The 113,851-nt window shown below is 66.2% G+C and carries 107 protein-coding genes (2 of these 107 cut by a window edge); 55 read left to right on the forward strand and 52 right to left on the reverse strand.

Annotation, left to right across the window (positions count from 1 at the left end; translation table 11 throughout):
* A protein-coding gene (locus HUT07_RS13790) for an oligopeptide transporter, OPT family (protein ID WP_176021400.1) crosses the window boundary here: on the reverse strand, positions 1–747 show its start. 1,218 nt of this gene lie to the left of the window's left edge; the window shows 747 of its 1,965 coding nt (coding positions 1–747); the start codon lies at positions 745–747; its stop codon lies off the left edge, out of view.
* A 201-nt stretch (positions 748–948) separates the two neighbouring features.
* Here HUT07_RS13790 and HUT07_RS13795 point away from each other — a divergent pair, with 201 nt between their 5' ends.
* Positions 949–2,097 (forward strand): heparan-alpha-glucosaminide N-acetyltransferase domain-containing protein, encoded by a 1,149-nt coding sequence (locus tag HUT07_RS13795; RefSeq protein WP_176021401.1) that lies wholly within the window; start codon positions 949–951, stop codon positions 2,095–2,097.
* 72 nt (positions 2,098–2,169) lie between these two features.
* Positions 2,170–3,924 (forward strand): oligopeptide:H+ symporter, encoded by a 1,755-nt coding sequence (locus tag HUT07_RS13800; RefSeq protein ID WP_176021402.1) that lies wholly within the window; start codon positions 2,170–2,172, stop codon positions 3,922–3,924.
* 48 nt (positions 3,925–3,972) lie between these two features.
* On the opposite strand, the gene HUT07_RS13805 is transcribed toward HUT07_RS13800, so the two are convergent.
* The 4 genes from HUT07_RS13805 to HUT07_RS13820 all read right to left on the reverse strand — a co-directional run bounded on the left by HUT07_RS13805 (position 3,973) and on the right by HUT07_RS13820 (position 10,896).
* Entirely contained in the window at positions 3,973–5,958 is a 1,986-nt protein-coding gene (locus HUT07_RS13805) for a prolyl oligopeptidase family serine peptidase (RefSeq protein WP_176021403.1), read from the reverse strand.
* Positions 5,959–6,024: 66 nt separating this feature from the next.
* A complete protein-coding gene (locus HUT07_RS13810; protein ID WP_176021404.1) occupies positions 6,025–8,010 on the reverse strand; it encodes a S9 family peptidase in 1,986 nt (661 codons plus the stop codon).
* Between the two features lie 95 nt (positions 8,011–8,105).
* Positions 8,106–10,097 carry a S9 family peptidase gene (locus HUT07_RS13815; protein WP_176021405.1) on the reverse strand — a complete coding sequence of 664 codons (1,992 nt, stop codon included), beginning with the start codon at positions 10,095–10,097 and terminating at the stop codon, positions 8,106–8,108.
* A gap of 163 nt (positions 10,098–10,260) precedes the next feature.
* Positions 10,261–10,896, reverse strand: coding sequence for a LysE family transporter (locus HUT07_RS13820; protein WP_025873889.1), 636 nt, complete (start codon positions 10,894–10,896; stop codon positions 10,261–10,263).
* Between the two features lie 139 nt (positions 10,897–11,035).
* Between HUT07_RS13820 and HUT07_RS13825 the strand changes: the two genes are divergently transcribed.
* The 14 genes from HUT07_RS13825 to HUT07_RS13890 all read left to right on the forward strand — a co-directional run bounded on the left by HUT07_RS13825 (position 11,036) and on the right by HUT07_RS13890 (position 26,082).
* Complete coding sequence (locus HUT07_RS13825) at positions 11,036–11,941, forward strand: LysR family transcriptional regulator ArgP (RefSeq protein ID WP_100551831.1); 906 nt, start codon at positions 11,036–11,038, stop codon at positions 11,939–11,941.
* 102 nt (positions 11,942–12,043) lie between these two features.
* Complete coding sequence (locus HUT07_RS13830) at positions 12,044–12,628, forward strand: hypothetical protein (protein ID WP_176021406.1); 585 nt, start codon at positions 12,044–12,046, stop codon at positions 12,626–12,628.
* Positions 12,629–12,709: 81 nt separating this feature from the next.
* Positions 12,710–13,156 (forward strand): GNAT family N-acetyltransferase, encoded by a 447-nt coding sequence (locus HUT07_RS13835; RefSeq protein WP_176021407.1) that lies wholly within the window; start codon positions 12,710–12,712, stop codon positions 13,154–13,156.
* Positions 13,157–13,362: 206 nt separating this feature from the next.
* Positions 13,363–15,066 carry a malate dehydrogenase (quinone) gene (gene mqo, locus HUT07_RS13840; protein WP_176021408.1) on the forward strand — a complete coding sequence of 568 codons (1,704 nt, stop codon included), beginning with the start codon at positions 13,363–13,365 and terminating at the stop codon, positions 15,064–15,066.
* A 331-nt stretch (positions 15,067–15,397) separates the two neighbouring features.
* A complete protein-coding gene (locus HUT07_RS13845; RefSeq protein ID WP_176021409.1) occupies positions 15,398–17,596 on the forward strand; it encodes a TonB-dependent siderophore receptor in 2,199 nt (732 codons plus the stop codon).
* Positions 17,597–17,836: 240 nt separating this feature from the next.
* Positions 17,837–19,480: a malonate decarboxylase subunit alpha gene (gene mdcA / locus HUT07_RS13850; protein ID WP_176021410.1), complete on the forward strand. Its 1,644-nt coding sequence runs from the start codon at positions 17,837–17,839 to the stop codon at positions 19,478–19,480.
* Between the two features lie 10 nt (positions 19,481–19,490).
* Positions 19,491–19,811, forward strand: coding sequence for a malonate decarboxylase acyl carrier protein (mdcC, locus tag HUT07_RS13855; RefSeq protein ID WP_176021411.1), 321 nt, complete (start codon positions 19,491–19,493; stop codon positions 19,809–19,811).
* Positions 19,808–20,716: a biotin-independent malonate decarboxylase subunit beta gene (locus HUT07_RS13860; protein WP_176021412.1), complete on the forward strand. Its 909-nt coding sequence runs from the start codon at positions 19,808–19,810 to the stop codon at positions 20,714–20,716. Before mdcC ends, HUT07_RS13860 begins: the two co-directional genes overlap by 4 nt.
* A 2-nt stretch (positions 20,717–20,718) precedes the next feature.
* The gene (gene mdcE / locus HUT07_RS13865) at positions 20,719–21,423 is read left to right on the forward strand and encodes a biotin-independent malonate decarboxylase subunit gamma (protein WP_176022556.1); all 705 of its coding nucleotides are present in this window, start codon (positions 20,719–20,721) and stop codon (positions 21,421–21,423) included.
* Positions 21,416–22,066 carry a malonate decarboxylase holo-[acyl-carrier-protein] synthase gene (gene mdcG / locus HUT07_RS13870; protein ID WP_176021413.1) on the forward strand — a complete coding sequence of 217 codons (651 nt, stop codon included), beginning with the start codon at positions 21,416–21,418 and terminating at the stop codon, positions 22,064–22,066. Before mdcE ends, mdcG begins: the two co-directional genes overlap by 8 nt.
* Positions 22,063–22,920: a triphosphoribosyl-dephospho-CoA synthase MdcB gene (gene mdcB, locus HUT07_RS13875; protein ID WP_176021414.1), complete on the forward strand. Its 858-nt coding sequence runs from the start codon at positions 22,063–22,065 to the stop codon at positions 22,918–22,920. The genes mdcG and mdcB overlap by 4 nt, the downstream gene beginning before the upstream one ends.
* The gene (mdcH, locus tag HUT07_RS13880; RefSeq protein ID WP_176021415.1) at positions 22,917–23,837 is read left to right on the forward strand and encodes a malonate decarboxylase subunit epsilon; all 921 of its coding nucleotides are present in this window, start codon (positions 22,917–22,919) and stop codon (positions 23,835–23,837) included. The genes mdcB and mdcH overlap by 4 nt, the downstream gene beginning before the upstream one ends.
* Positions 23,838–23,938: 101 nt before the next feature.
* Positions 23,939–25,306 (forward strand): SLC13 family permease, encoded by a 1,368-nt coding sequence (locus tag HUT07_RS13885; RefSeq protein ID WP_176021416.1) that lies wholly within the window; start codon positions 23,939–23,941, stop codon positions 25,304–25,306.
* Between the two features lie 56 nt (positions 25,307–25,362).
* Positions 25,363–26,082: a GntR family transcriptional regulator gene (locus tag HUT07_RS13890; RefSeq protein ID WP_176021417.1), complete on the forward strand. Its 720-nt coding sequence runs from the start codon at positions 25,363–25,365 to the stop codon at positions 26,080–26,082.
* Between the two features lie 92 nt (positions 26,083–26,174).
* Here the strand turns inward: HUT07_RS13890 and HUT07_RS13895 are convergent, their stop codons facing one another.
* Positions 26,175–26,513: a hypothetical protein gene (locus HUT07_RS13895; RefSeq protein ID WP_176021418.1), complete on the reverse strand. Its 339-nt coding sequence runs from the start codon at positions 26,511–26,513 to the stop codon at positions 26,175–26,177.
* A 154-nt stretch (positions 26,514–26,667) separates the two neighbouring features.
* Here HUT07_RS13895 and HUT07_RS13900 point away from each other — a divergent pair, with 154 nt between their 5' ends.
* Positions 26,668–27,615, forward strand: a complete 948-nt coding sequence (locus tag HUT07_RS13900; RefSeq protein WP_176021419.1) for a nucleoside hydrolase — start codon at positions 26,668–26,670, stop codon at positions 27,613–27,615.
* Between the two features lie 4 nt (positions 27,616–27,619).
* Here the strand turns inward: HUT07_RS13900 and HUT07_RS13905 are convergent, their stop codons facing one another.
* The 6 genes from HUT07_RS13905 to HUT07_RS13930 all read right to left on the reverse strand — a co-directional run bounded on the left by HUT07_RS13905 (position 27,620) and on the right by HUT07_RS13930 (position 33,575).
* The gene (locus tag HUT07_RS13905; protein ID WP_176021420.1) at positions 27,620–28,894 is read right to left on the reverse strand and encodes an MFS transporter; all 1,275 of its coding nucleotides are present in this window, start codon (positions 28,892–28,894) and stop codon (positions 27,620–27,622) included.
* Positions 28,895–28,979: 85 nt separating this feature from the next.
* A complete protein-coding gene (locus HUT07_RS13910) occupies positions 28,980–29,993 on the reverse strand; it encodes a hypothetical protein (RefSeq protein WP_176021421.1) in 1,014 nt (337 codons plus the stop codon).
* Positions 29,994–30,123: 130 nt separating this feature from the next.
* Positions 30,124–31,437 carry a HAMP domain-containing sensor histidine kinase gene (locus HUT07_RS13915; RefSeq protein ID WP_176021422.1) on the reverse strand — a complete coding sequence of 438 codons (1,314 nt, stop codon included), beginning with the start codon at positions 31,435–31,437 and terminating at the stop codon, positions 30,124–30,126.
* A complete protein-coding gene (locus HUT07_RS13920) occupies positions 31,434–32,174 on the reverse strand; it encodes a response regulator transcription factor (protein WP_176021423.1) in 741 nt (246 codons plus the stop codon). The genes HUT07_RS13915 and HUT07_RS13920 overlap by 4 nt, the downstream gene beginning before the upstream one ends.
* Before the next feature lie 57 nt (positions 32,175–32,231).
* Positions 32,232–32,777, reverse strand: coding sequence for a redoxin family protein (locus HUT07_RS13925; RefSeq protein ID WP_176021424.1), 546 nt, complete (start codon positions 32,775–32,777; stop codon positions 32,232–32,234).
* Positions 32,778–32,780: 3 nt separating this feature from the next.
* Positions 32,781–33,575 carry an alpha/beta hydrolase gene (locus tag HUT07_RS13930; RefSeq protein WP_176021425.1) on the reverse strand — a complete coding sequence of 265 codons (795 nt, stop codon included), beginning with the start codon at positions 33,573–33,575 and terminating at the stop codon, positions 32,781–32,783.
* Between the two features lie 322 nt (positions 33,576–33,897).
* On the opposite strand from HUT07_RS13930, the gene HUT07_RS13935 reads away from it, so the two are divergent.
* The 5 genes from HUT07_RS13935 (at position 33,898) to HUT07_RS13955 (ending at position 37,438) form a co-directional block, all read left to right on the forward strand.
* Complete coding sequence (locus HUT07_RS13935) at positions 33,898–34,542, forward strand: DoxX family protein (protein ID WP_176021426.1); 645 nt, start codon at positions 33,898–33,900, stop codon at positions 34,540–34,542.
* Positions 34,543–34,643: 101 nt separating this feature from the next.
* Positions 34,644–35,120: an EF-hand domain-containing protein gene (locus tag HUT07_RS13940; protein WP_176021427.1), complete on the forward strand. Its 477-nt coding sequence runs from the start codon at positions 34,644–34,646 to the stop codon at positions 35,118–35,120.
* Positions 35,121–35,175: 55 nt separating this feature from the next.
* Positions 35,176–36,021: a DUF692 domain-containing protein gene (locus tag HUT07_RS13945; protein ID WP_176021428.1), complete on the forward strand. Its 846-nt coding sequence runs from the start codon at positions 35,176–35,178 to the stop codon at positions 36,019–36,021.
* A complete protein-coding gene (locus tag HUT07_RS13950; protein ID WP_176021429.1) occupies positions 36,014–36,748 on the forward strand; it encodes a putative DNA-binding domain-containing protein in 735 nt (244 codons plus the stop codon). The genes HUT07_RS13945 and HUT07_RS13950 overlap by 8 nt, the downstream gene beginning before the upstream one ends.
* Before the next feature lie 51 nt (positions 36,749–36,799).
* Entirely contained in the window at positions 36,800–37,438 is a 639-nt protein-coding gene (locus HUT07_RS13955; protein ID WP_176021430.1) for a ferric reductase-like transmembrane domain-containing protein, read from the forward strand.
* Positions 37,439–37,508: 70 nt separating this feature from the next.
* Here HUT07_RS13955 and HUT07_RS13960 read toward each other — a convergent pair whose 3' ends face one another.
* The 6 genes from HUT07_RS13960 to HUT07_RS13985 all read right to left on the reverse strand — a co-directional run bounded on the left by HUT07_RS13960 (position 37,509) and on the right by HUT07_RS13985 (position 42,283).
* Entirely contained in the window at positions 37,509–37,913 is a 405-nt protein-coding gene (locus HUT07_RS13960; RefSeq protein ID WP_176021431.1) for a hypothetical protein, read from the reverse strand.
* 75 nt (positions 37,914–37,988) lie between these two features.
* Entirely contained in the window at positions 37,989–39,125 is a 1,137-nt protein-coding gene (locus HUT07_RS13965) for a metallophosphoesterase (RefSeq protein ID WP_176022557.1), read from the reverse strand.
* Between the two features lie 82 nt (positions 39,126–39,207).
* Entirely contained in the window at positions 39,208–40,746 is a 1,539-nt protein-coding gene (locus tag HUT07_RS13970; RefSeq protein ID WP_176021432.1) for a TerC family protein, read from the reverse strand.
* Positions 40,747–40,792: 46 nt separating this feature from the next.
* Positions 40,793–41,017 (reverse strand): helix-turn-helix transcriptional regulator, encoded by a 225-nt coding sequence (locus HUT07_RS13975; RefSeq protein WP_176021433.1) that lies wholly within the window; start codon positions 41,015–41,017, stop codon positions 40,793–40,795.
* Between the two features lie 13 nt (positions 41,018–41,030).
* Positions 41,031–41,498 carry a DUF2975 domain-containing protein gene (locus tag HUT07_RS13980; RefSeq protein ID WP_176022558.1) on the reverse strand — a complete coding sequence of 156 codons (468 nt, stop codon included), beginning with the start codon at positions 41,496–41,498 and terminating at the stop codon, positions 41,031–41,033.
* A gap of 185 nt (positions 41,499–41,683) precedes the next feature.
* Positions 41,684–42,283 carry a hypothetical protein gene (locus HUT07_RS13985; RefSeq protein ID WP_176021434.1) on the reverse strand — a complete coding sequence of 200 codons (600 nt, stop codon included), beginning with the start codon at positions 42,281–42,283 and terminating at the stop codon, positions 41,684–41,686.
* A 131-nt stretch (positions 42,284–42,414) separates the two neighbouring features.
* Here HUT07_RS13985 and HUT07_RS13990 point away from each other — a divergent pair, with 131 nt between their 5' ends.
* Both HUT07_RS13990 and HUT07_RS13995 read left to right on the forward strand, forming a co-directional pair.
* Entirely contained in the window at positions 42,415–42,726 is a 312-nt protein-coding gene (locus HUT07_RS13990) for a metalloregulator ArsR/SmtB family transcription factor (RefSeq protein WP_176021435.1), read from the forward strand.
* Between the two features lie 11 nt (positions 42,727–42,737).
* Positions 42,738–44,123, forward strand: a complete 1,386-nt coding sequence (locus HUT07_RS13995) for a DUF2867 domain-containing protein (RefSeq protein WP_176021436.1) — start codon at positions 42,738–42,740, stop codon at positions 44,121–44,123.
* A gap of 41 nt (positions 44,124–44,164) precedes the next feature.
* On the opposite strand, the gene HUT07_RS14000 is transcribed toward HUT07_RS13995, so the two are convergent.
* From HUT07_RS14000 to arsH, 8 genes are all read right to left on the reverse strand, one after another.
* A complete protein-coding gene (locus HUT07_RS14000; protein ID WP_176021437.1) occupies positions 44,165–44,596 on the reverse strand; it encodes a pyridoxamine 5'-phosphate oxidase family protein in 432 nt (143 codons plus the stop codon).
* 143 nt (positions 44,597–44,739) lie between these two features.
* Positions 44,740–45,240, reverse strand: coding sequence for a GNAT family N-acetyltransferase (locus HUT07_RS14005; RefSeq protein ID WP_176021438.1), 501 nt, complete (start codon positions 45,238–45,240; stop codon positions 44,740–44,742).
* Positions 45,241–45,251: 11 nt separating this feature from the next.
* On the reverse strand, positions 45,252–45,695 hold the full coding sequence (locus HUT07_RS14010; protein ID WP_176021439.1) for a hypothetical protein: 444 nt from the start codon (positions 45,693–45,695) through the stop codon (positions 45,252–45,254).
* Between the two features lie 72 nt (positions 45,696–45,767).
* Complete coding sequence (locus HUT07_RS14015; RefSeq protein ID WP_176021440.1) at positions 45,768–47,510, reverse strand: GGDEF domain-containing protein; 1,743 nt, start codon at positions 47,508–47,510, stop codon at positions 45,768–45,770.
* A gap of 55 nt (positions 47,511–47,565) precedes the next feature.
* The gene (locus HUT07_RS14020) at positions 47,566–48,591 is read right to left on the reverse strand and encodes an AI-2E family transporter (RefSeq protein WP_176021441.1); all 1,026 of its coding nucleotides are present in this window, start codon (positions 48,589–48,591) and stop codon (positions 47,566–47,568) included.
* Positions 48,592–48,700: 109 nt separating this feature from the next.
* A complete protein-coding gene (locus HUT07_RS14025; protein ID WP_176021442.1) occupies positions 48,701–49,072 on the reverse strand; it encodes a hypothetical protein in 372 nt (123 codons plus the stop codon).
* 60 nt (positions 49,073–49,132) lie between these two features.
* Positions 49,133–50,185: a sensor domain-containing diguanylate cyclase gene (locus HUT07_RS14030; protein ID WP_176021443.1), complete on the reverse strand. Its 1,053-nt coding sequence runs from the start codon at positions 50,183–50,185 to the stop codon at positions 49,133–49,135.
* 116 nt (positions 50,186–50,301) lie between these two features.
* Complete coding sequence (arsH, locus tag HUT07_RS14035) at positions 50,302–51,033, reverse strand: arsenical resistance protein ArsH (protein WP_176021444.1); 732 nt, start codon at positions 51,031–51,033, stop codon at positions 50,302–50,304.
* Between the two features lie 17 nt (positions 51,034–51,050).
* Between arsH and HUT07_RS14040 the strand changes: the two genes are divergently transcribed.
* The 4 genes from HUT07_RS14040 (at position 51,051) to HUT07_RS14055 (ending at position 53,464) form a co-directional block, all read left to right on the forward strand.
* Positions 51,051–51,380: a metalloregulator ArsR/SmtB family transcription factor gene (locus tag HUT07_RS14040; RefSeq protein ID WP_176021445.1), complete on the forward strand. Its 330-nt coding sequence runs from the start codon at positions 51,051–51,053 to the stop codon at positions 51,378–51,380.
* 15 nt (positions 51,381–51,395) lie between these two features.
* Positions 51,396–51,902: an arsenate reductase ArsC gene (locus tag HUT07_RS14045; RefSeq protein ID WP_176021446.1), complete on the forward strand. Its 507-nt coding sequence runs from the start codon at positions 51,396–51,398 to the stop codon at positions 51,900–51,902.
* Positions 51,903–51,916: 14 nt separating this feature from the next.
* The gene (gene arsB, locus HUT07_RS14050) at positions 51,917–52,939 is read left to right on the forward strand and encodes an ACR3 family arsenite efflux transporter (RefSeq protein ID WP_176022559.1); all 1,023 of its coding nucleotides are present in this window, start codon (positions 51,917–51,919) and stop codon (positions 52,937–52,939) included.
* A 132-nt stretch (positions 52,940–53,071) separates the two neighbouring features.
* Positions 53,072–53,464 carry a DoxX family protein gene (locus HUT07_RS14055; protein ID WP_176021447.1) on the forward strand — a complete coding sequence of 131 codons (393 nt, stop codon included), beginning with the start codon at positions 53,072–53,074 and terminating at the stop codon, positions 53,462–53,464.
* Positions 53,465–53,503: 39 nt separating this feature from the next.
* On the opposite strand, the gene HUT07_RS14060 is transcribed toward HUT07_RS14055, so the two are convergent.
* Entirely contained in the window at positions 53,504–54,511 is a 1,008-nt protein-coding gene (locus tag HUT07_RS14060; protein WP_176021448.1) for a LacI family DNA-binding transcriptional regulator, read from the reverse strand.
* 95 nt (positions 54,512–54,606) lie between these two features.
* Between HUT07_RS14060 and HUT07_RS14065 the strand changes: the two genes are divergently transcribed.
* Genes HUT07_RS14065 through HUT07_RS14085 form a run of 5 tightly spaced genes read left to right on the forward strand, consistent with a single transcriptional unit; the run spans position 54,607 to position 59,242 of the window.
* Positions 54,607–55,659, forward strand: a complete 1,053-nt coding sequence (locus tag HUT07_RS14065; RefSeq protein ID WP_176021449.1) for a sugar phosphate isomerase/epimerase family protein — start codon at positions 54,607–54,609, stop codon at positions 55,657–55,659.
* Positions 55,660–55,686: 27 nt separating this feature from the next.
* The gene (locus HUT07_RS14070; protein ID WP_176021450.1) at positions 55,687–56,904 is read left to right on the forward strand and encodes a nucleoside permease; all 1,218 of its coding nucleotides are present in this window, start codon (positions 55,687–55,689) and stop codon (positions 56,902–56,904) included.
* Between the two features lie 12 nt (positions 56,905–56,916).
* Entirely contained in the window at positions 56,917–58,041 is a 1,125-nt protein-coding gene (locus HUT07_RS14075) for a Gfo/Idh/MocA family oxidoreductase (RefSeq protein WP_176021451.1), read from the forward strand.
* A gap of 19 nt (positions 58,042–58,060) precedes the next feature.
* Positions 58,061–58,927, forward strand: a complete 867-nt coding sequence (locus HUT07_RS14080; RefSeq protein WP_176021452.1) for a sugar phosphate isomerase/epimerase — start codon at positions 58,061–58,063, stop codon at positions 58,925–58,927.
* Positions 58,928–58,945: 18 nt separating this feature from the next.
* Positions 58,946–59,242, forward strand: coding sequence for a cytochrome c (locus HUT07_RS14085; protein ID WP_176021453.1), 297 nt, complete (start codon positions 58,946–58,948; stop codon positions 59,240–59,242).
* A gap of 10 nt (positions 59,243–59,252) precedes the next feature.
* Here the strand turns inward: HUT07_RS14085 and HUT07_RS14090 are convergent, their stop codons facing one another.
* From HUT07_RS14090 to HUT07_RS14120, 7 genes are all read right to left on the reverse strand, one after another.
* Positions 59,253–59,996, reverse strand: coding sequence for a DUF1080 domain-containing protein (locus HUT07_RS14090; protein ID WP_254898873.1), 744 nt, complete (start codon positions 59,994–59,996; stop codon positions 59,253–59,255).
* A gap of 14 nt (positions 59,997–60,010) precedes the next feature.
* Positions 60,011–60,586 carry a gluconate 2-dehydrogenase subunit 3 family protein gene (locus HUT07_RS14095; protein ID WP_176021455.1) on the reverse strand — a complete coding sequence of 192 codons (576 nt, stop codon included), beginning with the start codon at positions 60,584–60,586 and terminating at the stop codon, positions 60,011–60,013.
* Complete coding sequence (locus tag HUT07_RS14100; RefSeq protein ID WP_176021456.1) at positions 60,586–62,271, reverse strand: GMC family oxidoreductase; 1,686 nt, start codon at positions 62,269–62,271, stop codon at positions 60,586–60,588. Before HUT07_RS14100 ends, HUT07_RS14095 begins: the two co-directional genes overlap by 1 nt.
* A 27-nt stretch (positions 62,272–62,298) precedes the next feature.
* Complete coding sequence (locus HUT07_RS14105; RefSeq protein ID WP_176021457.1) at positions 62,299–63,189, reverse strand: TIM barrel protein; 891 nt, start codon at positions 63,187–63,189, stop codon at positions 62,299–62,301.
* Positions 63,190–63,403: 214 nt separating this feature from the next.
* Entirely contained in the window at positions 63,404–64,012 is a 609-nt protein-coding gene (locus tag HUT07_RS14110; protein ID WP_176021458.1) for a hypothetical protein, read from the reverse strand.
* Between the two features lie 30 nt (positions 64,013–64,042).
* On the reverse strand, positions 64,043–64,276 hold the full coding sequence (locus tag HUT07_RS14115) for a hypothetical protein (RefSeq protein WP_176021459.1): 234 nt from the start codon (positions 64,274–64,276) through the stop codon (positions 64,043–64,045).
* A gap of 78 nt (positions 64,277–64,354) precedes the next feature.
* Entirely contained in the window at positions 64,355–64,930 is a 576-nt protein-coding gene (locus tag HUT07_RS14120) for a single-stranded DNA-binding protein (RefSeq protein ID WP_176021460.1), read from the reverse strand.
* 281 nt (positions 64,931–65,211) lie between these two features.
* Between HUT07_RS14120 and HUT07_RS14125 the strand changes: the two genes are divergently transcribed.
* Positions 65,212–66,243: a LacI family DNA-binding transcriptional regulator gene (locus HUT07_RS14125; RefSeq protein ID WP_176021461.1), complete on the forward strand. Its 1,032-nt coding sequence runs from the start codon at positions 65,212–65,214 to the stop codon at positions 66,241–66,243.
* 93 nt (positions 66,244–66,336) lie between these two features.
* Here the strand turns inward: HUT07_RS14125 and HUT07_RS14130 are convergent, their stop codons facing one another.
* Both HUT07_RS14130 and HUT07_RS14135 read right to left on the reverse strand, forming a co-directional pair.
* The gene (locus HUT07_RS14130) at positions 66,337–68,391 is read right to left on the reverse strand and encodes a PAS domain-containing sensor histidine kinase (protein ID WP_176021462.1); all 2,055 of its coding nucleotides are present in this window, start codon (positions 68,389–68,391) and stop codon (positions 66,337–66,339) included.
* Positions 68,381–69,877: an ATPase domain-containing protein gene (locus HUT07_RS14135; protein ID WP_176021463.1), complete on the reverse strand. Its 1,497-nt coding sequence runs from the start codon at positions 69,875–69,877 to the stop codon at positions 68,381–68,383. Before HUT07_RS14135 ends, HUT07_RS14130 begins: the two co-directional genes overlap by 11 nt.
* 314 nt (positions 69,878–70,191) lie before the next feature.
* Here HUT07_RS14135 and HUT07_RS14140 point away from each other — a divergent pair, with 314 nt between their 5' ends.
* The 3 genes from HUT07_RS14140 to HUT07_RS14150 all read left to right on the forward strand — a co-directional run bounded on the left by HUT07_RS14140 (position 70,192) and on the right by HUT07_RS14150 (position 75,228).
* Complete coding sequence (locus HUT07_RS14140; RefSeq protein WP_176021464.1) at positions 70,192–70,656, forward strand: GNAT family N-acetyltransferase; 465 nt, start codon at positions 70,192–70,194, stop codon at positions 70,654–70,656.
* 72 nt (positions 70,657–70,728) lie between these two features.
* Complete coding sequence (locus tag HUT07_RS14145; protein WP_176021465.1) at positions 70,729–71,631, forward strand: ABC transporter ATP-binding protein; 903 nt, start codon at positions 70,729–70,731, stop codon at positions 71,629–71,631.
* 12 nt (positions 71,632–71,643) lie between these two features.
* Positions 71,644–75,228: a M1 family aminopeptidase gene (locus HUT07_RS14150; protein WP_176021466.1), complete on the forward strand. Its 3,585-nt coding sequence runs from the start codon at positions 71,644–71,646 to the stop codon at positions 75,226–75,228.
* 201 nt (positions 75,229–75,429) lie between these two features.
* On the opposite strand, the gene HUT07_RS14155 is transcribed toward HUT07_RS14150, so the two are convergent.
* From HUT07_RS14155 to HUT07_RS14180, 6 genes are all read right to left on the reverse strand, one after another.
* On the reverse strand, positions 75,430–75,735 hold the full coding sequence (locus HUT07_RS14155; protein ID WP_176021467.1) for a hypothetical protein: 306 nt from the start codon (positions 75,733–75,735) through the stop codon (positions 75,430–75,432).
* Positions 75,732–76,196 carry a GNAT family N-acetyltransferase gene (locus tag HUT07_RS14160; protein ID WP_176022560.1) on the reverse strand — a complete coding sequence of 155 codons (465 nt, stop codon included), beginning with the start codon at positions 76,194–76,196 and terminating at the stop codon, positions 75,732–75,734. Before HUT07_RS14160 ends, HUT07_RS14155 begins: the two co-directional genes overlap by 4 nt.
* A gap of 90 nt (positions 76,197–76,286) precedes the next feature.
* Positions 76,287–76,673: an SseB family protein gene (locus tag HUT07_RS14165; protein WP_176021468.1), complete on the reverse strand. Its 387-nt coding sequence runs from the start codon at positions 76,671–76,673 to the stop codon at positions 76,287–76,289.
* Between the two features lie 130 nt (positions 76,674–76,803).
* Positions 76,804–78,519 carry an alpha-amylase family glycosyl hydrolase gene (locus HUT07_RS14170; RefSeq protein ID WP_176021469.1) on the reverse strand — a complete coding sequence of 572 codons (1,716 nt, stop codon included), beginning with the start codon at positions 78,517–78,519 and terminating at the stop codon, positions 76,804–76,806.
* Positions 78,519–80,006 (reverse strand): MFS transporter, encoded by a 1,488-nt coding sequence (locus HUT07_RS14175; protein ID WP_176021470.1) that lies wholly within the window; start codon positions 80,004–80,006, stop codon positions 78,519–78,521. Before HUT07_RS14175 ends, HUT07_RS14170 begins: the two co-directional genes overlap by 1 nt.
* Positions 80,003–82,195, reverse strand: coding sequence for a Six-hairpin glycosidase-like protein (locus tag HUT07_RS14180; protein WP_176021471.1), 2,193 nt, complete (start codon positions 82,193–82,195; stop codon positions 80,003–80,005). The genes HUT07_RS14175 and HUT07_RS14180 overlap by 4 nt, the downstream gene beginning before the upstream one ends.
* A gap of 236 nt (positions 82,196–82,431) precedes the next feature.
* Between HUT07_RS14180 and HUT07_RS14185 the strand changes: the two genes are divergently transcribed.
* On the forward strand, positions 82,432–84,489 hold the full coding sequence (locus HUT07_RS14185) for a glycoside hydrolase family 97 protein (protein ID WP_176021472.1): 2,058 nt from the start codon (positions 82,432–82,434) through the stop codon (positions 84,487–84,489).
* A 283-nt stretch (positions 84,490–84,772) separates the two neighbouring features.
* The gene (locus tag HUT07_RS14190) at positions 84,773–87,532 is read left to right on the forward strand and encodes a TonB-dependent receptor (RefSeq protein WP_176021473.1); all 2,760 of its coding nucleotides are present in this window, start codon (positions 84,773–84,775) and stop codon (positions 87,530–87,532) included.
* Between the two features lie 391 nt (positions 87,533–87,923).
* On the opposite strand, the gene HUT07_RS14195 is transcribed toward HUT07_RS14190, so the two are convergent.
* The gene (locus HUT07_RS14195) at positions 87,924–89,537 is read right to left on the reverse strand and encodes an alpha-glucosidase family protein (protein WP_176021474.1); all 1,614 of its coding nucleotides are present in this window, start codon (positions 89,535–89,537) and stop codon (positions 87,924–87,926) included.
* Positions 89,538–89,752: 215 nt separating this feature from the next.
* On the opposite strand from HUT07_RS14195, the gene HUT07_RS14200 reads away from it, so the two are divergent.
* Positions 89,753–90,751 (forward strand): polyprenyl synthetase family protein, encoded by a 999-nt coding sequence (locus HUT07_RS14200; RefSeq protein WP_176021475.1) that lies wholly within the window; start codon positions 89,753–89,755, stop codon positions 90,749–90,751.
* Positions 90,752–90,853: 102 nt separating this feature from the next.
* Here the strand turns inward: HUT07_RS14200 and HUT07_RS14205 are convergent, their stop codons facing one another.
* Positions 90,854–91,639, reverse strand: coding sequence for a dienelactone hydrolase family protein (locus HUT07_RS14205; RefSeq protein WP_176021476.1), 786 nt, complete (start codon positions 91,637–91,639; stop codon positions 90,854–90,856).
* 149 nt (positions 91,640–91,788) lie between these two features.
* Between HUT07_RS14205 and HUT07_RS14210 the strand changes: the two genes are divergently transcribed.
* Positions 91,789–93,024: a hypothetical protein gene (locus tag HUT07_RS14210; protein ID WP_254898874.1), complete on the forward strand. Its 1,236-nt coding sequence runs from the start codon at positions 91,789–91,791 to the stop codon at positions 93,022–93,024.
* A 70-nt stretch (positions 93,025–93,094) separates the two neighbouring features.
* Positions 93,095–93,682 carry an SMI1/KNR4 family protein gene (locus HUT07_RS14215; protein ID WP_176021478.1) on the forward strand — a complete coding sequence of 196 codons (588 nt, stop codon included), beginning with the start codon at positions 93,095–93,097 and terminating at the stop codon, positions 93,680–93,682.
* Between the two features lie 93 nt (positions 93,683–93,775).
* On the opposite strand, the gene murD is transcribed toward HUT07_RS14215, so the two are convergent.
* The 3 genes from murD to HUT07_RS14230 form a co-directional block, all read right to left on the reverse strand.
* Positions 93,776–95,185: a UDP-N-acetylmuramoyl-L-alanine--D-glutamate ligase gene (gene murD, locus HUT07_RS14220; RefSeq protein WP_176021479.1), complete on the reverse strand. Its 1,410-nt coding sequence runs from the start codon at positions 95,183–95,185 to the stop codon at positions 93,776–93,778.
* The gene (gene murL, locus HUT07_RS14225) at positions 95,166–96,518 is read right to left on the reverse strand and encodes a UDP-N-acetyl-alpha-D-muramoyl-L-alanyl-L-glutamate epimerase (RefSeq protein ID WP_176021480.1); all 1,353 of its coding nucleotides are present in this window, start codon (positions 96,516–96,518) and stop codon (positions 95,166–95,168) included. The genes murD and murL overlap by 20 nt, the downstream gene beginning before the upstream one ends.
* 90 nt (positions 96,519–96,608) lie before the next feature.
* Positions 96,609–99,203: a bifunctional aspartate kinase/diaminopimelate decarboxylase gene (locus tag HUT07_RS14230; protein ID WP_176021481.1), complete on the reverse strand. Its 2,595-nt coding sequence runs from the start codon at positions 99,201–99,203 to the stop codon at positions 96,609–96,611.
* 75 nt (positions 99,204–99,278) lie between these two features.
* Here HUT07_RS14230 and HUT07_RS14235 point away from each other — a divergent pair, with 75 nt between their 5' ends.
* Positions 99,279–100,151, forward strand: coding sequence for a PhzF family phenazine biosynthesis protein (locus HUT07_RS14235; protein ID WP_176021482.1), 873 nt, complete (start codon positions 99,279–99,281; stop codon positions 100,149–100,151).
* A gap of 94 nt (positions 100,152–100,245) precedes the next feature.
* On the forward strand, positions 100,246–101,124 hold the full coding sequence (locus HUT07_RS14240) for a PhzF family phenazine biosynthesis protein (RefSeq protein WP_176021483.1): 879 nt from the start codon (positions 100,246–100,248) through the stop codon (positions 101,122–101,124).
* A gap of 49 nt (positions 101,125–101,173) precedes the next feature.
* On the opposite strand, the gene HUT07_RS14245 is transcribed toward HUT07_RS14240, so the two are convergent.
* Positions 101,174–101,605 carry an OsmC family protein gene (locus tag HUT07_RS14245; protein WP_176021484.1) on the reverse strand — a complete coding sequence of 144 codons (432 nt, stop codon included), beginning with the start codon at positions 101,603–101,605 and terminating at the stop codon, positions 101,174–101,176.
* A 370-nt stretch (positions 101,606–101,975) separates the two neighbouring features.
* On the opposite strand from HUT07_RS14245, the gene HUT07_RS14250 reads away from it, so the two are divergent.
* From HUT07_RS14250 to HUT07_RS14265, 4 genes are all read left to right on the forward strand, one after another.
* Positions 101,976–102,377 carry an HU family DNA-binding protein gene (locus tag HUT07_RS14250; protein WP_089239384.1) on the forward strand — a complete coding sequence of 134 codons (402 nt, stop codon included), beginning with the start codon at positions 101,976–101,978 and terminating at the stop codon, positions 102,375–102,377.
* A gap of 290 nt (positions 102,378–102,667) precedes the next feature.
* Positions 102,668–102,976 carry a DUF3861 family protein gene (locus HUT07_RS14255; protein WP_099819298.1) on the forward strand — a complete coding sequence of 103 codons (309 nt, stop codon included), beginning with the start codon at positions 102,668–102,670 and terminating at the stop codon, positions 102,974–102,976.
* A gap of 170 nt (positions 102,977–103,146) precedes the next feature.
* A complete protein-coding gene (locus HUT07_RS14260) occupies positions 103,147–103,560 on the forward strand; it encodes a hypothetical protein (protein ID WP_343203033.1) in 414 nt (137 codons plus the stop codon).
* 81 nt (positions 103,561–103,641) lie between these two features.
* Entirely contained in the window at positions 103,642–104,238 is a 597-nt protein-coding gene (locus tag HUT07_RS14265; protein WP_176021486.1) for a DUF1439 domain-containing protein, read from the forward strand.
* An 80-nt stretch (positions 104,239–104,318) separates the two neighbouring features.
* On the opposite strand, the gene HUT07_RS14270 is transcribed toward HUT07_RS14265, so the two are convergent.
* A complete protein-coding gene (locus tag HUT07_RS14270) occupies positions 104,319–104,786 on the reverse strand; it encodes an SET domain-containing protein-lysine N-methyltransferase (RefSeq protein ID WP_010483549.1) in 468 nt (155 codons plus the stop codon).
* Between the two features lie 209 nt (positions 104,787–104,995).
* On the opposite strand from HUT07_RS14270, the gene HUT07_RS14275 reads away from it, so the two are divergent.
* From HUT07_RS14275 to HUT07_RS14305, 7 genes are all read left to right on the forward strand, one after another.
* Positions 104,996–105,451, forward strand: coding sequence for an SUF system Fe-S cluster assembly regulator (locus HUT07_RS14275; RefSeq protein WP_079220957.1), 456 nt, complete (start codon positions 104,996–104,998; stop codon positions 105,449–105,451).
* 17 nt (positions 105,452–105,468) lie between these two features.
* Entirely contained in the window at positions 105,469–106,944 is a 1,476-nt protein-coding gene (gene sufB / locus HUT07_RS14280; RefSeq protein WP_176021487.1) for a Fe-S cluster assembly protein SufB, read from the forward strand.
* Positions 106,941–107,357: a lysozyme inhibitor LprI family protein gene (locus HUT07_RS14285; protein WP_134968779.1), complete on the forward strand. Its 417-nt coding sequence runs from the start codon at positions 106,941–106,943 to the stop codon at positions 107,355–107,357. The genes sufB and HUT07_RS14285 overlap by 4 nt, the downstream gene beginning before the upstream one ends.
* Before the next feature lie 44 nt (positions 107,358–107,401).
* Positions 107,402–108,166, forward strand: a complete 765-nt coding sequence (gene sufC / locus HUT07_RS14290; protein WP_176021488.1) for a Fe-S cluster assembly ATPase SufC — start codon at positions 107,402–107,404, stop codon at positions 108,164–108,166.
* A complete protein-coding gene (gene sufD, locus HUT07_RS14295) occupies positions 108,166–109,428 on the forward strand; it encodes a Fe-S cluster assembly protein SufD (RefSeq protein WP_176021489.1) in 1,263 nt (420 codons plus the stop codon). The genes sufC and sufD overlap by 1 nt, the downstream gene beginning before the upstream one ends.
* Positions 109,425–110,681 (forward strand): cysteine desulfurase, encoded by a 1,257-nt coding sequence (locus HUT07_RS14300; RefSeq protein ID WP_176021490.1) that lies wholly within the window; start codon positions 109,425–109,427, stop codon positions 110,679–110,681. Before sufD ends, HUT07_RS14300 begins: the two co-directional genes overlap by 4 nt.
* A gap of 190 nt (positions 110,682–110,871) precedes the next feature.
* Complete coding sequence (locus HUT07_RS14305; protein ID WP_176021491.1) at positions 110,872–111,120, forward strand: hypothetical protein; 249 nt, start codon at positions 110,872–110,874, stop codon at positions 111,118–111,120.
* 251 nt (positions 111,121–111,371) lie between these two features.
* Here the strand turns inward: HUT07_RS14305 and HUT07_RS14310 are convergent, their stop codons facing one another.
* The 3 genes in view from HUT07_RS14310 to HUT07_RS14320 are tightly spaced (at most 22 nt apart) and all read right to left on the reverse strand, a layout consistent with a single transcriptional unit that may run on beyond the window.
* A complete protein-coding gene (locus HUT07_RS14310; protein WP_176021492.1) occupies positions 111,372–111,713 on the reverse strand; it encodes a hypothetical protein in 342 nt (113 codons plus the stop codon).
* Positions 111,714–111,735: 22 nt separating this feature from the next.
* Positions 111,736–112,692: an RHS repeat-associated core domain-containing protein gene (locus HUT07_RS14315; protein ID WP_176021493.1), complete on the reverse strand. Its 957-nt coding sequence runs from the start codon at positions 112,690–112,692 to the stop codon at positions 111,736–111,738.
* Between the two features lie 3 nt (positions 112,693–112,695).
* Positions 112,696–113,851, reverse strand: partial view of an RHS repeat domain-containing protein gene (locus tag HUT07_RS14320; protein ID WP_176021494.1) — the final stretch only. The gene runs 4,163 nt beyond the window's last position; 1,156 of the gene's 5,319 nt are visible here — the last part of the coding sequence; its start codon lies off the right edge, out of view; its stop codon occupies positions 112,696–112,698.

Here is a 113,851-nt window from a genome sequence, read left to right on the forward strand (position 1 = left end):
GATCGAGGCGGCCAGCGCCGGATCGGTGTTCATGAAGAACGCCTGGTAGATCGGAATGGCGATGTGCCAGGTCAGGATCGAGCCGGACACCACCACGATGCCGACATTCAGGCCAACGATGTAGCCCACGCCCAGCAGGGCCGGCGACAGGTTGGTGCCGATGAAGGCGGTGACCTTGGAGCTGCCGACATAGGCCGAGGTCGCCCAGGCATCGGGGATCAGGCGCATGCCGCTTTCCGCGGCCAGCTTCACGAACGCGCCGATCACCGCCGACAGGCCAAGGATCTTCAGGCCCGGGCCGGGGTTCTCACCAGCCTTGAGCACTTCAGCCGCCGCCTTGCCTTCCGGGAACGGAAGCGGGTCTTCGACGATCATCGAACGGCGCAGCGGCACCGAGAACAGCACGCCCAGCAGGCCACCGAGACCGGCGATGCCCAGCACCCACCAGTACTTGAAGTCCGGCCAGTAGCCCATGATCACCAGCGCGGGGATGGTGAAGATCACACCGGCAGCGATCGACGAACCGGCCGAAGCGCCGGTCTGCACGATGTTGTTCTCAAGGATGGAGCCGCCACCCAGCAGGCGCAGCACGCCCATGGAAATGACCGCGGCGGGAATCGCGGTGGCGATGGTCAGGCCTGCGAACAGACCGAGGTAGGCGTTTGCGGCCGACAGCACCACCGCCAGCACGATGGCAAGGACCACCGCGCGGAAAGTGAGCTGCTTGGGCGCAGCGTCATGGTTCATGAAAGCCCCTGCTGGCAAAAAATCCCTGCCACGCTAGCGTTCAGGGGGCAGCAAGTCCAGCGTGCCAAAGGATGGGGGCCGAGCATGGAACAAGCACAGGCCCGCACGGGCACCGCCAGCCAACCGATGCGGCAAAGCCTGAGTGGGCGCCCTGCAAACGATATGATATAACTTTCGATTGATCCGTACCTGTCCGATTGCATGCCCCCTTCCGCCTCGTCCCGGCTGGCCTCCATCGACCAGCTGCGCGGCACCGTGATGCTGCTGATGCTGCTCGACCATGTGCGCGAGACGTTCTTCCTGCAGTACCAGGTGAGCGACCCGATGGACGCGGCGACCGTGTCCCCTGCCCTGTTCGCCTGCCGCCTGCTGGCGCACCTGTGCGCACCGGTGTTCGTGCTGCTGACCGGCCTGTCGGCGTGGCTGTATGGTCAACGCCAGGCCGACCCGCGCCACGCCATCGCCGCCTTCCTGCTCAAGCGCGGCCTGTTCCTGATGGTGCTGGAACTGACCCTGGTCAACTTCGCCTGGACCTTCCAGTTCCCGCCGGACACGCTGTACCTGCAGGTGATCTGGGCCATCGGCCTGAGCATGATCGCGCTGGCCGGCCTGCTGTGGCTGCCGCGGCCGGTGCTGGCGGTGCTGGCGGTGGCGCTGGTGGTCGGCCACAACCTGTTGGATGGCGTACGCGTGCAAGACGACAGCGCCCTCGCGGTGCTGTGGAAAGTGCTGCACCAGCGCGACTGGATCGAGGCGGGAGCACTGCGCTTGCGTACCTCCTACCCGGTACTGCCGTGGATCGGGGTGATCGCGCTGGGCTACCTGATGGCGCCGTGGTTCGCTGCCGGCAGCGATCCGGAACAGCGCCGGCAGCGGCTGCTGTGGGTCGGGCTGGGCGCGCTGGCCGCCTTCGCCCTGCTGCGCTTCGCCAACCAGTATGGCGACGCGCCCTGGCAGTACCAGCAGACCACGCTGCACACGTGGATGAGCGTGTTCAACATCACCAAGTACCCGCCCTCGCTGCAGTTCCTGCTGCTGACACTGGGCGTGGGCCTGCTGCTGTTGCGGCTGTACGAGTGGCCGCCACTGGCGCGTGCGCTGCGGCCGCTGGCCGATATCGGCGCAGCGCCGATGTTCTTCTACCTGCTGCACCTGTACGTGCTGAAGCTGCTGTACCTGGCCGCGCTGGCAACCTGGGGCCCCACCCACGGCAGCCTGTACGCGCTGGATTCGGTGGCCGGCCTGCTGCTGGTCGCCTGCGCACTGGCGGTGGTGCTGTACCCGCCGACGCGGGCGTTCGCGCGGTTCAAGGCACGGCGACGCGATCTTGCCTGGTTGCGGTACCTGTAGGCCATGCACCGGGGCGGCCATCCACGCATGGCGTGGATCTACTGAAAGCGGGTACACGCCTATAATTCCGCGATGAATTCCACTGCTATCGCTTCCGATGACTTCCTGGGCCATCCCAAGGGCGTCTACGTCTGCTTCTTCACCGAAATGTGGGAGCGCTTCTCCTTCTACGGCATGAAGGCGCTGCTGCTGCTGTACCTGACCAAGTACCACCTGTTCGGTGACAAGGCCGGGCTGGACCTGCTCGGTGCCTACGGCGGCCTGGTCTACTGCATCCCGGTGTTCGGCGGCATGCTGGCCGACCGCTGGCTGGGCATGCGCCGGGCGGTGTTGTTCGGTGGCATCCTGCTGGTGCTGGGCCATCTGGGCATGGCCTTTGAAGGCCACGCGGCGTACCGGGTCAACGGCGAAGTGGTGCGCGACACCTCGGCACTGGCAGTGACCTACCTGTCGCTGGCGCTGATCATCATGGGCGTCGGCTTCCTCAAGCCGAACATCTCCACCATCGTCGGCAAGCTCTACCCGCAGGACGATCCGCGTCGCGATTCGGGCTTCTCGCTGTTCTATGCCGGCATCAACCTGGGCGCCCTGTTCTCCTCGCTGGTGTGCGGTTTCCTCGGTGAGGTCTACGGCTGGAAATACGGTTTCGGTGCGGCCGGCATCGGCATGATCGCTGGCCTGGCGATGTTCCTGTGGGGCCAGAAATACCTGCAGGGCCACGCCGAGCCGCCGCAGCCGGCCACGTTGAAGCAGAAGGTACTGGGCCTGCCGCGCGAATGGCTGATCTACCTGTGCGCGGTGATCGGCGTGCTGCCGGTGGCGTGGCTGATGTGGGCGGCTGGCAACGGCGCCTTCGCGCTGGGTGGTGAAATCAGCCTGGCACTGATGCTGATGCTGGTGGTGCTGGGCGGCGTGCTGGTCTGGTTCGCCTGGTTCACCGGCACCAAGTGCACGCCGGTACAGCGCCAGCAGATGATCGCGCTGATGGTGCTGATCTTCATGGCGCTGGTGTTCTTCACGATGTACGAGCAGTCCTACGGCTCGTGGGTGACCTTCACCGACCGCCTGCTGACCAAGGACATCGTGCCGGCGCTGGTGATCACCGACGGCACCCCGCTGCCGTGGTCGATCATCTCGCTGCTGCTGGCGCCGCTCGGCTTCGTGGTCAGCGCGCGGCTGTCCGAACGCCGCCCTGGTTCTGCTGCGCCGCGTACGTTCTTCATCGCCATCGTCGCGCTGATGCTGGTGCTGCTGGTGCGCGACTGCCTGGTGATTCCGCAGACTGCCGGCTCGCTCACCTATCTTGGCGGCCTGTTCCTGGTGCTGCTGGCACCGGCCTTCGCCGCGCTGTGGACGTGGATGGACCGCCGTGGCTGGGAGCCGGGCAAGCCGGTGAAGTCGGCCTGGGGCCTGGTGATCGGTGCGTTGTCGTTCGTGCCGCTGGCGCTGGCCGCGCAGCAGGTCGGCGCCACCGGCGAGATGGCCAGCGTATGGTGGCTGGTACTGGCCTACTTCCTGCTGGCAAGCGGCGAGATGTGCCTGTCGCCGGTGGGCCTGTCGGCGGTGACCCAGTTGGCCGTGCCGCGGGTGATGAGCCTGATGATGGGTACCTGGTTCCTCGCCACCGCGTTCTCCGAAACGCTGGCCGCGCTGTTCGGCAAACTGGCGGCGATTGACGTGCCCGAAGGCGAGGCGCTGGACATGGTCGCGGCCGCCGGCGCCTATGCGCACCTGTTCTGGCTGCTGATGTGGATCGGCCTGGGCTGCGCGGTGCTGGCCTTCATCGCCGCGCCGTTGCTGAAGCGGATGATGCATGGGGTGAAGTGACACCCGCTCACTGCGGCGGTAACCATGATGGTTGCCGCCGCGCGTGTTTCAGGGTGCCTTGACCTTGCTCGAAGCCGTCGCGGCGGCGGCCGTACCGCCCCCCAGGCTGCGCGACAGGAAGGCAAGCAAGCGGGTGTAGTAATCGCGCTGGTTCGCTTCGCTGTACAGGCCATGCCCCTCGCGTGGGTAGTACACCGCTTCCACCGGTACGCCGGCCTGCTTCAACGCGGCCTCCATGCGCTCGGTGTGCTGCACGGGCGCGCGCAGGTCTTCCCGACCAGCGGCCAGCAGCACCGGCACCTTGATGCCCGCCGCCAGATTGACCGGCGACACCGCCGCCAACGTGGCCGGGTCGCCCAGCCACTGCTGCAGGTACGTCACGCCCGACGCACGATCCTGGATATCGCCGCGCTTGAACATCAACGGCAGGTCGTACACGCCGACATAGCCTGCCGCGCACCGGTACAGCCCGGGCTCGCGCACGACGCCCATCATGGCTGAGTACGCACCGTAGCTGGCGCCGTAGATGCAGATGCGTCCGCTGTCGGCGATACCTTGGCTGATCGCCCAACGGGTGGCGTCGGTCACATCGTCCTGCATCGCACGGCCCCATTGCTGGGCTGCCGCCTGGGTATGTGCACGGCCGTAGTTGCCCGAGCCACGGAAGTTGACCTGCAGCACCGCATAACCGCCGTCGGCCAGCATTTGGTTCTCGCGCTCGAAACCACCGTCATCGAATACACCGATCGGGCCACCATGCGGGACCACCACCATCGGCAGGTTGCGGCCATCACTGCCCTTGGGCAAGGTCAGGAAGCCATGCAGCGGCAGGCCATCGCGCGCAGCCAGGGTGACCGGACGCACGCTGGCACCTCCCTCGCGATCAAACCAGCGATGACGACTGGTGAGAAAAGCGGCGTTGCGGGTGGCGGTGGTGTACAGGAAATAGTCGCCTGGATTGGTCGCCGAGCTCACCTTGATCAGCAGCCGCGTGTTGTCACGGGTGCCGGAGACCAGGCTCACCACCTGCCCTGGAAACGCCTTTTCAAGCTTGCGCTGGATGCTGGCGGTCGGCGACTGCTCATCGAAGAACGCCGTGCGCGTAGCAGCGCCGACGAACTGGATGCCCACCGGTACGCGCGTGCCAGGTTGGTAGACCACGCGGGTAGGGTCAACGGTATCGTCCTGCAGCAGCGTACGCCGCTCCCCGCTGACCGGGTCCCAGCTGACCACCGCGTCCGGGCCGCGGGCCTGTTCCACCACCAGGTAAGCCAAGCGGTTGTCGGCAGAGAAGCCGATCGGGCGCTCGATGCGGTGGCTGTTGCCTTCGTCGTTGATCAACGTCCAGCGATCGCGCTCCTGGCGATAGTAGAGCTTGTTGACGTTGTCGGCGGCGGCACCGTGGGCGAAGCGCAGTTCACCTTGATTGTCGGTAGTGAACGTCGCGCGCTGCACCGGTGAACGCGAGACCGGGATGCGGCGCCCGGTGATGACGTCCATCCGCTCCAGCCGCGTATTGGTATCGTTGGCAAATGGCCACAACGAGATCAACACGTTGCGTTCGTCGGCAGGCAACGGATCGGTCAGGAAGGCGGCGACCGGCTCGACCACGCGCCCGGTCACGAAGCCGGGCTCATCCGGGCGGGCGCGATAGCCGACCAGCAGATCACCGCGTTTGCCATTGGCATCGATGGCATACAACTCGCCCGTCGGCCGCGGTTGGTCCAGCGGCCCCCATTTTTCGGCCAGCCCGATCAGCAGGCGGGTGTCACTCACCCAGTCGACCTCGGCTGCATGATTGTTGCGTGGCGGTCGGAAATTGCCGACGAGCTCCATCGTGTCGGTACGCAGGACCGCCACAGCGGTCGCTCCCTCCAGCGGCAAGGTCATGGCCAGGTACTCGCCGGTGGGCGAGAGCTGGATGTCATTGAACTCTGCCCGACGCACATAGCCGTCCAGCGAAACCTCCGCAGCACACACCCCACCCGCGCCGCAGATGGCCACCAACGCGGCCAGTACCCTTGCATGCTTCATGACGTCCTCCTTGAAGCCGGGCTCCCCCTGCCCGGCACCGGGTCCGCTGATCGCGGCGGGTCTGCTTCACGGCGCCTTGTCAGCACCTGCGGCTGGACTGGCGTTGGCGGTGCTGCCGCCCAGGCTGCGCGACAGGAAGGCCAGCAGCCTGCTGTAGTACTCGCGCTGGTGCTCTGGCCGGTAGAATCCATGGCCCTCGGTGCGGTAATACAGGCTCTCCACCGGCGAGCCGGCCGCCTTCAGCGCGGCTTCCATGCGCTCGGTGTGCTTGATCGGCGCGCGTGTGTCTTCGCCACCTGCAGCAAGGAACACCGGCACTTTCACCTGTTTGGCCAGGTTCACCGGTGAACTGGCACCCAATGTCTTCGGATCACCCACCCATTCGCGCTGCCAGGTCATGGCCGAATCGCTGGACTGGGCGTCATTGCTGAACATCAGCGGCAGGTCGTACACGCCGACATAGCCGGCCGCACACTGGTACAACCCCGGCTCGCGTACCGGGCCCATCATTGCCGCATATGCACCGTAGCTGGCACCGTAGATGCAGATGCGGCTGTTGTCGGCGATGCCTTCGGCGATGGCCCAGCGCGTAGCATCGGTCACATCGTCCTGCATGGCCGCGCCCCACTGCCTGGCGCCGGCCTGGGTGAAGGCACGGCCGTAGTTGGACGAACCACGGAAGTTGACCTTCAGCACGGCATAGCCGGCCGCTGCCAGCATCTGCGATTCCGGGTCGTAACCGCCGCTGTCGAAAACGCCGATGGGGCCACCGTGTGGCACCACGACCAACGGAAGATTGCGGCCACTGCTGCCGTTGGGCAACGTCAGGAAGCCATGCAGTGCCGTACCGTCGCGCGCCTTCAACGAGAACGGACGCACGCTGGCGGCCAGCTTGGGATCGATCCACTCGCTGCGGCTGACCAGATGTTCGGCGGCCTTGGCGCGGGTATCGAACAGGTAGAAATCGCCGGGGTTGCTGCCCGACCACGTCTGCACCACCACCTTGCCGCCATCGCGGGTACTGGAGGTGATGAATACCGGGCCACCGAACGCTGCTTCCAAGCTGCGGTACTGACGGGCATCGGCACCCTTTTCATCGAAGAACCGGGTGCGCGGTGTATCCCCCAGGTACAGCGCACCTACGGGCACGCGGGTACCCGGGCGACGGATGATCGCTGAAGGATCGACCACTGCATCCCGCAGCACCTCACGCCGTTCGCCGGTCTGCGGATTCCAGCTGACGATGGTGTCGGGGCCGCTGGGCTGCTCGACCTGCAGGTAAGCCAGCGTGCCATCCTCGGAAAAGCCCAGCGCGCCCTCGACCCTGTGGCTGAGTGACTCGTCATTGACCAGCGACCACTGCGCGTTGGTGCCGGCACGGTAGTACAGCTTCTGGACGTTGTCCGACGCCGCACCGAGGGCGAAACGCACTTCGCCCTTGTCATCGGTGGTGAATCCGGCGCGCTGCACCGGTGAGCCGGAAACGCGCACGCGGCGCCCGCTGACCACATCCAGCCGCTCCACGCGGGTATAGGGATCATCGGCAAACGGCCACACCGCGATCAGTACATTGCGGTCATCGCCGGGCAGCTCGTCGGTGAGGAACGCCGCGACCGCCTCGACCTTCTTCGGTTGGATGCGCGTGCCCAGCCCACGGCCCTGCACGCGGTAGCCGACCAGCAGTTCGCCGCCCTTGCCATCGACATTGACGCCGTAGAGTTCGCCGGTCGGTTGCGGGGTATCCAGCGCGCCCAGCTTCTCGGCCAGGCCGACCAGCAGGCGATCATTGCTTACCCATTCGAAACTGTTGGCATGGTTCTTCGCCTGCGGACGGAACACTCCCGCAGGCTTGCGGTCGGACGTGCGCAGGATGACCAGCGCGGTGGAATCGTCCAGCGGTACGGTGCCGGCCACATAGTCGCCCCCCGGCGACAGCTTGACGTCCGAAAACGACTCTGGTTTCAGGTACTTCTCCAGGTCCACCCCGCCGGTGCCCGCCGACGTCCCGCCCACCGCCGCGCACAACAACGCGGCAAGTACAGTCCTGCGCATCCTTCCCCCTCCCTGCCCGGACACCCTGTCCAGCCTGGCCGATTCTATGCAGGCCGACGACGGCTGCGCCAGTGACGAGCGCGTCGTCGCCAGGCTCAGGGTGCCTTCTGCGCGGAACCGCTGTCCCGCGTCTGTGCCGTGGCTCCCCCCAGGCTGCGCGACAGGAACGCCAGCAGGTGACCGTAGTAGTCGCGTTGATTGGCCAGGTTGTACAGACCATGCCCCTCGTTCTTGTAGTAGAGAGCCTGCACCGGTGTGCCGGCCTGCTTCAGCGCCGCCTCCATGCGTTCGGTATGCACCACCGGTGCGCGCTGGTCTTCGCGACCGGCGGCCAGCAGCACCGGCACGCGGATCCGTGCGGCGAGGTTGACCGGTGACTGCTCGACCAGTTCCTTCGGCCGGCCGACCCATTCCCGCAGGTAGGTCAAACCGGACGCATCATCCTGGATATCACCGCGGGCGTACATCAATGGCAGGTCATAGACGCCGACATAGCCTGCAGCGCAGCGATACAGATCGGGCTCACGCACTGGGCCCATCATCGCCGCATAGGCACCGTAGCTGCCGCCGTAGATGCAGATGCGGCTCTTGTCGGCGATGCCTTCAGCGATGGCCCAGCGCGTGGCATCGGTGACATCGTCCTGCATCGCCCGTCCCCACTGCAGCTTCGCAGCCTGGGTGTGCGCTCGCCCATAGTTGGCCGAACCACGGTAGTTCACCTGCAGCACGGCATAGCCAGCAGCAGCCAGCATCTGCGCATCCACGTCGTACGTTCCGTCGTCGAAGATCCCGATCGGCCCGCCATGTGGCATCACCACCATGGGCAGGCCGGCGGCTGGTTGGCCTGCCGGCAAGGTGAGGAAGCCGTGCAGTGCCAGCCCGTCGCGCGCCTTCAGGCTGACCGGTTGGACGATGGCGCTCTGCGCCGGATCGATCCAGTCACTTCGACTGATGAGGTGGCGCGCCTTCTTGTCGATGGTGTCGTACAGATAGAAGTCACCCGGGTTGCGCGCGGAGTGCGACTCCACCAGCACCGTGCGGCCATCGCGGGTGCTGGACGTGATGTATACGGGCCCGCCAAGCCCGGCCTCGAGGCTGCGGTACAGGCGCGCATCGGCCGACGCTTCGTCGAAGAAGCGCGCTCGTGGGCTGTCACCGAGGAACTCCGCCCCCACCGGAACCCGGGTTCCCGGACGGAAGATGATCCGATGTGGATCGACCACTTCGTCGCGCAGCACCACGCGGCGCTCGTTGCTCTGCGGGTCCCAACTGACGATGGCATCGGGCCCCTCGGCCTGCTCCACCTGCAGGTAGGCCAGGCGACCATCCGCCGAGAAGCCGATAGCAGCTTCGACGCGCCGGCTGAGCGCCGCATCGTTCAGCAGCACCCATTCGCTGCTGGCGCCTGCGCGGTAATAGAGCTTCTTGTTCGTCTCGTCGGCGCCGGAACCGTAGGCAAAGCGCACTTCACCCTGGGCATCGGTAGTGAATTCCGCCCGGGCGATCGGCGCCCGCACCACGGCATTGCGACGACCGGTGTTCACGTCCATCCGCTCCAGCTGGGTGAAGGCGTTGGCCGTGAACGGGGTCACTGCAACCAGAACGTTGCGGTCGTCATCCTTCAATTCATCGGTGAGGAACGCGGCCACCATGCCGGCCGGCTTGACCTTGATGTTGGTGCCCAGGCCGGTTTCAGCCGTGCGGTAGCCCACCAGCAGTTCACCGCCCTTGCCATCGGCATTGATGCCGAACAGTTCGCCGGTGAGCGCGGGGCGATCAAGCACGCCGAACTTCTGCGCCATTCCCACCAGCAGACGGTCATTGCTGACCCAGTCAAAGGTGTGGGCATGGTTGTTGCGGGGGGGCCGGAACGTGCCGACCATTTTCATGTCGGCGATCCGGTAGATCGCCAGCGCGGTGCCCGCCTCGATCGGGACCGTAGCAGCCACATACTCGCCCCCGGGCGAAATCCTGATGTCGGTAAATGCTTCCTGCCGCAGATAGCGATCCAGATCGACCCCGCCGGCCCCCGCCGTCGCCCCACCCACCACCGTGCACAGCAGCACGGCAAGCACAGTCCTGCGCATCCTTCCCCCTTGGAAACGGACGCCTTGTCCGCAGGCCGATTCTAGGCAACCAAGCGACGCATCTGCCAGTGAGCAGAAAAAACGACGGCACCGTTGCCGGTGCCGTCGTTACCACTACCTTGGAGAGAGAGTCAGGACGTGGGTTCGGGGGGCGTGCGCCGGGTCAATGGACCCCGCGCACTGCCAAAGTGAGAGCCAGGATGCTGAGGATCACCGCGATCGTGCCGTCCAGCACACGCCAGGTGCTGGGCTTGGTGAACAACGGCGCCAGCAGGCGCGCGCCCAGGCCCTGCGCGGTCAGCCACAGGCAGCTGGCCGTGACCACGCCGGCGGCGAAGGCCATGCGCGCATTGCCGAAGTTCTCGGCGATGGAGCCGATCACCATCATGTCCAGCCAGAAGTGCGGGTTGATCAGCGAGAAGCCGACCGCCGCCATCAGCACCGCACGGCGGCTGCCATCGTCGCTGTCGGCCTCGCCCATGCCGCCGCCACCAGCAATCGCACGGCGTGCGGACTTCATCGCATACCAGGCCAGGAAGGCCACGCCGGTCCAGAGGACGGCGGTGGTCAGCCACGGCAGCGCCGTGGTCAGCGTGCGCAGACCGGCCACGCTGGCGAAGATGAAGATCGCATCGATGGCCGCACAGGTGGCGACCACCGGCACGATGTGCTTGCGCAGGATGCCCTGGCGCAGGATGAAGGCGCTCTGGGCACCGACCACGGCGAACAGGCCGATGCCGGTGGCTGCACCAGAGAACCAGGCACCAAGGCCGGTGCTGGCGGAGATGACCGAGAACATGGGATTCACTACCTTGTCTTGCTGGGGGGAGCGGTGCCTCGCGAAGGCGGACAGCACCGGAACGGGCGCCATTGTCGCGCCGCAACATAGAAAAGACGAGCTAAACTTACTAAACCAACATTAGCGGAGCTTAATCTCCATGCGCATCGACCATGCCCAGCTGAGGGCCCTGGCGGCGGTGATCCGCGAAGGCAGCTTCGACCGTGCCGCGCAGTCGCTCAATGTCACCCCCTCGGCCATTTCGCAGCGGGTCAAGGCACTGGAAGACCGCATCGGTCGCCTGCTGGTCAAACGAGGCACCCCGGCAACCGCGACTGCCGAAGGCCAGCTGCTGGTGCAACTGGCCGAGCAGACCGCCCTGCTGGAGCACGACGCCCTGCACCGCATGGGCCTGGCCGACGAGGACCTGCCGCAGGCCAGCATCCCGGTGGCGGTGAACCACGACAGCCTGGAGACCTGGTTCCCGCAGGCCGCGCAGCAGTTCGCGCAGGGCACCGGCACCACCCTGGACCTGCGCGTGGAGGACCAGGACCACACCGTCGAACTACTGCGCCAGGGCACCGTGCTGGGGGCGGTGACGACCCTGGACGAGCCCGTGCAGGGCTGCCAGATCCACGCGCTGGGCAGCATCCGCTATGCCGCGACCTGCACACCCGAGTTCCGCGAGCGCCATTTCGCCAAGGGCGTGACCGCGCAGGCGCTGGCACAGGCACCGGTGCTGGTGTTCAACCGCAAGGACGACATGCAGTCACGCTTTGCCCGGCGCATGGCCGGCGCCGACCTGCCCAGCACCGCGCCGACCTGGTGGATTCCCTCCACCCGTGCCTTCGTGCAGGCCAACCTGGGCGGCCTCGGCTGGACCATGAACCCGCTGCCACTGGTCAAGCGCCACCTGGATGCCGGGCGCCTGGTGTACGTGCGGCAGCGTGCTTGGGAAGACGTGCCGCTGTACTGGCAGCACTGGAAGGGCGACGTGCAGACGATGGCCCTGCTGACCCGGGCAGTGCTGGACGCCGCCTCGGCGCTGGTGCAGCGCAGGCGCTGAGAAAGGGGACCGCGGGGATCACGTCGCGTATGCCACAAACGACGTGATCCCCTCCGTCCCCTTTTTGTGCAAGGATCGGCGCAACCGACGAGGGGCTGGGCGATGGAAACCGAACCGGTATTCCTGCATATCCGCGTGGTGATGGGGATCATCCTCGGCCTGTCCATCACCACCCTGCTGAAGGGGCTGGCGCAGATCATCGAACACCCGCAGCGGCGTGGTTGTTCGGCGCTGCACCTGTGCTGGGTGATGTGGACGCTGGTGTCGCTGGTCACGTTCTGGTGGTGGGAGTTCCGCCTCGTTGAAGTGCATCGCTGGACGTTTGAAACCTATCTGTTCGTGATCACCTACAGCGCGACCTGGTTCCTGCTGTGCGCGCTGCTGTTTCCCGACGACCTGCGCGACTACGGCAGTTACGGCCACTACCTGATGCAGCGGCGACGCTGGATCTTCGGGGTGATCGCGATATTGACGCTTCTGGACCTTGTGGACACCGCGATCAAGGGAGGAAGCCGCTGGCGGCTGCTGGGCGATGCCTACCCAGTGCACACGGCCCTGATGCTCATCGTTGCCGCGCTGGGATGGCATCTGCGCAGCGCGCGCATGCAGCTGGTGCTGGCCGCAGCGACACTGGCCTACCAACTGGGCTACTTCGCGGCGGAGTACTTCACCATCGGCAGTGAATGAAGACCGCCGCCCGTCTCTCCATCCAATCTCCATGCAGGTCGTCCACACTCACCCGGTTCTGTTTGACCACAGGTTTCCCAGATGACGATCCACTACCGCGATGCCCTCCCCGATGACGCCGCCGCCTGCATCGACCTGCGCGGGCGCACCCGCGAGAACGCCTTCAGTGCCGCGCAGCTGGCCGAACTGGGCATCACCGAAGAGAGCTGGGCGGCAGGCATCGCCGATGGCGACTCGATTGGCCGCGTCGTGTGCGATGGCGAGCGCATGGCCGGCTACTGCTTCGCCGACCGCGAAAGCGGCGAGGTACTGGTACTGGCCCTGCTGCCGGAATTCGAGGACCGCGGCATCGGCAGGCAGCTGCTGCAGGAGGTGGTCAGCCTGACCCGCGATGCCGGCCATAGCCGCCTGTTCCTGGCCTGCTCGGCTGACCCGCGTTCGCGCTCTTATGGTTTCTATCGGCATCTGGGCTGGAAGGCGACCGGCGATATCGACGAAGCCGGTGACGAGATTCTTGAGCTGTCTTGATGCGCGGCGCCGGGAAAAGCCTCCGGGCATGGCCCGGCGCTACCGGGGATGGGGTCGAACGCGCGCGCCGGATGCTGCGTTGCATCAAAATCGGACCAGATGCGGTTAAAATTGCCCATGGAATGCTGCAAGGCGTTGTTTCTTCACGCTCTTTCCCTGCTTCTTGCGCATCCTGACCCCTTCCCCCCGCCAACGATTCCGCCCCCATGAAGAAATTTGGCAAGGCCCTCCTCGCCCTGCTCGTGCTGCTGTTGCTGGTCGCCGCACTGTTCCTGTACTGGCCGCTGACCCAGCGCTCGGTGCCCGCCGCGAGCAACGACAAGCCCGTCGATGTCGTGCTGGTCGGCGCCGGCATCATGAGCATCACCCTGGCCACCTACCTGCAGGAACTGCAGCCGGACTGGAACATCCAGGTCTACGAGCGCCTCGACGGCGTCGCCGGTGAAAGCTCGGACGGCTGGAACAACGCCGGCACCGGCCACTCGGCATTCGCCGAACTGAACTACACCCCGGAACTGCCCGATGGCAGCATCGAGACCAAGCGCGCGGTCGGCATCGCCGAATCGTTCGAGGTCTCGCGCCAGTTCTGGTCGCACCAGGTGAAGGAAGGCCGGCTGAGCCAGCCCAGCGACTTCATCAACCCGACCCCGCACATGAGCTTCGTCTGGGGCGATGACAACATCGCCTACCTGCACAAGCGCCAGCAGGCGCTGGTGAAGAACCCGCTGTTCTACGGCATGCAGTACTCCGAGGACCCGGCGCAGATCAAGCAGTGGGCACCGCTGCTGATGGAAGGCCGCGACCCGAAGCAGAAGGTCGCCGCGACCTGGATGCCGCTGGGCACCGACGTCAACTTCGGCGTCATCACCCGCCAGCTGACCGCCGGCCTGCAGCACAGCCCGAACTTCGGCCTGCACCTCAACCATGAGGTCAGCGCCCTGCGGCAGAACGCGGACAAGAGCTGGAACGTGACGGTGAAGGATCTCAAGGCCGGCACCGAATCCACCACCCACGCCCGCTTCGTGTTCATCGGTGCCGGTGGCGCCGCGCTGAAGCTGCTGCAGATGTCGGGCATTCCGGAATCGAAGGATTACGCCGGCTTCCCGGTGGGCGGCCAGTTCCTCGCTTTCCAGGGCCAGGACGTGACTTCGCGCCATGGGGTGAAGGCCTACGGCATGGCCGAAACCGGCTCGCCGCCGATGTCGGTGCCACACCTGGATGCGCGCAAGCTGGATGGCAAGCCGGTGGTCCTGTTCGGGCCGTTCGCGCTGTACAGCACCAAGTTCCTCAAGCACGGCTCGTGGTGGGACCTGTATTCGTCGGTCAACCACAACAATGTCGGCCCGATGCTGGAAGTGGGCAAGGACAACCTGGACCTGGTGCAGTACCTGATGGGCCAGGCGCGCCTCAACGACGCCGATCGCCAGGCCGAACTGGTCAAGTACTTCCCCAACGCCAAGCCGGGCGACTGGAAGCTGGTCACGGCTGGCCAGCGCGTGCAGATCATCAAGCGTGATCCGCTGAAGGGCGCGGTGCTGCAGTTCGGCACCGAGATCGTGACCGACAAGGACCACACCCTCGCCGCGCTGCTGGGTGCCTCGCCCGGCGCCTCGACCTCGCCGCCGATCATGCTGGACCTGATGGCCAAGGCCTTCCCGGAACAGATGAAGGCCGGCTGGGAAGCGCGCCTGCGCGAGATCGTGCCGTCGTACGGCCGCAAGCTCAACGACAGTGCCGCGCTGACCAACGAGATCCGCACGCTGACCAGCCAGACCCTGCACCTGCCCTACCTGGAGGTTCCGGTGGAAGCGGGTACGACGCCGGCCCTGGCACCGACGGCCGCGCCGGCACCGGCACCGGCACCGGCCAAGGAAAAGCGCAACGCCAACGAGGAACTGCAGGCGCTGTAACCCTGCGCTTCCCATCGGTTGGAAACGGACGGCCACCTTCGGGTGGCCGTTCGCGTTTGCGTGGCACCCACCTGTAGAGCCGAGCCTGCGCTCGGCTGCTCTTCGCGGTTGCCAACAGCCGAGCGTGGGCTCGGCTTTACAGAAATCCCTGCCACACGTCGCAAAGCCGCTGCTCAGTGACGAGAATTGTAATGTTGTTAAGAATTATTTACATTTGCATCCTGCGCAGTGACCGCGCCGCTCCCAGATGGACCTGATGTGCCCGAAGCCGCCGCCCGGGTGCTGGACGACTGTTGCCGCCCCTTCCCCGCCTTCACGCTTCGAGCCCGCCATGTCCCCGACGTTCCGTACCCGCCTGCCCCGCCGCGCGCTGCTGCCGGTTGCCCTGCTGTCCTCCCTCACCGTGGCTGCACCGTCGGCGTTTGCCGAAGTCGCTGCCGATGCGTCCGACGCCAAGACCCTGGACCGGGTGAGCGTGCGCGCCGAGCAGTCCGCGCCGCCGTCCAGCACCACCCGCCTGCCGATCACCCTGCAGGAAACGCCGCAGTCGTCCACGGTGATCGGCCTGCAGCGCCTGCAGGACGAATCGTTGTTCAGCCTCAACGACGTGATGCGCAATGTCACCGGCGTCAGCGTGTCCTTCTATGACACCCAGCGCCCGCTGTACTACGCGCGCGGCTTTGCCATCACCGATTTCCAGGTGGACGGCATCCCCACCTACAGCGGTTCGACCAACCAGGAATACGACACCGCCTTCTACGACCGGGTGGAAGTGATCCGCGGCGCCAACGGCCTGCTCAGCGGCGCGGGCGTGCCGTCGGCCACGGTGAACCTGCTGCGCAAACGACCGGGCAAGGAGTTCGACGCCTCGTTCTCGGTCAGCGCCGGCAGTTGGGACTACCGCCGCATGGAGGCGGATGTGACCGCACCACTGACCGCCGACGGCCGCTTCCGCAGCCGCGTGGTCGCCGCCTACACCGATCGCGATTTCTATTACGACCGCTACAAAGAGAACAAGATGGCGGGCATGGCCGTGCTGGAAGGCGATGTGACCGACAGCACCACCGTCACCGTCGGCTACCAGACCCAGGACAACAACCCGGTGGGTTCAACCTGGGGCACCGTGCCGTTCTTCGACAGCAAGGGCGACTTCGCCCATCTGCCGCGTTCGACCAACCTGGCGCCGAAGTGGAGCTACTGGCAGCGCGAGACCAGCACGGTATTTGCCAACCTGGAACAGCGCTTCAGTGACAACTGGCTGCTGAAGATCAACACCGCCTACACCCGCGGCAACGTGCAGAACATGCGCCTGTACGGCACCGGCAACCCCGATCCGGTGACCGGTGCAGGCATCTACCTGCGCACCGCAGCCGGCGATTCGGAAGACACCCGCCGCAACGTCGACGCCTACCTGACCGGCACCTTCAACCTGTGGGGCCAGGAGCACGACGTGACCGTGGGCGCGCAGTGGGCCGACCTGGAAGGCACCACCAACACGCTTGCGCTGAACTACCCGCGCGATTGGGCGACCTGTGGCCGTGAGCGCTGCTACTACATCCCCAACGTGCACACCTGGGATGGCGATATCTCCGAGGTGACCTACACCCTCACCGGCGCACGCCGCGTGGCCAAGACCACGCAGAGCGGCTTCTACCTGGCCACGCGCCTGCGCCTGGCCGATCCGCTGGCGCTGATCGCCGGCGCACGCCTGAGCCGCTGGCAGACCCAGACCCGCGCCTACAACGCGACCGGCGCCTACACCGGCACCAGCGGCGCGTACAAGGTGAGCGATGAAGTCACCCCGTACGTGGGCCTGGTGTATGACATCACCCCGAACGTGGCGGCCTATGCCAGCTACACCGAGATCTTCAACCCGCAGAACTACAAGGACCGCAACGAGAACCTGCTGGCGCCGGTGCAGGGCTCGAACCTGGAAGCGGGCCTGAAAACCCAGTGGTTCGATGGCCGTTTGACTGCCAACGCGGCAATCTTCGAAGCCAAGCAGGACAACTACGCGGTACGTGACATGAGCGTGCCGGAAGGTTCCCTCAGCGATGGCAGCTCGGCCTACATCGGCGTCAACGGCACCAAGGCGCGCGGCTGGGAAGTGGACGTCAACGGCGAGATCCTGCCGGGCTGGACGGTCAACGCCGGCTATACCCACGTCAAGGTGACCCGTGCGGCCACCGATCTGCTGTACGCCAACCCGGCCGAAGACCTGCTGCAGCTCAATACCCAGCTGCAGCTGCGCGGCGCGCTGGAACGCCTGAGCGTGGGTGCCGGCGTGCAGTGGCAGAGCAAGGTGCAGGGCTACAACATCCCCTACCCGGTGGGCACGGGCACCACGGTGACGGTGAACCAGCCGGCCTATGCGCTGGTGCAGTTCAACGCCAACTACCGCATCAGCGACAACTGGACGGCAACGTTGAGCGTGCGCAACGCGCTGGACAAGACCTACTGGGCGAACCTGGACTACAACAACTACGGCGAACCGCGCTTCGTGGCGGCGAGCCTGCGCTGGAAGTTCTGAGGAGGCGGAAACCCGGTGGGTGCCGACCGTTGGTCGGCATGCTCTCGCCCGGCCACGACCAACGGTCGTGGCCTACCTGGATGGGCCCGCCTCTGTGCGAGCCCTTCTTTTTCGTGGGTGCCATTTAGTGGGTGCCGACCGTTGGTCGGCACGCCAGGCGGCCGGATTTGCTGCGCTGCGGGTTGCGCACCGCTTCGTAATTATGGCGTAATTATCTCAACGCCATTCGGAAGTCCGTCGATGAACCCGAGCTGGGACACGCTGGAGCGGGGCCGCCAGGCGCGGCTGGAACGCGCCGCGCCATGGGCAAGGGGCCACGAGGTGGCAGCGGGCGATGTCGCCGAACTGCTGCATGCGCTGCTGGAGCCGGGCGACAAGGTCTGCCTGGAGGGCAACAACCAGAAGCAGGCCGACTTCCTCGCCCAGACGCTTGCCGACCTCGACCCGGCACGTGTGCATGACCTGCACATGGTGCAGTCGGTGCTGTCGCTGCCCTCGCACCTGGATGTGTTCGAGCGCGGCATCGCCTCCCGGCTGGACTTCTCCTTCTCCGGGCCGCAGTCGGTACGGCTGGCCAACCTGGTGGCCGAAGGGCGCATCCAGATCGGTGCCATCCACACCTACCTGGAACTGTTCGGTCGCTACTTCATCGACCTCACCCCACGCGTGGCACTGGTCGCGGCGCAGGCCGCCGACCGCCACGGCAATCTCTACACCGGCCCCAACACTGAAGACACGCCGGTGATCGTGGAGGCCACCGCATTCGGTGGCGGCATCGTCATCGCCCAGGTCAACGAAATCGTCGACACCCTGCCCCGCGTCGATATCCCCGCTGACTGGGTCAACTTCGTAGTGCAGGCGCCACGCCCGAACCACATCGAACCGCTGTTCACCCGCGACCCGGCGCAGATCTCCGAGATCCAGGTGCTGATGGCGATGATGGCGATCAAGGGCATCTACGCCGAGTACGGCGTCAACCGCCTCAACCATGGCATCGGCTTCGACACTGCGGCCATCGAACTGCTGCTGCCGACCTACGCCGAATCGCTGGGGTTGAAGGGCAGGATCTGCCAGCACTGGGCGCTCAACCCGCACCCGGCGCTGATTCCGGCCATCGAATCGGGCTTCGTCAAATCGGTGCACTCGTTCGGCTCGGAACTGGGCATGGAGAAGTACATCGCTGCGCGCGGTGATGTGTTCTTCACCGGCGCCGATGGTTCGATGCGCTCCAACCGTGCGTTCTCGCAGACCGCTGGGTTGTACGCGTGTGACATGTTCATCGGCTCCACCCTGCAGATCGACCTGCAGGGCAACAGCTCCACCGCAACGCGCGACCGCATCGCCGGCTTTGGGGGTGCACCCAACATGGGTTCTGATGCACGCGGCCGCCGCCATGCCAGCGACGCCTGGATCAAGGCGGGCCAGCAGGCCGCGCGACCGGGCGAGATGCCGCGCGGGCGCAAGCTGGTGGTGCAGATGGTGGAGACCTTCCGCGAGCACATGGCGCCGGCCTTTGTCGACCGCCTCGATGCCTGGGAACTGGCCGAGCGCGCGGCCATGCCGCTGCCGCCGGTGATGATCTACGGCGACGACGTCAGCCATGTGCTGACCGAGGAAGGCATCGCCAACCTGCTGCTGTGCCGCAGCCCGGAAGAACGCGAGCAGGCGATCCGCGGCGTGGCCGGCTACACCGCAGTGGGCAGGGGCCGGGACCGCGCGATGGTGGAGAACCTGCGCGACCGCGGAGTGATCCGGCGCCCGGACGATCTCGGCATCAACGTGCGCGATGCCAGCCGCGATCTTCTTGCCGCGCGTTCGGTGAAAGACCTGGTGCGCTGGTCCGGCGGTCTGTACGACCCACCCAAGCGCTTCCGCAACTGGTAAGGGGCACGCCATGGAAACCCTCGACTATCGATTCGACGGCACGGTGCCTGTGCGCTTCCCCACCGATGCAGTGCTGGTGGGCGTACTGGCCTCGGGCAACCTGGAAATCCTGCTGGAACCGGCCGCGCTGGGCGGTGCGATGACGGTGCGCATCATCACCGCCGCGCGCGGCTTCGGCACGGTATGGCAGGCGGTGATTGCCGACTTCGCCCAGCGCCATCCCCTGCGCGATGTACGCGTATCGATCAACGATGCCGGCGCCACGCCAGCCGTGGTCAGCCTGCGTCTGGACCAGGCGGTAGAGACCCTGCGTGCCGGAGACCAGTCATGACGCTCGCACAGCGCAACAGCTATTACGAAGCCGATGCCCGCGCGCGCATCGCCGGACTGCTCGATGCAGGGTCGTTCCACGAATTTCTCGGCCCAGCCCAACGCGCCATCAGTCCACACTTGGCGCAGCTGGACCAGCCGGCCGCCTTCGACGATGGCATCGTCGTCGGCGAAGGACGCCTGCGCGGCAAGCGCGTGCTGGTGGCCGCGCAGCAGGGTGAATTCATGGGCGGCGGTGTGGGTGAGGTGCATGGCGCCAAGCTGACCGGCCTGCTGCGCCGTGCGGCCGACACCCATGCCGATGGCGTGCTGCTGCTGCTTGATACCGGTGGGGTGCGCCTGCACGAAGCCAACGCCGGCCTGATCGCCATTTCCGAAATCATGCGCGCCACCCTGGGTGCGCGTGCGGCGGGGGTACCGGTCGTGGCGCTGATCGGCAGTGGCAACGGCGCCTTCGGCGGCATGGGCATCGTCGCCCGCTGCTGCAGCACGGTGATCATGTCTGAAGAGGGACGGCTGTCGTTGTCCGGCCCGGAGGTGATCGAGACCGTGCGCGGCGTGGAGGAATTCGATTCGCGCGACCGTGCATTGGTGTGGCGGGTGACCGGAGGCAAGCATCGCTACCTGATCGACCAGGCGCAGGTGCTGGTACCCGATGCGATCAGCGTGTTTGCGCAGGCGGCCTTTGATGCGCTGCAGCCAGACACCGCCAGCGCCGACACCGACGCGGCACTGGCCGCGCTGCAGGCACGCCACGCCGCATTGAAAGCGCGCGTGGCGGCGTGGGGCGACTGCAACGATGGCCTGCAGATCTGGGCACGCCAGGGCATTGCGGATCCAGAACGCCTGGCGCTGCTGGAAACCGAAGCCTTCCTTGCCGCCACCGCGCACCGGAGCCTGCCATGAGCATGCCATTGACTACGCTGCTGGACGCGCTGTTCCCGCATGGCCATGCAATCGCGGTGAACGATTCGGTACTGACCGGTACAGCGACCACCGACGACGGCGAGGTGACCGTGATCGGCACCACCGACAGGATCGAAGTGGGCGTGGACCACGCCCTGCTGCTGGCCGATACCGTGCTGGCCAGCACCGCTGCGCATCCACAGCGCCCCATCGTGATGCTGGTCGATACCGCAGGCCAGCGGCTGGCGCGCCGCGATGAGCTGCTGGGCATCAACGGCTACTTCGCCCACCTCGCACAGACCCTGGACCTGGCCCGCCGTCGTGGTGCGCGCCTGGTCACGCTGGTCTATGGCGAATCGGTCAGCGGCGGCTTCCTGTCGTTCGGGCTGATGGCCGACCACATCCATGCCCTGCCCGATGCGCAGGTGCGGGTGATGGACCTGCGCGCGATGGCACGGGTGACCAAGCAGCCGTTGGAAAAACTGCAGGCGCTGAGCCTGACCTCGCCGGTGTTCGCGCCGGGCGTGGAGAACTATGTGTCGATGGGCGCGGTGCAATCGCTGTGGGATGGCGACCTGGCGCGTCACCTGCTGGACGCACTGCGTGCCCCCGCCGACGGAGACCATCGCGCCGCGCTGGGTGCCGAACGCGGTGGCCGCACGTTGGCTGCGCAGGTGGCCGCGGCTGTGAGCCAGGGCAATGCCTGAGCGGCCTGCCCGGCACACGCTGGTCTGGCTGTCGGCTGACGCCGATTGGCGGGCAGACATGCCCACGCACGAGCCGCGCCTTGCCGCATGGTTGGCGCAGGGCTTGCCTGCGGTAGTGGCGCGTCGTGCAGCGGATGATCCCGATCCGCGACTGCGATTGGGCATCCCGTTGCCACCGGCCGAGGGCAAGCAGCGCTTGTCGTTGCGCGTGCCGCTGCACGACGTAGCCCTCATGCGCCCACCGCCGGCATTGAGTGCGCTGCTGGCAGCTGGCGATGCCGTTGTTCCGCAGGCGTGGCTGGAATCACTGCACGACCTGCAGGCGCTGGCCCCGGCCCGGGTATTTGGCGCCTTCGCCTGGCAATGGCTGACTGCCCTGCCCTACGTTCATGAGCGTTCGGACATCGACCTGCTGTGGCAGGTGACCGATGCCGCGCAGGCCGAAGCGCTGATCGCGCAGTTGCTGGCATGGGAGGCCCGTTATCCACATCGCCTCGATGGCGAACTGTGCCTGCCCGATGGCGGCGCGGTGAACTGGCGCGAACTTGCCGGCCGCAGTCGCCAGGTGCTGGTGAAACGCCTGGATGGAGCCGCACTGGAAGCGCGCGATGCGCTGTTCGACACGTGCGAGGTGACCGCATGATCGCCGCCCGGCAGCTGTTGCCTGCATGCGACGCAGTGGTCGACAGCGCACGCTTGGGGCGGCTGGCCATTGCCAGCCTGCACGCCGAGCTGGCCTGCGCGCCGAAACCCGGCCTGGTGACGCCGTTCAACAGCGGCAGCCATGACGACATGGATGCCAGCACCTTCCTGCGCAGTCTGTTCGCGCTGCGTCACTACTTCACTGCGGTAGCCAGGGCCGGTGCCGCGGGGACCTCGTTCACGGTGCTGCGCGATCACGGCATTGCCGCCGAAGCGGCCATGCTGGCCGCCACCGCCGGCATCAACACCCATCGCGGTGCCATCTTCAGCCTTGGCCTGCTGGTGGCCGCCGCTGCGGCGTGCCGGCGCGCGCATGGCCAGGCCGTGTCCGGCGCCCAGGTGTGCCTGGCGGTCCAGCAGTGGAACGACGCGCTCATCGCAGCTCCGCTGGACCCGCACAGCCCGGGACAGCGCGCGCGTGCACGCCATGGGGTCAGCGGTGTGCGCGAGCAGGCTGCCGCCGGCTACCCGGTGCTGCGCGAGCTGGCCCTGCCTACCCTGCGCCATGCGCTGGACAGTGGCCTGTCCCGCGACGCCGCGCTGTGCCAGACGCTGATGCAGCTGATGGCACAGGTAGACGATCTGAACCTGCTGCACCGGGGTGGCGCCGAAGGGCTTCGCTGGGCGCAGCAACAAGCCAGCGCATTCCTTTCCTCGGGCGGCGCCTTCGCGCCGGACTGGCGCATGCGCCTGCAGTCCATCGGCGATGCATTCGTGGAGCGGCGACTCAGCCCCGGAGGCAGTGCCGATCTGCTGGCTTGTGCCTGGTTCCTGCTGCAGCAGGAGGGCGCATGAGCCTGGCCCTGCTCTGCCCGGGACAAGGTGCACAGCATCCGGCGATGTTCGACCACGTGCGTGGCATCGCCGCTGCACGCGCGGTACTGGACGCGGCGGGTGACGTGCTGGGACGCGACGTGTTCGCTGCCGCAGCCGCCGACAATCGCTTCGACAACGCACAGGCGCAACCGCTGCTGTGCGCCGCCAGCATCGCGCAGTGGCTTGTCCTGCGCGATGCCATGCCGAACCCGATCGCGGTGGCCGGGTACAGCATCGGCGAACTGGCGGCGCACGCCATTGCTGGCAGTTTCGATGCCACCACCTGCCTTTCTCTGTCGGCCCAGCGCGCGCACCTGATGGATACCGTCAGTCCCACCGGTGCAGGTATGCAGGCGATCCTCGGCCTGGATCGACAGACGCTGCAGCCCCTATGTGATGCGCACGGCGCGTATGTGGCCATCGCCAATGGCGCAGATCATTTCATCATCGGCGGCACGCAGCAGCCCCTGCAATCAGTGGCCGCTGCCGCGCACGCGCAGGGCGCAGAGGTACGCCCACTGCCGGTGCATGTGCCAGCGCACACGCCACTACTGTTGGCGGCAGTCGAACCGTTTGCTGCGGCGCTGCAGGCGACCACCCTGCATGCCCCTCGCCTGCCGCTGCTGGCCGGCATCGATGCACGGCCGGTGCGCGACACCACGACGACGGTGCATACGCTGTCCGCGCAGCTGGCGCAGACCATCGAATGGGCACAGGTGATGCGCCAGGCCTTCGAGCGCGGCGCGCGGGTGTTCCTGCAGCTGGGCCCGGGCAACGCACTGGCACGCATGATCGCACCGGCCTATCCGTGCTGCGAAGTGCGCGCGGTCGAGGAATTCCAGAGCCTGGACGGCGCGGCGGTGTGGGTCCGCAGCGCGCTGCAGCGGCTGCAGTAATGGGTTTGAGCAGTACGTAACGCGCAATACGTAACAGGCCATACCCCGGGATGGCGGGCTTCCATCCGTGCAGTACGCGAATCAGGTGTCTGGGAGGGCGCATGACTCCACAAATTGCAACGATCATCGGTCTGGTGATCATGTTCATCGTCGCCACCGCGATGCCGATCAACATGGGTGCCGTCGCCTTCGCGCTGGCCTTCATTGTCGGCGGGCTGTGGGTCGACATGGGAGGCAAGGAAGTCCTCGCCGGCTTCCCGGGCGACCTGTTCCTGACCCTGGTCGGCATCACCTACCTGTTCGCCATCGCGCAGAAGAACGGCACCATCGATCTGCTGGTGCACTGGGCGGTCAAAGCGGTACGCGGCCATATCGTGGCCATCCCGTGGGTGATGTTCGTGATCACCGCCGTGCTGACTGCCTTCGGTGCGCTGGGCCCGGCCGCGGTGGCGATCATCGGCCCGGTCGCGCTGCGCTTTGCCAAGCAGTACAACATCAATCCGCTGATGATGGGCCTGCTGGTGATTCATGGTGCTCAGGCGGGCGGCTTCTCGCCGATCAGCGTGTACGGCAGCATCACCAACGGCGTGGTGCAGAAGGCCGGGCTGGAAGTCACCGAAATGGCGGTGTTCCTGACCAGCCTCGGCTTCAACTTCATGATGGCGACGATCTGCTTCTTCGCCTTCGGCGGCATCGCGCTGCTGCGTCGCGGTTCGATCACTGCTGCGGGCACGGTTGGGACGGCGGAACTGGCGATGGCCGGTGGTCCGCAGGCCTCGTCGCGGCAGTTCGCCATCGAGGGCCACGGTGCATTGGTCGCTGCCGGCGGCGGCACCCTCTCCAACGATCCGGTGGCACTGGATGCGGTGGGCATGACCCGCGAGCGGTTGTTCACCCTGGTCGGCCTGCTCGGCCTGGGCGTGGCCGCGCTGATCTACAACCTCAATGTCGGCCTGGTCTCGATCACCGTTGCGGTGGTGCTGGCACTGCTGTCGCCGCAGAGCCAGAAGGGTGCGGTGGATGGCATCAGCTGGTCCACGGTGCTGCTGATCTGCGGCGTGGTCACCTACATCGGCGTGCTGGAACATGCCGGTGCCGTGGACTTCATCGGCCACGGCGTCTCCAGCATCGGTATCCCGCTGCTGGGCGCGTTGCTGGTCTGCTACGTGGGTGGCATCGTCTCCGCATTCGCTTCGTCGGCAGCGGTGCTGGGTGCCACCATCCCACTGGCGGTGCCGTTCCTGATGCAGGGTCATCTGAGTGCCGCCGGCGTGATCTGTGCGTTGGCCGTGTCCTCCACCATCGTCGATGTCAGTCCGTTCTCGACCAACGGCGCACTGGTAGTGGCCTCTGCCGCGAAGGAAGAACGCGAAACGCTGTTCCGCCGCTTCCTGGTCTACAGCGGCCTGGTGGTGGCATTCGGCCCGCTGCTGGCCTGGCTGGTGTTCGTGGTGCCGGGCTGGATGTAGACGCCATGCGGTGGTGCCTGCCAGCGGCCGGCACCACCTGGCGTTACACTTTGCGCATGGCCATCGCTCCCGCTCCGCGTACACCGAAGAAGCGTGCCCCTCTGTACGAAGAGGTGGCCGAACATGTGCGCGAGCGGATCTACGACTACCGCCTGCCCCCGGGCGAGTGGATCGACGAACCGGCGCTGTGCGAGGAACTGGGCATCAGCCGCACACCACTGCGAGAGGCGTTGAAGCTGCTCGCCGCTGAAGGCCTGGTGCAGATCGATGCGGGCCGCGGTGCGCGGGTCACCCGGCTCACGCTGGAAGATCTCAACCAGCTGTTCCCGGTGATGGCGATGCTCGAAGGCCGCTGCGCGCATGAAGCGGTCAAGCATATCGACGACGCCGGCGTGCAGCAGCTGGAAGAGCTGCACGCAGCGATGGAAACGGCGGCCGCAGACGGCAACATCGCCGAGTACTACCGCAACAACTACCTCATCCACGAGACGGTGCAGCACTACGCCGGCAACCCGTGGTTGATCCGCATCACCCACGACCTGCACCGCATCCTGAAGATGCATCGCGGCCGCCAGCTGTTGGCCCCGGGGCGCACCGCGCAGTCGCTGGCCGAACACCGCGAATTGATGGACTGCTTCCGCCAGCGCGATGCCGCAGCCGCCGAACGCACGATGGAGCGCCACCTGCTCAGCCAGGGCCAGGCCTTGGCCGCGTATGTGGCCAGCGGTGGATTGTTGAACGTGCCGGCGCCGTTGCCGACCGAGGGCGGAAGCTGAGTTCAAGGGGTTGCCGACCAGCGGCCGGTATTACCAGGGCGAGGCCAAGTCACGGTAGTGCCGGCCGCTGGCCGGCAACCTGGAAACCCGCCTCAATCGCCACCGCCGCAGCTGCCGCCGTCACCGCCCCCACCGCTGTCGCCGCTGCTGCAGTCCGAACTGCTGTAGCTGTGGTGGCTGTTGCTGTCTCCGGAATAGCCGCCGGAGAAATCGGCAGGCCCACCGCCGCTGCCATCGTGCCGTGCGGGTGAGCCATCGGCAGTAGCCATCGCCATGCACAGGATCGCTCCGACCAGAGGCAGCAGCCATACCACCAGCAGCTGCCCGGCACGGCTGCTGACGGGAAGGTCGTCGCGCCCCAGCACCACGAAGCTGGCCACCAGGTTCAGCCCCAGCACCAGGGCGATCAGGACGAGGGTCACAGCCAACATGGCGCAGCTCCTTGCGACGGGTGAGGGCCCGCAGACAATACCACCGCCGCCAGTTCGCCCTGCCTGTCATGAAGATGGGACAATGTAGGGCGCGCCGGCCTGCCCTCGGGGCCGCCGGCCCCCCTGCACCACACGGAAGAAGAAGAACAACAACATGCTGAAAGTCATTTTCGATACCGACCCGGGCGTCGACGACGCGCTGGCGCTGCTGTACCTGCACAAGCACCCGCAGATCGACCTGATCGGCGTCACCACCACCTTCGGCAATGCCTCGGTGGAGTCGACCACCCACAATGCGCTGTACCTGAAGCAGGCCTGGGGCCTGTCCGCGCCGATCGCGCGTGGCGCTGAAGGCCCGCTGCAGCCCGAAGCCACCCCGGAAGCCTGGCCGGTGCACATCCATGGCCACAACGGCTTGGGCAACCACCCGGTGCCGGAGGCCCTGGATGTGGCCGCCGACAGCCGCCCGGCCCACCAGCTGATCATCGACCTGGTCCGCGCCCATCCGGGCGAAGTGACTCTGGTGGCGGTCGGCCGCATGACCAACCTGGCGCTGGCCCTGCAGCAGGCCCCGGACATCGCTGGCCTGGTGCGTGGCGTGGTGCTGATGGGCGGTGCGTTCCATGTCAACGGCAACATCACCCCGGCGGCCGAAGCCAACATCTGGGGCGATGCTGAAGCCGCCGACATCGTGTTCACCGCCCATTGGCCGGTGACCGCCATCGGCCTGGACGTGACCACCCGCGTGGAAATGGACCGTGACGGCCTGGACAAGCTGGCCGCGATCGGTGGCGCCGATGCCGAACTGGTCCGCGCCCTGTCGCAGGACTACGTCGACTTCTACCTGCAGGCCGGCCACAAGGGCATGGTCGTGCACGACTGCTGCGCCTGCATCGCGTTGACCCGCCCGGAGCTGTTCCAGTTCGAGCGTGCCAGCGTGCGCGTGGCCACCGACGGCGTTGCCCGTGGCATGACCATTCCGAAGCCGGAAGGCATGGGCTTCGGCCCCAGCGTGTGGGACGGCCACGTGCTGCAGTCGATTGCCATTGGCGTGGATGCGGCTGCGGTGCTGGCCGACATCGAGCAGACCCTGAAGGTCTAAGCGCTCACTGCCCGCCCCGGGACACGGGGCGGGTCTTCGGCGCGGTCTCTGGCAGCGTCCACAGCACCGGCAGCACCAGCACTGCCACCAGCGCGATCATCGCCCCCGGCGCCGCCGCCCAGCCGCTGCGTTCCACCCACCATTGCGCCAGCCACGGCGTTGCCCCGCCGAACACGGCGGTGGCCATGGTCACCCCCAGCGCCAATCCGCTGACCCGGCCCTCGCCCGGGAACTGTTCTGCCGTGGCTGGTGCCGCCACGGCACTGATACCGCCGGCCACGCAGGCCAGCACCACCGCCGCAAGTGCGATACCCAATGGCGCAGCAGTCGCCATCCAACCGAACATCGACAAGGGCAACAGCGCCGAAAGCACCGTCAGCGCCAGCAGCAGCGGGCGCCGCCCGAAGCGATCGGACAACGCGCCACACAGCGGGGTGATCGCGATCACCGCCACGGCGGCAATGGTTGACAGCCACAGCGCATCGCCTTCGTCATGTCCCTGCGCATGCAGGAACGCCGGCACGTAGGTGATGCCCACGTAGTAGGTGATCGAACCCAGCGCGGAAATCGCGAAGGTACGCGCCACGGCGCCAGGATGGTTGCGCAGGACATGCCGCAGCGGCGTGGCTGGAATGCTGCCTTCGCGTCGCTGCCGTTCGAACTCCGGCGATTCGTGCATGCCCGAACGCGCGATCAGGATCACCAGTGCCAGCGCTGCGCCGAAGAAGAACGGGATACGCCAACCCCAGCTGTCCAGCTGCGGCGCAGGCAACAGCGCCACGGTGGCTGCTGAGATTGCCACGGCCAGCAATGCGCCCACTTCGCTGGCCGCTGACGCCAACGAAGTGACCAGGCCACGCCGTCGCGCCGGTGCACTTTCCAGCAGGTAAGCGACCACACCGGTGTATTCACCGCCCACCGAGAACGCCATCAGGCAGCGCAGGATCAACAGCAGCACGCCGGCAGTCGCACCGGCGGTCGCGGCTGTCGGCAGCAGCGCGGTGGCCAGCATGGCAGCCGCCATCAGCGCCATCGAAGCCAGCAGCATCCAGCGCCGGCCCAGCCGGTCACCCAGGTGACCGAAGCACAGCGCACCGAGCGGACGCATCAGGTAGGACACCGCGAAACCGGCCAGGGTGACCAGCATGGCCTGCTCGCCGCCGCCGAAGAACACCCGCGACAGCACCGTGGCGAAGTACAGGTACAGGGTGAAGTCGTACCACTCCACCACCGTGGACAGGCCAGCCACCCACATCGAGCGCTGCCGCGCCGCGGTCATTGCGTATTCGCCTTCAACAGCCTCGCTCCCGTGGATGCAGGTTCGACGCAGCGTGTCATGGCTGGAGTGAAGTACCGGTCATCGGTCATCGGTCATCCATCGCCTGCATGTATTGCGTCTGATGGCCAGTGAAGCGCTCACCGTCAAAGCCGAAGCAGAACCGCCCTTCCTCGAACACGCGGTAGACCAGCAGCGCGCCATCCAGACAGAACTGCTGCTGGTCCACGCCCGTCTCAAGCGTCCCGTAGCGGACGGCGTCGCCCCCCTTCCCCGCAGGTCCGGTGAAGGCGTCGATCGGCAGTGGCGTGGCTTGGCCGGTACGGGTGTCGACCAGCACCACCGAGCGCTGGAAGAATTCGGGGCGATCATCGACCTGTACCAGCAGATAGTGCTGATTGAAATTGGGCGATTCGATGCGAAGTGCCTCCTCGATGCGCGCCCGGTGCTGCGCGTCGCAGAAGTCGACCGGGCTGTAGCGGTAACTGCAACCGTCATGGTCGTAGGGCAGGCTCATGCCGGAATAGCTGACGCTTCCCAAGCTACCCGCATCGTCACCCGGCTCCGGCGTGCTGCACAGCAGCCACGACTGTTGCGCATCCTCGGGATCGGCCATCAGCTTCGGCTCTTGGCCTTCCTCGTAGGCCGTGCCGCCCGGGAATTCCTGTCCGAAGTGCTGGCGGACGATGGGACGCGCCCTCTCCAGTGGCAGGCCGATCTTCGCCCCGCGGAACGAAACGAACGTCATCGTCGGCAGGATCACCTCTTGCACCGGAAGGCCTTTCCATTGCCCCCGCACGCAGAACGTGGCGATCTCGTTCTCTTCGTCCACCTTGCAGGGTTTCGGCGTGTTCGCGGCCAGCCAGGCATGGGCCGGATGCTCGGTTTGTTGATCGATGTACCAGCCGTCGAGTGCACAGGTCGGCAGCGCATCCAGCAGCGGAGAGAGGTCGGTGCGGGTGGTCGGCACCACGGCCGGTGTACCCGCAGACGTCTGTTCGCCCGGTACGTCTGGCGTGCGCTGGCAGGCCGCCAGCAACAGTGAACCGATCAGCAGCGCGACACGGCGCGCGCGTCCGGTTGAATGATGGCGTCCCTGCATTGCGTGGTGCTCCCTGATTTCAACACTCGCTGCAGATGATCGCCGATCCCGCAGTCATGCGGGAATGCAATCAGCGCGGTAGATTCACGCCATGCGTGGATGCTCTCAAACAGGGTTCTGACCCCGCCGGTTACCCCGGCAGCTGCAGCACCGCCTGCAGGCCACCGCCCTCGCGATTGCGCAGCTTCAGCGAGCCGCCCAGCGACTGCGCCAATTGCACGGCGATGGCCAGGCCCAGGCCGGTGCCGCCGGTATCGCGGTTGCGCGAGCTTTCCAGTCGATGGAACGGCGCCAGCACCGCCTGCAGCTGGTACTCGGGAATTCCCGGCCCACGATCAGACACGCTGATCCACGCCCTGCCTGCGGCATCGCGACCGGCATCGATCTCGGCGCTGCCGGCATAGCGCAGAGCGTTGTCCACCAGGTTGCCAATCACCCGCCGCAGCGGCTGCGGCCAGGTCTGCACGGTCAGGCCCGCAGGCGCGCCACCGCTGACCGGCTTGCCCATGTCTTCATAGTCGCCCACCACGCTGGCCAGGAACGCGCCAAGATCCATCGCCACCGGCGCGCCACTGGCCACGTGGCTGCTGCGCGCATAGGCCACGCCCTCGCGCACCAGTTGCCCCAGGTGGTCCAGGTCATCCAGCAGGCGCTGCTGGGTGGCATCATCGGGCAGCGTTTCCACACGCAGCTTCATGCGTGTGATCGGCGTCTGCAGATCATGCGAGATGGCAGCCAGGATCTGCAGCCGCTCGCTTACGTGACCCCGGATGCGCGCCTGCAATGCATTGAGCGCAGCCGCCGCCGTGGCCACTTCGGCGGGGCCATCCTCGGCCAGCATCGGTGCATCCTTGCCGGGCTGCAGATGCTCCACGGCGTGCGACAGCTGTTGCAGCGGGCGCAGCGCCAGCCGCACCGCCAGCCACGCACACAACAGCAGCAGGGCCAGCTGCGCCAGCAGCACGGCCGGCAGCCAGCGCGCCAGCGGCAGGCCCGATGGCGTGACCTCGATGGTCAGCGGTGAACCGTCGTGCAGGCGCAGTTCCACTTCGAACCGTTCCGGCAGACGTGCCACCTGGCGTGCCTGCAGCGGATAGCGATGTTCCAGGCTGTCATCGATGATGGCGGTGACCTGGCGCGCCCGATCGGTTTCCAGTGCGGGCCCGGCCTCTGCCGGGCGCAGCAGGTAGCGGTAGGTGCGCCGCTCCAGCCTCGGCACCCAGGCTTGGCGCTGATCGGCTGGCAGGTGTTCCAGCAGGGCCACGCTCACTGCCACATCCTCGTCCAGGTTGCGCAGCATCATGCTGCGCGTGGCCTGGTAGCGTTCGTAGAACAACAGCCCAAAGGACAGCGCGTGGGCCAGTGTCAGCCCGCCCAGCAGCAACAGCAGCAGGCGCGCCGACAGCGTGCGCGGCCACAGCAGGCGGCCCGCGCGGGCGTTCATTCCTCTGGCCCCAGCAGCTGCACCGGCGCGCTGAACACATAGCCTTCGCTGCGCACGGTCTTGATATAGGTGGGCTCACGCGCATCATCGCCCAGGCGCTGGCGCACGCGGCTGACCAGCAGGTCGATGGAGCGGTCGAACAGTTCGGCATCGCGGCCCTGGGTAAGGCTGAGCAGCTGGTCGCGGGTGAGCACGCGGTTGGCGTGGTCGAGGAACACGCGCAGCAGGCGGAACTCCGCGCCGCTGAGCGGATAGGCGGTATCCTGCGCATCCAGCAGATGACGCGCGGTGGTATCCAGGCGCCAGTCACCAAAGGCCAGCTGGCGGCCGGCTTCGCTCACCTGCAGATTGGGCGGCAGCATCTGCGTGCGGCGTATCACCGCGTTGATGCGTGCCAGCAGTTCACGCGAGGAGAACGGCTTGGTCACGTAGTCGTCGGCGCCCATTTCCAGGCCGATGATGCGATCGGTTTCGTCGTCGCGGGCAGTCAGCAGTACCACCGGCACCGCACGATGCTTGCCGGCACGCAGGTTGCGGCACAGGCTCAAGCCATCTTCGCCGGGCATCATCACGTCCAGCACCACCAGGTCCACCGCATGGGTGTCCATCAGCGCGCGCATCGCGCGGCCGCCATCGGCCTGGCTGACGCGCAGGCCATTGCGCTGCAGGTAGTCGGCCAGCATCTGACGGATGTCGCTGTCATCGTCGACGACAAGGATGTGCGGTACGTGATTCATTGCGTTCTCGATGGAGGCGGAGGACAAGGCCGCGCGGCGCGGCCATGGTAGCGCGGCTCAGGGACTGGCCAGCAGGCGCTGGATCTCGCTTTCGGTACGTGCGTAGTCGCCTTCGCCGTAGTGGCGGTAGACCACCCGACCCTGCCGGTCGACCAGGTACAGCGCCGGCCAGAACCGGTTGCCCCAGGCGTTCCAGATCCGGTACTGGTTGTCCTGCACCACCGGCCAGGTGATGTCGAGGCGGCGGATCGCATGGCGTACGTTGCCCTGCAGGCCCTCATAGGCGAACTCGGGCGTATGCACGCCGATCACGTGCAGGCCCTTCGGTGCGTAACGGGCATGCCATTGGTGCACGTACGGTGCGATGTTGAGGCAGTTGCTGCAGCCATAGGTCCAGAACTCGACCAGCACCACCTGCCCACGCAGCTGCCCAAGGGTGAGTGGCGGGCTGTTGTGCCACGGCCCACCGCCGTTGAAGCCTGCGGCCGGAGCAGGCCCGGCCGGCTGCGCGCCGGCCTCCGGGCTGGGCCAGGCCAGCAGCAGCGCGGCGCCTCCCAGCAGGGCCAGCAGGAGCGGCACGGTGTAGGCACGGAATGTGGCCATTGCTCAGCCTCCCTGCTCGGCCAGCGGCAGCTCGGCGGGTTTCACGCCAGCGGCTTCCAGAATGCTGTCGGCCACCTGCGCCGGGTGCGAAAGCAGCGACACGTGGCTGCTGCCGATCGACTGCAACTGTGCGCCGATGCGCTGCGCGGTGGCGACCTGCAGCTGCGGCGCCAGCATGCGGTCATTGCGGCTGACCACATACCAGCTCGGCTTGCTGCGCCATGCTGCAGTGGTCACCGCTTCGCCCAGTGCGCTGGCCTTCAACGGCACCTGCGTGCTGTACAGCAGGGCGGTAGTCTTCTTCATCACGTCCGGTGCGAAGTCCTTGGCGATGGCGTCCGCCGGCAGGGTCAGGTAGCCGTCCTTCTCCTGCAGGCGGGTCAACCCCGGGCCGACCGGGAAGCCTTCGCCCTGCTGCGCCGACGACTGGCCGACATCCGGCGCGAAGGCGGCCACGTAGACCAGCGCCTGCACCTTGGGGTCGTTGCCGGCTTCGGTGATGACCGTACCGCCCCAGCTGTGGCCGACCAGCACCACCTTGCCGGGTGCTGCGGCAATCGCGCGGCGGGTAGCCGCCACATCCTCGGCCAGCGAAGTGAGCGGATTCTGCACGGCCACCGCAGGCAGCTTCCAGTCTTGCAGGGTGCTGATGACCTTGTTCCAGCTGGAGCCATCGGCGAAGGCGCCGTGAACCAGGATGACCGTGGGCGGCACGCTTGCGTCGGTCTGGGCAGCGAAGGCAGGGGCGGCGGCGCCGGCAAGAGCCAGGGCCGCGGTGAGCAGGGTGGTGCGGATCATGGGGTGCGCTCCGGTGTTGGGAGTGGCCATTTCCGCCTGCGGGTGTATCGGTGCTGTTTCGCTGCGGCGCCGAGTTGTACCGGACTGTAGGACAGCGGCGGCTTCCTACAGTTGGATACATTCGGCTGCCGGGTGGACAAGGTTCCCCGCACGCGGGCGCGCAACCCGCCGATGCACCCCGACGCGGCGTTTTTGTATCCAACTGTACGAAACCCCTGCCGCAGCCACAGTCGCTGACAAAACCCCGGGCATCGGCACACGTTGCCGATACCTGCGTGGCCCGAAATGGCCTCCATCGACCACCGGCCCGCAGGACACACCCATGATCAGCACCGCCTCCTCCCTCTACACCCCACGCCTGGATGCCGTCGGCCGCTGGCTTTCGCCGCTGGCCCTGCGTGCGCTGCTGGCCTGGGAGTTTTTTGAATCGGGCCGCGAGAAGCTGGGCGGGCAGAACTGGTTCGCCGACCTGGAAGGGCGCTTCCCGTTCCCGTTCTCCACCCTGCCCGCTTCGCTCAACTGGCAGCTCGCCACCTGGCTGGAACTGGTGGGCGCGGTGATGCTGCTGCTGGGCCTGGCCACGCGCTCGGTGGCCTACATCTTCTGGGTGCTGACCATCGTCGCGATTGCCGCCGTGCACTGGCCCGACCAGTGGAACGGCCTGGACGAACTCTGGCAGGGCTATGCGATCACCGACCAGGGCTACGGCAACTTCAAGCTGCCGCTGCTGTTCCTGGCCATGCTGCTGCCGCTGATCCTCAACGGTGGCGGCGCGCTCAGCGTCGACCGCCTGCTGGCCGGCCCGCAACGCGCCACGGCCCACAATGACGGCCTCGGCTGGGGCGTCAGCCTGATCGCCCTGCTGCTGCCGGTCGCCGCGCTGCTGCCGGGCATCGGCTTCGGTGGCGCCCTGCTCGGCGGTGCCCTGCTGCTGGCCCATGTGCTGCGCCGTCGCCGCGGCGCCTGATCCGCCTCCGCCCTTTCCCACCCTTCCTCGCATCGCATTCCGTCGCCTTCCCGCGGCGTCCATCCCGCACGCCCTGCGTGCACATCCAAGGAGTCACCACCATGTCCGTCTCGACCAAGAACACCGCTGCTTCCCGTCTGCCGCGCATCGGCGCCATCGGCATCGCCCTGGCTGGCGGCCTGCTGCTGGCCGGCCAGGCCGCCGCGATCCAGCCGCTGGCGATCAGTGCCGTGGCCATGAGCGCCGCCGCCGAAGGCAAGTGCGGTGAAGGCAAGTGCGGCGCCAACAAGGCCGCCACCAGCAAGCCCGCCGGCAAGGCCAAGGTGGCCGAAGGCCAGTGTGGCGAAGGCAAGTGCGGCGACGCTTCATTTGCCCGTACCGACCGTGACCACGACGGCCGGGTCTCGCGTGCCGAGTTCAACGCCGTGGCCGCCAAGCGTGCCGCCGAATTCGACCGCATCGACACCGACCACGACGGCTACATCAGCGAACAGGAAGCGCACGACTACCTGCGCAGCGTCTACACCGCCCACGGCAAGCCGATGCCGAAGGGCCTGTTCTCCCGCGTCAACGACTGATTGCCCCTCAACTGCGCCGCCCTCGTGGCGGCGCCTCTGCCCTGGAGTACCGCGCATGTCCCTGCCCCTGCCTTCCGCCAGCGCCGGCCTTGGCCTGCGCCGTGGCCTGATCGATGAGCTGCTGACGATGCCGGCCGATGCCGTCGACTTCCTCGAAGTGTCGCCGGACAACTGGATCGGCGTCGGCGGTGCCCACGGTGCCGCACTGCGCCAGCTGAGCGAGCGCCATCGCCTGACCTGCCACGGCCTGTCGCTGTCGCTGGGCGGCCCGGACCCGCTGGATCGCACGCTGCTCGCGCAGACCCGTGCCTTCCTCGATCTGCACCAGGTGCAGCTGTACAGCGAACACCTGAGCTACTGCGCCGCCGGCGGCCATGTCTACGATCTGCTGCCGCTGCCGTTCACCGCCGAGGCCGTGCACCACGTCGCCGGTCGCATCGCGCAGGTGCAGGACACGCTGGGCCGACGCATCGCGGTGGAGAACATCTCCTACTACGCGGTGCCTGGTGCGGACATGAGCGAGATCGATTTCATCAATGCCGTACTGGCCGAAGCCGACTGCGATCTGCTGCTGGACGTCAACAATGTCTTCGTCAACGCCTGCAACAATGGCTACGACGCCTTCGATTTCCTGGCCCGCGTGCCTGGCCATCGCGTTGCCTCGCTGCATGTGGCCGGCCACTTCGACGAGGACGATGGTTTCAAGATCGACACCCATGGCGCGCCGGTGAAGGGCGTGGTCTGGGCGCTGCTGCGCGAGGCCTATGCGCGTGTCGGCGTGCGCCCCACCCTGCTGGAACGCGATTTCAACTTCCCGCCGCTGGTCGAACTGCTGGCCGAGGTCACGCAGATCCGCCAGGCCCAGGCCGAGGTGCTGCTGCCGGAGATGGTCCATGGCTGAGTCGCTGGCCACCCTGCAGCAGCGCTGGGCCGACCACGTGCGCGACCCGTCGATGCCCGCGCCCAATGGCATCGAAGCACGGCGGATGGCGGTCTATCGCCGCCTCTGCATCGACAGCCTGGACAGCCTGTTGGCCGGCAGCCTGCCGCGCCTGCAGGCGCAGCTGGGCGCTGCCCGCTGGCGCGAAACAGTCGAACACTACTACGCACGTCATGCCTGCCACACGCCTTTGTTCCCGCAGATCGCCGGCGAATTCGCCGCGTGGCTGGCCATGCAGGACGCGTTCGCGCTGCCCGGCTGGGCGGCGGAACTGGCGCACTACCAAAGCACGCAGCAGGCGCTGCACATCGAAGCGCGCGATGCCGGGCATTCGTTGCGGTACACGCCTGCGGGCAGCGACGTGCTGGCGCTGTCGCCGCTGGTGCGGGTACTGGGCTACCAGTGGCCGGTGCATGAGGACGCCGCGCTGGACGATGCCGCCGCCAGCGAGCCGACGCTTCTGCTGCTGCGCCGCCTGGCGAACTACCAGCTGCAGGTCGAGGAACTGGCACCGCTGGCGTATGCGCTGCTGTCGGCCTTTGGCGATGACGGTAGTCGCGTGGATGACGCCCTGCAGGCGCTGGCCGAGGCACATGACGTGACCGCGGATGCACTGCACGTGGTGGCCGCGCCTGTGCTGGGCGAACTGTGCGCAGCCGGCGTGTTGGTTGTGCTGACCGGGTTCTGAGATTGCCGGCCGGCGGCCGGCACTACCCACTTCTATTTCGAGGTTTGAACAATGGCTTTTTCCAATACTTCCTTCCTGCACGGCTGGCGCCTGTTCCTGGCCATTGCCGTGGTGCTCATCGCCTTTGCGCTGGCCGCGTTCGCCCTGCACGCCGACGTGGCCGAAGGCAGTCGCGCGGCGATCCGGGTTACTGCACGCACGTCGTTCCTTCTTTTCCTGATCACGTTCACCGCATCCTCGTTCGCCAGCCTGCTGCCGGGGCCGACCAGCCGCTTCCTGCTGCGCGAACGCCGGATGATCGGCCTGTCGTTTGCGTTCTCGCACCTGCTGCATGCCATCGCGATCACCGCGTTCGGCATCCTCAACCCGGCGTTCTGGCCGGCACGTTCGGCCCTGGCCAATCTGCCTGGCACGGTGGGCTATGTGGCCATCCTCGCGCTGGCGATCACCTCGCACCGCGGCATCGCCCGGCGCATGGGCCCCACCGCATGGCGACGCCTGCACGTCACCGGCATGTGGATCATCGCCGCGGTGTTCACCTACTCGTACTTCAAGCGCGTGCCCGGCAACTTCTGGTACGCGGTGCCTTCGGCGCTGCTGTTCACGGCCTTCGTGGTGCGCGCGATCGCAAAGCGGGCACAGTCGCTGCGGCGGAATGTGCCTGCGCGAGCAGCACTGCGGAGTTCGTAGAACAGCGGGCTCCCTGTAGAACCGAGCCCATGCTCGGCTGCCTCTGCTTCAGCCGAGCATGGGCTCGGCTCTACAGAGGGATCCCAGCACGATAGGCAGCGTAGGCATCGAGGATCTTCTTCATCCTTGCACGCTGCTTGACGCCCATCGGCACCCGCTGCACACGTTTCAGCAGCGTCTTCCACATGTATCCGGAACGGAAGAAGAACGGCCGCACCTCAAGGAAGGTCAGCACGACATCCACCGTATTCGGATCGTGTCCGGCAAGTTGCCTCAGCGCGTTGGCGTAGCCACCCGGGAACGCGAGCCGTTCATAGCGGTGATTGAATTCAGCGCAGGCTGCCGCATGCCGCTGCATCTCTTCCGGGCCACGCCAGCGCGCGCCAGCTGCAACGCGGATGGCCTGGCGCAGCCGGTTGATCTCGTCCGCATTGGCACGGATCAGGCGTTCCATGGGCGCGCGGGTATCAGACATGGTTCCTTCCATGTGGTGCGTCGGGGGTCAGAGCTCTTTGCAGTCAGTGGCAAACGGCTCCGCCCCCGTTCTGCGTCACCGCGCGCGACGCAGCGTGATCAACGTGATCTCCGACGGCACACCGATGCGCGCCGGGAAGCCGGCCCACAGGCCAGCCCCGTTGCTTACGTACAGCGTCATGCCGTCCACCGTGTAACGGCCTGAGACGAATCCACCGTTGGCGCGCTTCACCAGCTGGTCCATGCCGATGATCTGGCCGCCATGGGTATGTCCGGAAAGCTGCAGCTTCACCCCGCGTGCCGCCGCTTCGCGTGCATTGCGCGGCCGATGGTCAAGAAGGATCACCGGCGCGACCGGGTCGGCACCGGCCAGCGCTGCTTCCAGGTCGGGCAATGGCAGGCCATAACGGGAGGCCACCGGGTCGGTCACCCCGGCGATGGTCAGCGCAGCATCGCCACGGCGCACCAGGATGTGGCTGTTTTCCAACACCTGCATGTGCAGCGCGCGGAACGCCTGCATCCATTCGCTGTACTGCGCGTAATACTCGTGGTTGCCGGTGATGGCGATCACCCCGTCCGGCGCACGCAGATCCGCCAGTGGCGTGTAATCGTTGCGGCGCGCCTGCACCGTGCCGTCAATGAGGTCGCCGGTGATCACCACCAGGTCCGGTTGCAGCGCATTGCTTTCAGCCACGACCTGGCGCACCCAGTCGCCGGTGAGCAGGCGGCTGGCATGGATGTCGGTGAGCTGCAGCACGCGGTAGCCATCGAAGGCCTGCGGCAGCCCGGCAATGGCCACCTCGATCTGTCGCGGCTTGGGCACGGCCATGCCCTGGCTTACGCCAAAGGCGCTGAGCAGCAGTGCCAGCACCGCCGCCGACGGGCGTAGCGCCTTGCTGCGCAGTGCAGAGACGGCGCGCGGGGCGCGCAACAGGCGTGCGGCCAACAGACCAGCGTCCAGCACCAGCAGCGCCAGGGCCAGCAGCAGAACGGCGGTGGAGCCGGTGGCCAGCGTGGCAATGGCCATCTTCGGAATTTCCGGCGAGGCCATCGTGCCCCAGAAGCTGGCGACGATGCGTAGTTGCACGGCCATGCCCACCAGCAGCACGGACAGCCCCCCCTTCAACCAGACGGGCAGGCGCAGCGGCCAGAACAGGCGCCAGGCCACATACAGGCCCATCAGAAAACCAATCGTACTCAGCACTGCGACAATCCAGAACGGCAAACAGGCCCGTCATGGTGACGGCAGAAGATGGCAATGGATAGAGCCGGGCACGGGCTCGGCCCTATCGTCGTCACGCTTCCGGCAGGCGTTCCACCCGCAACCGCGTGATGCGGCGCTTCTCCATCGCCAGCACGGTGATGCGGATACCGGCCACATCCAGCGTGTCGCCTATGTCGGGCAGGCGCCCCAGCTGTTCCAGCACCAGCCCGGAGATGGTCATGTAGTCCGCACTGCGCGGCAGTGACACGCCGGCCAGCCGCTGCAGGTCGTCCAGGGTCAGCGCGCCGTCGGCGTCCCAGCAGTCCTCGCCCTGCGACACCACGCCATAGCGCTCGTCCTGGGTATCGGCCAGGTCACCGGCGATGGCCGCCAGCAGGTCGTTGGCGGTCACCAGGCCTTCCACGCTACCGTACTCGTCCACCGCCACCGCCAACGGCACCGGGTGCTGGCGGATCAGCTCCAGGGCCTGCAGCGCACTGGCGCTGGACAGCACGTACTGCGGCTCGCGCAGGTTGCCTTCCAGTTGCAGCGGCTTGCCCTGCAGCAGGTCGGCCAGCAGGTCGCGGCTCTGCACCACGCCACGCAGGCTGTCCAGGTCGCCCTCGCCCACCAGCATCCGCGTATGCGGGGACGCCACCAGGCGTGCGACCATGTCGTCGTGGCCGCGCGTCATGTCGATCCACTGCACGTCGGCACGTACGGTCATCACGCTGGAAACCGGACGGTCGGCCAGGCCCAGCACGCTGCGGATCATCTCTTGCTCGGCCGGCTGCAAGCGCTCTTCGGTACTGCCGTGCTCATCGGCTTCTTCTTCATGCTGTCCATTGGCCTGGCGCGCACCCAGCAGGCGCAGCACTGCATCAGCGGTACGCTGGCGGAACGGCTGGCGCTGCTCGTTGCGCTCGCGGTTGAAACGTATCCACTGGTTGAACGCTTCCACCAGGATCGAGAACGCGATGGCCGCGTACAGGTAGCCCTTCGGAATCTTGTAGCCCAAGCCCTCGGCCACCAGGCTGAAACCGATCATCAGCAGGAAGCCCAGGCACAGCACCACCACGGTCGGGTGCTTGTTGACGAAGCGGGTCAGTGGCTTGCTGGCCAGCAGCATCAGCGCCATCGCGATGGTGACTGCCGCATACATCACGCCGAGGTTGTCGACCATGCCGACGGCGGTGATCACCGAGTCCAGCGAAAACACCGCATCAAGCACCACGATCTGCGCCACCACCATCGCGAAGCTGGCATAGACCTTCTTGCCATCTTCATGATGCTCGCGGCCTTCCAGCCGCTCATGCAGCTCCATCGTGCCCTTGAACAGCAGGAACAAGCCGCCGCCCAGCAGGATCAGGTCACGCCCGGAGAAACTGTGCTCGAACAGCGTGATCAGCGGCTCGGTCAGTTTCATGATCCAAGCCAGCGCGGCCAGCAGCACCAATCGCATCAGCAGCGCCAATGCCAGGCCGATCACCCGCGCACGGTCGCGCTGGTGTGGCGGCAGCTTGTCGGCCAGGATCGCAATGAACACCAGGTTGTCGATGCCGAGAACAATCTCCAGCACGACCAGGGTTGCAAGGCCCATCCATATCGAGGGGTCAGCCAACCATTCCATTTCAGGTCCGTTTCGTCAGTAAGGGGAAAGTGATGCGGTGCAGGGCTCAGTCGCCTTCCTGCACCGATGTGGGGTCATGCCCAAGCAGGTCGCCGGGGCTGCATTGCAGTTCGCGGCAGATCGCATCGAGCGTGGAAAAGCGGATCGCACGTGCCTTGCCGGTCTTCAGGATCGACAGGTTGGCCAGAGTGATGTCGATGCGCCCGGCCAGCTCGGACAAGGTCATGCCGCGCTGCTGCAGCATGCGGTCGAGGGTGATGATGATCGCCATCAGATCATGCTCATCAGATCACGCTGTCCAGATCGTCGCGCATCGCTGCGCCGACGGTGAACACGCGGGCCAGCACGAACAGCATCAGCACTGCGATCAGGCCGGTGATCGACATGCCACCGCCCACCTCCATCCACGTGAAGTCCGGCCCCATCCAACTGGCATACAGGCCGATCACGATGGACAGCACCTCCATCACCAGCATCAGCCAGGCCATGCGTTGCAGGCGCACGGCGTTGGCATGGGTGAAGGGGCGTTCGTTGGCCGCAGACCGCAGCAATCGCGCCAGATGGCGCAGGAAGATCAGGCACAGCACCAGCAGCGCGACGATGGCGGCCAGGCCCATGCAGAAATGCAGGAACAGATGCGAACCATGCACGGCCGCCGCCTGCATGTCATGCACGCTGTCCAGCAGCCAACGGCGGTCATAGGCCACCAGCGGCACCGCCAGCAGCGCGGCCAGGATGCCCAGCCAGCACATGGCGCGCACCGCCTGCACGGCGGTCTGGGCCAGGGTGAACAAGCCGCGCGCGGGAAGGGCGCGGGCGGGACGAGCGGTCAAGCAGCCTCCGATGTGAGGCGGCCCTGCCGCCTCGGGGTGGATTTATCGATAAACGATATATCACATCCGCAGGCTGTTGGCTGAACCGTCTGCCTTGGCAAGCGCTACCGGATGGGTGCCGCTGGAGGTGCAGGCGACGCGGCCTGTTCACGCATCGCCTCGCCCGGGGTGGCCGAGGCCATCGCCTGCACCCCTGCTTCGGCGGCCTGCCGGGTAACCAGCCGGAAGCGCACGCGCAGCTTGCTCTCGCCCGGCGTTGCCCAGCCGTACTGGATCGCCACCTGGTCGCCGGACAATGGACCGCGCGAGGGCAGCGAGCGGATCTGCAGCGGTTTCGGTGCGGCCTGCATCAGCCGCGCGAAGCCCTTCTGCACCACCGCCGGGTCGGCCTTCTCGGCATACACGGTGCAGGTGCCATCGTCGGCCCAGCTGACCGCATAGCGGCCACTGGCCAACGGTACCATCCACGCCATGCCCGGCTGGCCCTGCAGCAGCGTGGCGGCCTCGGCCGGCTGCAGCGGCGCCAGACCATTGGCATCCATCAGCGACTGCAGCCGCGCCGGTGCACCGATGTGCTGCATGCAGGCGGTGTCGAACAGTTCGCTGAAGGGATCCTGCGCCGGTACCTTCGGCGCACGCACGGGCTGGGCCATCACCACGATCGGCAGCAGCAGGCCAGCCATCAGCCAGGGCGCAGGGCGCATCGAAACTCCAGGGAACGGAAAGCAGCGGGGAGGATGGCAAAGCCAGATGGCAGAACGCAATGGGCGAGACCGTGCTTGACATCACTCTCGGCCGGGGGGACTATCAGTTAACGAATTAGTTAACTGCCACCATGGACCGCATCTTCGAAGCCCTGGCCTCCACCGCACGTCGACAGATCCTGGCCTACCTCAGCGCCGGCGAACTCAGCGCGGGCGAGCTGGCCGAGCGCTTCGACTTCAGCAAGCCGGCACTCTCCAGCCATCTGCGCATCCTGGAAGACGCCGGCCTGATCGAACGCGAGAAGCGCGGCCAGTTCGTGTACTTCCGGCAGGTGCCCGACCACCTCGCCAACACACTGTTTTCCTGGGCCGCCGAAGTCTGTCCGGTCGGTGGCCCGCTGAAGCGCGAAGCGCGCGCACGCCGCAAGACCCCCGCCCGCTGAGGAGCACTGCGATGCCCGGTTCGACCCGCACCAGCCGTTCGTTCCCGAGTATCCAGCTTCCGGCACAGGACGGCGGTGGCCCGGTGGAAGTCATCCTGATCGCGCAACTCGGCATCGGTGCCGGCGATGCGCTGGTGAGCGATGCCGGCCAGCGCCAGCGTCACCATCCGGCCTTCATCGATGCACTGGACGAGCCTTCGGCGCGACTGGGTGGCATGCACCTGCAGCACGGCGATGCGTCATCGCTGTACAGCTTCGTGGTGGGTGCCGGTGGCCATCCCTTCCATCGTCATGCCGGGCCACGCATGTTCACCGCCATCGCCGGCAGTGCGGGTGCTGAACTGCGGTTTGCCAGCGCATCCGATGGGCAGCTGGCGGACGATCCCTCATACTTCCTGCGGTCGCTGCGTCGTGTCCGCATCCCACCGGACTGCCTGTTCACCGTGCGCTTCGGTGGCGGCACCTGGCATCAGTTCGCCTCGAACAGTCCGGCACACCCTGCCCTGTTCGCACTTTCGTGCCACAGCAATGAGCTGGCCGGGGCAATGAGCGAACACGCACGCGCGCAGGCACAGGCCAATGCCGCAGACATCCCCAGCCTGACCGACGTGCTGCCCGCAGCGCATTGGCCCAGCGCAGCCACACTGGCGGCCACGCCGTTGCTGCAACTGTCACTGCAGGCGGCAGCGCCCAGCCTGCGCGCGCGCCTGTGTGCGCAGACGCGTACGCTGCTCGGGCCGCTGCGTCGCTTCAGCCTGGAGCCACTGCGCGGATTCGTGGAACGGGCAACGCCGGCGTACCCGGTCTGCAGCAGCGCAGCACCGACGCAGGGGATGCTCGCCGGCGCACTGCCACACAGTCACTACAACGACACGACCACGCTGACGCTGCACAACGGGCAGACCGGTCATCGCTCCGCCTCTGCCCTGCTGGCCGACGTACTGGACGGATTCCTGCGCAACCCGCCAGCGGGCGTCGGCCGCTTGATGGCCCTGCGCAATCGTCTGGTTGCGCCGCTGCGTCTACGCACCTCTCCGCTGGGCTGCCCGGTGTCGTCACTGCTGTCCACCGATCGCAGCCGCGTCTTCGGCGGACGTTTCCCGGTGCTGGATGCGCAGGTGGATGTGGATGACCGGTGTGCCGAAGTGCTGCTCGGTGCCGATGACCGCCATCTGCGGTTCCGCAGCAGCGTACGCGTGGAGTTCAGCGAGGACGGCCAGGTTGAGATCAGTCTGGGCTCGCGGGTGCAGACGCTCAATGCGTTCGGCCGCTTCTACATGGCGATGATCGACAGCGCGCATCGGCATTACGTCGCACCGGCACTGCTGCGCCGTGCAGTGGAACATGCGCTGGCGCCGGAACTTGCGGCGTGGTCGGGCGAGCCTGCGCACTCCTGACCGATGGATGCAAGGCAAGGCGCCCCGTGCGGGTTCCGTGATCAGACCACGATTTCGCCCTCGTCCTCGCCATCCCAGTAATGGATGCGGCTGGCATGCACGTGGATCAGCACCAGCCCCGGTGTATCCACGCCTTGTTCGAACCAGCGCTCCAGATCCTTCACCCAGTGCTGGGCCATCGTGCCGCGATCGCGCACCAGCGCTGCCCTGCCCTGCACGTGCACGAACAGCGGCGGCTTGCCCAGCAGCGACTTGCTGCCGGTAAGACCCAGCGCCACGTTCGGGTCAGCGCTGATCTCGCGCACCATGTCGGTGTTTTCCATGGTGAAGAACCAGCTGTCGCCGTCGTAGTCCACATCGCCGTTGTTGCTCATCGGGCGGCCCGCGATCTGGCCACCGGCGTGGGTCTGCAACATGGTGAAATCGATGCCGGCCATCTTCTTGGCCAGTTCGGGCAGGGTGAGCGTAGTCATGGGCAGTGCCTTCAACAGGTGGGCGCCCAGCGTCGGCCCAGTGCGGTGACCGAGGCGTGGATGGATGCTGCCGGTTTCTTCACGCGGCAAGCCTGCCCGGCGCGCCTCGTGCAGCGCACTCGCGCTTCCGCGACCGTCAACCTTCAATACGGATAGCGGAACACCAGATCGTCCGGATCGCTGCGCACCGCTGTCCCATCCAACACCCCGCCAAGGCGAACGGCCACGGCCTGCGAGGCATGGTTGTCCGGCGCCATGTAGCTGACCAGTGTCGGCAGGCCACGCACCACGAATGCCCAGTCACGCAGCGCCGCTGCAGCTTCGCTGGCGAACCCGTGTCCTTCCTGCCCGGCATACAGCAACCAGCCCAGCTCCTGTTCCGGGAACAACGGGCCATGGTTGATGCCCACCTGGCCGATGCACTCGCCCGTGTCGCGGCGCTCGATCATCAAGGCACCGTGTCCGAACAGATGCCAGCTGGCCAGGTCGTGGCAGAACTGCCCCCACGCGGCGACCTCACCGAACGGCCCGCCCATGCCGCGTGCCCGGGGCGAGGCAAGGAATGCGGCATATACGGGAAAATCGTCCAGGCGCTGCGCGCGCAGGCGCAGGCGTGGTGTTTCCAGCAACGGGATGTCGATCATGCGTGCGTGGGTCAGTACACCGCCAGGAAGCCGCAGCCCCGGCGTTGTGGTTGGCCTTCAACCGTCACCTGCACGCTGGCCGATGTCTCCACGCCTTCGGCATTGCGGCAGGGCTCGCGCTTGATCTCGACGATGGTCGGCTGCTTGCCCAGCTCACCGTTGAGCACCGTCAACGAACTGGGTGCACCGGCCGGTTGGCCGAGATAGAGCAACGTACCGGTGCTGCTGCGGCCGGCAATGGTAAGCGTGGAATCGTGATTGCCCTTGCCGGTGGAGGCGATTTCAATGGACCAGCCCTCACCGCCGCCGGTAAAGGCAGGCACCGGACTGGCATCGGCGGCAATCGACGGATGACGCGGCGCATCGGCGCCTGCATCGGCTTGCGGTGCGCTGCTGGCGCAGCCAGCGAACAGGCCCGCCACCAGCGTGGCAGTCACAACGGAACGCAGGGTCATGGCGTACTCCTCCGGCAGACGAGCGGCCAGTCTAGGCAGCAATGCGTGCGCTGGCGATGAACGAGACCACCCTCAGCGTGCCCCGCGCCCACCCGTAGCCACCTGCACCCGGTCGCGGCCAAGCGATTTGGCCGCGTACATGGCCGTGTCGGCAGCACGTACCAGTGCGTGCCAGCCAATCGGATCAAGCGTGCCTTGGGCAACTCCGAAGCTGGCAGTGACCCGCAGGGTGTCGCCACTGCTCAGCACGATGTCCTTGCCGCGCAGTGCCACCCGCAGCGACTCGGCCAGCTGCCGGCCACTGGCCAGATCGCCCTCGGCCAACAGCACCAGGAACTCCTCGCCGCCGTATCGGGCGATGCAGTCGTCGCGGCGCAGGTGGCTGCGCAGCAACTGCGCCACCTGCACCAGTACATCGTCACCGGCCGCATGGCCCTGCCCATCGTTGATCGACTTGAAGTGATCGACGTCCAGCAGAATCACCACCGCCTGCACGCTTCCATCGGCATATCGCTGTCGTACCAGCTCCTCCAGCGAGCGCCGGTTCAACAGGCCGGTCAGCTGATCGGTATCGGCCAGTTCGCGCAGTTCACGGGTCAATGCCGAACGCTGGTGCGACTTTGCCCGCAACACCTCGATGGCATCGAACAGGCGCTGCATTTCCGCCATCGGGTGGGTGGCATGCTGCTCGGTGCCCGGCGTATCCGAGGCGATCTGGATCACCTGCCTCTGCGCCTGCAGCAACGGCCGCAGGATCTGCACGTGGGCAATGCGCAGCGCCAGCGCAAGCAGCAGCAGCGTCCCCAGCGCGGTGGCAGCCAGTATGGCCAGGCGCACCGCCTCCTTGTTCCGGGTCTGCTCGAAGCGTGCAATCGAAACGCCCAGGTAACCATCGCGCAGCGCTTCCAGGGATTGCAGGGTCGGCACGTAGCGTGAGGTGAACTCGGCTGCCGTCCAAGGTGGCGGCACGCCGCGCCGGCCATCGTCGATCAATTGTTCCACCATCGGCAACGACTGGCCGAAGAACTGGCGGCGCGCCATGTCCCAATGCCAGGACAGCGTCGGCTCGCTGCGGAACACCGACTCGTGGCTGGCCGCCAACCGCCACAGCTCCAGGAGGCGGCCTTCGGTCTGCTGCGCGGCGCGTACCTGCGACTCGCGCCACGCGCCGGGCACGGCCAGCGGCGCCATCACGTTCGATGCCAGGCGGCCACCATGCTCGCGCAGGTCGATCAGGATCTGCCCCTGCATGGCAGGAATCGCGGCTTCTCGATCGGCAGCGACCAGATCGCTGATCTGCACCGAGGTCAGCGCCTGCAGCCGGTCATAGACAGCGAACATGCTGTTGATCGCGTGCCCTACCTGCTCGGCCGAGCGCTCGCCTCTGGGCAGCCCGGCGACCCGGTCCACTGCAGCGCGCGCAGTCTGCAGCCGACGCCGCGCTTCATGCAGGCGTGGTGTTTCGTCCACCACCCGCGGGTCGGTCTGGAACACGGTCTGCAGGTGCTGCGTCGCGGCGTCCACCCGCTGCCGGGCGACCGCCAGTTGTGCGGCGAGCCGGCGCTGCTCCCGCGCATCGGCGATATCCGCCCCGAGCAGGCTGTTGGCCGGTCCACGCTCGGCCGACACCAGATTGGCCAGCTCGAAGGTCAGCCGCAACTGCTGCAGGCTGACCAGGTTCGCCTCGGCCTCGGTGTAGCGCTGAGTACCCTGTACCAGCGCGATGGCCATCAGCGGCAGCGTGCACAGCACGAACAGGCCACCGAGGATCCAGAGCCAGGTCTGCAGTCCGTTTGGCGATGCCCTGCGGCCCATCGATGTATCCTCTGGCGTGAGGATCAGTGTAGCGCTGCACCCGCGTGAAGACGGGTCAAATCCAGCGCTGGTCCACCAGTTCGCGCTTCACATAGGCGTAGAACACCGGCGCAGCCACCAACCCGGGCAGGCCGAAGGCCGCTTCCATCACCAGCATGGCCAGCAGCAGTTCCCAGGCGCGCGCCTGGATCTCGCCGCCAACAATGCGCGCGTTGAGAAAGTACTCCAGCTTGTGGATCACCACCAGGTACAGCAGCGCAGCCACGGCCACATAGAACGACACCGACAGGGCCACGATGGTGATGATGGTGTTGGAGATGATGTTGCCCACCACCGGCAGCAACCCGGCGATGAAGGTGATCAGCACCAGCGTCTTCGACAGCGGCAGGTGCACGCCGAACAGCGGCAGCACACCCAGCAGGAAAACAGCGGTGAACACGGTGTTGAGCAGCGAGATCTTGACCTGGGCGAACACCACCTGGCGGAACGCGGTGGCCAGGCGGCTGGTGCGTCCGATCAGCTCCTGCGCCAGGGGGCCCATCTTCGGCAGCGGCAGTTCGTCGTACAGCGCGATCATCGCACCCAGCACCATGCCGATCAGCACGCGCACGCCTACCTGCACCACCGATGTACCGGCCACGCCCAATTGCCGCTGGTGCTCGGCGGCCCACTCGTTCACCGCCGCACGCAGTGCCGTCAGGTCTTCGGGGATGTAGGGCTGCAACAGGGCCGGCACCTGGTGCCGGGAGGTGTTGAGGATGTCCATCAACCGCGCCAGCAACACGTCAGGCCCACCGGTCTCGTTGCGGAAGAACGAAGCCACGCCGATACCAGCCAGCACCAACGCGCTGATGATCACCGCCGACAGCACGATCACCGCGATCGCCCGTGCCCGCCCGGGACGCAGCTTGCCTTCCACGGTAGAGGCCAGCACATGGGTCAGCTGGAACACCAGCAGGCCGGAAAGCAGGGTCACCACCAGGCCAAGCTTCAGTGCCAGCCACATGCCCAGCAGCATCATCAGCCAGGCCGCGATCCTCGGGACAGGGGGCTTGGGCTGGGCAACGAGGGCGTCTTGCATGGGGGCACGTCCGGGCGGGGTGGCCCATGGTAGAGGATCGCCCCTGCCAGCGTATCAAACTGAATTGATTGCCCGAATCGTCATCGACGATACCTGGGCCAGCTTGGCGTCACTTGGCAGCACACTGCATCCAATTGATGTCGATGCTGGACCATATGATCTGTTCAGCACCAAGACCGAGGCCATGAAGGATCTCCTGCAATGCAATGCGCGGATCGGATTGACTATCGATCCTTACGGTGAAGCCCGCATCAGGTTCGGCGTCATGGGCGATCAGTTCAGCAACGGCCCCTGACGGCAACCGGATTCCCATCGACCGCCACGCTCCCATGCCGGGCTCACTCCCCCTCAGCAGCGACTGCCCCAGACGACGTGTCAGGAATACGTCGTCCACTCTCATGACCGCAAGCTCGATATAGCCGCCACCCGGCCATGAGTCGCCCGGTTGCATCGCGGCAATCCCACGATCATCACTTCTCATCTCGAATCTCGGCGGCCATTGGATTGAGTGAGTCTGGTCTGTTTCAGCGGGCCCGCGCGCTCACTCGCCGTAGCTGGCGGTGTTCTTGCCCTGTCGCTTGGCGTGGTAGAGCGCGCGATCGGCCTGCGCCAGCCAGTCTTCGACGCTGCCGCCGCACGGCGTGGCGGCAATGCCGATGCTCACGCTGAACTCGATGCCCGGCGTGGCCTGGCGGGCGGCCTCGAGCAGGTGCAGACGCACTCGCTCAGCCACATGCATCGCGTCCACCGGTGCGCAGTCGTGCAGCAGCACGACGAATTCGTCGCCCCCCAGGCGGGCCGGCGTATCGCCTGGCCGCGCGAACTTGCACAGGGTCGAGGCGATGTGCCGCAGCACTTCGTCGCCGGCGCGATGCCCATGCGAATCATTGATGTGCTTGAAGTCATCCACATCAAGCATCAGCAGACAGGCGAAGCCGCCATGCCCTTGCGCCTTGTCCAGCGCCTGCTGCGCGCGCAGGATCAGGAAACCGCGGTTGGCCAGCTCGACCAGCGGATCCATCCGGCTCAGGCGCTGCAGTTGACGGTTCTGCGATTTCACCCGCCGCGCCAGCTGCCAGCTGAGGATGCTGAGTCCAATGCCGTAGACGAACAGGAACGGCACGCAGAGCACGATCGTTCGCTGCGAGGACACGGGTTGATAGGGGAACCCAAGCGCCCACCAGGTGAGCGCGAACCCCATCATCAGCGCCAACGTGGCACGCACCGCCAGGCGCACACCACCGGCGGCGATCTTGTCGGCCACCAGCAACGCGGCGAACAGTGCGCTGGGCACCGCGCTCAGCCCCATGAAGGCGATCCATCCACCGCCGAACAGGGAATCGGCCACCATGCAGCGGAACTGGACCACGGCAGGCTGGCGCGAGCGGTGGGTCAGCACAAGCACCAGTGCCGGCCACGCCAGCGCGTTGAGCAGTAGCAGGGCCCAAGCCAACGCGCCGTCCTGGCGTTCGAGGATGATCGAGGCGATGGGGACGGCGCCCAACCCGTTGCCGACGAAGCGCATCCAGCCGATACGGCGCGCCGCGCCGACGCCTTCGACAGCGCCCTCCGTCGAGTCAGTCAAAAACGACATTGCCGCCCCCTTGAGCGATCGCACCTTCCACTACGGCCCTTGCCGTGCCCTCTGCCGCGAGTCTGACAGCTTTCGATCAATTCGGGATCAAGATCGAGCAGGGCTGCAGGCGTCCGTCATCGCGCAGCCACCGCTCCCGATGCATTGGCGAGCACGGCCGCCTCCTGATCACCCTTGCGCTCGCTGTAGCGATCCACCAGGTAGTCCGAACGGTCGCGTGTGAGAAGGGTGAACTTGACCAGCTCCTCCATTACATCCACCACCCGGTCGTAATACGCCGAGGGTTTCATCCGTCCGTTTTCGTCGAACTCCTGCCATGCCTTGGCCACCGAAGACTGGTTGGGGATGGTCAGCATGCGCATCCATCGCCCCAGCACGCGCAGCGTGTTGACCGTGTTGAACGACTGCGAACCGCCACTGACCTGCATCACCGCCAGCGTCCTGCCCTGCGTCGGGCGCACGCTGCCATCTTCCAGCGGCAGCCAGTCGATCTGGTTCTTGAACACGCCGGTGAGCGTGCCGTGGCGCTCCGGGCTGATCCAGACCTGGCCTTCGGACCACTGGGACCATGCGCGCAGGCGCTGCACTTCAGGGTGATCGGCGCCGACGCTGTCGAGCATGGGCAACGCGTGCGGGTCGAACACCCGGGTCTCGCAGCCAAGGTGGCGCAGCAGGTGCTCGGCCTCCAGCGCCAGCTTGCGGCTGAACGACTGCGGGCGCAGCGAGCCATACAGCAGCAGGATCCGCGGCGGGTGCGTGCGGCCGGTGCCCAGCAGGGTCGGGTCGGGCTGGGGAAGCAACGCTTCGGCCAGATTCGGGAGGGAGGCACTTGCGATGGGTTCATTCATTCGACTATTCTAGAAATATGGAAACAAAGAATGCAATCGCCGCCCTCACCGCGCTTGGCCATGCCACACGCCTGGCCGCCTTCCGCTTGCTGGTGGAAGCCGGCCCGGCCGGCCGCATGGCCGGCGACATCGGCACCGCCCTGCAGGTGCCACCGGCCACGCTCAGCTTCCATCTGAAGGAGCTGCTGCAGGCCGGGCTGGTCGAGAGCGAGAGTCAGGGCCGCAATGTCTGCTACCGCGCCAACTTCAGTGCCATGACCGGCCTGATCGATTACCTCACCCGCAACTGCTGCGCAGGCTCGCCCGACCCGGCCTGCAGCCCCACGTCCCCTGATTGCGCCTGCTGACCGGAGATCCGCTTCGTGACCCCCCAACGCATCCTGTTCCTGTGCACGGGCAATTCCGCCCGCAGTGTTCTTGCCGAAGCCACGCTGCGGACGTGGGCCGGCCACCGCTTCGAGGTGTTCAGCGCCGGCAGTCAGCCAACCGGCGAGGTCAATCCATTCGCCCTGGCCCAACTGCAGGCCGAGGGCATCGCCACCGCAGGCCTGCGCAGCAAATCGTGGGACGAGTTCGCTGATGGCGCGCCGATGGACCTGGTGATCACCGTCTGCGATGCCGCGGCCGCCGAGGCGTGCCCGGTGGTGTTCGGCGACTTCGTGCGTACGCACTGGGGCTTGCCCGATCCAGCCGCCGTCGAGGGCAGCGCCGATGACAAGGCGGCGGCGTTCGCGCAGGCACATGCGATCGTCAAGGCACGGTTGCTGGCCCTGCTGGCATTGCCCGCTGCCACCTGGTCCGACCGCGGGCAGTTGAAAGACGCGCTGGATCGCATTGGTTTCGTGCAAGCCGAAGACGGCCAGGCGTGAGCGCGCCGGCACCGATGGGGTTGTTCGAGCGCTACCTGACCCTGTGGGTGGCGCTGTGCATCGTCGCCGGCACCCTGCTTGGCCACGCCCTGCCGCACCCATTTGCAGCGCTGGCCTCGGCGGAGGTGGCCAAGGTCAACCTGCCCATTGCGGTACTGATCTGGCTGATGATCATTCCGATGCTGCTGCGGGTCGACTTCAGTGCGATGCGCCAGCTCGGCCAGCATTGGAAAGGCATCGGGGTGACGTTGTTCATCAACTGGGCGGTCAAGCCGTTCTCGATGGCACTGCTGGGCTGGTTCTTCCTGCGCCACGTGTTTGCCGATGCGCTGCCCCCCGCACAGGTCGACAGTTACATCGCCGGGCTGATCCTGCTGGCGGCAGCGCCCTGCACCGCGATGGTCTTCGTGTGGAGCAATCTGTGCCGCGGCGATGCCAACTTCACCCTCAGCCAGGTGGCGTTGAACGACGCGATCATGGTGGTGGCGTATGCACCGGTGGTGGCGCTGCTGCTGGGCCTGTCGGCGATCAGCGTGCCGTGGGACACGCTGCTGCTGTCGGTGTCGCTGTACATCATCGCGCCGGTGCTGTTGGCCGCACTGCTGCGGCGCTGGCTGCTGGCACGCAGCGGGGAAGCTGGCCTGCAGTCCGCGCTGCGAAAGCTGGGACCCGTCTCGCTGCTGGCCTTGCTGCTGACGCTGGTGCTGCTGTTCGGCTTCCAGGGCGAGCAGATCGTGCGGCAGCCGCTGGTCATCGCCATCCTGGCGGTGCCAATCCTGATCCAGGTGTACTTCAACTCAGGGCTGGCCTACCTGCTCAACCGACGCCTGGGCGTCGCGCACTGCGTGGCCGGTCCTTCGGCGCTGATCGGGGCCAGCAACTTCTTTGAGCTGGCCGTGGCCACCGCCGTGGGCCTGTTCGGCGTGCACTCCGGCGCAGCGCTGGCGACGGTGGTCGGCGTGCTGATCGAAGTGCCGGTGATGTTGTCGGTGGTGCGCATCGTCAATGCGTCGCGCGGGTGGTATGAGCGGCGCTGAAGCAGCGGCGCGCCATGCGCTTGTCGGCACGTTCGCCGCGCAACGGGTCTCAACACCGACTTCACCCGCGATGGGATTCGATGGCCGCACAGGTTCTCGACCTCCATCCCGCTGCCCCCTGAGGACGTCGCCGTGAACACATCACTCCACTCCCTTGCGAAGCTGGCTGCCCGCGTGTTGCTGATGCTGCTGTTCCTGGTATCCGGCCTGGGCAAGCTGTCCGACCCGGCGGGCACACAGGGCTACATGGCGGCGATGGGCCTTCCCGGCATCCTGCTGTGGCCTACCATCGTGTTCGAGATCGGCACGGCCCTGTGCATCCTGTTCGGCTTCCAGACCCGGGCGGTGGCAGCGGTGCTTGCCGCCTTCAGCCTGGTCACGGCGTTCATTTTCCACCAGCAGCTTGCAGACCCGGTGCAGCAGATCATGTTCCTGAAGAATCTGGCCATCGCCGGCGGCTTCCTGCTGCTGGCATGCAGCGGGCCAGGTCGTTACAGCGTGGACGCAACGCGCGGCAGGGCCTGAGGGGCCAAAGCGCGGCATCACGCAGCTCCGGTGATGCCCTCAGCTGCGTCCGGGCGAAGCCGTAGAGCCCCGCAGCATCAGGCTGAACTCCAGCGTCTGCTGACGCGGGACGTCCACCTGTTCGATGATGGCGAGCAGCAGATTGACCGCGCGCTCACCGATCTCCCGCATCGGCTGCCTGATCGTCGTCAAGGGAGGCGTCAAGTAACGCGATGAACCCAGGTCGTCGAAGCCGACGATGGACAGATCGTCCGGCACGCGGATGCCCAGATCCCTGCAGGCTGCCAAAGTGCCCAGCGCCATCTGGTCGCTGAAGCAGAAGATCGCGGTGGGTGCCGGCGCGACGGCCAACAGTGCCATCGCAGCCGCATGGCCGGATTCCACGGAGAAGTCGCCCGGCACGACGCTGAGGTGGCGCAGGCGGCCACGCGCCCTGCCGGCGGCCCGAACCCCTTCCAGCCGTTGCGTGTGCAAGGGATTGTCAGGCGGTCCACCTACTACCGCGATCCGCTCGTGCCCCAAGCCGTACAGATGGTCCATCACCGCGCGCGCAGCAGCTGCGTTGTCGATGTGGACGCTGGGGATGCCCAGCGCGGGGTCGAACTCGCATCCGTTGACCACCGGCGCAGCGGCACCCCGCTGCTGGACGATGTCGCGCGCCGTCGGCGGCAGCCGATGCCCCAGCACGATCAGGCCATCGGCCTCGTTGCGCCGGAGCATCTGCGCGTAACGCTCCTCGCGCTCGGGCAGGTTCTGGGTATCACCCAGCAGGACGGCGTAGCCGACGGCCTGCGCCGCGTCCTCCGCGCCCTGCAGGATCTGGGCGAAGAACGGATTGGCGATATCCGGGACGGTGACCAGGATCTTGCCGCTGCGCTGGGTCTTGAGCGTCCTGGCCACCGTGTTGGGCACATAGCCCAGCGCCGCCGCGGCCTGTTCGATGCGCGTACGCGTGGCGGGCAGCACTTTGTCCGGCCGGGACAGCGCCCGCGACACCGTGCCGGCCGAGACGCCGACGTGCTTTGCGATGTCGTAGATGGTGGCCATGGCGTTACCTCTTCCTTCCGCTGTGCAGTGCACAACAGGTCTTTCGAATGCCCCTGCTAGGATAATGCAATCGATTGCATCGAGGGCGAATCATCTTGAAAACGCTCAAGGGTCCAGCGCTGTTCCTGGCGCAGTTCATCGGCGACACACCTCCCTTTGATCGGCTGGACACGCTGGCCGGATGGGCCGCGGGCCTGGGCTATTCTGGCCTACAAGTGCCGACCGGCGCGCCTCAGCTGTTCGATCTGGCCAAGGCGGCGCACAGCCAGGCGTACTGCGACGACATCGCCGGCATGCTGACCGGACACGGCCTGCAGATCACCGAGCTGTCCACCCACCTGCAGGGGCAGCTGGTTGCCGTCCATCCTGCCTATGACAGCCTGTTCGACGGGTTCGCGCCGCCGGACAAACGCGGCGATCCTGCCGCCCGCCAGGCCTGGGCGGTGGAGCAACTGCTGCTGGCCGCCAAAGCCAGCCAGCGCCTTGGGCTGACGGCGCATGCCACGTTCTCCGGCGCGCTGGCCTGGCCCTACTTCTATCCCTGGCCACAACGCCCACCTGGGCTGGTGGAGGAAGCCTTCGCCGAACTCGGCCGTCGCTGGCGTCCCATCCTGGATGCGTTCGACGCGTGCGGCGTGGACCTGTGCTTCGAGATCCACCCGGGCGAGGACCTGCACGACGGCGCGACCTTCGAGCGCTTCCTTGACGTGGTGAACCATCATCCCCGCGCGAAGATCCTGTACGACCCCAGCCATATGCTGCTGCAGCAGATGGACTACCTCGGCTTCATCGACCGCTACCACGCTCGCATCGGCATTTTCCACGTGAAGGATGCGGAGTACCACGCCAGCGCCAGCAGTGGCGTGTATGGCGGCTACCAGAACTGGATTGATCGTCCGGGCCGGTTCCGCTCACTCGGCGATGGCCAGATCGACTTCAAGGCGATCTTCTCGAAGTTCGCGCAGTACGACTTCCCCGGCTGGGCAGTGCTGGAGTGGGAGTGCTGCCTGAAGCACCCCGAGGACGGCGCACGGGAGGGTGCCGCCTTCATCCGCGACCACATCATCCGCGTGACCGAACGCGCCTTCGACGACTTTGCCGACAGCGGCACGGACGCCGCTTCACTGCACCGCATGCTGGGAATCTGAGCCGATACCGCCCCGGGAGGGCAAGCCATGACGCACGCCATGTCGCGCTTGGGCGCGATGATGTTTCTGCAGTTCTTCATCTGGGGAGCGTGGTTCGTGACCCTGGGTACCTACCTGGTGCAGGGCCCGCTGCAGGCCAGCGCAAGCCAGGTGGCGACGGCCTTCCTCAGCCAATCCATCGGTGCCATTGTCGCGCCCTTCCTGGTCGGCCTGATCGCCGATCGCTACTTCGCCGCGCAACGCATCCTTGCAGTGCTGCACCTGGCCGGCGCGGCGCTGATGTGGCTGGCGTCCACGGCGACCAGCTTCGACACGTTCTTTGCCTGCGTGATGGGCTACATGCTGCTGTTCATGCCGACACTGGCGCTGGCCAACAGCGTGGCGATGCGGCACATGCAATCGCCCGAGAAGCAGTTCCCGCTGGTGCGGGTGGCCGGCAGCGTCGGCTGGATCGTGGCCGGCGTATTGATCGGCTGGCTGGGCTGGGAACAGGCGCACCGACTCGAACTGACCTTCCGGATGGCGGCGATGGCGTCGCTGGCGCTGGGCCTGTATGCGTTCACCCTGCCGCACACGCCGCCACTGGCGCAGCAACGCGATGCCGGTCTTGGGCAGATACTGGGGCTGGATTCGCTGCGGCTGCTGAAGTCGCGCTCGTACCTGGTGTTCTTCCTGTCGTCCATCGCCATCTGCATACCGCTGGCGTTCTACTACAACTTCACCAACCCGTACCTCAATGATCTCGGTGTGCGCGGCGCCGCCGGTCTGCAATCGCTGGGCCAGGTCTCTGAAGTCCTGCTGATGCTGGCCATGCCATTCCTGTTCGTGCGGCTGGGGGTGAAGACGATGCTGGCGGTGGGCATGGCCGCATGGGTGGTGCGTTATGTCATGTTCGCCTTTGGCGATGCGGGCGGCGGATTCTCGCTGCTGGTGATCGGCATCGTGCTGCACGGCATCTGCTACGACTTCTTCTTCGTTACCGGGCAGATCTACACCGATGCGCATGCCGGCCCCGCCGCACGCAGCAGCGCGCAGGGCTTCATCACCCTGGCCACCTACGGCGTGGGCATGTTGATCGGCACCTTCCTGTCCGGCGCGGTGGTGGAGCACTTCACCACGGCAGCGGGACCGGACTGGCAGCAGATCTGGCTGTTCCCGGCCGGCGTCGCGCTGATCGTGCTGATCGCCTTCCTCTTGCTGTTCCGCGACCGCCCGGTGGTCGCGGCCGCGCCTTCCACTCGCTGAGGATCTCAACCGATGCCAAAGCTTGGAATCGCCATCGTCGGCACCGGCATGATCGGCGCTGTGCATCGTCGCGCAGCGCTGCTTGCGGGGGCGGACATCCGCGGCGTGGCCGCATCTTCTGCGCAACGCGCACGCGACGTGGCACAGGCGTGGGGTGTCCCGCGTGCCTATCGGGATATCGAGGACGTGGTTGCCGATCCACAGGTACAGGTCGTGCACGTCTGCACACCCAACCATCTGCATCGCCCCATGGCGCAGGCCGCACTGCAGGCCGGCAAGCACGTGATCTGCGAGAAGCCGCTGGCGACCACGCTGGAGGATGCGCAGGCGCTGGCTGCACTGGCGGCTTCGGCCGGACTGATCGCCACGGTACCCTTCGTCTACCGCTACCACCCGGTGGTCCGCGAGGCGCGTGCACGCATCGCACAGGGCGAACTGGGGCCGCTGCACCTGATCCATGGCAGCTACCTGCAGGACTGGCTGCTTGACCCCGCAAGCAACAACTGGCGTGTGGACCCGGCACTGGGCGGCGCATCACGCGTGTTCGCCGACATCGGCTCGCACTGGTGCGACCTGGTGGAATGGGTCAGCGGCGAGCGTTTCACCGAGGTCAGCGCGGCGTTCGACACGGTGATCGCCGAACGCGGCAGCATCACCGGGCAGAGCTTCAGCACACCGACGGCGGGAGGCGCGAAGCAGACAGTGGCGAGCGAGGACGTGGCGGCGGCGATGTTCAGGACCGATGCCGGTACGCTGACTTCGTTGACCGTCAGCCAGGTATCGGCCGGGCGCCACAACCGGCTCTGGTTCGAGATCGATGGTGCCAGGGCCAGTGTGGCCTTCAACCAGGAAGACGCCGAGCGGCTGTGGATCGGCTTGCCCGACCAGCGCGAGGAAATCTTCGTGCGTGGCCCCGGCGCTGGCAGTGCCGAACAAAGGCGGCTGTCGGTGCTGCCGGCCGGGCACGCGCAGGGCTACGGCCAGTGCTTCGAGGCGTTCATCGCCGACACCTATCGCGCCATCGAAGGCGAATGCCCCGAGGGCCTGCCCACCTTTGACGATGGCGTGCGTTCGGCACGGATCGTCGACCGCGTCATCGCATCGGCCAGGTCGCGCGCCTGGACCGCCATCGGTTGAATCCCGGGAGGAACGCTTGATGAACAACCCTGTACGCAGAACCGTGGCCCTTGCACTCCTGTTGCTCACTGCCCTGCCCGTTCTCGCAGGCGAAGCCGCCGCCGCGCAGAAGCCCATCGCAGTGCAGATGTATTCACTGCGCAATGCCGGTTCGCTCGACCAGCAGTTGAAGATCGTCCACGACGCGGGCGTGCACGCGGTGGAAACAGTGGGCACGCAGGGCGTCAGTGCCACCGAACTCAAGCAGCTGCTGGACCGGTATTCGATCAAGGCGATTTCGTCACACGTGGCACTGGCTGAACTGCGCAAGGACCTGGACGGCGTGGTGGCGTTCAACCGCTCGATCGGCAACACCATGCTGGTGGTGCCTTACCTGGATGCGAAGGATCGGCCGGCCGATGCCGCAGGGTGGACCGCACTGGGCCAGGAACTGGGCCGCATCGCGAAGCAGGTGCGTACCAAAGGCATGCGCCTGGCCTACCACAACCACGACTTCGAGCTGGTCGACGTCGATGGCAAGACAGGCCTGGAACTGCTGTTCGCAGCCGCAGGACCCGACCTGCTGACCGAACTGGACCTGGCCTGGGTGGCGCGCTCCGGGCACAACCCGGCGGTGATGCTGGGCAAGTTCCGCGGCCGCCTGTTCGCGGTGCACGCCAAGGACAATGCTCCGCAGGGCCAGGCCGAAGACGAGGATGGTTTTGCCGCCGTCGGCCAGGGCGTACTGGACTGGAACGCGATCCTGCCGGCCGCATCCGCTGCCGGCGTGCAGTGGTACATCCTCGAACACGACCAGCCGCGTGATCCGGCCAAGGTGATCCAGACCGGCGCGGACTACCTGCGTGAACACCTGACCGTCAGCCCGCCCGCCAGCGCACAGCACTAGCCTGCAAAGGAGCCCCTCATGAAGACGATGTTGAAACTGGCGGCAATGCTGTGCGGTGCGACGCTTGCCACCACCGCCTGGTGCAAGGATGACCCCGCCGCCGGTGCCAAGCTCTACACCGCCAACTGCACGGCCTGCCATGGCGCCGATCGTGCCGGCATGCCGGGCGCGTTCCCGGCGCTCACCGACATCAGCAAGCGGCTGGATGCCGCGCAGATCAAGGACAAGATCAGGAAGGGCGGCGGACTGATGCCGCCCTTCGCCCAGCTGTCGCAACAGGAGATCGACGACCTCGCCAGCTACCTGGCAAAGTAGTCGCCTGGTGTTACAGCTCGCGCACCCAGATGTTGCGGTAGCTGACCTTGGAATCATGCTCCTGCAGATGGATCGGCGCGCACGCATGCGGCGAATATGAGGGCGCACCGATGTACTCGGTCCTGCCCGCCAGCACGGTGTCGTCCTGCACCAGCACGCCGTTGTGCAGGACGGTGATGCGCGCGGGCGAGATGAGCCCGCCGCCCGACGAGAAACGCGGGGCCTTCCACACGATGTCGTAAACCTGCCATTGCCCCGGCGCGCGCGAGGCGTTCACCAACGGCATGGCCTGCTTGTAGATGGAGCCGGCCTGGCCGTTGGCATAGGTGGGGTTGTTGTAGCTGTCGAGCACCTGCAGCTCATAAAGCTCCTGCAGGAAGATGCCGCTGTTGCCCCGGTTCTGGCCGTCGAAGCCCTTGGTTTTGACAGGCGTGCGCCATTCGACATGCAGCTGGATGTCGCAGAAGCGCTGCTTGCTGCGGATGCCCTTGCTGCCCGGCACGATGGTCATGGCGCCGTCGGCGACGGTCCAGGGTACGCGACCGCCCTGCTCGGACTCCCAGCGCGAAAGATCCTTGCCATCGAACAACACGATCGCGTCGGAAGGCGCTTTGCCCGGAGGCGTCGCCACGGCTGCCGGCACCGGCGTCCACACCTCGGTCTTCTTCGGGTCGCGCGCGGGATCGATGTCGGCCTGCGCGAACGCAGGTGCGGCGGCCAGCACGCCGGCGGCGATCAACAGTGGCTTGAGCATCGGAGTGCGCTCCATCAGCTGGTTCCCCACGCAGGTGTGCCGGGGGTATAGGCCAGGTCGCCGTCATAGCGGCCCGGCACGGCAACGTACTGAAGCACGCCGGTCGCGCCGACTTTGGATGTGAAGAAGCCGAAGATGGCCAGCTGCTTGATCATCGTGAAGTAATGCGGCATCGCTTCGCCCTCTTCAGGAGTGCCGGTCTCGGTCACATCGGCATGGCGTGCCTTGGCTTCTGCGTCCAGACCACGCAGCAGTTCGGTGCGGGCCTCCGGCGTGAGCGACACGAAGCGACCACCGGCGCGCGTGTCGATGTCGGCCAGGCCGGCGCGGAAGGTCGCCTGCTGCCGGGCGGTGTAGCAGTCGCTGACGAACGTCGCCATGAACGCGCCGGCACCCGCGTCCTTCGCGCCTGGCGTCCGTGTCCTCGGCAGGATGGTTTCGGCGATCTCGTCCAAGGTGCCGATATCGGCGTCGGAGAACGCAGGCATTGCCCCGGCAGCCGGCACCTTGCCCTGCACCAGCGCAGGCAGGCCCACCATCGCTGCGCCGGTGGCGGCGACAATCATCTTCAGCAGTTCGCGGCGATCCATCACAGGTTCCCCGCTTTCAGTTCGCGCACGGCGTGGTCGGCCGCGCGCGCGGTCAGCGCCATGTAGGTCAACGAAGGATTCACGCAGGCGCTGGAGGTCATGCACGCACCGTCGGTGACATAGACGTTGGGCGCATCCCAGACCTGGTTGTGTGCATTCAGTACGGAGCTTCTGCGGTCACGTCCCATCCGCGCGGTTCCCATTTCGTGGATACCCTTGCCCGGCGCGTAGTCGCTGTCGTGCATCTTCACGTCCTTGACACCCGCCGCCTCCAGCATCTCGGCCGCATCGGCGGCCATGTCCTTGCGCATCGCCAGTTCGTTGGCGCGCATGGCGACGTCCATCGCCAGCACCGGCAGCCCCCACTTGTCCTTGCGCTCCCGGTCCAGGCGGATCGTGTTGTCGTGGTGCGGCAGCATCTCGCCGAAGCCGGTCATACCGATGCGCCAGTCACCGGGCACGGTCAGTGCCTCCTTCAGATCCGCACCGATGTTCAACTCGGCGATCTCGCGCGACCAGCCGGTGCGGCTGGCACCGCCCTGGTAGCCGAACCCGCGCAGGTAGCCGCGCTTGTCGGCGGCGACGTTGCGGAACCGTGGAATGTAGAAGCCACACGGACGGCGGCCGAAGTAGTACTTGTCCTCGTAGCCCTCGACCCGGCCGGAAGCACCTGCACCGAAATGATGGTCCATCACGTTGTGCCCGAGCTCGCCCGACGAAGAGCCCAGTCCCCCCTCCCAGACATCGGTGGCCGAGTTCATCAGCAGCCACGTCGAGTTGAAGGAGGATGCGTTGAGAAAGATCACCTTGGCCGTGTACTGGTAGGTCTGGCCGGTTTCGGCATCGATGACCTCCACGCCCCGCGCACGCTTGCGGTCCTTGTCGTACAGCACTTCCTTGACGATCGAGAACGGCCGCAGCGTCAGATTGCCGGTCTTCATTGCCGCCGGCAGCGTTGCCGCCTGGGTCGAGAAGTAGGCACCGAAGGGACAGCCCAGGATGCACTTGTTGCGGTACTGGCAGTTGACACGCCCCTGTTCGGGCATGGGCTTGGTGATGTTGGCAGTGCGCGAGTGGATCATATGGCGCGTTCCACCAAAGGCCTTCTTGATCCGCGCGGCCACGTCCTTCTCGACGATGTTCAATGGAATCGGCGGCAGGAACTCGCCATCCGGCAACACATCCAACCCTTCGCGCGTGCCAGCGATGCCGGCGAACTTCTCCACATGGTCGTACCAGGGCGCGATGTCGGCATAGCGGATCGGCCAGTCGGCGGCGATGCCGTCCTTGAGATTCGCCTCGAAGTCGAGGTCGGAGAAGCGATAGCTCTGCCGGCCCCACATCAACGAGCGGCCACCGACGTGGTAACCACGGAACCAATCGAATCGCTTGGTCTCGATGTAAGGCGACTCCTGTTCGTCAGCCCACATGCCCTGCAGATTCTCGGCCAGAGCGTAGTCGCGCATCAGCACCGGAAAGTCTGCCTTCATCGCCTGTGTAGGCCGATTGCGATGCGGGAAATCCCACGGCTCCTTCATCGCATTGACGTAGTCCTTGACGTGTTCGATGTTGCGTCCGCGCTCCAACATCAGCACCTTGAGGCCCTTCTCGGTCAGCTCCTTCGCCGCCCAACCGCCACTGATTCCCGAGCCAACAACGATGGCGTCGTAATGATTATCTGCCATGGGTCTATCACCTGGGTGGATATCGTTTCAGACGTCGCAGAGGCGGATCGCCTCGCGCAGCGAGCCGACGGGATCAGGCGCTGCAGGCATGAATTCCTGCGCCAGATACCCATCGAAACCGGTGTCGCGGATCGCGCGACAGATGGCGGGGTAATTCAGCTCCTGCTGGTCCCCGATCTCATGCCGTCCAGGCACGCCAGCGGTGTGGTAATGCTTGAAGCACGCGTGGTGCCTGCCGATGGTGGCGATGATGTCGCCCTCCATGATCTGCATGTGGTAGATGTCGTACAGCAGGCCGAAGTTGTCCGAGCCGAGCCGCTGGCACAGCTCCACGCCCCATGCGGAGTGGTCGCACAGGTAGTCGTGGTGATCGACCCTGGAGTTGAGCAGTTCCATCACCAGCACCACGCCGCGCCTCTCGGCATGCCCGAGGATGCGCTTGAGGCCGGCCTCGGCATTGACCATGCCGTCCTGCGGGTCCATACCGTTGCGGTTGCCGGAGAAGCAGATGAGATTGCGGTAACCGGCATCAGCGACCAGATCGATGTGTCGCGTGTAGCGCTCCACCAGCTGGTCGTGGAACTCACGGCCGGCAAAGCCCTTGGTAAGACCCAGCTCCGCGCCGTTGCACATCGAGCTGTAGACGCCATTCGCCTTCAGTGTGGGCCAGTCTTCCGGGCCGACCAGGTCGATCGCGGCGAAGCCGATGTCCTTCACCGTCGCGCAGAGCTGGGCGACTGACAGCTGCGGAAAGGTCCAGCGGGCCACGGAGTGCTTCAGGTTGCCCTTGAGTGGCGCAGTGGCTGCAAACGCAGGCAGAACGCCCGCTGCGCCAAGGCCAAGACTGCCGGCAACCGCGATGCGCAGCGCATCGCGCCGCGTGAGCCCCGGGCCCGGTCTGATCGAATGGATGGACATCCACCTGCCGGCCTCCCAACCGGTATCAAACGCAACGATTTCGCCGCAATGCAATCGATTGCACCATAGGGGAGGAAATTGTTCATTTGCAAGACGCAGTGCAAGAAAGCGGATGCTGCGGGGCACAACGTCAGGGCCGATTCCGGCGCCATCGCAACTGAGCGGCTGAAGGTGTACAGCGCACCGTCGCTGCGGGAAGCGAACGCGCGCGGACTCAGGGCATCTCGCGTGCACCCTGCGCACGGGCCAGTGCGCGCAGGTGTTGATGCCAGCGCGGCTCGAGTTCCGCATAGCTGCCGATGAGCTGCTGGAATGCTGCAGGATCTCCGCGACGGCGCAGAAGCAGCAGGGCTTGCTGACGATGGGCCTGACCATTGCCGTCCATCAGGAAGTGGACCAGGCTCCACCACGCCAGGTAATAGCCGTTCACGTGTTCTGCGACCGGCGGCCCGCTGTCCTCCACCAGTTGGCGCAGGGTGGGCAGCAGCGCATTGTCGAGGCTGGGGCGCCCGGCGGCGTCGAAGCGCAGTTGGCCCAGCCACCAGACCGGATAGCTGGCCGGGTCCGGCGCGCCCACGTGCAGCACTCTGCCCGAAAGCCGGCTGGCGCCGAAGTAGCAGGCCATGCCTTCGTTCATCCAGCGTCGCGGCGCCAGCCCACTGGCTTCGGCCAGCAGTTGGTGGGTCACTTCATGCAGCATCCACTGATGTGGCGCATCGCCCTCGCCCGGGTAGGCAAAGGCATGGGGCCGACGGTAGTACGCCTCGGCCCATGGACTGCTGCGGTTGTGTGCTTTGAAGTCGACCTGATCGCGATACAGCACCAATTGGAAGGGCCCAGCGGTGCCCTGCTGTCACACGGTCATCGCATAGGACCGATGCAGCGCCTCTGCGGCCATGCCGACCGCAGCGGTCTGTTCGGGGGTTGCCGCGCTGTGGATGACGAAATGCGGTGTGCGCGTCATCGTCGCAGGCAGGCCGGGCGGCGCGGCCGTAGGTGCTTCGTGCTGACCACCGCCGCTACCGGCGTCGCCGCAGCCGCCGAGAATCAGCAGCAGGGCCACGGCGGCAATGCGGAAGGGCATCATGTGCGCCCACGCTACAACAAAAAACCCCGGCAGGCGCTGGGCCTTGCCGGGGTTCTGCAGGCCGGAGCCTGGCGGGAATCAGAACGGAATATCGTCGTCAGCGAAGTCGTCCATCGGCGGCGCCGACTGCTGCGGCTGCTGCTGCGGACGCTGCTGGCCGTAGCCGCCGCCTTGGTTGCCGCCCTGGTTGTAACCACCGCCCTGGCCGCCACGCGCGTTGCCGCCGCCACCGCCGCCGTACTCCTGGCGCGGGGCCTGCTGGCGCTGCGGACGCTCGCCGCCGCCGAAGTTGCCACCACCGCCGCCACCGCCGCCTTCACCGCGGCCGCCCAGCATCTGCATTTCGTCGGCAATGATGTCGGTGGAGTACTTCTCCACGCCGTCCTGACCGGTGTACTTGTCGTAACGCAGGCTGCCTTCGACGTACACCGAGCTGCCCTTGCGCAGGTACTCACCCGCAATTTCGCCGAGCTTGCCGAAGAACACCACGCGGTGCCACTCGGTACGCTCCTGCTGGTTGCCATCCTTGTCCTTGCGGACGCTGGTGGTGGCAAGGCTGATGCGGGTGATCGCCATGCCGCCCTGGGTGTACTTCACGTCCGGGTCGTTGCCGAGGTTGCCGACCAGGATGACTTTGTTGATGCCGCGCGCCATAGGTACCTTCGTCCGTTGTCCAAGGGCAGGCCGCCAGTGATAGCACGTCCCCGGCCGGGGGTGCAGAGCGCTGGGGTCGCCCCCGGGAAATTTGGGGGATGCAAGAACGGGCCATCTTACCATCCCCTTGGCCGGCACCTGGGTCAGGAAAGCTCCCAGCCAGGGCCGGAATCGGACCCGAAGCCCTGTCGCAGGGGCCTGCGCGCACCCTGCCCTGGCACCGGCGCCAGCCCAATGGCGCCGCATGGCATCATTCCCCGATCATCCCCCTTCCGGCCCCCATGACCATCAAAGGCAAAGCCACCTCCCTGGACATCGCCCACCTGGCCGGGGTCTCCCAGCCCACGGTGTCGCGGGCCCTGCGCGGCAGCCCGATGGTCAACGCCGAGACCCGCGAGCGCATCCTGCGCATCGCCCGCGAGCTGAACTACAAGGTCGACAAGAACGCCTCCAGCCTGCGCCTGCGCAATGCCGGCACCCTTGCCCTGCTGTTCTTCGAGGACCCGACCAATGACGATTCGCTGATCAACCCCTTCTTCCACTCGATGCTGGGGTCGATCACCCGTGCCTGCGCGCTGCACGGGCAGGACCTGCTGGTGTCCTTCCAGCAGCTGTCCACCGACTGGCAGGCCGATTACGAAGACAGCAACAAGGCCGATGGCATCATCCTGCTCGGCTATGGCGACTACCACGAGTCGCGCGACCGACTGCAGCGGCTGGTGGAGCAAGGCACCCACTTCGTGCGCTGGGGGGCGGCGCTGCCCGGCCAGCCGGGCGTGTCGATCGGCAGCGACAATTTCCAGGGCGGACATGACATTACTGCTCACCTGCTGCAACAGGGCTGCCGCCGCATCGCCTTCCTCGGCCATGCGTCCAGCCATTACCCGGAATTCGAGGAGCGCTATCGCGGCCACGTCGAAGCGCTGCGTGCGCACGGCCTGGTCGCCGACCCGGCGCTGCAGCACGATGCCATCACCACCGAGGCGTCCGGACACGAGGCCTGCCTGGCGCTGCTGGCCCAGGACCGCTCCATCGATGCGGTCTGCGCCGCCAGCGACCTGATTGCCATCGGCGCGGTGCGCGCCCTGCGCGATCAGGGCCTGCGGGTGCCGCAGGACGTGGCGGTGACCGGCTTCGACGACATCCCGCTGGCGGCCTCGGTGTCGCCGCCACTGACCACCGTGCAGCAGGACACCAAGCAGGCCGGCCAGCTGCTGGTGGAGAAGCTGCTGGCGCTGATCGGCCGGCAGCCGGTGGAAGGCCAGAGCATTCCGGTGAAGCTGGTGGTGCGGGAATCGTCGCTGCGCGCGTAGCCTTCTGTAGTGCCGAGCCATGCTCGGCAGCATGCGTAAGACGCAAGGCCATAGGCAGCCGAGCATGGGCTCGGCTCTACAGGACCTACGCCACTACGCGCCGCCCGGCATCGCCGTGCGTACCGCCATGCTGAATTCATCCAGCAGGAACGGCTTGGCGATCATCGCCATGCCTTCATCGAGGAAAGCCGCGCGTTCCTGCGCCTTCTCCGCATAGCCGGTCATGAACAGGATCGGCAGCGCCGGCCGCGATTGCCGCGCGATCTCCGCCAACTGGCGCCCGTTGAGCCCCGGCAGCCCGACGTCGGTGACCAGCAGGTCGATGGTCTGCGTCGAAGCCAGTATCGGGATGGCTGCATCGGCATCACCCACCACCTGGGCGTGATACCCCAGGTCCTCCAGCACCACCGTCACCAGCATCCGCACCTGCTCGTCATCCTCCACCACCAGGATGGACTGGCCGGCACCCCGCCGGATTGGCTGCGAGGGCGCAGGCGCGTCCTCGGCTACCACTTCGGACAGCGGAATGAACAACAACACCGTCGTACCCTCGCCCACGTTGGACTGGATGGCGATGTGGCCGCCGGACTGCTGCATGAAGCCATACACCATCGACATGCCCAGCCCCGTGCCCTTGCCGATGGGCTTGGTGGTGAAGAACGGCTCGAACGCGCGCTCGACCACTTCCGGCGCCATGCCGGCACCGGTATCGGCCACCGCCACCATCGCGTAGTCGCCAGCAGGCACGGCCCTGTATTCCCCCTCACGCACGCTCACTGCCGATGCACGCAGGGTCAGGTCACCACCGTGTGGCATCGCATCGCGCGCGTTGATCGCCAGGTTCAACAGCGCGCTCTCGAACTGGTTGGCATCCAGCGTGGCGTGCAACGGCAGCGGTGAGGGCTCGGCGCGGAGACGCACGGCTTCACCCAGGGTGCTGTGCAGCAGGTGCTGCACCGACACCAGCAGCGTGTTGATCTCCACCGGCCGCGCATCCAGCGACTGCCGTCGGGAGAACGCCAGCAGGCGCTGGGTCAGTGCCGCCGCACGCTGGGCCGAGGCGGTGGCAGTGTCGAGGAAACGTTCGAGGTCGTCGACCCGGCCCATGTCCAGACGCAGGCGCACGATGTCCAGCGCGGACAGGATGCCGGTCAGCATGTTGTTGAAGTCGTGGGCGATGCCGCCGGTCAGCTGGCCGATCGCTTCCATCTTCTGCGACTGCCGCAGCGCGGCATCGCTGGCCTCGCGCGCGGCCATCTGTGCTTCCAGTTCATGGGTACGCTCGGCCACCATCGCCTCCAGCGCGTGCGCATGCTGTTGGCTGCTGGCAAGGGCCAGCTTGGCGGCGGTGATATCGGTGACAAACACGTGGAAGCCGTCGATGCGGCCTTCGGCATTCCGGCGCGGCGAATAACGCACTTCGCAGTCCCGACGGCCGTACACGCGATGTGGCCAGACGATTTCGAACACCGCCTCGCGGCCAGCCAACGCTGCCTCCATTGCCGGGCGACGCTGCTGCCACACCGGCTCGCCGATGACCTCGCGTACATGCCTGCCGATCACTTCTCCGGTGGCCAGTTCGAACCAGCTCTCATAGGCCTTGTTGGCGAAGCGGAAACACAGCGCGCGGTCCACGAACGCGATCAGCACCGGCATCGCGTCGGCGATCAGGCGCAGTTCGGATTCGCTGCGTGCCAGTGCGGCGCGGCCATCGGCCAACGCGGTGACCTGGTCGCGTACCACGAACTGCTTCGCGCGCGCGCGCAGCGCACCCTGCACTGCGCTGAGCAACGACATGCTGCCCAACGGCCGATCCATTTCCACCACGTTGATCGAGCTGGGCAGCAAGGGTTCGCGGGTGGATCGCCGGTAGGAGCGCGCCGAGCGCAGCAGGATGAACGGAATATCCGACCAGGCCGGCTGCTGCTGCAGCGCCTGCTGCAACATATCGCTGCCGCGCGCCACCGCTTCCTGGGTCACCACCACCAGCCCGGTGCAGTCATCGAACTGGCCGGCCAGCACCTCCAGGTCGGCTGCGATGTGCGTTTTCAGGCCAGCGTTGGCCAGTACCGTCGCGATGCTGTCGGCATCGCGGCCGAAGGGAGCAACGATGCGGACAACCGTGCCGCCATCATCGCTATCGGACATCGGACTGGCCCAGCAGCGCCGCGCTGTCGCCGACGAATTCGGGCGTGCCGGTGAGGATGCCCTGGAAGTCGGCCAATGCGGCGCTGACCGTAATGCCACGGCCGTCGATCTTCAGTTCGCGGATAGTGTCTTCATGCGCACCACCGCGGTTCTTGATCACCGAAATCGCCTTGCGGATACGTCCCTTGGCTTCGAAGAAGCGGAACAGCACCACCGCATCGGCGATGTAGGACACGTTGAGGCTGCCGGTGGACATGGTGCCGACCAGCCCGTGCTGCGGGTTGATCATGAAGGTCACCACGCCCTTCTGGTTCAGGTAGGACAGCATCTCGTGCAGCTGCAGCATCAGCTGTTTTTCCTGCGGCATGGCGGTCACATAGCCGTTGAGGCTGTCGATCACCAGCACGCTGCAGTTGCGTTCCTCCACGGCCTTGCGCAGGTTCCAGGAGAATTCCCCTGGTGACACTTCGGCCGGGTCGATCTGCAGGATTTCCAGCAGCCCTGAACGCAGGTGCTTATCCAGGTCGATGTCCAGCGCAGAAGCACGCGCCAGCAGCGTGCCGACCCGTTCGTCGAATTCGAAGATGCAGCTGCGCTCACCGCGCTCGCAGGCGGCCCACACGTATTGCAGTGCCACGTTGGTCTTGCCGCTGCCGGCCGGGCCGGTCAGCAGCGTGGAGGTACCGCGCAGCGGACCGCCACCCAGCAGCCGATCGATCTCGGCTACCCCGCTGCTGATGGGCGTTCCGACGAACCGGCCATGATGCTCGGAGGCGATCAGGCGCGGGAAGATCTGCAGCCCACCCCGTCGGATCACCATGTCGTGGTATCCGGCAATGAAATCGACACCCCGCAGCTTCTGCACCTGCATGCGGCGGCGCGCAGGGCCGAAGTCCAGCGTCAGTCGCTCCAGCGACAGCACGCCGTGGCACAGGCTGTGCAGCTGGCCATCGCGTTCATCGCCGGTGGACGTCAGGTCGTCCACCAGGATGACCGTGGCGCTCTTGGGCGCGAAGAACTGCTTGAGGGCGAGGATCTGCCGGCGATAGCGCAGCGAATCCTGCGCCAGCAGGCGCAGTTCGGACAGCGAATCGAACACCACGCGGGTCGGCCCGATGCTGTCCACCTTGGACATGATCAGGTTGACCGTCTCGTCCAGCTCCATTTCCCACGAGTGCAGCACCGACTGCAGGCGGCCATTACCCATGGCCCCTTCGGCCGAGCCCAGCTCGAACAGGTGCAGGTCATCCAGCGACCAGCCATGGGCGGCGGCGACTTCGCGCAGTTCCTCGGCCGTTTCCGAGAGCGTGATGTACAGGCAGCGTTCGCCGCGTTGCAGCCCCTCCAGCAGGAACTGCAGCGACAAGGTGGTCTTGCCGGAGCCGGGCGGGCCTTCCAACAGGTACAGGCGCGCCTGCGGCAATCCGCCGCCCAGAATGCTGTCCAGCCCTTCTACCCCGGTTACGATCCGCATGTGCGCCTGCATGGCAATGACAAAAGAGGGTCAGAGCCTAGCGACGCCGCTGTGGACGGATTGTGTGATCCAGCGCACCGATGGCAACGCATTCAGGAATTTTTCACGGCCGCCGCTTCAATGCACCGGCGATCCGCAGTTAGGCTATGCGGGCGCAGTCCGCGCAGCACTCCCTCGCGCCAGGAGAAGGCCTTTGTCCTCCGCCAGCAGTTCCCACACCGCACCGGTGACGGCGGCGAACGGCGTGCTGCACCCGGGCTGAGGCCCACGCTGCCCTGCCCTCGCACCGGCAATGCCCTTCCGGGCAATTCCCTGTCGAGGTTCCCATGCTCATTCCCGCGTCCGCACACGATGTGCGCGCTCTGCTGTCCTGCACTGATGCCGCTGAGGAAGCGGTCGCCCCGCCCGAAGTCATCGCCATGCTGGCCGATCTCACCGCCGCCATCGAGCCGCAGTTTGCGCCGGCCGCATGGCGGATCGTCGAGGCGGCACGCACGGTGGGCCTGCTGTCCCTGACCTGCACGCCGCAGGCCGGCGTTCTCACCCTCGGCTATGGCATCGCCCCGGCCCATCAGGGACGCGGCTTGGCGGGCGCTGCACTGGCCGAGTTCGTGCAATGGGCGTGGACGCAGCCACGCATCCACGTGCTGGCGGCCGAAACCGCCGTGGGCAACCTGCCCTCGCAGGCGGTGCTGCGCCGGAACGGTTTCCGCACGGTCGGCCAGCGCGTGGATGCCGAGGATGGCGCACTGCTGTGCTGGCGGCTGGACCGCTCGCCAAAGGCACCATGACCAAAGGGGCATGACGGCGCCCCCGTTCAGCGCGATAAACAGCAGATCAACACACGGAAAGGTGTACGTCGCATGCTGAAGATCGATTCGCTGTCCAAGACGTACGCCAACGGCGTGCACGCGTTGAACGGGGTCACCCTGGATATTCCCCGCGGCATGTTCGGCCTGCTCGGGCCCAACGGCGCGGGGAAATCCTCGCTGATGCGCACCCTGGCCACCCTGCAGGAGGCCGACAGCGGCAGTGCCACCCTGACCATTCCCGGTGAATCACCGATCAACATACTGCGCGACAAGGACGCCGTGCGCCGTCGCCTGGGTTATCTGCCGCAGGATTTCGGGGTGTACCCAAAGGTCAGCGCGCTGGACCTGCTGGAGCACTTTGCCGTACTGAAGGGACTGACCCAGCGCGGCCAGCGCCGCGAGGTGGTCGATGGGCTGCTGCAGCAGGTGAACCTGTGGGATGCACGCAAGCGCAAGCTGGGCACCTACTCCGGCGGCATGCGCCAGCGCTTCGGCATTGCCCAGGCGCTGCTGGGCGACCCGCGCCTGGTGATCGTCGACGAGCCCACCGCCGGGCTCGACCCGGAAGAGCGCAACCGCTTCCTCAACCTGCTGGCGGCCATCGGCGAAAACGTGGCGGTGATCCTGTCCACCCACATCGTCGAAGACGTGACCGACCTGTGCCCGACCATGGCGATCATGAACAAGGGCCAGGTGCTGCTGACCGGTCGCCCCAGCGACGCGATCGAGGCGCTGCAGCAGCAGGTCTGGCGCAAGCAGGTGGAGCCGTCTGAACTGGCTGACCATGAGGCACGCTACACGGTGCTGTCCTCGCGCCTGGTGGGTGGGCGCCCGGTGATCCACGTGCACAGTGCCAACGACCCCGGCGACGGCTTTGCGGCCGTGGCTCCCGATCTCGAGGATGTGTATTTCCAGCGCCTGCGCCTGCAGGCCCGTGCCCGCGCGGCAGCCTGAGCGGAGCACCCCATGATCCTCACCTTCTTTCGTTTCGAGCTGCGCGAGCAGCTGCGTTCTCCGCTGCTGTGGCTGCTGGCCGGGCTGTTCGCCCTGCTCGCCTTCGGCGCCGCCTCCAGCGACGCGGTGCAGATCGGTGGCGGCAGCGGCAACGTGCACAGCAACGCGCCCACCGTGATCGCTCAGATGCTGGGCATCTTCACCCTGCTCGGCATGCTGGTCACCGCATTGTTCGTCAGCAATGCGCTGCTGCGTGACTTTGAACTGGGCACCGCCGAGCTGATCTTCGCCAGCCCGGTGAAGCGTCGCGACTATCTGGCCGGGCGCATCGCCGCCGCGCTGGCGGCCGGGCTGCTGGTCTATGTGCTGATCGCGTTCGGCCTGTGGCTGGCGCCGTTCATGCCCTGGGTCGATCCCGAACGCATGGGCCCGATCAGCTGGCACGGCTACGCCTGGACCTTTGCGGTCATCGTCATTCCCAACCTGCTGTTCACCACCGCGCTGCTGTCGCTGCTGGCCGCGTTGACCCGCTCGATCCTGTGGGTCTACATCGGGCTTGTGGCCTACCTGGTGCTGTACGGTGCCAGCGCCGCTCTGCTGCGCGACATCGACAACACCTGGATCGCGGTGCTGAGCGAGCCGCTGGGCATGCGCGCGCTGTCGCGCACCATCCGCTACTGGTCCACCGAAGAGCGCAACAGCGGCATTCCGGAACTGGCCGGCTACCTTCTGGCCAACCGCGCTCTGTGGCTGGGTGTGGCTGCTGCGCTGTTCGCGGCCACCTTCGCTCTGTTCCGTACCGAACGCAGCGGCAGCAGTCGCCGGCGCTGGGGCCGCAAGCAGACGCAGCCGGTTTCCGATGCCGGCGCTGTCCGCCCCAGCCGCATGACGCTTCCGCGGGTGGTACCGGCATTCACTGCGACCACGGCAGCGCAGCAGTTCCTGCGCCAGGTCCGCTTCGATACAGGCGGCGTGCTGCGTAGTGTGCCCTTCATCGTGCTGCTGGTGCTGGGGCTGGCCAACTTCCTGCCCAGTGCGCTGTTCCGGCAGACGCTGTACGGCACCTCCATCTGGCCGGTCACCTCGCAGATGATCATGGCCCTGCAGGGCGCCTTCAGCTGGTTGCTGATCATCATCGTGCTGTTCTTCGCCGGTGAACTGGTATGGAAGGAGCGCGGCGCACGCATCAACGAGGTGACCGATGCGATGCCGGTACCCAACTGGGTGCCGCTGCTGGCCAAGTTTGTCGCCCTGCTGGCAGTGATCGCCTGCTTCCAGGCAGCCGGCGCGCTGGCCGCCATGGGCGTGCAGCTGGCCAAGGGCTACACCCATCTCGAACCGCTGCTGTACCTGCGCAGTCTCGCGCTGGATTCGGTGGTGTATATCCTGATGGGCGGGCTGGCGCTGGTGCTGCAGGTGCTGACCAACAACAAGTTCTTCGGCTATGCGCTGCTGATCGTGGTGATGATCGGCCAAGGCGTGCTGGGGATGCTCGACTACACGCAGAACATCTACAACTTCGGCAGTTGGCCGATCGCTCCCTATTCGGACATGAACGGCTACGGCCACTTCCTGACCGGGCAGCTGGCCTTCCAGGGCTACTGGGCGCTGTTCCTGCTGGCATTGATGTGCCTGGCATCGGCGTTCTGGGTACGCGGCGTCAGCCAGGGTCTGCGCCAGCGGCTTGCCCTGGCCGGGCGGCGCCTGCGTGGCCCGACCGGCGCGATGGCAGCGCTGGCCGCCGTCGCGTTCATCGCAGTAGGCGGCTGGCTGTACTGGAGCACCAACATCCGCAACGATTTCCTTTCGCCGGACCAGCAGTTGGACCTGCAGGCCCGTTACGAACGCGAACTGTCGAAATACCGCAACCTGCCGCAGCCGCGCATCATCGCCGTGGACAACCGGGTGGACCTGCATCCCGAAACCCAGTCGATGGTGATCGACGCCAACTGGACGATCCGCAATACCCACGCCGCGCCCATCCAGGAGGTGCACGTGGCCACGGCCGACGACAAACAGCTGGTAGCCGTCGACCTGGGCGGACAGACGCTGTCGATGCACGACGCCGACCTTGGCTACCGCATCTATCGCCTGGCCACGCCGTTGCAGCCGGGCGAAGAGCGCCGCATCCATTTCCGTGTGGTGCAGCAGCCCCATGGCATCACCGCGGATCAGGCGCCGAGCAACATCGTCGACAACGGCAGCTTCTTCAACAGCCGCGTACTGCCGTCCTTCGGCTACAATGAAAGAGTTGAGATCAGCGACCGCAACGAGCGGCGCAAGCGTGACCTCGGCGAGCCACGGCGCATGCCCAAGCTGGAGGACGAAGCCGCACGCGCGAACACCTACGTCACCAACGACGCCGACTGGCTCGACTTCCGCAGCACCATCTGCACGGCCCCGGACCAGGTGGCGCTGGCCCCCGGCTACCTGCAGCACGAGACCACGGTGAACGGGCGGCGCTGCTTCAGCTATGCGATGGACCGGCCGATGCTGAACTTCTACGCCTACCTGTCGGCACGCTGGGAGGTTCGCCGGGCGAAGTACAAGGACATCCCGATCGAGGTGTATTTCGATCCCGCCCATGGCTACAACGTGGACCGCATGATCGACGCGGTTCAGAAGTCGCTGGCCTACTACGAAGCCAACTTCACTCCGTACCAGCATCGCCAGGTACGCATCATCGAGTTCCCGGGCTACCAGCGCTTCGCCCAGTCCTTCGCCAACACCATTCCCTATTCGGAGTCGATCGGCTTCATCGCCGACCTGCGCGACCCGGACAAGGTGGACTATGTGTTCTACGTGACCGCCCACGAAGTCGCGCACCAGTGGTGGGCGCACCAGGTGATCGGCGCCAACGTGCAGGGCGCAACCGTGCTGTCCGAATCGCTGTCGCAGTATTCGGCACTGATGGTGATGGAGCAGGAATATGGTCGCCAGCACATGCGCCAGTTCCTCAAGCGCGAGCTGGATGGCTACCTGTCCGGGCGCGGTGGCGAGGCCATCGAGGAGCTGCCGCTGGAGCGTGTGGAGAACCAGCAGTACATCCACTACCAGAAGGGCTCGCTGGTGTTCTACCGCCTGCGCGAGGAAATCGGCGAGGAGGCGCTGAACCGCGCCCTGAAGCGTTTCCTGCAGGACAAGGGCTACCAGCAGCCGCCGTACACCACCTCGCGGGAGCTGCTGGCCTACATCCGCGCCGAAACGCCCGCCAACCGCCAACAGCTGGTCACCGACCTGTTCGAGAAGATGAGCTTCTACGACAACCGGGTGTTGGCCGCCAGCGCGCGCAAGCGTGAGGATGGCCGCTACGACGTGACCCTGGACCTGCATGCCAGCAAGCAGTACGCCGATGGCAAGGGCAAGGAGACCGCCGGCAAGATGGATGACTGGGTGGAGATCGGCGTGTTCGCCAATGGCCCTTCCGGAAAGGAGCGCGACCAGAAGGTGCTGTACCTGCAGCGTCACCACATCACCACGGGCGAGCCGAAGATCACGGTGACGGTGGACGCGAGGCCGGATGAGGCGGGCTTCGATCCATACAACAAGCTGATCGACCGGGTGAGCGTTGACAACCGGCGCAAAGTGACGATGTGATGTGAGCGGGGTGCCGGCCTTCGGGTCGGCACCGTTTGCGGAAACATCCACGCATGGCGTGGATCTACTGGGATGCATCCACGCATGGCGTGGATCTACTGGGATGCGTCCACGCATGGCGTGGATCTGCCCGAACGATGCGATGGCGGAAGTAGATCCACGCCATGCGTGGATGCTGTACTGCCCGGCTGACGCCCTCGGCTACGCTGCGGGGCTCTGCGAACCGGCCTTCGGCCCCAGCAAGGCCAGCAGCACGTAGACCACGATCGAGGCGACGGTACCGAGCGCTGCCGGCAACCCGAACGCCCATGGCGACCGCCCCTGCAGCCTTGCCCAAGCGCCCAGATGCCAGGCCGCCCCCAGGTTGATCAGCCAGGCGATGACGAACACCGGCCACTGCACGAAACCGACCGCGCGCAGCAATGGCATGGCGATGAGTGCTGCAACGATGGCCGCGATCAGGAAGACCAGGGCGAGGCGGGAATGGCGTACCGACGTGGCGGTCATGCGTCCAGCTCCCGTACCATCACCAGCACCCGATAGCCGTGGCTGTCGGCTTCCTGCAGGGGCCTCCAACCCAACCGCGCGTAAAGGCCGCCATCCAAGGCCTCCGTCTGCAGGTACAGATGCGAGACGCCCATGCGCACCGCCCGCGCTGCGGCCTGTTCGACCAATCCGCTGGCCAGCCCACGGCCACGATGACTGTCCGCCACGAACACGCTTCCCAGCCAGTGCTCGTATTGAGGGAACGCCTGCATCTCCCGGCGTTTAAGTTGCACCGCCCCGACCACCTGATCACCATCGAATGCGGCGATCAGATGCGGAAAGCCTTCGGCATCCTGCGGCTGGTTGAGCCGCTGCAGTTCCTGTTCCTGCGACAGGCCGGCATCCCGGCCCCATTGCGCGTTGTACCACTGTGCCAGCTGCCGTCTTTCCGGCGCGTCAGCCGGTAGCCCCCTGAATTCCATGGCGAAGCCTCGATCCCTTTGTATTGCAAGAGGATCACGTACGGCCGCCAATTGGAAGCGCACGAGCGACAACGTGACGCCGCGGAACGGTCAGCCCTGAGCGAAATCCTTCAGGATCTCGCCGACGCCGCTGGGCGAGATCTCAAAGCCCAGCGTGGTGCCCGGGTTGATCACCACGCCGTACCCCCCCGGCACGCGACGCAGCACATCCAGCATCAACCAGCGGATCTGGTGTTCGGCCTGCTGGTTGAAGACACCCACTCGCGCCGGATCGGTGAACACCGCCACGTGCAGGGTGCCCTGCTTGTCGAACAGCAACGGATCGAAGCCGCTGCCGTCGGGGGTGACGAGGCTGCCGGTCAGCAGCACCACCTCGGAGGCGACGAAGGCTTCCATGAAGGCGCGGATCGGCACCGTGCCGTCCATCGCGGCCTTGAGCAGGGTTTCGATCGGGGTCTGCGGGGCAAGGTCGGTCATGGCGGCTGTGACAGGGAGGTAGGGGGGGGCCTATTGTAGAGCCGAGCCCACGCTCGGCTGCGCTTCCACGAACTGTGGATGGCGGCAGCCGAGCGCGGGCTCGGCTCTACAAGCGCCCGGCCCGGACCTCTCAGCGCTTCAACCGCTGGTCGCGCGCCTGTTGATCGCCCATGGCCTTGTCCAGCTCGGCCTGCAGCGCCGGCTGCTTCACGTCCGCATCCAGTACAAACACCTTCACCCCGTGCGCAGGCACATCCGCCTTCAGCGCCCCCGTCACCTTCACCTGGCCACCATCCAGCGCGTCGCGCCAGGTCCCCGCCTGCAGGTAGCGGTCCACGTTGAAGGTCTTCGCGGCATCGCCCTTGTTCAACAACACCAGCGCAGTCTGCGCCACGTCGGCGTGCTGCAATACACGGAAGAACACCGCTTCATTGCCCTGCAGACGCTCGTTCACCTGCAGACCGCGCTGCAGCGCCGGCGTGGCCTCACGCAGCTTGGCGATGCGCTGCAGCGGCGCGAAGATCGGGCTCTGCGGGGCGGCATCCACGCGCGGCTGGCCGAAGTAGGCGCGGTTGCCGGCGTGTTCCGCACGGCCGCGCATGAAGCCGGTTTCCGAGCCGTAATAGACCACCGGAATGCCACGCGCGGTGAACAGCCAGTTGTGCGCGTCGATGAAGCCGCTGTCGCTGGCCTGCAGGCGCGGCATGTCGTGGTTGTCGTAGAAGCTCATCAGCTCGTACGGGTTGGCGTACGGGCCACCGGTCAGGTGCAGCGGCTCGGACAGTGTTTCAAAGCCCTTGCCGGCAGTGCCGAAGGTCTGCTCCAGCGCGCCGCGCAACGGGAAGTCGAGCACGCTGACATTGGCATTCGCCGGCCAGGTGTGTTCGGCGATGCTGGCGGCGTTGTAGTCGAACGCTTCGCCGAACATGAACATGCCCGGGTGCTGCGCGCGGATGCGGTTGACGAACTCGTGCCACCACGGATGCGGCAACCAGCCGATGGTGTCGATGCGCAGCGCATCCACGCCCTGTGCGGTCCACTGCAGGTAGGCCCCTACCAGGTAGTCCATCACTGCCGGGTTGTCCTGGTTGAAGTCGCTCAGCTCGGCCAGGTTGCCATCGAAGATCGAGCCGTCCTTGCTGTCGACCGGTCCGATGTTGTTGTAGAAGGCGTGCAGCGGATTGTGCTTCGGGTCCAGCTTCTGCGGCGGCAGGTTCTGGTGGTCGGCAATCAGCGCGCCGTTCTTGTCGAAGATCTGGCCGAACTGCGGCTGCCGCTTCGGCATGGTCCACGCCGGCGACCCATGGTTGCCGACGATGTCCAGCACCACCTTCAGGCCGGCGCCATGCAGGCCTTTGGTCAACCCGGAAAAGTCCAGGTCTTTGCTCGGCAGGTGTTCATCAAGTTTGTAGAAGTTGATGCCCCAGTAGCCGTGGTAGCCGGTCTTGCCACGGTCGGTCAGGGTGCTGGTGCAGCTGATCGGTTTGCTGCCGGTGAACGCTTCATCCGGGTTGTCGACGATGGGGGTGATCCATACCGCACCGAAACCGAGGTTGCGGATGTAGTCGGCGTTGTCGAGCACGCCACGGAAATCACCACCGAGGTAGCCGATGTTGCCGTCCACCTTGTCCGGGCATGGCACCGGGATATCGAACGTACGGTGCTTGCCGCCCTGGTCGCGATGGTCGTTGGACGGATCGCCGTTGACGAAGCGATCGGTGACCACGAAATACACCGCGTCGCTGGCGAACGGCTCGGTGGTGCCAACATAGGCAGGGCGTGGCGCAGCCGCGGCGTGGCCGGCAAACAGCACCAGGGAAACAGCAACAGACAGGGCACCACGCATCACACCACCTCCGGACGGGACGGAACCCGCAACACGCACAGACCCGCAATCAACAGACTGCAGCCACCCAGCACCAGCACATGCATCGGCTGGCCACCCAGCCACGCGCGCAGAGCAAAACCGAGCGCGCTGGCCGCGACCAGCTGCGGGATCACGATGAAGAAATTGAAGATGCCCATGTACACGCCCATCTTCGCCGCCGGCACGCTGTCCGACAGCAGCGCATAGGGCAGCGACAGGATCGAGGCCCAGGCAAAACCCACACCGACCATCGACAGCAGCAGCCACTGCGGATCGTCGATGAACATCATCGAGATCAGCCCTGCCCCGCCCAGCCACAGGTTGACCAGGTGGCTCCAGCGCAGGCCGATCGCCCGCACCATCGGCGGGATCAGCAGCGCGGCCAGTGCGGCGAAGCCGTTGTAGGCACCGAACAGCACACCCACCCAGTTGGCGCCTTCGTTGTAGGCCGCCGATTCGACGTCGGTGGAACCGAAGTGCATGCCCGCAACCGCGCGCGTGGTGAAGATCCACATCGCGAACAGTGCGAACCACGAGAAGAACTGCACCCAGGCCAGCCGGCGCATGGTGATCGGCATCGCGCGAAGGTCACCGACGATGGCGGCCAGCATGTGCGTGCCCGGCAGTAGCCGCGCCGCCGCCAGCAGTGCGCCGTAGCCCGCGCACAGGCCGGCCAGCACGTACAGCATCCTGTCGCCCTGGCGCCACGCGATCAGCGCCGCCAGCAGCATGCCCACACCCAGCCACAGCCCCACCTGCGACCACGGCGCCGGGCCGTTCACTGCGGCAGCGGCGTGGTGCGCCGGCGGTTCGGCGTCATCGAAGCCAGCCAGCTCAGTGGGCGAATACTCACGCGTGCTGACCACGGTCCAGGTGATCGCGGCCAGCAGCACCACCGCGCCGAAGTAGAACGCATAACGCACGGTATCGGGCACCTCCCCCGCCGCTGCTGTGTTGGCCACGCCGAAGTGAGCCAGGATGAACGGCAGGAAGCTGGCCACGATCGCGCCGACGCCGATGAAGAAGCTCTGCATCGCATAGCCGGTCGGACGCTGCCGCGGTGCCAGCTGGTCGCCCACGAAGGCACGGAACGGCTCCATCGACACGTTGATCGAGGCGTCCAGCACCCACAACGTGCCGGCCGCGATCCACAGCGTCGGTGAGTTCGGCATCACCAGCAGGGCCAGCGTGGTCAGCACCGCGCCGATCATGAAGAACGGGCGGCGCCGTCCCCAGCGCGTCCAGGTGCGGTCGGACAGGTAGCCGATCACCGGCTGCACCAGCAGGCCGGTCAGCGGTGCGGCGATCCACAGCCCCGGCACCGCCTCCATGTCCGCACCCAGCGTTTCGAAGATGCGGCTGGCGTTGGCGTTCTGCAGGGCAAAGCCGAACTGGATGCCAAGGAAGCCGAAGCACATGTTCCAGATCTGCCAGAACGACAATTGCGGCTTCGCAGGACGACTCATCGTGCGTCCTCTGCTGCCGCCACCGGCGCGACCTTCAACGCCTGCACCTGGGCCTGATTGAGCACACCGTCGCGCCCGCCCTTGCCGCCGGTGTAGTGCGCGAAGTGCTGCAGCGCGCTCATGTTGAAGCCCTCTTCCAGGGTGACCGTGCAGCGGCCCCTGGGTACCGCGAAGGTTGCGGCGGTCGAGTCCTGCGCTGCCACGCTGTGCGGCAGCGCCACCGTGTGCCGCTGCGGCGCCTGGCCCTTGCACTGTACGGCCAGCTGTTTCACCGCCGCAGTCACACCGGTGTTGATCGGGCCGTTCGGGTTGCTGTACTGCAGGCGCAGGCGCACGTGGCCCGCCTTGGCGGCGTTGAACTGCCACTGCCGGCTGCCCCGCAGCACCTGCTGCGGGCCAAGGCAGACCATCGGGCTGTGCAGTGACTCCAGTACACCTTCGCGACGGGTCAGGCTCAGGCAGTGCTGCAGGCCATCATCGCCGATGCGCACCTGACCCTTGCTGGCCGTGGCCGCAACACCGTCCTGCCACAGCACCTGTCCGGCGGCGACCGCGACGGTCCAGCCCTTGCCAGTGCGCTTTGCCTGCGGCGCCAGCGGCGTGGCCGGTGCACGTGCATTGGCATCGGCGCGCGGCACATCACGGCTCGCCGCTACGGGCGCGGCGACCAACTGCACGGTCGTCGTGGCACCGCGCGTGCGCGTCTTGCCCGCGACCAGCAAGCCAGCGCCCACCTGCTTCGGGCGCTCCAGCACATAGCGCTTGCCGCCCGACTCCAGACTGATCCGCTTCTGCTTTCCGAACAGTTCCGGCACCAGCTCGGCCGGCAGCTTGGGCTGCACGCGACCGTCGTCCTGCACGCCGAACACACCCTCGGTCACCATCGACAGATAGCCGGCCACCGACCACAACTGGCGCTCGGAATTGACCACCGGGCCGCTCAAGGCGCCTTCGTCCACGTGCACGGCCTGGGTGATCAGCTCGTAGTTCTCCATGTTGGAGCCGGCCAACGCCGCCCCCTGCATCAGCGAGCGGATTTCGGCGGCGATGCGCGGGGCGTCGTCCACCTTGCGCGCCGCGCGCAGCGAGTACGCGCTGACGAACGGCCAGATCGCGCGGTTGTGGTAGATCGGCTGCTGCGCCTCCTGCGGCCATACCACCGGGCTGCCAGCGGCGCCCATCGGATAGGCCGCCAGCGCCCGGCGCGCACGCTCAGCAGGCAGCACGTCGGCGAGAATGCCCAGTGACAGGCCGAGCAGATCGATCTTGGCGTACGGCACCGGGTGCGCCGCTTCGCCGATGTAACTCATGTACTGGCCCATGTCTTCGCGCCAGAACCGTGCGTCGATCTGCACCGCTAGTGCGTCGGCCCAGGCCTTGTACTGCTCGCTACGTTCGTCGCCCAGCTGCGCGGCCATCTGCTGCGCCAGGCGCAGGGCCCGGTAGTGCAGCACGTTGGTGGACAGTGCATAGGAGTCACCGATGAAGCGCACGTCCTCGCGCGTCCAGTCCGGATAGGTCTGCTCGCGCCAGTCGAGGAACGAGGTCTCGCCGCGATACAGGCCCATCTGCGCGTCGAATACCATCGCCCGGTCCTGCGCCAGGGTGCCCTGCAGCGCCTGCCAGACCTGCTCGGCAAACACAGGGTCATCCAGCAGGTGGCGAGCGGCGAGGAACCACACCACGCGGTCACTGCTGATCGGCCAGCTGCCGCCGGAGCCGGTGTCCTGGGCCACGAACAGGCCGGGCGTATGCCCGTCGCGCGCCGCCGACAACTTGAACTGCAGTGACTGCCGGGTGCGCTTCGGGTCCAGCTTCGCCAGCGCCAGGTCGGCAGCGAAGCTTACGTCGCGCGTCCACACATACGGCCAGCGCGCGCCGGTCTGGAAGCACTCACACGGTACTGGGCGGCCTTCGTCGAAGGCCGGATCGCGGATGGCATCCACGCGATCCTGGTCCATTTCCTGCTGGGCAAGTGCGAACAGCGCGTCGAACATCACGCTGCCGGTCTGGCTACGCATGGGCGCGGCGGCGATGCGCACCTCGCCCTTGGGCGCATGCAGGACGAAGCTGCCCTTGGCAGCGGATTCGGCGCGCGCCTGGCGGCCGTCGAATGTCAGGTCGGCCGCGTGCGCGGTCGTCCCCAGCGCTGCCCCCAGGGCAGCGGTCAGGCAAATGATCTTCAGCATCGAAGCGGCAGACCGGCTTGCGCCTGTCGACCTCCCTCCCTCTCTGCACCGTTGTGGGTCCGCACTGCCGTTGCCGGCGTGCGGGCGCGGCACCTCCCTCAAGGTGCCCTGGCCCCATGGTAGACGCGGGGCTGTCTGCTGCGTCCAGCTGCATACGTATTCATGGCGTGCGGCACCGGCGCACCTGCCGCGCTGGCTTATGGTCCGGGTCTGTCAACGGCGCCTTGGGAGGGGTAATGCCGACGTCACCCACAACGGTACGCGCAGTGTTCGCGCATGCCTTCGGCCTGGCCCTGCTGGGGCTGACCGCACTGGCGCACGCCGCCGCACCGCAGATCGCCAGCGTCGAATCACCGGGCAAGGTACTGAAGGTCAGCCTGGTGCTGGACGGCGGTACCGCCCGCTACCGCGTCGAACGCCTCGGCCAGACCGTGGTGGCCGATTCAAAGCTGGGTTTTGAACTGCGTGATGGTCGCCTCGACCGCGACTTCAGCCTGCTCGCGCAGGAACGCCGCAGTGTCGACGACCGCTGGGAACAGCCGTGGGGCGAACGTCGCCTCACCCGCAACCACTTCAACGAACTGACCGTGCACCTGGCCGAAACCACCGGCAGCAAGCGCCGGCTGGACCTGGTGTTCCGCGTGTACGACGACGGCCTCGGCTTCCGCTACGTGTTTCCCGAGCAGCCAAACCTGCGCGAGGCGCTCATCGATGACGAACTGACCGAGTTCGCCATCGCGCCGGAGTCCACCGCCTGGTGGATACCCGCTGGCGAGCCGATCCACTACGAATACCTGTACCAGCGCACGCCGCTGCGCGAAGTGCCGCTGGTACACACACCGATGACCCTGCGCAGCCACGATGGCCTGCACGTGGCCATCCATGAAGCGGCGCTGGTCGACTACGCGGGCATGTGGCTGCGACGTATCGAGGGTCAGCGCCTGCGCGCGCAGCTTTCGCCTTCGGCCGAAGGCTGGAAGGTACGCCGCGCCCTGCCCTTCGCCACGCCATGGCGCACCCTGCAGATTGCCGACCGCGCTGGCGGGCTGGTCGAGTCCGACCTGATCCTCAACCTCAACGAGCCCAATGCGCTGGGCGATGTGAGCTGGGTGAAACCGGCCAAGTACCTGGGTGTGTGGTGGTCAATGCACCTGGATGAGGAAAGCTGGGCGACCGGACCGAAGCATGCCGCGACCACAGCGAAGACGCGGAAGGTCATCGACTTCGCCGCCGCGCACGGCTTCCGTGGCGTGCTGGTGGAAGGCTGGAATCCGGGCTGGGATGGCAACTGGGTCGGCAACGGCTACGACTTCGATTTCACCCGCGCCACGCCGGATTTCGACATCGAAGCCCTTTCGGCGTACGGGTTGAAGAAGGGCGTGCACCTGATCGGCCACCATGAAACCGGCTGCGCGATCGAGCACTACGAAGATCAGCTGGGGGCCGCGCTGGACCTGTATGCGCGGCTGGGCGTGGACCAGTTCAAGACCGGCTACGTCTGCGACGACGGCCAGGTTGATCGCCGCAATCCGACCGGTGGCCCGCTGTGGCGCGAGTGGCACGACGGGCAGTTCATGGCTCGCCATCACCTGAAGGTGGTGCAGGAAGCCGCGCGCCGGCACCTGTCGGTGAACCCGCACGAACCGATCAAGGACACCGGCCTGCGCCGCACCTATCCGAACTGGATCTCGCGCGAAGGCGCACGTGGCATGGAGTACAACGCCTGGGGCCAGCCACCGAACCCACCCGAGCATGAGGTCAACCTGGTGTTCACCCGCATGCTGGCCGGGCCGATGGATTACACCCCCGGCATCCTCAGCCTGAAGGGCCGCCACGGCCAGGCCATTCCCAGCACGCTGGCCCGCCAATTGGCCCTGTACGTGGTGCTGTACAGCCCGATCCAGATGGCCGCCGACCTGCCCGAGCACTACCTGCAGCACCGCGAGGCGTTCCGCTTCATCGAGGACGTCGCGGTGGACTGGGAACAGAGCCGCGTGCTCGATGGCGAGGTCGGCGACTACGTGACGATCGTGCGCCGCGACCGCAACAGCCGCGACTGGTTCCTCGGCAGCATCACCGATGAGAATGGCCGCGTGCTGCCGGTGTCGCTGGGCTTCCTGGAACCGGGCGTGCGCTACCGCGCCGAGATCTACCGCGATGGCGATGGAGCGGATTTCCGCAGTGATCCGTTCGCCTTCAAGCGCGAGACCCACGAGGTCAGCAGCACCGATTCACTCACCCTGATGCTGGCCCCGGGCGGTGGGCAAGCGATCCGTTTCACACCGATCCGCTGAACTGAACGGTCTTCCGGCCTGCGCGCCGCTGTAGCGCCCGAGCCCACGCTCGGGCCGCGGTGCGCAGCACCGGAACGCAACCGAGCATGGGCTCGGCGCTACGGAACGATGCACCTGAAAGCGATTACAACCCTGCGAACGCCATTGAATACGTATGCAGGGTGATTCCCACGAAGAACGCGCTGCCTACCATAGCGGCGACGACAGCGGCCACCGCGTCGCACGTCCTCGACAACATCGGGACGACCACGAATCGCACTACAACATTGCCTGGGAGGGGAAAATGTTGAACCACAAGCGCAGTGCGCTGAGCATCGCGTTGGCCGTCGTACTGACGCCGTCGCTGGCAGCAGCACAGTCCACGCAGAGCACCGAAACCCCGGCAACCGGCACCGCAGCCACCAACCTGGATACCGTCCAGGTCACCGGCATCCGCCGCGGCATCGAAAGTGCCATCGCGACCAAGCAGGACGCCACCTCGGTGGTCGAAGCGATCTCCGCTGAAGACATCGGCAAGCTGCCTGATGTCAGCATCGCTGAATCGATCTCGCGCCTGCCCGGTCTTGCCGCACAGCGTGTGGCCGGCCGTGCGCAGGTGATCAGCGTGCGCGGCCTGTCACCGGATTTCGCCACCACCCTGCTCAACGGTCGTGAGGTGGTCAGCACCGGCGACAACCGTGGCGTCGAGTTCGACCAGTACCCGTCCGAGCTGGTGAACGGCGTGACCGTGTACAAGACCCCGGATGCGGCGCTGGTCGGCCAGGGCCTGTCGGGCACCATCGACATGCAGACCGCACGTCCGCTCAGCTTCCCCGACCGTGTCATCGCGGTCAGCGGCCGCTACCAGAAGAGCTCGTTGGGCCGCGCCGCGGACACCGATCCGTACGGCAACCGCTTCAGCGCCAGCTACATCGACCAGTTCCTGGACAAGACGCTCGGCATCGCCATCGGCTACGCGCACAGCGACATGCCGATCCAGGAAAACCAGGTCGGCCTGTACGAACCGTGGACCACCGAGCACACCACCAACGGCAACCGCCCCGGCGTTGCCGCTGGCACCTATTTCACCGACGGCATCAAGGCGTTGCGCCGCACCGGCAACAACAAGCGCGACGGTGTCATGGCCACGATCCAGTTCCGGCCGAACAACAGCTGGACCAGCACCTTCGACGCGTTCCATACCGAGGCGGAGCAGATCGACACCGCCAACCAGTTCGAGCTCAACCTCAGCAACTACAACGGCAACTACACCCCGGGCCTGCTGGTCAGCAATCCGCAGGTCAACGCCAATGGCACCTTCACCGGTGGCACCGCCAGTGGCGTGTACCCGCTGGTGCGCGGCATGTACAACAAGCGCAAGGACAAGATCGATGCGTTCGGCTGGAACAACGAGTTCACCTTCGGCAGCGTCAAGCTGGTTGCCGACCTGAACTATTCCAAGGCCACCCGTGACGAGCTGAACCTGGAAAACAACCTGCAGCTGACGCCGATGCCGCAGCTGGATACGGTGGGCGTGCAGTTCCGCCAGGATGGCTTCTCGCAGATCAGTCCGGGCCTGAACTACTCGAACCCGGACGCGCTGTTCCTGACCAACACCATCTACGGTTCCGGTTACGGCAAGGTGCCGCAGGTGGAAGACCGCCTGAAGGGCGGCAAGCTGGCCGCAACCATCGCCCTGCCCGAGGCAATGGCCTCGTGGGCACCGGACCTCGATATCGGCGTCAACTATGCCGACCGCCGCAAGGTGAAGACGCAGTCTGAGGGCAACATCCTGCTGGGCGCACAGGGCGATGCCAACATCGCATCGGATCTGCAGTACCGCCCGGTCAACCTCGGCTTCGCCGGTCTGGGCACCATCCCGGCCTGGAACGTGCCGGGCGCGGTCGGTCGCTACATGACCTTCAACCCGGTCGACAACCTGGACTACCTGATTCCCAAGTCGTGGACGGTGCAGGAAAAGATCACCACCGCCTGGGCGCGCCTGAACATCAACACCGACATCGGTGTGGTCGGCGTGCGCGGCAACATCGGCGTGCAGATGCAGCACACCGACCAGAGCTCGGACTCGCGCTACTGGGACAGCTCGCAGGCGGCCGGCAACAACATCCAGCCCTATTCCGATGGCCGCAAGTACAACGACTGGCTGCCAAGCTTGAACCTGGCCTTCATGTTCCCGCACGAGCAGACCCTGCGCTTTGCTGCCGCCAAGCAGGTTGCGCGCCCGCGTGTTGACCAGATGCGCGCCGGCCTGGAGTTCGGCGTGGATACCGCTACCGGCCGCCCGGGCGGCAGTGGCGGCAATCCGTTGCTGGATCCGTGGCGCGCCACCGCGCTCGACCTGTCCTACGAGAAGTACTTCGGCGAGAAGGCCTACGTGGCCGCCGCGATCTTCTACAAGGACCTGAAGAGCTACGTCTACACCCAGTCGGTGGACAATTACGACTTCACCGGGCTGCTGGGCAACTATGTGCCGCCGCCGGGCATGGTGGTGCCGGTGCTGCCCACCGGTACGTTCTCGACCCCTGAAAACGGCAAGGGCGGCACGCTGAAGGGCCTGGAGCTGACCGCGTCGTTCCCGCTGGACATGCTGACCGACAGCCTGCGTGGCTTCGGCGTGCAGGCCAGTGCGACCTTCAACAAGAGCGACATCCAGATCCTCGATCCGGAAAGCGCCTCCAGTGTGGGCAGCGATCCGATCAGCCTGCCCGGCCTGTCCAAGCGCGTGTACAACTTCACGGCCTATTACGAGCGCAGCGGCTTTGAGGCACGCGTCAGCCAGCGTCGTCGTTCGGACTTCATCGGTGAAATCGGCAACTTCAACGGCAACCGCACCCTGCGCTACGTGGTGGGCGAGAACGTGACCGATGCGCAGATCAGCTACACCTTCAGCGACAGCAGCAGCCTGCGCGGGCTGACCCTGCTGCTGCAGGGAAGCAACCTGACCAACGAGCCGTACCGCACCTACGCCGGCACCAAGGATCGCCCGCTGGAGTACATCGAGTGGGGCCGCACCTACATGCTGGGCGTGAACTACAAGTTCTAAGATCAGGATCAGTAGTGCCAGGCCATGCCTGGCAGCGGCATCAATCGACAGGACCGGAAACCCGCTGCGCAGGCAGCGGGTTTTCTTTTGCGCGAGTGTCGGCAGGTGATCGACGAGGCCCATCCACGCATGGCGTGGATCTACTGAAAGGGCGCCACGGCCTTCGCACGGTCCGAAGTCAACGGGTGGGCAGGTCCACGCCATGCGTGGATGCCCTCCCACCGACACGCCTCCCCGGTAAATCCACGCCATGCGTGGATGCCCTCCCACCGACGCGCCTCTCCGGTAGATCCACGCCATGCGTGGATGCTCTGCGCCGCAACCGCGCCCACAAAAAAGGGACGGGGCGCTTCGGCCCCGTCCCCGCAAGTACCGCCACCGGAGAAATCGGTCAGCTGCGTCGTGCGCAATACACCGCGCGCGGTGGCAGCTGGAGTTCATTGCCTTGCACCGTCCCCGCATCCGGGCCCGGCACGGCCACCTGCTGCCAGGTGCCCGCCGGCAGCGGATGGGTCACCGCCTCGGCAGACAGGTTGAAGGCCAGCAGGAGAGTTTCATCTGCAAGCATACGCTCGAACAGCAGCACTGGCTCGGTACTGTCCAGGAATCGAATGTCACCGTGCAGCAGGACCGGCTGGGTACGGCGCCAGGCCAGGAAGCCACGGAAGGCCGACAGCACCGAATCAGGGTCCTGCGCCTGCACCGCCACGGCCGCAGCCTGGTGCTCGGCCGGGATCGGCAGCCACGGCTGGCCGGTGGTGAAGCCGGCCAGCGGCGCGTCGATCCACGGCAGCGGCGTGCGGCAGCCGTCGCGGCCCTTGAAGTTCGGCCAGAAGGTGATGCCATACGGGTCCTGCAGCGCCTCGAACGGCACCTCGGCCTCGGCCAGTCCCAGCTCCTCGCCCTGGTACAGGCAGACCGAACCGCGCAGTGAGCACAGCAGCGCGACCAGCATCCGCGCCAGGCGCGGGTCAGCCGGATGCCCGCCCCAGCGGCTGACCGCCCGCTCCACATCGTGGTTGGACACGGCCCAGCACGGCCAGCCCTGGGTCATCGCCGCTTCCAGGCGTGAAACGGTGTCGCGGATGTAGGCCGCGCTGTAGTCGTTGACCAGCAGCTCGAAGCTGTAGCCCATGTGCAGGCGGCCGTCCTGGGTGTATTCGGCGGTGGTCGCCAGCGAATCCTCCGAGGAGATCTCGCCCAGGCTCACCGCCCCCGGGTACTCGTCCAGCAGCGCGCGCAACTGCTCCAGGAACGGCAGGTTTTCCGGCTGCGTGTTGTTGTAGTAGTGGTACTGGTAGGCGTACGGGTTGTCCGCGCTGAAGCCGCGACCCACCCGCTTGTCGGCCGGCTTGGGCGGGTTGTCGCGCAGCTGCGCGTCATGGAAGCAGAAGTTGATCGCATCCAGGCGGAAGCCATCCACGCCCCGGTCCAGCCAGAAGCGGACGTTGTCCAGGGTCGCCTGCTGCACCTCAGGGTGGTGGAAATTCAGGTCCGGCTGGTCGACCAGGAAGTTGTGCAGGTAGTACTGCTCGCGGCGCGGTTCCCACTGCCAGGCACCGCCGCCGAACAGCGACAGCCAGTTGTTGGGCGGGGTGCCGTCCTCGCGCGGGTCCACCCACACATACCAGTCCGCCTTCGGGTTGCTGCGGTCCTGCCGGCTCTCGCGGAACCAGGCATGCTCGATCGAGGTATGGCTGAGCACCTGGTCGATCATCACCTTCAGGCCCAGGCCGTGGGCCTTGGCCAGCAGCCGGTCGAAGTCGTCCAGGCTGCCGAACAGCGGATCGACATCGCGGTAATCGGCGATGTCATAGCCGAAGTCGGCCATCGGCGACCGGAAGAACGGCGAGATCCAGATCGCATCCACGCCCAGCGCGGCGATATGGTCCAGGCGCTGGATGATGCCCGGCAGGTCGCCTACCCCGTCGCCGTTGGCGTCGAGGAAACTGCGCGGGTAGATCTGGTAGATGACGGCTCCGCGCCACCATGGATAGTGCGACATCGACAGCCCCCCTCCGGGCATGCGGGACCCGCTGCAAGCGGGCTGAAAACCAAGTCCCGCAAGCTTAGCGGGGGCCCGCGACGATGGCGCCGCCTGCATACGTATTCACGCCAGACGCCACGGTCGGTCGCGTGCGGCGCAGGCCTGGGACCCGGTTTCCTCCCCAATTCACAGGCAACGCCTATAATCAGGGATGAGCCTGAAAGCCTGATCGCATGACCATCACTGAAGACACCCGTCCCGCCCTGGGCCTGTCCCAGATCCAGTCGCTTGCCGCAGCCGACATGGCTGCCGTCGATGCCCTGATCCGCCGCCGGCTGTCCTCGGATGTGGTGCTGATCAACCAGATCGCCGACCACATCATTTCCGCGGGTGGCAAACGCCTGCGGCCGATGCTGGTGATGCTGGCCGGCCATGCCGTCGGCGGCGCCGGCCCCGAGCACCACCAGCTGGCCGCGATCATCGAGTTCATCCACACCTCCACCCTGCTGCACGACGACGTGGTGGACGAATCCAGCCTGCGGCGCGGCCGCAGCACCGCCAATGCCCTGTGGGGCAACGCGCCCAGCGTGCTTGTGGGCGACTTCCTGTACTCGCGCAGCTTCCAGCTGATGGTCGAGCTGGACCGGATGTCGGTGATGCAGATCCTGGCTGACACCACCAACCGCATCGCCGAAGGCGAGGTGCTGCAGTTGCTGCACGTGCATAACCCGGACACCGACGAAGCCGCCTACCTGCGCGTGATCGAGCGCAAGACCGCGGTGCTGTTCGCCGCCGGTACCCGCCTGGGCGCGCTGGCCAGCGGCGTCGATGAAGCCACCCAGCAGGCCCTGTACGACTACGGCATGCACCTGGGCTACGCCTTCCAGATCGCCGATGACGTGCTGGATTACTCGGCCAACGCCGACGAGCTGGGCAAGAACCTCGGCGACGACCTGGCCGAGGGCAAGGCCACGCTTCCGCTGATCCACGCGATGGCGCATTCGGATGAGGCCACCCGCCAGCGCCTGCGCGCGATCGTGCAGAACGGCGACGCCTCGGCGATGCCTGAAGTACTGGCCGCGATCCACGCCACGGGTGGCCTGGAATACAGCCGCCGCCGCGCCGAGGAATATGCCGAAGCCGCCGAGCGCGCGCTCGACGGCCTGGCCGACAACGATGCCGTCGCCGCCCTGCGCGGCCTGGCCCGCTACGCGGTGCAACGCTCGCATTGATGGGGAGGTGTGCCGACCAACGGTCGGCATCCACCAAACCAGCATTCCGGTGCGTGCCGACCGTTGGTCGGCACGCCTTTCGCAGCCGAGCATGGCTCGGCTCTACATGAAGCGCTCCTCGAAGAACTCATCCAGCGCCTTCCAGGCACGCTTGGCGGCCCGCTCGTTGTACTGGCAGCCCGGCGGGCTGTTGGCATCACGCTCGGCAAAGCAGTGCACCGCACCGCTGTAATTGGTGAACTCCCAGTCCACCTTGGCCGCATCCATTTCCTTCTGGAAGCTGCCGATATCCTCGGCGGTCACGCTCTTGTCGTCGGCGCCGTTCAGCACCAGCACCGAAGGATGGCTGCCGCCGGCCTGTGCCGGCAAGGGCGACCCAAGCCCGCCATGCAGGCTGACCACCCCCGCCAGCGGCGCGCCGGCGCGGGCCAGTTCCAGCACCGTGGTGCCACCGAAGCAGAAGCCCACCGCGCCGATCCGGCTGGCGTCCAGCGGTGCCTTGCCCGCCTGTGCCTTCAACACGTTGACCGCTTCTAGCGCCCGCGCCCGCAGCAGCGGGCGGTCGTTGCGCAGCTTGGTCGCCACCGGCCCGGCCTCGGCATCGGTCTTCGGTCGCACGCCCTTGCCGTACACATCGGCCACCAGCACCACGTAGTCATCGCCGGCCAGCTGCTTGGCCTTCTCGATGGCCGATTCGTTCACGCCCTTCCAGTTCGGCACCATCACCAGGCCAGGGCGCTTGTCATCGTCGCCATCGTCATAGACCAGCACACCACTGAAGGTCGTGCCCTGGTGCTTCCACTCCACCGGCTGGGTCTTCATCGCCGCCCACGCTGGCATCGCCGCCAGTCCCAGTACCATCGCCACGCCGCAACGCCAACGGTTCATGCGCCTGCTCCATCGAGAGGGAACCCGAAGTGTACGTGTCTGGTGTGAAGCAGAAGCAGGAACCGCGGTAATCACTTCAGCCCCGCAGAAACAGGCCGATAGATTCTGTCCAGCCATGCACCTCTTCCCCAACAAGGATGTCCTGCTTAGTGAAAACCCTGTATCCCGCTGCGCTTTTCTCGCTTTCCCTGCTGCTCCCGGCCGCCCAGCTGACAGCCAGTCCCCTTGACGAGACCTTCACCGCGTTCAGCCGCTGCGACGCCAGCTTCTTCTCCAGCCTGCACCAGCACGCAGATGCGTGGGCCACGCACGCAACGTTGGGCGGCACGGGGGCCATCAACTGGATCGAGAGCAGCGATCGCTCCGATGCCACGAACGAAGTCCAGCTCCGCGGCGGACCACGCATTGCCGGCCTGCCGGTCACCGCCTATTTCGACAACGCCTCGGACCTGGGCGTTCTGGGGCGCTATGTGGCCTGGGGATTCACCTTCGACGCGCCACTGGATGCGGTGGTCAAGCAGCTGTCTCCATTGATCGAACACGCCGACCGCCTGCAGGGCGATCGTGGAATGCAGGTCCGCAGCGAAGTCCGCGCAGCTGATCAGTGGTTGCCCACTTCCAATCGCGGCGGCATCGCCGCCGGACGCATGCTTCTGGAACGCGTGCTGCTGCTGGAATTCAGCGAAGGCAGGACCCGGGTGGGATGTTCGCTGCAGGGCGCGGTGGATGCGGACGTCATGGCACTGCTGCGCCCCGACGTGCCGCCCGCAGATCGCCCCTTGCCGCAGGCGGCAGGGCGGCGGCTGGAAGATGTCCCCGTCCTCAAGGCGGTTGCTGATGGCGTGGATCAACCATTGCTGGCACCCCGGTTCACATCGCTGACCTACCGCTACCGGCCCAAGGGAAAGCCGCCCTCGACTACGCCGACAACGATCACCATGGTGGCCGACAACGGGCTGTTGAAGATTACAGAGGACTACACCTCGTTCACCATGCATCGGCTGTCAAAGGCCAATCTTTTCCAGCTGGCATCAATGCGCGACGCTGGGATGACCCTGCAGACCCGCTCGCTGAAGCAGGATCTTCCAGCAGCGTGGACACCCGGCAAGCGGTTCCGCGCAGAGACGACGATGGTCTTCTATCCGGAACGTGGCACTTCAAAGCCACTCACCACCGAGCTGTCCTGCGTGATCGGAGAGCGCTTCCCGGCGGCCGATATATCAGTCTCGCTTTCTGGCGAAGCAATCCGGCTGGAGTGCAAGGTCGATGGTGATCGCAGTGTTCGTGCCTTCATCGAGGACCTCGGCATTGCGATCCTCCTGGAGTCGCATGGCAAGTACAGCTCATCGCTCTACGACATCATCGATTTGCAGGTGGTACGCTGACAAGCCGTGCTGCACGGCCGGCTTCGATGCACGAAGCCGGCTGCGCCGGCCCCGCTATTGGCATCTTCCGATGACCCTTGTTGATCGTTTCCTGTCTGGCCTGATTCCGCGCCTGCCCGCCGAGGACGCTCCGCAATGGGCGTGGGTACGGGGGGCCACTGACGAAGAGCTGCAGCGCCTGCGTGCGCAGTGGCCACAGGTTCCCGACAGCCTGGTGGAGCTGCTTTCGCGCGTGGATGGCACGCACTATCGCAAATACCCGAAAGGCGAAGTCTGCGTGCTGATGCTGGGCTCGGACGTGGGCGACTATCCGTACTACCTGCGCTCGGTGGCACAGATCTTCGAAGACCAGCAGCAGTGGGACGACAGCATCCGATCCATCTACGAAGAATGGCTGGATGACGAACCGGAGATCCTCGGTGCCGGCATCGACGCCGACCTGCCGATGAGCCGTCGCCTGTGCTTTTCTCACTGCATGAACAACGGCGGCACCTCGATGCTGTATCTGGATTTCGATCCTGCACCCGGCGGCAGCATCGGCCAGGTGGTGCGCTACCTGCACGACCCGGACAGCTACGCGGTGATCGCGCCCAGCTTCGATGCGTACCTGCAACAGTTGATCGATGGTGGATACGCGTTCATCGACGAGGATCAATGAAGGCAGCCGAGCGTGGGCTCGGCCCTGCAGTAGATCCACGCCATGCGTGGATGATTTTCGCCGTAGATTGCCGGCCAGCGGCCGGCACTACCGTCAGCCGATCCCGATCCCCGGAATCGCGCTGATGGTGTCCGGGTCGAACCCGGCCAGTTCGGCGAAATGCCGCCCGCGTGCAACGTAATCGCGGTAAGCACCGTAGCTCGGCGCCCCCGGCGACAGCAGCACCACCCCACCCTGCACTCCCAGCGCATTGCGGGCCAGCGCCATCGCCTCGGGCAGATCGCCCGCCGCATGCAGGCCGAAGCGGCCGGCGTCGGCCAACGGCTGCAGCATCGCGTGGATGCGCGGGCCGTTGCTGCCCATGGTCACGATCTCCACCGGCGGAACGTCGTGCGCCATGTGCTGCATGAAGTCGGTCCAGTCCAGACCACGGTCATGCCCGCCCACCAGCAGCGCGATGCGCTGACCGGCAAAGCACTCCAGCGCCGCCAGGCTGGCATGTGGCGTAGTGCTGATCGAATCGTTGATGTAGGTCAGGCCATCGACCTCGCCAATCCGCTGCAAGCGGTTCGGCAGCGGCCGGAAATCCTGCACCGCCGGCGCCAGCGCCACGGCGTCCAGGCCCAGTGCTTCCAGCGCGGCCAGCACCGCGCACAGGTTGCCGCGGTTGTGGCGGCCCGGCAGCGGCGTGTTGCGGGTATCGAACACGGCCTGCTCGCCGCGGTGCACGATGTCACCGCGCATGTGCCAGCCCTGCGGCTGGTTGAACCAGACCACCTCGCTGTGCGGCAGCGACAGCGCCGCCAGGTGCGGGTCTGCGGCATTGAGCACGGCAACGCGCGGCGCAGCGCCGGTCACCAGCTGCAGCTTGTCTTCGATGTAGCGTTGTTCGCTACCGTGCCAGTCCAGGTGTTCGGGGAACAGGTTCAGCACCACCGCTACCTGCGGGTGCGCGCCACTACGCGCGACCTCGCCGGTCTGGTAGCTGGACAGCTCCACCGCCCAGTACGCGGGCGCCGGTTGCGGGTCCAACACCTCCAGCAGCGGCAGGCCGATGTTACCGACCAGGCCGGTGCGATGGCCCGCGGCGCGCAGCAGGTGCGCGACCAGCGCGGTGGTGGTGCTCTTGCCCTTGGTGCCGGTCACGCAGATGGTGTCGCGCACGGTGCCTTCGTCGTCGGCATGTTCGGCAAACCACAACGCCGTGCCACCGATGAAGACAGTGCCCTGCCCGGCCGCCGCCAGCGCGATCGGCTGGTACGGGCTGATGCCGGGCGACTTGATCACCACCTCGAATGTGGCCAGTATTTCGGCCGTGGGTTCGCCGCGTACATCCAGCGCACCCTGCGTTTCCGCACGCGCGGCCTCGACCTCGGTGGCTGGGCAGAACAGGCTCAGGTCAAGCGATGGCAGGCGCGCGCGCAGTACCGCAAACGCAGCGCGGCCCTCACGACCCCAGCCCCACAGCGCTACGCGCTTGCCTTCAAGCTGCGAAATCTTCACGCACCCGTTCCCACAGCGTTGCCGGAATCCGATGTTCGCCCTGCAGCTGCATCAGCGGAGCCAGCTCCAGTTCGGCGGCATCCAGCTGCGGCTGGATCTCATTGCAGAAGCGCTTCACCAGCACGTCTTCCTTCCACTCCGGGCGCTGTGCCAAGGTCGCCATCGCTGCACGCGATTCGCGGCCTTCGCCCACGCACTCGAACGGCTTGTGGTCCTGGAATTCAAGCAGCGCATCGAAGCCACCGGCCTGCTCGGCATCGTCCAGCAGGTTGCGGCCGAAGATGCGCACCAGGCGCGTCTTGGGCATGAACGGAGCCAGCGCCAGGAACACGAAGTGGCACTTCGGGCAGACGCCGCACCAGCGGTTCACCGGGCGCTCGCCGAGGATGTGGAAGTTGCGGTTGCAGCTGGAGAAATGCGCGTCGTAGAAATCGCTCTTGGCGAACTGGCGGGCCACCGCCAGCTCCGACATCGGCCGCAGCAGCGAGTAGTACTGCAGATCAGCGGCCACCTGTTTCTGCACATACAGACCGAAGGCCTGCTCGAACGCCCAGCCCTTGGACCACTGGTGGTTCACTTCGCCGGTGCCCGGAATCTGGCTGCCGTAGCTGGCCGAACGCTCGTTGGAGAACACCACCTGGTCCACGCCCTGCAGCAGCGCGGCCAGCACCATGATGGCCGAGTTCACTGCGGTGACCGGGATGTGCCCATTCCACGCCCCCTGCCGGTTGAGCTCGAACAATTCCGGCGCCAACGCGCGACCGAGGTTCAATGTCGGCAGTCCGGTGCGCTCGGCACAGGCACGGATCAACTGGGAACCACCAATCCAGGTCACCGTTTCGTCCACGCCGGCGCGACGCAGCGCTTCGATGCTGACCAGCGAATCCTTGCCGCCACCGATGGCGACCAGCGCATGCGCCTGCAGGCCCAGCACCGGTGCCTGCACCGTTTCACCCTGCACCGGCAGACGGAACCGCCCGCGCAGGTTCAGGCCGTTGCGGTAGGCGAACTCGCCCAGACCATTGAGGTAGACCGTCTCCACCAGCGCGGCGGTATCGGCATCGATGCCGTAGCCGTCGATGCTGACCGTATCGGGCACACCGGCCTTGTAGTAGCTCACGCCGGCGATCAGGTGCAGCAGTTGCAGCGCGCGCTGCACGGCGTCGGCACGGGCCGGTTCCAGCACGAACGGGGCGCCGGGCACGGTAACGGTTTCCACCATCTCCGGGCCGTCATCGAAGGCGTAGACCAGTTTGGCCACGCCGGTATCCGCGGCGAACTCGCAGCGGACGAAGCGGAAGCAGGAAACCTGGTGTTTATCGAAAGCAGTCATGGTGGATCCAGTTCAAGCACGGTCAGGCACATGCCCGCGCGCAGGCGCGGGACGTGTCGGTGGGCGGGTGCAGGGCGCGCAAGGCGGTGATCATTCGATCACGTCCTCGCGCGGCATCGCCCGTTGGTTGTAGGTGTTGGACATCACATAGCCGTACGCACCGGCGTCGGCGATCAGCATCACATCGTCCGGCGCGGTCGACACCGGCAGCTTGCGGCGCTTGCCGAACACATCGCTGGATTCGCAGATCGGACCGACCACATCGAACGCCGCTTCGGCGTAGCCGCCCTGGCGGCTGAGGTTTTCAATGTCGTGCCAAGCGTCGTACAGGGCCGGGCGCATCAGCGTGTTCATGCCCGCATCCAGGCCGACACGGCGCACGCCGTCCTTCTCCACCACCTGGGTGGCATGGGTCAGCAGCACGCCCGACTCTGCCACCAGGAAGCGGCCCGGCTCGATCGCCAGGCGGAACGCCGGGTGCAGCGCCTTGACCTCGGCCAGGCCCTCGGCCCAGGCCTCCAGGTCGAACGGCTCGTCTTCGTCGCTGTAAGGAATCGGCAGGCCGCCACCAATGTCGATGGTCTGCACGCTGCCGATACGACGCGCGAAACCGGCCAGCTCATCGCACATCAGGCGCCAGTGCTGCGCGGTTTCCACGCCGCTGCCCAGGTGTGCATGCAGACCGACCACGCGGGTGCCCAGTTCGGTAGCTGCGCGCACGAACTCGTCCACCCGGGCGATCGGCAGGCCGAACTTGGATTCCTTGCCGCCGGTGCGGACCTTGGCATGATGGCCTTCGCCACGGCCCAGGTCCACGCGCAGCCACAGCTCGCGGTTGCGGAACAGGTCCGGCCAGCGCTGCAGGGCTTCGACGTTGTCGACAGTGACGGTCACGCCCATCGCGAACGCCGCTTCGTACTCGCTGCGCGGGCAGAAGCTGGGGGTGAACAGCACGCGCTTGGGCGACAGTTCCGGAATGGCCTGGAACACATGCTTCAGCTCGCCGTGCGACACGCATTCCAGGCCGAAGCCCTCGGCTTCCAGCAGCTGCAGGATGGCTGGATGACTGTTGGCCTTGATCGCGTAGTAACGCTGGTCGATCGGCTTGATCGCCGCCAGCGCGCGGGCACGCGCACGCACGGTCGGCAGGTGATAGACGTAACGCGGGGTGCCGGCATCGGCCAGCTGCAGCAGGTGCGCACGCTGGCCGCGCCACCACGGCGTACCACGCGGACGCACGGTGCCGGCGATTTCGCGCCAGCGCGGGCCGAATACCTCGGTCTCTTCCACCGGCATCGCGCCGCTGTCGATCAGCTCGGCGTGCAGGATCGGCAGCAGACCGTCAGCATCGGCCTCGTCGATGACGAAGGTCAGGTTCAGGTCGTTGGACGACTGCGAGATCATGTGCACGCGCTCACGACCGAAGGTCGCCCACACGTCCGACAGCTTGTGCAGCAGCGAGCGCATGCCCAGGCCAACCAGAGTGATCGCCGCGCACGGCACGATCACCTTGACCTTGCAGATCTGCGACAGATCGGCCGACAGTGCCGCCAGCACATCGGTGTTGACCAGGTTCTCGGACGGGTCCAGCGACACGGTGACGTTGGTCTCGGCCGAACCGATCAGGTCCACCGACAGGCCGTGCTTCTTGAACAGGCCGAACACATCGGCGAGGAAGCCGACCTGCTGCCACATGCCGATGCCTTCCATCGACACCAGCACGATGCCGTTGCGACGGCTGATCGCCTTCACCCCCGGCACCGGCGCGGCATTGCCGTCGATGCTGGTGCCCGGCAGTTCCGGACGCTCGGTATCGAGGATCGCCATTGGCACGCCGGCATCGCGGCACGGCTTGATCGAGCGCGGGTGCAGCACCTTGGCACCGGTGGTGGCGATTTCCTGCGCTTCGTAATAATCCAGGCGGGTCAGCAGGCGCGCATCCGGCACGTCCTTGGGATTGGCGCTGAACATGCCCGGCACATCGGTCCAGATCTCCACGCGGCTCGCGCCGAGCAGCGCACCGAAGTACGCCGCCGAGGTATCCGAACCGCCGCGGCCGAGAATGGCCGTGCCGCCGTCGGCATGACGCGAGATGAAACCCTGGGTGATCAGCAGGCGCGTGGGCTGCGCACGGAAGCGCTGCGTCCATTCCGCATCGGCACGCCACTGGCAGTTCACCGACAGGCGCTGCGACCAGTCGCTCTGGTTCGGCTGCGGCGGCAGCGCGTCCAGCCACTGGCGCGCATCCATCCAGCCGAAATCCAGGCCGCTGGCACGCAGGTAGGCCGCGCCCAGGCTGGACGACAGCAGTTCACCCTGGCCCAGCACTTCGGCCTGCCAGTCCAGCGGTCGGCTGGGCGCACGCGGGTCGTCCAGCAGGCCCTGCAGCGCGGCCAGGCGCTCGGCCAGCACCTCGGTGCCCAGGCCCAGCTCTTCCAGGAAGCCCTGGTGGCGCTCGACCAGCGCCGCCACGCGATCGCGGCTGTCCGGCGCGCCATCGGCAATCGCGGTCAGTTCGTTGGTGACCCCGGACAGTGCCGAAACCACCACCAGCACGCGCGCGCCGGTCTCTTCCGCCCGTTTTTTCGCCAGCTTCCCGATCGTGTCCCAGCGGTGGCGACGCGACACCGAGGTGCCGCCGAACTTCAGTACGATCCAACGATCGACAAGGGGGGAAGCTGACATGGATAGGCTATGTGTAATGTGGGGAAGCCGCCCTTGGGGGCGGAACCTTCGATTCTAAGCCCAATACACCCGTCAATGACCGCCTACCGCTACCTGCAGCTCGATGTCTTCGCCCACCAGCCCGGTACCGGCAACCCGCTCGGTGTCGTGTTCGACGCGGATGGGCTGTCCACCGACCGCATGCAGGCCCTGGCCGCCTGGCTGAACCTGTCCGAGACCGTGTTCTTCCTGCGCCCCACCGCTGCCGGCGCCGACTACCACGTCCGCATCTTCACCCCCGCCAGCGAGCTGCCCTTCGCCGGCCATCCCAGCGTGGGCGCCGCCTGGGCCGCGGTCACCTGCGGCCTGGTGCAGCCGCGCGACGGGGCCTTGGTACAGCAATGCGCGGCCGGCCTGCTGCCGGTGCAGGTCACCGGCCCGACCGACGCGCCCACCATCCGCCTGGCCAGCCCAGCGGCGCACCTGCTGCCGACAGCGCCGGGTGCCGTGCCGGAAGCGCTGCGCGCCGCCACCGCCGAAGGCCAGTGCGCCGAACTCTGGGACAACGGCCCGCGCTGGTGGCTGCTGCCGCTGCGCGATGCCGACGCCGTGCGCACGCTGGTACCGGACATGGCGGCCCTGCGCGACTGGAGCATGGCCACCGGCGCGCTCGGTGTAGCCGTGTTCGCGCCCGAACCCGATGCCGACCATGACCTGGTGGTGCGCGCGTTCTGCCCGGCCGATGCGCCCAACGTCCCCGAAGATCCGGTGACCGGCAGCGCCAACGCGCTGATCGGCGCCTGGCTGCGGCAGCGCAATGCCCTGCCCGGCGAAAACGGCAGCTACGTCGCCAGCCAAGGCCGCGAAGTCGGCCGCGATGGCCGCGTGCAGGTCACCGTCGACGCTCGGGGCACGATCTGGATTGGTGGCCAGGTGCAGCCGGTGATCGACGGCACTGTCTGCTGGTAGCGTCGGGCCACGCCCGGCGGCCTGCCACGCTCCGCGCTCGCGGGGCATGGCCCCGCGCTACCCTATGCGGCCTGTTTCCTGGAGTTCCCGCCTGATGTCCGCACGCCGTTTCCTGCAGCTGGATGTGTTCTCCCCGCGCCCCGGCGCTGGCAATCCGCTGGCCGTCGTGCTCGATGCCGAAGGTCTGGACGATACGGTGATGCAGGCCATCGCCCGCTGGACCCGCCTGCCCGAAACCACCTTCGTGTTCCCGCCACAGGCGCCCGGCAGCAGCTATCGGCTGCGCATGTTCAGCCCGCAGAAAGAGGTGCCGTTCGCCGGCCATCCCAGCGTCGGCACGGCCCATGCGGTGCTGCAGGCAGGCCTCGCTGCGCCGGTCGACGGGGTGCTGGTACAGGACGGCATCGCCGGGACGCTGCCACTGCGCGTGACCGGCGAAGGCGCCCAGCAGCGCATCGCCATCCGTACGCCGCGTGCACAACTGGCCGAGATTGCCGCTACGGATGATCCGCGCTTGCGGACCGCCTTGCAGGGGTGGCCGCTGGGCGCACAGCCTCCGGCACGCATGCAGGGCGGCCGCAGCTGGTGGGTGGTGCAGGTCGCCGACGAGGCCGCGCTGCGCGCCCTGCGCCCCGATTGGGATGCGGTCGCCACGCTGGCTGAGTCAACCGACAGCATGGGCGTGTTCGCCTATGCCTTTGCCGATGGCAAAGAAGGTTACGACCTGGCAGTGCGTGCATTCGTCGGCAATGGACGCCGCTTCGAGGATGCGGCCTCAGGTGCGGCCAATGCGGTACTGGCGGCCTGGCTGGACCTGCGCGATGCCCTGCCACACGGCCGCCAGCCCTTCGAGGTCAGCCAAGGCCGCGAAGTCGGCCACGATGCGCGCCTGACCCTGCGGGTCGATGAAGATGGCGAAGTCTGGTCCGGCGGCCAGGTGCAGACGGTGATTTCCGGCACCATCGACTGGTGATGGAATGCTGTAGAGCCGAGCATGGGCTCGGCTCTACAGACGCACTGGCTCAGCCCAGCTCGGCTTCGAGGCTGATCGGCACTGCGCTCAGTGCTTTGGAAACCGGGCAATTCTGCTTGGCGTCATCGGCAATCGCGCGGAACTGCGCCGCGTCGATTCCCGGCACCACCGCCTTCACTTTCAGCCGGATCTGCGACAGCTGCGGACCGCCTTCCATCGATAGATCGACCTTGGCTTCGGTGTCCAGCGAGGTCGGGGTGAAGCCGGCTTCGCCGAGCTTGGCCGACAGCGCCATGGTGAAACATCCGGCGTGCGCGGCAGCGATCAGCTCTTCGGGATTGGTGCCCTTTTCATCACCAAACCGGCTGTTGAAGCCATAGCGGGTCTTGTCCAGCAGACCGCTCTGTGGCGTGCTCAACTGGCCCTTGCCCGACTTCAGGTCGCCTTCCCAATGCGCGGTAGCGTGTCGCGAGATTCCCATGTCCTACTCCGTTGCGGCTGCGATGAACCGTTACCCTGGCACGCACCGCGTTAGCCCTGCGTCGCCCCGCCGCATGCGCCGCGCCTGTCCCGAGCCAGCGCATGGACACTTCTTCGCCACCAACCCGGCGCTTTTCCCCTTGTTTTCAGTCATTTCGCCCACCCGACCGAAAACAACGACACCGCAGTGCAGTGCACCACGGCACCCGTTCCCCCCACCGCCGGCCATGTACTGAATCGGCCTGGATATGAAAAAACATGCACTTTCAGCACTCCAGGCTATTGGCGGCGCCCAAGAGTTGCCCTACATTGCGCTTGCCGACGGGGTTCGGCGCCGACCAAACAACCAACCGTTCACGGAACAGGAAACCATGGCAAAGACCGCTAAGAAGGCTGCCCCGAAGAAGGCAGTGAAGAAAGTCGCGACGAAGGCTGCCGCCGCTAAGCCGGCCGCTCCGAAGCCGATCAAGGAAGTGCTGACCAAGTCCGGCCTGGTTGCACACATCGCTGAAGTCTCCGGCGTTGTCGCCAAGGACGTCCGCGCTGTGCTGGCCTCGCTGGAAGGCGCTGTCGCCGCTTCGGTGCACAAGAAGGGCGCAGGCTCGTTCACCCTGCCGGGCCTGCTGAAGATCAGCACCGTCAATGTGGCAGCCAAGCCGAAGCGCAAGGGCATCAACCCGTTCACCAAGGAAGAGCAGTGGTTCGCCGCCAAGCCGGCCACCACCAAGCTCAAGGTTCGCCCGCTGAAGAAGCTCAAGGACGCTGCGCTCTAAGCGCGCGCCCTGCAGCGGATACCTGACGGGACGGCCTTGGCCGTCCCGTTTTTTTTGCCCTGCTCTCCAGTAGATCCACGCCACGCGTGGATGCCCTGCTCGGCCCCGCAACACAGCGTTTCCCGCGCCCACGCAATCACCTGCGCAGGCCCGCCGGCCATGGTCTGGCCGCTGTTTTTCCAGTGCAGGAACGGACCGGGTGGAACACTGCGTGCAGCCCCGGCCATCGTCGCCGGCCAATGCACTGCCTATGGTGGACGCATCCCTCCCCACCCGCGCGAGCACCCCTCATGGCCAGCCCCTCCACCCGCTACCGGATCTCGGTGACCCCGATCGAAAAGGACGGACACCAGTGCACCGGGCGCTGCACCATCGAACTGGAACACCGCGCCAGCCGCGACCTGATGCGCCTGCTGGAATCAGCCCCGCGCACGGCCGGCCTGAGCGGCGACGAACGTGCCACCCTGGTGGTGGCCACCCAGCTGCTGCGCGACATCGTGCAACGCCATGCAGACACCGATGGCCATGCACTGGCAGCGATCGCCGCGCAGGTGCTGCCGGCACTGGACGCGCTGGAGCAGCTTCCCTCTTCGCGCTGAGCCTCGCTTGGCCGCTACACTGCCGCCTTCCAGGTCGCTTCGGGGAGGAGGCAGACATGCGTGGATTTTCTTTCCTGTTGATCCCGTTGCTTGCGACGGGCTGTGCCGACCCGGCGGCGCCAGCGGCGCCCACCAAGGCGGGCTCGGCTCCTGCCGCAACCGCCCCTTCCGTGCCTACGACGAAAACGGCCCCGGAATCAGCGACCGTCGACCCGCTGTATGGCGCCGTTGCCAACACCAGCGAATCGCCCGCAGTGATGCTCAACCGCTACATGCTCGACCTGCTCAACCAGAACAAGGTGCGCAGCGATGCGGCCTGGGCCCATGCCCCGCCCGACCCACGCCATGCCGACGACGCTGTGCTGCGCGTACTGCCCGACGTGCGCAATCTGCGCCTGGACAGTGATGTGGCGCTGCCACGCGACGATGGGCAGCCGCCGCGCCTGCTGGAAGTTCCGGTGACGATCCGCGCGGTGACTGCCGAGGGCACCTTCCGCTACCACGGCTGGTACCGCGTGCAGCCCAGCGCCGACGGCCGCGCCTGGAAGATCCAGTCGGCCAGCCTGCAGCCAACGCTGGACTGAACCGTTGCAACCGTGTGTACCCGCGATTCAGCGGGCAAAGCTACTCTGTAGGCCTCTTCGATCCTTCTTCCGGTCACCGCCATGCGCCTGCGTTCCCTGATGACCCGCCTCGCCGCCTCGACCGTGCTGATTGCTGCCGCAATCGGTGCGCAGGCCGCCCCTTCGATCTCCGGTCGTGAACTGGCGGTTGGCGCCAGCGACGTGCAGCAGTATCTGGACGGCAGCTTCCCGCGCACCCAGGACGCACTGGGCGGCCTGATCGCGCTGACCATGAGCCACCCGCAGCTGAGCCTGCCGGCAGGCGAACGACTGAACCTGGGCATGGACGTGGCGCTGGCCACCGCGGGCGGCAACCCGGCCAAGCTGGGTACCGTAAAGCTCAGCAGCGGCCTGCGCTATGACGCACAGACCCAGGGCTTCCACCTGCAGCAGCCGAGCGTGGATGATTTCACCCCGGCCAACCAGGGCGGTCGCCTCGACTCGCGTACCCGCGGCCTGCTGAACGCATGGCTGAGCGACTACGCCCAGCGCGAACCGATCTACAAGCTGGACCCGGCCGTGGCCGGCCTGCTCGGTGCCCTGCAGGTGCAGTCGGCGCAGGTGAAGAACGGCAAGCTGGTGGTGACCTTCAACCAGAACCTGGGCAACCTGGTGCCGGCTGGCGTGCTGGGCAAATAAGGGTAGCGCCGGGTCATGCCCGGCGGCTTCCATTGTTCCCGCGCTTCGCGCTCGCCGGGCATCGTCCGGCGCTACCGCAATCAGCGCTTGGGCTGCAGCATCGTGCCGGTGCACTTGGGTGAGCCGCAGCGGCACTCCCAGATCTTCTTCAGCTTGGCCGTATGCCGCTCGGCCAGGGTGATGCCGTAGTTGTAGGTCAGCTCTTCGCCGGCCTTGATATCGCGCAGCGCCTCGATGAAGACCTTGTCGCCGCGGCTGTCACCGTCTTCGTCTTCCTCGATCACCGCCTCGCAGTTCGGGTCGCAGCTGTGGTTGATCCAGCGCGCGTCGTTGCCCTTGTAGTTGGCATCGATCACCCAGTCGTCGTTGAGGGTGAACAGGAAGGTATGGCCGCTTTCCACATCGCCACTGTCATCGGCATCGACATCGCCGTGGCTGCGCAGCAGGCCCTTGTACTGGATCACGCGCTCGCCCTGCTTGATCGGGGCCACGGAAAACACACCGTTGCCGTGGATGGCGGACTTGCGGGCTTGGATCTTCTTGGGCATCGGCAAGAGACGTTTGCAGCGAAAGGAAGGTTGATTCTCGCCCATTCCGGGTGATTGCGAAAATCACCCCCATGCTCCAGCATGTCGCCCCGATGGCCACCCTCGGCGACCGACCCGCGGCCCGCCCCAAGCGCCCGCTGAATGGCCGGGTTGGATGCTGGCGAATAAAAGCGTACAATTTCAGTCCGCTTTAAGAACCACTCGCATCCATGTTGCGCGTCACCAAGCTCACCGATTACGCCACCGTCGTACTGACCGTACTCGCCGCCCGTCCGGGCGAGGTGCTCAGTGCCACCGAGCTGGCCGAATTCACTGGTCTGGAGCCGCCCACCGTCAGCAAGGTGCTCAAGCCGCTGGCCCAGGCCGGCCTGGTCGAAGGCCTGCGCGGCGTCCGCGGCGGCTACCGGCTGACCCGCCCATCCATCGAGATCTCGCTGTTTGAAGTGGTTGAAGCCATGGAAGGGCCGTTGGCCCTGACCGAGTGCAGCCACGACCACCACCAGTGCGGCATGGCGCCCAAGTGCGGCGCACGCAGCAGCTGGCGGCTGATCAACGACGTGGTCTCCGAGGCCCTGCGCGATGTCACCCTCGCCCAGATCCTGCCCCCTCTTCCCCTTGTCGATGACGAACAGCGCCGCACCATCGCTGTCGACGTCGTCTCCTGATCCGTAGGCAGCCCCCCATGGCCACCGAAACCATCGAAACCGTCGCCAGCGACGACACCCCCAACCGCGAGATCCACGAGCAGCTTGGCCGCAAGTATTCGGCCGGCTTCATCACGGACATCGAGTCGGACTCCCTTCCCGCCGGCTTGGACGAGGACACCATCCGCGCCCTGTCGGCCAAGAAGGAAGAGCCGGAGTGGATGACGCAGTGGCGCCTGGACGCCTACCGCCACTTCCTGACCATGCCGATGCCGAACTGGGCCAAGCTGCAGATCGCCCCGATCGATCTGCAGGCGCTCAGCTACTACTCCGCGCCGAAGGGCCCGAAGTACGCCTCGCTGGATGACGTGCCGAAGGAACTGCTGGATACCTACGACAAGCTGGGCGTGCCGCTGCACGAACGCGCCAAGCTGGCCGGCGTGGCGGTGGACGCAGTGTTCGATTCGGTATCCGTCGGCACCACCTTCCGCAAGGAACTGGCCGAGAAGGGCATCGTGTTCTGCTCGATGTCCGAAGCCATCAAGGAATACCCGGAACTGGTGCGCCAGTACCTGGGCACCGTGGTGCCGGTGGGTGACAACTACTTCGCCGCTCTCAATTCGGCAGTGTTCTCCGATGGCAGCTTCGTGTTCATTCCCACGGGCGTGCGTTGCCCGATGGAACTGAGCACCTATTTCCGCATCAACGCCGGCCACACCGGCCAGTTCGAGCGCACGCTGATCATCTGCGAGGACAAGGCATACGTGTCCTACCTGGAAGGCTGCACCGCGCCGATGCGCGATGAGAACCAGCTGCACGCCGCAGTAGTCGAGCTGGTGGCGCTGGAAGACGCCGAGATCAAGTATTCCACCGTGCAGAACTGGTACCCGGGCGACGAAAACGGCGTGGGCGGCATCTACAACTTCGTCACCAAGCGTGCCGAATGCCGTGGCGCGCGCAGCAAGGTCACCTGGACCCAGGTCGAAACCGGTTCGGCGATCACCTGGAAGTACCCGTCCTGCGTGCTGCTGGGCGACGACTCGGTCGGTGAGTTCCACTCAGTGGCACTGACCCACCATCGCCAGCAGGCCGACACCGGCACCAAGATGATCCACGTTGGCAAGCGCACCAAGAGCAAGATCATCAGCAAGGGCATCAGCGCCGGCCGCGGCCAGAATACCTACCGCGGCCTGGTGAAGGTCGACCGCAACGCCGATGGCGCGCGCAACTACACCCAGTGCGATTCACTGCTGATCGGCAAGCAGTGCGGTGCCCACACCTTCCCCTACATCGAGGTGAAGAACCCGGGCGCCACCGTCGAGCACGAGGCCACCACCTCGAAGATCTCCGACGACCAGCTGTTCTACTGCCGCGCCCGTGGCATCAGCCAGGAAGACGCGGTGTCGATGATCGTCGACGGCTTCTGCAAGCAGGTGTTCCGCGAACTGCCGATGGAATTCGCAGTGGAAGCCAAGAAGCTGCTGGAAGTCTCGCTGGAAGGGTCGGTCGGATGAAGGCCCTGTTCGCCCTGGCCCTGCTGCTCGGCACCGCCGCGCCGGCATGGGCGGCCAGCGCCGACGCCGACGGCTGCAATCCGGAAGGCACGCAGATGGAGCTCAACGCCTGCGCCGACCGCGATTTCCGCAAGGCCGACGCCGAGCTCAACGCGGTCTACCGGCAGGTGCTGGCCAAGCTTGCCGGGCAGCCGGTGGCACTGGCCCGGCTGAAGGACGCGCAGCGCCTGTGGGTGCAGCTGCGTGATGCCGATCTGGAGGCGCGCTACCCGGTCGGCAAGGACGAGAATCCGCGCGTCCTGTACGGCTCGATGTACCCGATGCTGTATCTGCACGCCAAGTCCAGCCTGACCGATACACGCACCGCCTACCTGCGCAGCGAATTCCTGGAGCGCAGCGAATACGACCTGTAAGTCGCGCTGCCTGCCATCCCCCATTCGACAAGACGACCATTCCAATGCTGAAGATCGACAACCTCCACGCCCGCATCGGCGACAAGGAAATCCTCAAGGGCCTGTCGCTGGAAGTGAAGCCCGGCCAAGTGCACGCCATCATGGGCCCCAACGGCGCCGGCAAGTCCACCCTGGGCAATGTCCTGGCCGGTCGTGACGGCTATGAAGTGACCGAAGGCAGCGTGCAGTTCGAAGGCGTCGACCTGCTCGACCAGGACCCGGAAGCGCGCGCCGCCGCCGGCCTGTTCCTGGCGTTCCAGTACCCGGTGGAAATCCCGGGCGTGAACAACACCTACTTCCTGCGCGCCGCGCTCAACGCCCAGCGCAAGGCGCGCGGCGAGGAAGAACTCGATTCCATGCAGTTCCTCAAGCTGGTGCGGCAGAAGCTGGCCGTGCTGCACCTGAAGGACGAACTGCTGCACCGTGGCGTCAACGAAGGCTTCTCCGGTGGCGAGAAGAAGCGCAACGAGATCTTCCAGCTGGCCGTGCTTGAGCCGAAGCTGGCGATCCTGGACGAAACCGATTCGGGCCTGGACATCGATGCGCTGAAGAGCGTGGCCGACGGCGTCAACGCGCTGCGCAGCGCCGACCGCTCGTTCCTGGTCATCACCCACTACCAGCGCCTGCTCGACTACATCAAGCCGGACGTGGTGCACGTGCTCGCCGATGGCCGCATCGTCAAGAGCGGTGGCCCGGAACTGGCGCTGGAACTGGAAGCGCACGGCTATGACTTCCTGAAGGATCGGGTCGTGCGCGAGGCGGCGGTCTGATGAGCGCCCTGCTCGACTCCATGGCCCAGGCCTTCTGCGGCAGCGATGCGCGCCGCGAAGTGCTCGACAGCGTGCTGCGCGACGGTCTGCCCGGCGCACGCAGCGAAACCTGGAAGTACACCTCGCTGCGCCAGCTGGAGCGCCGCAGCTTCGCGGCCGCGCCGTTGGCGCCGGCGCTGCTGGATGCCGCCGTGCTGGAGGACATCCCGGCGCCGCGCCTGGTGTTCGTCAATGGCCGCCTCAACGACGCGCTGAGCGACGTGCAGGGTCTGCCGGCCGGCGTGCAGCTGGAAACGCTGTCTTCGGCACTGGCCGCTGGCGAGGACGCCGTGCGCTTCCTCGGCCGCCGTTACGAGCGCAGCGATGAAGTATTCGCCCGCCTCAACGCCGCCCTCGCCGATGAAGGCGTGGTGCTGCGCGTGGACGACGGCGTGCAGGTCGAGGTGCCGCTGCAGCTGGTGTTCGCCAGCGTCGCCGGCGACACCGACCTGGCCTGGCACCATCGCCACCTGATCGAACTGCGTGCCGGCGCCAGCCTGGGCGTGGTCGAGCACCGCTTCAGCGTCGGTGATTCCGCACATCTGGACAACACCGTGCTGCACGCCCACGTCGCCCGCGACGCTGTGCTCAAGCATGCCCGCGTGCAAGCCGGCAGCGCGCGCCAGACCAGCTTCCTGCGCACCGACGCGGTGCTGGCCAAGGACGCGCAGTACCACCGCGTGGACCTGGAACTGGGCGCCGCGCTCAGCCGCCACGAACTGAACGTGCGCCTGGAAGGTGACAACGCCCAGCTGACCGCCAATGGCGTGCTGCTCGGCAACGGCCGCCGTCACGTCGACACCCGCCTGGGCATCGACCACATCGCACGTGATACGAGCTGTGAACTGCTGTGGCGCGGCGTTGCCGCCAACCGCAGCCGCGTGGTGTTCCATGGCGGCATCCAGATCCGTGCCGGCGCCGATGGCACCGACGCCAACCTGTCCAACAAGAACCTGCTGCTGTCGGCCGACGCCGAGATCGACACCCAGCCGACGCTGGTGATCGACGCCGACGAAGTGAAGGCCGCACACGGTGCCACCGTCGGCCAGCTCGACGCCAACGCGCTGTTCTACCTGCGCTCGCGCGGCCTGCCGCAGGCCCAGGCGCAGGCGCTGCTGAGCGCCGCGTTCTGCCACGAACCGCTGAAGGTGCTGCCCGAAGCGCTGCGCGAGCAGCTGGCACGCCGGCTGGACAAGGCCCTGGCCGAGGCGGGCGTGGCATGAACCTGTCCACCCCGCGACCGATCGAAGCACCCGCCGACGCCCCCGACTGGGCGCGCGTACGCCTGGACTTCCCGCTGCTGATGCGCGAAGTGCACGGCAAGCCGCTGGTCTATTTCGACAACGCCAACACCGGCCAGAAGCCGGTGCAGGTGATCGGCGCGGTGGACGAGTTCTACCGTCGCTACAACGCCAACGTCAGCCGTGCCGTGCACGCGCTGGGTACCGAGGCCACCGACGCCTACGAAGGCGCACGCAACAAGCTGGCCCGTTTCCTCAACGTGCGCAGCAATGATCTGGTGCTGTGCAGCGGCACCACCTTCGCGATCAATCTCGTTGCCTACTCCTGGGCCCTGCCCCGGCTGAAGGCTGGCGACGTGATCTTGGTGTCGCGCATGGAGCACCACGCCAACATCGTGCCGTGGCAGCTGGTTGCCCAGCGCACCGGCGCGACCATCCGCGTGGCCGAGATCACCCCCGACGGCGCGCTGGACCTGGACGCGCTGCGCGCGGCGATGACCCCCGAGGTCAAGCTGCTGGCCGTGGCCCACGTCTCCAATGTACTCGGCACCATCAACCCGGTGCGCGAGATCTGCCGCGAAGCCCGCAAGCGCGGCATCGTCACCGTGGTCGACGGCTCGCAGGCCGCACCGCACCGCAAGGTCGACGTCACCGCGATCGGCTGCGACTTCTACGCCATCACCGGCCACAAGATGTGCGGCCCGACCGGTACCGGCGCGCTGTGGGCGCGCCGCGAACATCTGGACGCGATGCCGCCGTTCCTCGGCGGCGGCGAAATGATCAAGGAAGTCAGCTTCGACGGCACCGTGTTCAACGATGCCCCGCACAAGTTTGAGGCCGGCACCCCCAACATCGCCGGTTTCATCGGCCTGGGCGTGGCGGCGGACTATCTGCAGAACGTAGGCCTGGACCACGTGGAAGCGCGCGAAGCCGAGCTGCTGGCGCACTTCACCGAAGAGCTGCGCCGGGTCGATGGCCTGCGCATCATCGGCGAGGCGCCGGAAAAGGCAGCGGTGGTGTCGTTCCTGATCGACGGCGCCCACGCGCATGACCTGGCCACGCTGCTGGATCTGGAGGGCGTGGCCGTGCGTTCGGGCCAGCACTGCGCGCACCCGCTGCTGCAGTACTACCGCGTGGCGGCGACCTGCCGTGCGTCGTTGGCGTTCTACAACACGCATGAAGAGATCGAGCGGTTCATGACGGCGTTGACGAAGGTGCGGAAGCTGCTGGGGTGAGGGTTCGCCAGAATCAGGGAAGTACGAAAACGCCGCAGGGAACTGTGGCGTTTTTTTATTGCGCGCTGGACGCAAGCAAGCAGAGGCGTGACAGGAAACGCCGAGTGATGCCAAGAACCGGCAATCTCACTGCAATGCCGATCCATCCATCACCAACGGCCTTGGCACCGTCTTCTACATGCCGACAAACATGGATACCCCGGAGGCAATCAAGAAGATGTACATCATCGCAACACCCCCTCAACACCAACACCCACCGTTCACCCTGATGGGACGTCTGCCCTTTGGAAATAAGGGCAAGCACTGCAACACCGCGCAAGCAGCTAAGCCACCAATCAACCTTGGTGATTCCGACTGCAACGAGCACTTCCAGCCGCTCACGCTCGATTTTCAGCAACACCCTATGAGCCGCAAATATGTTTACCCATATGGCACCTAGAGTGATGGAAGCCCAAATGAGGGGCTTTCAACAAGGATTTTCATCACCCCTCACCTTTGCACTGCACCATAAAACTCGTCAATCAAGCAGCCAGCGAAACACCTTATACGCTACACGAATTGGAATTCCAAAGAATACACAGTGAGAGCAGCCATTTACGCCCCCAAAGAATGACCGATGCGGCGCTACAAATTTCTAGCAAAAGACATCCCACCCATTACAATCACCCCAATCATTTCGCCCCCCCCGAATCAACGCAAAACTTCTCTAACACGGCAAACTCCTCCACCCACATCCGCCTCAACCTTGACATAGAGATTGTTCGTAAAATACACATCCCCACGACAAACAAAATCCTTACCATTTTCGACATACAATACAAGGAGAGAAGAATCCATAACAACTTTAGGATTAACTTTCCTGCTCTCACCCACAGAAATAGACCCAACCTCAATCGTGCCGCCACCAACCTCCAACTTGACATTATAAACCGCCACACCCCCAGCATTTCTCACAATAATCTCGGGGTCCGAGAACCAGCCACAACCCTGCACCCCAGAAATCGCCAGGAAAATCAAACAAAATTTGATCAAGCCGCTCGACCTAATTGATTGTCTAGCGCCCGATATACACATCAAGCTCATCATTTCTTGCAGCCTCCGAACAAAGAGAAGAACAAGCCCCCGGCCTTGTGGAAAATTCCCTACCAATCGCATTGTTATTGAGGTCCATCTGCCTGCCTCCCGGAGGATCCGCACCCCAAATTTCGTGATTATCCCCAATCAACTTTGCATTCCCGGCACCTATATCCCTCGCCATCTGGCAACTCCAGGTACAGTGTCGCATTGCATCACCTCGTCCATGAGACAATCCGGGCAGCCCGCTCAATCTCGCAAATTCTTTGGCCTCTTCCGCCGCATTGCGTGCCCTCACAGCGTCGACAATCCCTACCAGTTTGATGGCACTACGCGCCTCACTACCCCGACGCTCCCCACCACCCGCCTTTACGACTTCGTCTGAGATAGTCTGGTTGGCAGAACTGGCGGGGCGCCCCCCTTCATCCTTGTTATCCAAAGGACTTCGAAATGAAGTCCGCAGAATTGACAGTCGAGCACCGGCAAACCCTTGCCCCCCACGAATATGAGAACCGGTCACCTTTTCTGACCTTCCATCCGGGTCCGTATATCTGTAGGGATTACTGGCAGCGTATTTGTAGCGATTAAAGAATCCAACCGGATCGCCTATCGCAGTCACTGGGTCGGCAGACAATAACCTCGCAACTTCCGGATCATAGTACCGCTGCTGCATATAACTCAGCCCGGTCCCAGAGTCCGTCACATGCCCCGTGTACCCAGGACCATCCTTCAGCGGCCGATTGACCACTGCCCCGTACGGTTCATACACCGTGCGCTCGATGACATTGCCGCTGGCATCGGTGATCGCCACCGGTGAGCCCAGGGCGTCGGTGTGGATGTATTCCACTACTTCCTGGGCCGCAGCCGGTGCAGCACCGGCCATCGTCGCCACCACAAGAAGCGCTGCGCGAATCAGTAGAGAAGTGATTCCATTCATGTCTCAATCCCAGTTCAGTACGCCTTGCGTGACGGGATGGTCGGCTGACCACGGCGAACAACCGCCTGCATTGCAGGCGCGCACGCGATAGTCACCGGCGCAGTACGCACCACCACTTGCGCTTACATAGGCTTTGGGTCCGGTGTACAAGCGCTTGCCGCCGCCGCCACTTTCGAGCTGGAATTCCGTGGCATCGGCTACTTGACTCCAGCCCACCGAGCACTGCACCTGATAGGGCGGCTTGCGGGTTGTAAGCCACTCAGCAAGGTAGAAATACGGCGTCGCCGGTGGCAACGCGACGACAACCGTCACGATTCCCGAATAAGGACTGCACCCCACGAAATTGCAAGCACGCACACGATAGGCATAGCTTCCCTTGCCACGACTGGCACCGAAACTGTTCGCACCGCCGTTATGCACCAGCGTCCATCCACCGCCGTTTGCACTTTCCTCCAGCAGGAAGCTCTCACTATTTGCAGGCACTGACCAGCTGAAGCTGTACTGCGGCACGTTCACCAACCCCGGAGCGCTGATCACCGGCTCGATCGTCGGCGCACCGATCACGGCAACCGTTGCAGATCCTGACCACGGCCCGCATCCAGCGCCATTGCAGGCGGCGACGCGGTAGGCATAACTCCCCACACCACGTGCGGGCGTTGCAAAGGACACCACATGTGCATCCACCAGCGTCACCCAACCACCACCGTTGGTGCTTTCCTGCAACGTGTAGCGGTCGGCCCCGCCAATCCCGTTCCAGCCGATGCCAATGCTGCCGGGCGCGGAACGGGCCGGCGCTGATACTCCCGGAGCACTGGCAGGCGGGTAGACCACTGCCACCGCAGCGCTGCTGCTGTAGCTGGTACACCCCACCGGATTACACGCACGGACACGATAGTTGAAGGTGCCTGCCGGTTTGCCGCTGAACCCCTTGGATTGACCCGCCGCATTGTGAACCTGGCTCCAGGCACCACCATCGGCACTCTCCTCCAGTTCAAAGCGCTCCGCGCCGGCAGAGGCCGACCAGCTGATGCTGTAGCCGCCATTGAAGGCAGTTGCCGGTACGGTCAGCGCCGGAACCGTGGCCGGCGGAAGTTCGACGGCAACCGACGCAGTATTGCTCCAGTCGCCACAGACCACGCGACAACCACGCACACGGAAC

This window comes from Stenotrophomonas sp. NA06056, from assembly GCF_013364355.1.
GTDB lineage: Bacteria > Pseudomonadota > Gammaproteobacteria > Xanthomonadales > Xanthomonadaceae > Stenotrophomonas.

Coding starts and splice junctions, on each gene's coding strand:
- HUT07_RS13795 (WP_176021401.1), top strand. CDS start 949: ATGCCCCCTTCCGCCTCGTCCCGGCTGGCCTCCATCGACCAGCTGCGC.
- HUT07_RS13800 (WP_176021402.1), top strand. CDS start 2,170: ATGAATTCCACTGCTATCGCTTCCGATGACTTCCTGGGCCATCCCAAG.
- HUT07_RS13805 (WP_176021403.1), bottom strand. CDS start 5,958: ATGAAGCATGCAAGGGTACTGGCCGCGTTGGTGGCCATCTGCGGCGCG.
- HUT07_RS13810 (WP_176021404.1), bottom strand. CDS start 8,010: ATGCGCAGGACTGTACTTGCCGCGTTGTTGTGCGCGGCGGTGGGCGGG.
- HUT07_RS13815 (WP_176021405.1), bottom strand. CDS start 10,097: ATGCGCAGGACTGTGCTTGCCGTGCTGCTGTGCACGGTGGTGGGTGGG.
- HUT07_RS13820 (WP_025873889.1), bottom strand. CDS start 10,896: ATGTTCTCGGTCATCTCCGCCAGCACCGGCCTTGGTGCCTGGTTCTCT.
- HUT07_RS13825 (WP_100551831.1), top strand. CDS start 11,036: ATGCGCATCGACCATGCCCAGCTGAGGGCCCTGGCGGCGGTGATCCGC.
- HUT07_RS13830 (WP_176021406.1), top strand. CDS start 12,044: ATGGAAACCGAACCGGTATTCCTGCATATCCGCGTGGTGATGGGGATC.
- HUT07_RS13835 (WP_176021407.1), top strand. CDS start 12,710: ATGACGATCCACTACCGCGATGCCCTCCCCGATGACGCCGCCGCCTGC.
- mqo (WP_176021408.1), top strand. CDS start 13,363: ATGAAGAAATTTGGCAAGGCCCTCCTCGCCCTGCTCGTGCTGCTGTTG.
- HUT07_RS13845 (WP_176021409.1), top strand. CDS start 15,398: ATGTCCCCGACGTTCCGTACCCGCCTGCCCCGCCGCGCGCTGCTGCCG.
- mdcA (WP_176021410.1), top strand. CDS start 17,837: ATGAACCCGAGCTGGGACACGCTGGAGCGGGGCCGCCAGGCGCGGCTG.
- mdcC (WP_176021411.1), top strand. CDS start 19,491: ATGGAAACCCTCGACTATCGATTCGACGGCACGGTGCCTGTGCGCTTC.
- HUT07_RS13860 (WP_176021412.1), top strand. CDS start 19,808: ATGACGCTCGCACAGCGCAACAGCTATTACGAAGCCGATGCCCGCGCG.
- mdcE (WP_176022556.1), top strand. CDS start 20,719: ATGCCATTGACTACGCTGCTGGACGCGCTGTTCCCGCATGGCCATGCA.
- mdcG (WP_176021413.1), top strand. CDS start 21,416: ATGCCTGAGCGGCCTGCCCGGCACACGCTGGTCTGGCTGTCGGCTGAC.
- mdcB (WP_176021414.1), top strand. CDS start 22,063: ATGATCGCCGCCCGGCAGCTGTTGCCTGCATGCGACGCAGTGGTCGAC.
- mdcH (WP_176021415.1), top strand. CDS start 22,917: ATGAGCCTGGCCCTGCTCTGCCCGGGACAAGGTGCACAGCATCCGGCG.
- HUT07_RS13885 (WP_176021416.1), top strand. CDS start 23,939: ATGACTCCACAAATTGCAACGATCATCGGTCTGGTGATCATGTTCATC.
- HUT07_RS13890 (WP_176021417.1), top strand. CDS start 25,363: ATGGCCATCGCTCCCGCTCCGCGTACACCGAAGAAGCGTGCCCCTCTG.
- HUT07_RS13895 (WP_176021418.1), bottom strand. CDS start 26,513: ATGTTGGCTGTGACCCTCGTCCTGATCGCCCTGGTGCTGGGGCTGAAC.
- HUT07_RS13900 (WP_176021419.1), top strand. CDS start 26,668: ATGCTGAAAGTCATTTTCGATACCGACCCGGGCGTCGACGACGCGCTG.
- HUT07_RS13905 (WP_176021420.1), bottom strand. CDS start 28,894: ATGACCGCGGCGCGGCAGCGCTCGATGTGGGTGGCTGGCCTGTCCACG.
- HUT07_RS13910 (WP_176021421.1), bottom strand. CDS start 29,993: ATGCAGGGACGCCATCATTCAACCGGACGCGCGCGCCGTGTCGCGCTG.
- HUT07_RS13915 (WP_176021422.1), bottom strand. CDS start 31,437: ATGAACGCCCGCGCGGGCCGCCTGCTGTGGCCGCGCACGCTGTCGGCG.
- HUT07_RS13920 (WP_176021423.1), bottom strand. CDS start 32,174: ATGAATCACGTACCGCACATCCTTGTCGTCGACGATGACAGCGACATC.
- HUT07_RS13925 (WP_176021424.1), bottom strand. CDS start 32,777: ATGGCCACATTCCGTGCCTACACCGTGCCGCTCCTGCTGGCCCTGCTG.
- HUT07_RS13930 (WP_176021425.1), bottom strand. CDS start 33,575: ATGATCCGCACCACCCTGCTCACCGCGGCCCTGGCTCTTGCCGGCGCC.
- HUT07_RS13935 (WP_176021426.1), top strand. CDS start 33,898: ATGATCAGCACCGCCTCCTCCCTCTACACCCCACGCCTGGATGCCGTC.
- HUT07_RS13940 (WP_176021427.1), top strand. CDS start 34,644: ATGTCCGTCTCGACCAAGAACACCGCTGCTTCCCGTCTGCCGCGCATC.
- HUT07_RS13945 (WP_176021428.1), top strand. CDS start 35,176: ATGTCCCTGCCCCTGCCTTCCGCCAGCGCCGGCCTTGGCCTGCGCCGT.
- HUT07_RS13950 (WP_176021429.1), top strand. CDS start 36,014: ATGGCTGAGTCGCTGGCCACCCTGCAGCAGCGCTGGGCCGACCACGTG.
- HUT07_RS13955 (WP_176021430.1), top strand. CDS start 36,800: ATGGCTTTTTCCAATACTTCCTTCCTGCACGGCTGGCGCCTGTTCCTG.
- HUT07_RS13960 (WP_176021431.1), bottom strand. CDS start 37,913: ATGTCTGATACCCGCGCGCCCATGGAACGCCTGATCCGTGCCAATGCG.
- HUT07_RS13970 (WP_176021432.1), bottom strand. CDS start 40,746: ATGGAATGGTTGGCTGACCCCTCGATATGGATGGGCCTTGCAACCCTG.
- HUT07_RS13975 (WP_176021433.1), bottom strand. CDS start 41,017: ATGGCGATCATCATCACCCTCGACCGCATGCTGCAGCAGCGCGGCATG.
- HUT07_RS13980 (WP_176022558.1), bottom strand. CDS start 41,498: ATGTGCTGGCTGGGCATCCTGGCCGCGCTGCTGGCGGTGCCGCTGGTG.
- HUT07_RS13985 (WP_176021434.1), bottom strand. CDS start 42,283: ATGCGCCCTGCGCCCTGGCTGATGGCTGGCCTGCTGCTGCCGATCGTG.
- HUT07_RS13990 (WP_176021435.1), top strand. CDS start 42,415: ATGGACCGCATCTTCGAAGCCCTGGCCTCCACCGCACGTCGACAGATC.
- HUT07_RS13995 (WP_176021436.1), top strand. CDS start 42,738: ATGCCCGGTTCGACCCGCACCAGCCGTTCGTTCCCGAGTATCCAGCTT.
- HUT07_RS14000 (WP_176021437.1), bottom strand. CDS start 44,596: ATGACTACGCTCACCCTGCCCGAACTGGCCAAGAAGATGGCCGGCATC.
- HUT07_RS14005 (WP_176021438.1), bottom strand. CDS start 45,240: ATGATCGACATCCCGTTGCTGGAAACACCACGCCTGCGCCTGCGCGCG.
- HUT07_RS14010 (WP_176021439.1), bottom strand. CDS start 45,695: ATGACCCTGCGTTCCGTTGTGACTGCCACGCTGGTGGCGGGCCTGTTC.
- HUT07_RS14015 (WP_176021440.1), bottom strand. CDS start 47,510: ATGGGCCGCAGGGCATCGCCAAACGGACTGCAGACCTGGCTCTGGATC.
- HUT07_RS14020 (WP_176021441.1), bottom strand. CDS start 48,591: ATGCAAGACGCCCTCGTTGCCCAGCCCAAGCCCCCTGTCCCGAGGATC.
- HUT07_RS14025 (WP_176021442.1), bottom strand. CDS start 49,072: ATGAGAAGTGATGATCGTGGGATTGCCGCGATGCAACCGGGCGACTCA.
- HUT07_RS14030 (WP_176021443.1), bottom strand. CDS start 50,185: ATGTCGTTTTTGACTGACTCGACGGAGGGCGCTGTCGAAGGCGTCGGC.
- arsH (WP_176021444.1), bottom strand. CDS start 51,033: ATGAATGAACCCATCGCAAGTGCCTCCCTCCCGAATCTGGCCGAAGCG.
- HUT07_RS14040 (WP_176021445.1), top strand. CDS start 51,051: ATGGAAACAAAGAATGCAATCGCCGCCCTCACCGCGCTTGGCCATGCC.
- arsB (WP_176022559.1), top strand. CDS start 51,917: ATGGGGTTGTTCGAGCGCTACCTGACCCTGTGGGTGGCGCTGTGCATC.
- HUT07_RS14060 (WP_176021448.1), bottom strand. CDS start 54,511: ATGGCCACCATCTACGACATCGCAAAGCACGTCGGCGTCTCGGCCGGC.
- HUT07_RS14070 (WP_176021450.1), top strand. CDS start 55,687: ATGACGCACGCCATGTCGCGCTTGGGCGCGATGATGTTTCTGCAGTTC.
- HUT07_RS14075 (WP_176021451.1), top strand. CDS start 56,917: ATGCCAAAGCTTGGAATCGCCATCGTCGGCACCGGCATGATCGGCGCT.
- HUT07_RS14080 (WP_176021452.1), top strand. CDS start 58,061: ATGAACAACCCTGTACGCAGAACCGTGGCCCTTGCACTCCTGTTGCTC.
- HUT07_RS14085 (WP_176021453.1), top strand. CDS start 58,946: ATGAAGACGATGTTGAAACTGGCGGCAATGCTGTGCGGTGCGACGCTT.
- HUT07_RS14090 (WP_254898873.1), bottom strand. CDS start 59,996: ATGCTCAAGCCACTGTTGATCGCCGCCGGCGTGCTGGCCGCCGCACCT.
- HUT07_RS14095 (WP_176021455.1), bottom strand. CDS start 60,586: ATGGATCGCCGCGAACTGCTGAAGATGATTGTCGCCGCCACCGGCGCA.
- HUT07_RS14100 (WP_176021456.1), bottom strand. CDS start 62,271: ATGGCAGATAATCATTACGACGCCATCGTTGTTGGCTCGGGAATCAGT.
- HUT07_RS14105 (WP_176021457.1), bottom strand. CDS start 63,189: ATGTCCATCCATTCGATCAGACCGGGCCCGGGGCTCACGCGGCGCGAT.
- HUT07_RS14115 (WP_176021459.1), bottom strand. CDS start 64,276: ATGATGCCCTTCCGCATTGCCGCCGTGGCCCTGCTGCTGATTCTCGGC.
- HUT07_RS14120 (WP_176021460.1), bottom strand. CDS start 64,930: ATGGCGCGCGGCATCAACAAAGTCATCCTGGTCGGCAACCTCGGCAAC.
- HUT07_RS14125 (WP_176021461.1), top strand. CDS start 65,212: ATGACCATCAAAGGCAAAGCCACCTCCCTGGACATCGCCCACCTGGCC.
- HUT07_RS14130 (WP_176021462.1), bottom strand. CDS start 68,391: ATGTCCGATAGCGATGATGGCGGCACGGTTGTCCGCATCGTTGCTCCC.
- HUT07_RS14135 (WP_176021463.1), bottom strand. CDS start 69,877: ATGCAGGCGCACATGCGGATCGTAACCGGGGTAGAAGGGCTGGACAGC.
- HUT07_RS14140 (WP_176021464.1), top strand. CDS start 70,192: ATGCTCATTCCCGCGTCCGCACACGATGTGCGCGCTCTGCTGTCCTGC.
- HUT07_RS14145 (WP_176021465.1), top strand. CDS start 70,729: ATGCTGAAGATCGATTCGCTGTCCAAGACGTACGCCAACGGCGTGCAC.
- HUT07_RS14150 (WP_176021466.1), top strand. CDS start 71,644: ATGATCCTCACCTTCTTTCGTTTCGAGCTGCGCGAGCAGCTGCGTTCT.
- HUT07_RS14155 (WP_176021467.1), bottom strand. CDS start 75,735: ATGACCGCCACGTCGGTACGCCATTCCCGCCTCGCCCTGGTCTTCCTG.
- HUT07_RS14160 (WP_176022560.1), bottom strand. CDS start 76,196: ATGGAATTCAGGGGGCTACCGGCTGACGCGCCGGAAAGACGGCAGCTG.
- HUT07_RS14165 (WP_176021468.1), bottom strand. CDS start 76,673: ATGACCGACCTTGCCCCGCAGACCCCGATCGAAACCCTGCTCAAGGCC.
- HUT07_RS14170 (WP_176021469.1), bottom strand. CDS start 78,519: ATGCGTGGTGCCCTGTCTGTTGCTGTTTCCCTGGTGCTGTTTGCCGGC.
- HUT07_RS14175 (WP_176021470.1), bottom strand. CDS start 80,006: ATGAGTCGTCCTGCGAAGCCGCAATTGTCGTTCTGGCAGATCTGGAAC.
- HUT07_RS14180 (WP_176021471.1), bottom strand. CDS start 82,195: ATGCTGAAGATCATTTGCCTGACCGCTGCCCTGGGGGCAGCGCTGGGG.
- HUT07_RS14185 (WP_176021472.1), top strand. CDS start 82,432: ATGCCGACGTCACCCACAACGGTACGCGCAGTGTTCGCGCATGCCTTC.
- HUT07_RS14190 (WP_176021473.1), top strand. CDS start 84,773: ATGTTGAACCACAAGCGCAGTGCGCTGAGCATCGCGTTGGCCGTCGTA.
- HUT07_RS14195 (WP_176021474.1), bottom strand. CDS start 89,537: ATGTCGCACTATCCATGGTGGCGCGGAGCCGTCATCTACCAGATCTAC.
- HUT07_RS14200 (WP_176021475.1), top strand. CDS start 89,753: ATGACCATCACTGAAGACACCCGTCCCGCCCTGGGCCTGTCCCAGATC.
- HUT07_RS14205 (WP_176021476.1), bottom strand. CDS start 91,639: ATGAACCGTTGGCGTTGCGGCGTGGCGATGGTACTGGGACTGGCGGCG.
- HUT07_RS14215 (WP_176021478.1), top strand. CDS start 93,095: ATGACCCTTGTTGATCGTTTCCTGTCTGGCCTGATTCCGCGCCTGCCC.
- murL (WP_176021480.1), bottom strand. CDS start 96,518: ATGACTGCTTTCGATAAACACCAGGTTTCCTGCTTCCGCTTCGTCCGC.
- HUT07_RS14230 (WP_176021481.1), bottom strand. CDS start 99,203: ATGTCAGCTTCCCCCCTTGTCGATCGTTGGATCGTACTGAAGTTCGGC.
- HUT07_RS14235 (WP_176021482.1), top strand. CDS start 99,279: ATGACCGCCTACCGCTACCTGCAGCTCGATGTCTTCGCCCACCAGCCC.
- HUT07_RS14240 (WP_176021483.1), top strand. CDS start 100,246: ATGTCCGCACGCCGTTTCCTGCAGCTGGATGTGTTCTCCCCGCGCCCC.
- HUT07_RS14245 (WP_176021484.1), bottom strand. CDS start 101,605: ATGGGAATCTCGCGACACGCTACCGCGCATTGGGAAGGCGACCTGAAG.
- HUT07_RS14250 (WP_089239384.1), top strand. CDS start 101,976: ATGGCAAAGACCGCTAAGAAGGCTGCCCCGAAGAAGGCAGTGAAGAAA.
- HUT07_RS14255 (WP_099819298.1), top strand. CDS start 102,668: ATGGCCAGCCCCTCCACCCGCTACCGGATCTCGGTGACCCCGATCGAA.
- HUT07_RS14265 (WP_176021486.1), top strand. CDS start 103,642: ATGCGCCTGCGTTCCCTGATGACCCGCCTCGCCGCCTCGACCGTGCTG.
- HUT07_RS14270 (WP_010483549.1), bottom strand. CDS start 104,786: ATGCCCAAGAAGATCCAAGCCCGCAAGTCCGCCATCCACGGCAACGGT.
- HUT07_RS14275 (WP_079220957.1), top strand. CDS start 104,996: ATGTTGCGCGTCACCAAGCTCACCGATTACGCCACCGTCGTACTGACC.
- sufB (WP_176021487.1), top strand. CDS start 105,469: ATGGCCACCGAAACCATCGAAACCGTCGCCAGCGACGACACCCCCAAC.
- HUT07_RS14285 (WP_134968779.1), top strand. CDS start 106,941: ATGAAGGCCCTGTTCGCCCTGGCCCTGCTGCTCGGCACCGCCGCGCCG.
- sufC (WP_176021488.1), top strand. CDS start 107,402: ATGCTGAAGATCGACAACCTCCACGCCCGCATCGGCGACAAGGAAATC.
- sufD (WP_176021489.1), top strand. CDS start 108,166: ATGAGCGCCCTGCTCGACTCCATGGCCCAGGCCTTCTGCGGCAGCGAT.
- HUT07_RS14300 (WP_176021490.1), top strand. CDS start 109,425: ATGAACCTGTCCACCCCGCGACCGATCGAAGCACCCGCCGACGCCCCC.
- HUT07_RS14305 (WP_176021491.1), top strand. CDS start 110,872: ATGGATACCCCGGAGGCAATCAAGAAGATGTACATCATCGCAACACCC.
- HUT07_RS14315 (WP_176021493.1), bottom strand. CDS start 112,692: ATGAATGGAATCACTTCTCTACTGATTCGCGCAGCGCTTCTTGTGGTG.